At 72.0% G+C, this 112058-nt stretch carries 114 protein-coding genes (2 of these 114 running past the window's edge); 51 read left to right on the top strand and 63 right to left on the bottom strand.

The features are described 5' to 3' along the window. The 6 genes from pdxT to pgsA all read right to left on the bottom strand — a co-directional run. Positions 1-521 carry the 5' portion of a pyridoxal 5'-phosphate synthase glutaminase subunit PdxT gene (pdxT, locus tag AB0C19_RS19630; protein ID WP_357187195.1) on the bottom strand. Its footprint begins 85 nt before the window's first position, so only the first 521 of its 606 coding nucleotides appear in the window; its start codon is at positions 519-521; the stop codon falls past the left edge of the window. Positions 522-624: 103 nt separating this feature from the next. Further along, positions 625-1542 (bottom strand): pyridoxal 5'-phosphate synthase lyase subunit PdxS, encoded by a 918-nt coding sequence (gene pdxS, locus AB0C19_RS19635; protein ID WP_266303041.1) that lies wholly within the window; start codon positions 1540-1542, stop codon positions 625-627. 147 nt (positions 1543-1689) lie between these two features. Beyond that, the gene (locus tag AB0C19_RS19640) at positions 1690-2193 is read right to left on the bottom strand and encodes a hypothetical protein (RefSeq protein ID WP_238682962.1); all 504 of its coding nucleotides are present in this window, start codon (positions 2191-2193) and stop codon (positions 1690-1692) included. An 81-nt stretch (positions 2194-2274) separates the two neighbouring features. Then, positions 2275-3435, bottom strand: coding sequence for a glycosyltransferase family 4 protein (locus AB0C19_RS19645; protein WP_357187200.1), 1161 nt, complete (start codon positions 3433-3435; stop codon positions 2275-2277). A gap of 16 nt (positions 3436-3451) precedes the next feature. Further along, entirely contained in the window at positions 3452-4384 is a 933-nt protein-coding gene (locus AB0C19_RS19650; RefSeq protein ID WP_357187203.1) for a phosphatidylinositol mannoside acyltransferase, read from the bottom strand. Between the two features lie 46 nt (positions 4385-4430). Next, positions 4431-5060, bottom strand: a complete 630-nt coding sequence (pgsA, locus tag AB0C19_RS19655) for a phosphatidylinositol phosphate synthase (RefSeq protein ID WP_330440843.1) — start codon at positions 5058-5060, stop codon at positions 4431-4433. Between the two features lie 249 nt (positions 5061-5309). Between pgsA and AB0C19_RS19660 the strand changes: the two genes are divergently transcribed. Then, on the top strand, positions 5310-7466 hold the full coding sequence (locus AB0C19_RS19660; protein WP_357187207.1) for an elongation factor G-like protein EF-G2: 2157 nt from the start codon (positions 5310-5312) through the stop codon (positions 7464-7466). Between the two features lie 308 nt (positions 7467-7774). Here the strand turns inward: AB0C19_RS19660 and AB0C19_RS19665 are convergent, their stop codons facing one another. Further along, positions 7775-8833: an aldo/keto reductase gene (locus AB0C19_RS19665; protein WP_357187210.1), complete on the bottom strand. Its 1059-nt coding sequence runs from the start codon at positions 8831-8833 to the stop codon at positions 7775-7777. 86 nt (positions 8834-8919) lie between these two features. Here AB0C19_RS19665 and AB0C19_RS19670 point away from each other — a divergent pair, with 86 nt between their 5' ends. Further along, positions 8920-9414, top strand: a complete 495-nt coding sequence (locus AB0C19_RS19670) for a hypothetical protein (RefSeq protein ID WP_357187213.1) — start codon at positions 8920-8922, stop codon at positions 9412-9414. A gap of 49 nt (positions 9415-9463) precedes the next feature. On the opposite strand, the gene AB0C19_RS19675 is transcribed toward AB0C19_RS19670, so the two are convergent. Then, the gene (locus tag AB0C19_RS19675; protein WP_196930193.1) at positions 9464-9976 is read right to left on the bottom strand and encodes an HIT domain-containing protein; all 513 of its coding nucleotides are present in this window, start codon (positions 9974-9976) and stop codon (positions 9464-9466) included. Positions 9977-10152: 176 nt separating this feature from the next. On the opposite strand from AB0C19_RS19675, the gene AB0C19_RS19680 reads away from it, so the two are divergent. After that, complete coding sequence (locus AB0C19_RS19680) at positions 10153-10881, top strand: D-Ala-D-Ala carboxypeptidase family metallohydrolase (protein WP_238682954.1); 729 nt, start codon at positions 10153-10155, stop codon at positions 10879-10881. A gap of 141 nt (positions 10882-11022) precedes the next feature. Here the strand turns inward: AB0C19_RS19680 and thrS are convergent, their stop codons facing one another. Continuing rightward, positions 11023-13035 carry a threonine--tRNA ligase gene (gene thrS / locus AB0C19_RS19685; RefSeq protein ID WP_357187218.1) on the bottom strand — a complete coding sequence of 671 codons (2013 nt, stop codon included), beginning with the start codon at positions 13033-13035 and terminating at the stop codon, positions 11023-11025. A gap of 188 nt (positions 13036-13223) precedes the next feature. On the opposite strand from thrS, the gene AB0C19_RS19690 reads away from it, so the two are divergent. After that, positions 13224-14138 (top strand): DUF1775 domain-containing protein, encoded by a 915-nt coding sequence (locus AB0C19_RS19690; protein ID WP_357187221.1) that lies wholly within the window; start codon positions 13224-13226, stop codon positions 14136-14138. A 91-nt stretch (positions 14139-14229) separates the two neighbouring features. On the opposite strand, the gene AB0C19_RS19695 is transcribed toward AB0C19_RS19690, so the two are convergent. Then, positions 14230-15150, bottom strand: coding sequence for an ADP-ribosylglycohydrolase family protein (locus AB0C19_RS19695; RefSeq protein WP_357187224.1), 921 nt, complete (start codon positions 15148-15150; stop codon positions 14230-14232). A 73-nt stretch (positions 15151-15223) separates the two neighbouring features. Between AB0C19_RS19695 and AB0C19_RS19700 the strand changes: the two genes are divergently transcribed. Both AB0C19_RS19700 and AB0C19_RS19705 read left to right on the top strand, forming a co-directional pair. Continuing rightward, positions 15224-15913 (top strand): response regulator transcription factor, encoded by a 690-nt coding sequence (locus AB0C19_RS19700; protein ID WP_091401712.1) that lies wholly within the window; start codon positions 15224-15226, stop codon positions 15911-15913. Positions 15914-15942: 29 nt separating this feature from the next. After that, positions 15943-17346: a HAMP domain-containing sensor histidine kinase gene (locus AB0C19_RS19705; protein ID WP_357187228.1), complete on the top strand. Its 1404-nt coding sequence runs from the start codon at positions 15943-15945 to the stop codon at positions 17344-17346. 279 nt (positions 17347-17625) lie between these two features. Here AB0C19_RS19705 and AB0C19_RS19710 read toward each other — a convergent pair whose 3' ends face one another. Beyond that, the gene (locus tag AB0C19_RS19710; protein ID WP_357187231.1) at positions 17626-18648 is read right to left on the bottom strand and encodes an adenosine deaminase; all 1023 of its coding nucleotides are present in this window, start codon (positions 18646-18648) and stop codon (positions 17626-17628) included. Next, the gene (locus tag AB0C19_RS19715; RefSeq protein ID WP_357187234.1) at positions 18645-19439 is read right to left on the bottom strand and encodes a trans-aconitate 2-methyltransferase; all 795 of its coding nucleotides are present in this window, start codon (positions 19437-19439) and stop codon (positions 18645-18647) included. Before AB0C19_RS19715 ends, AB0C19_RS19710 begins: the two co-directional genes overlap by 4 nt. 83 nt (positions 19440-19522) lie before the next feature. On the opposite strand from AB0C19_RS19715, the gene AB0C19_RS19720 reads away from it, so the two are divergent. Both AB0C19_RS19720 and AB0C19_RS19725 read left to right on the top strand, forming a co-directional pair. Next, positions 19523-20506, top strand: a complete 984-nt coding sequence (locus tag AB0C19_RS19720) for an aldo/keto reductase (RefSeq protein WP_357187237.1) — start codon at positions 19523-19525, stop codon at positions 20504-20506. An 88-nt stretch (positions 20507-20594) separates the two neighbouring features. After that, positions 20595-20786 carry a hypothetical protein gene (locus tag AB0C19_RS19725; protein WP_357187240.1) on the top strand — a complete coding sequence of 64 codons (192 nt, stop codon included), beginning with the start codon at positions 20595-20597 and terminating at the stop codon, positions 20784-20786. A gap of 152 nt (positions 20787-20938) precedes the next feature. Here the strand turns inward: AB0C19_RS19725 and AB0C19_RS19730 are convergent, their stop codons facing one another. The 7 genes from AB0C19_RS19730 to AB0C19_RS19760 form a co-directional block, all read right to left on the bottom strand. Further along, positions 20939-21142 carry a cold-shock protein gene (locus AB0C19_RS19730; protein WP_030338233.1) on the bottom strand — a complete coding sequence of 68 codons (204 nt, stop codon included), beginning with the start codon at positions 21140-21142 and terminating at the stop codon, positions 20939-20941. A gap of 287 nt (positions 21143-21429) precedes the next feature. Then, positions 21430-21702: a DUF4235 domain-containing protein gene (locus AB0C19_RS19735; protein ID WP_130400249.1), complete on the bottom strand. Its 273-nt coding sequence runs from the start codon at positions 21700-21702 to the stop codon at positions 21430-21432. Continuing rightward, positions 21699-22073: a DUF3618 domain-containing protein gene (locus AB0C19_RS19740; protein WP_196927356.1), complete on the bottom strand. Its 375-nt coding sequence runs from the start codon at positions 22071-22073 to the stop codon at positions 21699-21701. The genes AB0C19_RS19735 and AB0C19_RS19740 overlap by 4 nt, the downstream gene beginning before the upstream one ends. Continuing rightward, on the bottom strand, positions 22070-22504 hold the full coding sequence (locus AB0C19_RS19745; protein WP_030338239.1) for a phage holin family protein: 435 nt from the start codon (positions 22502-22504) through the stop codon (positions 22070-22072). The genes AB0C19_RS19740 and AB0C19_RS19745 overlap by 4 nt, the downstream gene beginning before the upstream one ends. A gap of 297 nt (positions 22505-22801) precedes the next feature. After that, on the bottom strand, positions 22802-23989 hold the full coding sequence (locus AB0C19_RS19750) for a mechanosensitive ion channel domain-containing protein (RefSeq protein ID WP_357187245.1): 1188 nt from the start codon (positions 23987-23989) through the stop codon (positions 22802-22804). 83 nt (positions 23990-24072) lie between these two features. Next, positions 24073-24894: a DUF1206 domain-containing protein gene (locus tag AB0C19_RS19755; RefSeq protein WP_357187248.1), complete on the bottom strand. Its 822-nt coding sequence runs from the start codon at positions 24892-24894 to the stop codon at positions 24073-24075. 59 nt (positions 24895-24953) lie between these two features. Next, the gene (locus tag AB0C19_RS19760; protein ID WP_357187251.1) at positions 24954-25319 is read right to left on the bottom strand and encodes a hypothetical protein; all 366 of its coding nucleotides are present in this window, start codon (positions 25317-25319) and stop codon (positions 24954-24956) included. Positions 25320-25415: 96 nt separating this feature from the next. Between AB0C19_RS19760 and AB0C19_RS19765 the strand changes: the two genes are divergently transcribed. Together AB0C19_RS19765 and AB0C19_RS19770 are read left to right on the top strand one after the other, a co-directional pair. Further along, positions 25416-26642 carry a cysteine desulfurase-like protein gene (locus tag AB0C19_RS19765; RefSeq protein WP_357187254.1) on the top strand — a complete coding sequence of 409 codons (1227 nt, stop codon included), beginning with the start codon at positions 25416-25418 and terminating at the stop codon, positions 26640-26642. Next, on the top strand, positions 26639-26926 hold the full coding sequence (locus AB0C19_RS19770; RefSeq protein WP_196922212.1) for a GNAT family N-acetyltransferase: 288 nt from the start codon (positions 26639-26641) through the stop codon (positions 26924-26926). Before AB0C19_RS19765 ends, AB0C19_RS19770 begins: the two co-directional genes overlap by 4 nt. 9 nt (positions 26927-26935) lie before the next feature. On the opposite strand, the gene AB0C19_RS19775 is transcribed toward AB0C19_RS19770, so the two are convergent. Beyond that, positions 26936-28426 carry a glycoside hydrolase family 3 N-terminal domain-containing protein gene (locus tag AB0C19_RS19775; RefSeq protein ID WP_357187259.1) on the bottom strand — a complete coding sequence of 497 codons (1491 nt, stop codon included), beginning with the start codon at positions 28424-28426 and terminating at the stop codon, positions 26936-26938. 217 nt (positions 28427-28643) lie between these two features. Here AB0C19_RS19775 and AB0C19_RS19780 point away from each other — a divergent pair, with 217 nt between their 5' ends. The 4 genes from AB0C19_RS19780 (at position 28644) to AB0C19_RS19795 (ending at position 32105) form a co-directional block, all read left to right on the top strand. Continuing rightward, positions 28644-28769, top strand: a complete 126-nt coding sequence (locus tag AB0C19_RS19780) for a hypothetical protein (RefSeq protein ID WP_255750123.1) — start codon at positions 28644-28646, stop codon at positions 28767-28769. A gap of 88 nt (positions 28770-28857) precedes the next feature. Then, positions 28858-29808 (top strand): TIGR03557 family F420-dependent LLM class oxidoreductase, encoded by a 951-nt coding sequence (locus AB0C19_RS19785; RefSeq protein ID WP_357187263.1) that lies wholly within the window; start codon positions 28858-28860, stop codon positions 29806-29808. A gap of 73 nt (positions 29809-29881) precedes the next feature. Beyond that, a complete protein-coding gene (locus AB0C19_RS19790) occupies positions 29882-31513 on the top strand; it encodes a RecQ family ATP-dependent DNA helicase (protein WP_357187266.1) in 1632 nt (543 codons plus the stop codon). Between the two features lie 88 nt (positions 31514-31601). Beyond that, entirely contained in the window at positions 31602-32105 is a 504-nt protein-coding gene (locus AB0C19_RS19795) for a hypothetical protein (protein ID WP_238677252.1), read from the top strand. On the opposite strand, the gene AB0C19_RS19800 is transcribed toward AB0C19_RS19795, so the two are convergent. Then, entirely contained in the window at positions 32095-33684 is a 1590-nt protein-coding gene (locus tag AB0C19_RS19800; protein WP_357187477.1) for an MFS transporter, read from the bottom strand. The genes AB0C19_RS19795 and AB0C19_RS19800 overlap by 11 nt on opposite strands. 82 nt (positions 33685-33766) lie before the next feature. Here AB0C19_RS19800 and AB0C19_RS19805 point away from each other — a divergent pair, with 82 nt between their 5' ends. Together AB0C19_RS19805 and AB0C19_RS19810 are read left to right on the top strand one after the other, a co-directional pair. Beyond that, positions 33767-34528 (top strand): TetR/AcrR family transcriptional regulator, encoded by a 762-nt coding sequence (locus tag AB0C19_RS19805; RefSeq protein WP_357187270.1) that lies wholly within the window; start codon positions 33767-33769, stop codon positions 34526-34528. A gap of 9 nt (positions 34529-34537) precedes the next feature. Next, positions 34538-35572 (top strand): helix-turn-helix domain-containing protein, encoded by a 1035-nt coding sequence (locus AB0C19_RS19810; RefSeq protein ID WP_357187273.1) that lies wholly within the window; start codon positions 34538-34540, stop codon positions 35570-35572. A 157-nt stretch (positions 35573-35729) separates the two neighbouring features. Here AB0C19_RS19810 and AB0C19_RS19815 read toward each other — a convergent pair whose 3' ends face one another. From AB0C19_RS19815 to AB0C19_RS19850, 8 genes are read right to left on the bottom strand one after another with little or no spacing between them, the layout of a single operon-like run. Next, positions 35730-36713, bottom strand: a complete 984-nt coding sequence (locus AB0C19_RS19815) for a DNA topoisomerase IB (RefSeq protein WP_357187276.1) — start codon at positions 36711-36713, stop codon at positions 35730-35732. Continuing rightward, positions 36697-37650, bottom strand: coding sequence for a glycosyltransferase family 9 protein (locus AB0C19_RS19820; protein ID WP_357187279.1), 954 nt, complete (start codon positions 37648-37650; stop codon positions 36697-36699). The genes AB0C19_RS19815 and AB0C19_RS19820 overlap by 17 nt, the downstream gene beginning before the upstream one ends. Beyond that, positions 37647-38348 carry an SDR family oxidoreductase gene (locus AB0C19_RS19825; RefSeq protein ID WP_357187282.1) on the bottom strand — a complete coding sequence of 234 codons (702 nt, stop codon included), beginning with the start codon at positions 38346-38348 and terminating at the stop codon, positions 37647-37649. Before AB0C19_RS19825 ends, AB0C19_RS19820 begins: the two co-directional genes overlap by 4 nt. Further along, positions 38345-39805 carry a PfkB family carbohydrate kinase gene (locus AB0C19_RS19830; RefSeq protein WP_357187285.1) on the bottom strand — a complete coding sequence of 487 codons (1461 nt, stop codon included), beginning with the start codon at positions 39803-39805 and terminating at the stop codon, positions 38345-38347. The genes AB0C19_RS19825 and AB0C19_RS19830 overlap by 4 nt, the downstream gene beginning before the upstream one ends. A 40-nt stretch (positions 39806-39845) precedes the next feature. Beyond that, positions 39846-40562 carry an SIS domain-containing protein gene (locus tag AB0C19_RS19835; protein WP_357187480.1) on the bottom strand — a complete coding sequence of 239 codons (717 nt, stop codon included), beginning with the start codon at positions 40560-40562 and terminating at the stop codon, positions 39846-39848. Then, positions 40559-41776, bottom strand: coding sequence for a glycosyltransferase (locus AB0C19_RS19840; RefSeq protein ID WP_357187288.1), 1218 nt, complete (start codon positions 41774-41776; stop codon positions 40559-40561). The genes AB0C19_RS19835 and AB0C19_RS19840 overlap by 4 nt, the downstream gene beginning before the upstream one ends. Then, complete coding sequence (locus tag AB0C19_RS19845) at positions 41761-42735, bottom strand: glycosyltransferase (RefSeq protein WP_357187291.1); 975 nt, start codon at positions 42733-42735, stop codon at positions 41761-41763. The genes AB0C19_RS19840 and AB0C19_RS19845 overlap by 16 nt, the downstream gene beginning before the upstream one ends. Then, complete coding sequence (locus AB0C19_RS19850; RefSeq protein WP_357187294.1) at positions 42732-44408, bottom strand: HAD-IIIA family hydrolase; 1677 nt, start codon at positions 44406-44408, stop codon at positions 42732-42734. The genes AB0C19_RS19845 and AB0C19_RS19850 overlap by 4 nt, the downstream gene beginning before the upstream one ends. A gap of 156 nt (positions 44409-44564) precedes the next feature. Between AB0C19_RS19850 and AB0C19_RS19855 the strand changes: the two genes are divergently transcribed. The 3 genes from AB0C19_RS19855 to AB0C19_RS19865 all read left to right on the top strand — a co-directional run bounded on the left by AB0C19_RS19855 (position 44565) and on the right by AB0C19_RS19865 (position 46926). Beyond that, complete coding sequence (locus tag AB0C19_RS19855) at positions 44565-45011, top strand: SRPBCC family protein (protein ID WP_357187297.1); 447 nt, start codon at positions 44565-44567, stop codon at positions 45009-45011. Continuing rightward, complete coding sequence (locus AB0C19_RS19860; RefSeq protein ID WP_357187300.1) at positions 45008-46009, top strand: SDR family oxidoreductase; 1002 nt, start codon at positions 45008-45010, stop codon at positions 46007-46009. Before AB0C19_RS19855 ends, AB0C19_RS19860 begins: the two co-directional genes overlap by 4 nt. A 149-nt stretch (positions 46010-46158) precedes the next feature. After that, complete coding sequence (locus tag AB0C19_RS19865; RefSeq protein ID WP_238682929.1) at positions 46159-46926, top strand: polyprenol monophosphomannose synthase; 768 nt, start codon at positions 46159-46161, stop codon at positions 46924-46926. A 106-nt stretch (positions 46927-47032) separates the two neighbouring features. Here the strand turns inward: AB0C19_RS19865 and AB0C19_RS19870 are convergent, their stop codons facing one another. Then, positions 47033-48655, bottom strand: coding sequence for an NAD(P)/FAD-dependent oxidoreductase (locus AB0C19_RS19870; RefSeq protein WP_357187304.1), 1623 nt, complete (start codon positions 48653-48655; stop codon positions 47033-47035). A gap of 72 nt (positions 48656-48727) precedes the next feature. Between AB0C19_RS19870 and AB0C19_RS19875 the strand changes: the two genes are divergently transcribed. Further along, positions 48728-50161 carry an aldehyde dehydrogenase family protein gene (locus AB0C19_RS19875; RefSeq protein WP_357187307.1) on the top strand — a complete coding sequence of 478 codons (1434 nt, stop codon included), beginning with the start codon at positions 48728-48730 and terminating at the stop codon, positions 50159-50161. Between the two features lie 70 nt (positions 50162-50231). On the opposite strand, the gene AB0C19_RS19880 is transcribed toward AB0C19_RS19875, so the two are convergent. After that, on the bottom strand, positions 50232-50633 hold the full coding sequence (locus AB0C19_RS19880; protein WP_238669926.1) for a ChaB family protein: 402 nt from the start codon (positions 50631-50633) through the stop codon (positions 50232-50234). A 176-nt stretch (positions 50634-50809) separates the two neighbouring features. On the opposite strand from AB0C19_RS19880, the gene AB0C19_RS19885 reads away from it, so the two are divergent. From AB0C19_RS19885 to AB0C19_RS19900, 4 genes are all read left to right on the top strand, one after another. Next, entirely contained in the window at positions 50810-51796 is a 987-nt protein-coding gene (locus AB0C19_RS19885; RefSeq protein ID WP_357187311.1) for a YihY/virulence factor BrkB family protein, read from the top strand. Between the two features lie 100 nt (positions 51797-51896). After that, a complete protein-coding gene (locus tag AB0C19_RS19890; RefSeq protein WP_088947320.1) occupies positions 51897-52313 on the top strand; it encodes a DUF2795 domain-containing protein in 417 nt (138 codons plus the stop codon). A 52-nt stretch (positions 52314-52365) separates the two neighbouring features. Beyond that, entirely contained in the window at positions 52366-52827 is a 462-nt protein-coding gene (locus AB0C19_RS19895) for an SRPBCC family protein (protein WP_238682924.1), read from the top strand. A 110-nt stretch (positions 52828-52937) separates the two neighbouring features. After that, the gene (locus AB0C19_RS19900) at positions 52938-53198 is read left to right on the top strand and encodes a hypothetical protein (RefSeq protein ID WP_357187316.1); all 261 of its coding nucleotides are present in this window, start codon (positions 52938-52940) and stop codon (positions 53196-53198) included. Here AB0C19_RS19900 and AB0C19_RS19905 read toward each other — a convergent pair. Further along, a complete protein-coding gene (locus AB0C19_RS19905) occupies positions 53156-54451 on the bottom strand; it encodes an MFS transporter (RefSeq protein WP_357187319.1) in 1296 nt (431 codons plus the stop codon). The two genes, AB0C19_RS19900 and AB0C19_RS19905, sit on opposite strands and share 43 nt — an antisense overlap. Positions 54452-54609: 158 nt before the next feature. Here AB0C19_RS19905 and AB0C19_RS19910 point away from each other — a divergent pair, with 158 nt between their 5' ends. Continuing rightward, positions 54610-54819: a hypothetical protein gene (locus tag AB0C19_RS19910; protein WP_210787345.1), complete on the top strand. Its 210-nt coding sequence runs from the start codon at positions 54610-54612 to the stop codon at positions 54817-54819. On the opposite strand, the gene AB0C19_RS19915 is transcribed toward AB0C19_RS19910, so the two are convergent. After that, a complete protein-coding gene (locus tag AB0C19_RS19915; RefSeq protein ID WP_357187322.1) occupies positions 54816-55265 on the bottom strand; it encodes a hypothetical protein in 450 nt (149 codons plus the stop codon). The two genes, AB0C19_RS19910 and AB0C19_RS19915, sit on opposite strands and share 4 nt — an antisense overlap. Before the next feature lie 162 nt (positions 55266-55427). Here AB0C19_RS19915 and AB0C19_RS19920 point away from each other — a divergent pair, with 162 nt between their 5' ends. Next, on the top strand, positions 55428-55781 hold the full coding sequence (locus AB0C19_RS19920) for a DUF6401 family natural product biosynthesis protein (RefSeq protein WP_357187325.1): 354 nt from the start codon (positions 55428-55430) through the stop codon (positions 55779-55781). 67 nt (positions 55782-55848) lie between these two features. Here AB0C19_RS19920 and AB0C19_RS19925 read toward each other — a convergent pair whose 3' ends face one another. Continuing rightward, positions 55849-56658, bottom strand: a complete 810-nt coding sequence (locus AB0C19_RS19925; protein WP_238682919.1) for a hypothetical protein — start codon at positions 56656-56658, stop codon at positions 55849-55851. Positions 56659-56856: 198 nt separating this feature from the next. On the opposite strand from AB0C19_RS19925, the gene AB0C19_RS19930 reads away from it, so the two are divergent. The 3 genes from AB0C19_RS19930 (at position 56857) to AB0C19_RS19940 (ending at position 61101) form a co-directional block, all read left to right on the top strand. Continuing rightward, the gene (locus AB0C19_RS19930) at positions 56857-58995 is read left to right on the top strand and encodes a SpoIIE family protein phosphatase (protein ID WP_357187329.1); all 2139 of its coding nucleotides are present in this window, start codon (positions 56857-56859) and stop codon (positions 58993-58995) included. A 25-nt stretch (positions 58996-59020) separates the two neighbouring features. Further along, positions 59021-59698, top strand: coding sequence for an HAD family hydrolase (locus AB0C19_RS19935; RefSeq protein WP_357187332.1), 678 nt, complete (start codon positions 59021-59023; stop codon positions 59696-59698). A gap of 107 nt (positions 59699-59805) precedes the next feature. Next, complete coding sequence (locus AB0C19_RS19940) at positions 59806-61101, top strand: cation:proton antiporter (RefSeq protein ID WP_357187335.1); 1296 nt, start codon at positions 59806-59808, stop codon at positions 61099-61101. Positions 61102-61169: 68 nt separating this feature from the next. Here the strand turns inward: AB0C19_RS19940 and AB0C19_RS19945 are convergent, their stop codons facing one another. After that, positions 61170-62108, bottom strand: a complete 939-nt coding sequence (locus AB0C19_RS19945; RefSeq protein WP_357187483.1) for an FAD-dependent oxidoreductase — start codon at positions 62106-62108, stop codon at positions 61170-61172. Positions 62109-62212: 104 nt separating this feature from the next. Between AB0C19_RS19945 and AB0C19_RS19950 the strand changes: the two genes are divergently transcribed. Continuing rightward, entirely contained in the window at positions 62213-62431 is a 219-nt protein-coding gene (locus tag AB0C19_RS19950) for a DUF3072 domain-containing protein (RefSeq protein WP_357187486.1), read from the top strand. A 109-nt stretch (positions 62432-62540) separates the two neighbouring features. On the opposite strand, the gene AB0C19_RS19955 is transcribed toward AB0C19_RS19950, so the two are convergent. From AB0C19_RS19955 to AB0C19_RS19965, 3 genes are all read right to left on the bottom strand, one after another. After that, positions 62541-63041 carry a YfcE family phosphodiesterase gene (locus AB0C19_RS19955; RefSeq protein WP_357187338.1) on the bottom strand — a complete coding sequence of 167 codons (501 nt, stop codon included), beginning with the start codon at positions 63039-63041 and terminating at the stop codon, positions 62541-62543. A gap of 130 nt (positions 63042-63171) precedes the next feature. Next, on the bottom strand, positions 63172-66048 hold the full coding sequence (locus tag AB0C19_RS19960) for a ricin-type beta-trefoil lectin domain protein (protein WP_357187341.1): 2877 nt from the start codon (positions 66046-66048) through the stop codon (positions 63172-63174). A gap of 152 nt (positions 66049-66200) precedes the next feature. After that, positions 66201-68030, bottom strand: coding sequence for a glycoside hydrolase family 15 protein (locus tag AB0C19_RS19965; protein WP_357187344.1), 1830 nt, complete (start codon positions 68028-68030; stop codon positions 66201-66203). Positions 68031-68141: 111 nt separating this feature from the next. Here AB0C19_RS19965 and AB0C19_RS19970 point away from each other — a divergent pair, with 111 nt between their 5' ends. Beyond that, positions 68142-68729, top strand: a complete 588-nt coding sequence (locus AB0C19_RS19970; protein ID WP_357187347.1) for a general stress protein — start codon at positions 68142-68144, stop codon at positions 68727-68729. A 53-nt stretch (positions 68730-68782) separates the two neighbouring features. Here AB0C19_RS19970 and AB0C19_RS19975 read toward each other — a convergent pair whose 3' ends face one another. The 3 genes from AB0C19_RS19975 to AB0C19_RS19985 form a co-directional block, all read right to left on the bottom strand. Further along, positions 68783-69100 carry a DUF6506 family protein gene (locus AB0C19_RS19975; RefSeq protein WP_357187350.1) on the bottom strand — a complete coding sequence of 106 codons (318 nt, stop codon included), beginning with the start codon at positions 69098-69100 and terminating at the stop codon, positions 68783-68785. A gap of 93 nt (positions 69101-69193) precedes the next feature. Further along, positions 69194-69784 (bottom strand): DUF1684 domain-containing protein, encoded by a 591-nt coding sequence (locus AB0C19_RS19980; protein WP_357187352.1) that lies wholly within the window; start codon positions 69782-69784, stop codon positions 69194-69196. Positions 69785-69817: 33 nt separating this feature from the next. After that, positions 69818-70387: a WHG domain-containing protein gene (locus tag AB0C19_RS19985; RefSeq protein WP_357187354.1), complete on the bottom strand. Its 570-nt coding sequence runs from the start codon at positions 70385-70387 to the stop codon at positions 69818-69820. Positions 70388-70447: 60 nt separating this feature from the next. On the opposite strand from AB0C19_RS19985, the gene AB0C19_RS19990 reads away from it, so the two are divergent. Then, positions 70448-70936: an FBP domain-containing protein gene (locus AB0C19_RS19990; RefSeq protein ID WP_357187357.1), complete on the top strand. Its 489-nt coding sequence runs from the start codon at positions 70448-70450 to the stop codon at positions 70934-70936. A gap of 61 nt (positions 70937-70997) precedes the next feature. Here the strand turns inward: AB0C19_RS19990 and AB0C19_RS19995 are convergent, their stop codons facing one another. Next, on the bottom strand, positions 70998-71531 hold the full coding sequence (locus tag AB0C19_RS19995; protein WP_357187360.1) for a GNAT family protein: 534 nt from the start codon (positions 71529-71531) through the stop codon (positions 70998-71000). 156 nt (positions 71532-71687) lie between these two features. Between AB0C19_RS19995 and AB0C19_RS20000 the strand changes: the two genes are divergently transcribed. Together AB0C19_RS20000 and AB0C19_RS20005 are read left to right on the top strand one after the other, a co-directional pair. Continuing rightward, positions 71688-72170, top strand: a complete 483-nt coding sequence (locus tag AB0C19_RS20000; RefSeq protein ID WP_357187363.1) for a MarR family transcriptional regulator — start codon at positions 71688-71690, stop codon at positions 72168-72170. A 10-nt stretch (positions 72171-72180) separates the two neighbouring features. After that, the gene (locus tag AB0C19_RS20005) at positions 72181-73167 is read left to right on the top strand and encodes a pirin family protein (RefSeq protein ID WP_357187366.1); all 987 of its coding nucleotides are present in this window, start codon (positions 72181-72183) and stop codon (positions 73165-73167) included. A gap of 64 nt (positions 73168-73231) precedes the next feature. Here AB0C19_RS20005 and AB0C19_RS20010 read toward each other — a convergent pair whose 3' ends face one another. Then, entirely contained in the window at positions 73232-73360 is a 129-nt protein-coding gene (locus AB0C19_RS20010; protein WP_256441970.1) for a hypothetical protein, read from the bottom strand. A 134-nt stretch (positions 73361-73494) separates the two neighbouring features. Between AB0C19_RS20010 and AB0C19_RS20015 the strand changes: the two genes are divergently transcribed. Then, positions 73495-75084, top strand: coding sequence for a phospholipase D-like domain-containing protein (locus AB0C19_RS20015; RefSeq protein WP_357187369.1), 1590 nt, complete (start codon positions 73495-73497; stop codon positions 75082-75084). On the opposite strand, the gene AB0C19_RS20020 is transcribed toward AB0C19_RS20015, so the two are convergent. Beyond that, entirely contained in the window at positions 75033-75782 is a 750-nt protein-coding gene (locus AB0C19_RS20020) for a hypothetical protein (protein WP_357187372.1), read from the bottom strand. The genes AB0C19_RS20015 and AB0C19_RS20020 overlap by 52 nt on opposite strands. Positions 75783-76168: 386 nt before the next feature. Here AB0C19_RS20020 and AB0C19_RS20025 point away from each other — a divergent pair, with 386 nt between their 5' ends. Further along, on the top strand, positions 76169-76993 hold the full coding sequence (locus tag AB0C19_RS20025) for a SigB/SigF/SigG family RNA polymerase sigma factor (protein ID WP_091401616.1): 825 nt from the start codon (positions 76169-76171) through the stop codon (positions 76991-76993). Positions 76994-77118: 125 nt separating this feature from the next. Here the strand turns inward: AB0C19_RS20025 and AB0C19_RS20030 are convergent, their stop codons facing one another. From AB0C19_RS20030 to AB0C19_RS20040, 3 genes are read right to left on the bottom strand one after another with little or no spacing between them, the layout of a single operon-like run. Continuing rightward, the gene (locus AB0C19_RS20030; protein WP_357187376.1) at positions 77119-77709 is read right to left on the bottom strand and encodes a GNAT family N-acetyltransferase; all 591 of its coding nucleotides are present in this window, start codon (positions 77707-77709) and stop codon (positions 77119-77121) included. After that, entirely contained in the window at positions 77706-79217 is a 1512-nt protein-coding gene (locus tag AB0C19_RS20035; RefSeq protein ID WP_238682901.1) for an APC family permease, read from the bottom strand. Before AB0C19_RS20035 ends, AB0C19_RS20030 begins: the two co-directional genes overlap by 4 nt. Before the next feature lie 48 nt (positions 79218-79265). Next, positions 79266-79892, bottom strand: coding sequence for a GPP34 family phosphoprotein (locus tag AB0C19_RS20040; RefSeq protein WP_357187380.1), 627 nt, complete (start codon positions 79890-79892; stop codon positions 79266-79268). 183 nt (positions 79893-80075) lie between these two features. On the opposite strand from AB0C19_RS20040, the gene AB0C19_RS20045 reads away from it, so the two are divergent. From AB0C19_RS20045 to hrpB, 3 genes are read left to right on the top strand one after another with little or no spacing between them, the layout of a single operon-like run. Further along, entirely contained in the window at positions 80076-80900 is an 825-nt protein-coding gene (locus tag AB0C19_RS20045; protein ID WP_357187489.1) for a helix-turn-helix transcriptional regulator, read from the top strand. A gap of 41 nt (positions 80901-80941) precedes the next feature. Beyond that, positions 80942-81142, top strand: a complete 201-nt coding sequence (locus AB0C19_RS20050; RefSeq protein WP_355423608.1) for a DUF397 domain-containing protein — start codon at positions 80942-80944, stop codon at positions 81140-81142. Between the two features lie 28 nt (positions 81143-81170). Beyond that, positions 81171-83711 (top strand): ATP-dependent helicase HrpB, encoded by a 2541-nt coding sequence (gene hrpB / locus AB0C19_RS20055; protein ID WP_357187384.1) that lies wholly within the window; start codon positions 81171-81173, stop codon positions 83709-83711. 8 nt (positions 83712-83719) lie between these two features. Here hrpB and AB0C19_RS20060 read toward each other — a convergent pair whose 3' ends face one another. Beyond that, positions 83720-84445, bottom strand: a complete 726-nt coding sequence (locus AB0C19_RS20060; protein WP_355007193.1) for a protein phosphatase 2C domain-containing protein — start codon at positions 84443-84445, stop codon at positions 83720-83722. 273 nt (positions 84446-84718) lie between these two features. On the opposite strand from AB0C19_RS20060, the gene AB0C19_RS20065 reads away from it, so the two are divergent. Next, a complete protein-coding gene (locus AB0C19_RS20065) occupies positions 84719-87328 on the top strand; it encodes a glycoside hydrolase family 9 protein (protein ID WP_357187387.1) in 2610 nt (869 codons plus the stop codon). A 65-nt stretch (positions 87329-87393) separates the two neighbouring features. On the opposite strand, the gene AB0C19_RS20070 is transcribed toward AB0C19_RS20065, so the two are convergent. Beyond that, on the bottom strand, positions 87394-88050 hold the full coding sequence (locus tag AB0C19_RS20070; protein WP_357187390.1) for an HAD family hydrolase: 657 nt from the start codon (positions 88048-88050) through the stop codon (positions 87394-87396). A 134-nt stretch (positions 88051-88184) separates the two neighbouring features. Here AB0C19_RS20070 and AB0C19_RS20075 point away from each other — a divergent pair, with 134 nt between their 5' ends. After that, positions 88185-89114 carry a hypothetical protein gene (locus tag AB0C19_RS20075; protein WP_357187393.1) on the top strand — a complete coding sequence of 310 codons (930 nt, stop codon included), beginning with the start codon at positions 88185-88187 and terminating at the stop codon, positions 89112-89114. A 111-nt stretch (positions 89115-89225) separates the two neighbouring features. Beyond that, positions 89226-90476, top strand: coding sequence for a DUF222 domain-containing protein (locus AB0C19_RS20080; protein ID WP_357187396.1), 1251 nt, complete (start codon positions 89226-89228; stop codon positions 90474-90476). Between the two features lie 4 nt (positions 90477-90480). Here the strand turns inward: AB0C19_RS20080 and AB0C19_RS20085 are convergent, their stop codons facing one another. The 6 genes from AB0C19_RS20085 to AB0C19_RS20110 are packed head-to-tail and all read right to left on the bottom strand — an operon-like array spanning position 90481 to position 95925. After that, positions 90481-90738 carry a UBP-type zinc finger domain-containing protein gene (locus AB0C19_RS20085; RefSeq protein WP_238682894.1) on the bottom strand — a complete coding sequence of 86 codons (258 nt, stop codon included), beginning with the start codon at positions 90736-90738 and terminating at the stop codon, positions 90481-90483. Next, positions 90735-92306, bottom strand: a complete 1572-nt coding sequence (locus AB0C19_RS20090; protein WP_357187399.1) for a Na+/H+ antiporter — start codon at positions 92304-92306, stop codon at positions 90735-90737. Before AB0C19_RS20090 ends, AB0C19_RS20085 begins: the two co-directional genes overlap by 4 nt. A gap of 38 nt (positions 92307-92344) precedes the next feature. Beyond that, complete coding sequence (locus AB0C19_RS20095; RefSeq protein ID WP_357187402.1) at positions 92345-93310, bottom strand: TIGR03885 family FMN-dependent LLM class oxidoreductase; 966 nt, start codon at positions 93308-93310, stop codon at positions 92345-92347. Positions 93311-93362: 52 nt separating this feature from the next. Next, positions 93363-94778, bottom strand: coding sequence for an NADP-dependent succinic semialdehyde dehydrogenase (locus AB0C19_RS20100; protein ID WP_357187405.1), 1416 nt, complete (start codon positions 94776-94778; stop codon positions 93363-93365). 12 nt (positions 94779-94790) lie between these two features. Continuing rightward, on the bottom strand, positions 94791-95054 hold the full coding sequence (locus AB0C19_RS20105; protein ID WP_091401582.1) for a DUF6343 family protein: 264 nt from the start codon (positions 95052-95054) through the stop codon (positions 94791-94793). Positions 95055-95106: 52 nt separating this feature from the next. Beyond that, on the bottom strand, positions 95107-95925 hold the full coding sequence (locus tag AB0C19_RS20110) for an NmrA family NAD(P)-binding protein (protein ID WP_357187409.1): 819 nt from the start codon (positions 95923-95925) through the stop codon (positions 95107-95109). Between the two features lie 131 nt (positions 95926-96056). Here AB0C19_RS20110 and AB0C19_RS20115 point away from each other — a divergent pair, with 131 nt between their 5' ends. Next, entirely contained in the window at positions 96057-96650 is a 594-nt protein-coding gene (locus AB0C19_RS20115) for an antibiotic biosynthesis monooxygenase (RefSeq protein WP_112584652.1), read from the top strand. A gap of 120 nt (positions 96651-96770) precedes the next feature. After that, entirely contained in the window at positions 96771-97622 is an 852-nt protein-coding gene (locus tag AB0C19_RS20120; RefSeq protein WP_357187412.1) for a GDSL-type esterase/lipase family protein, read from the top strand. 17 nt (positions 97623-97639) lie between these two features. Here AB0C19_RS20120 and AB0C19_RS20125 read toward each other — a convergent pair whose 3' ends face one another. The 3 genes from AB0C19_RS20125 to AB0C19_RS20135 all read right to left on the bottom strand — a co-directional run bounded on the left by AB0C19_RS20125 (position 97640) and on the right by AB0C19_RS20135 (position 99561). Further along, positions 97640-98395: an EcsC family protein gene (locus AB0C19_RS20125; RefSeq protein WP_357187415.1), complete on the bottom strand. Its 756-nt coding sequence runs from the start codon at positions 98393-98395 to the stop codon at positions 97640-97642. Positions 98396-98444: 49 nt separating this feature from the next. Then, a complete protein-coding gene (locus AB0C19_RS20130; RefSeq protein ID WP_357187418.1) occupies positions 98445-98591 on the bottom strand; it encodes a hypothetical protein in 147 nt (48 codons plus the stop codon). Positions 98592-98697: 106 nt separating this feature from the next. After that, positions 98698-99561, bottom strand: a complete 864-nt coding sequence (locus AB0C19_RS20135) for a peptidase M23 (protein ID WP_357187421.1) — start codon at positions 99559-99561, stop codon at positions 98698-98700. A 420-nt stretch (positions 99562-99981) separates the two neighbouring features. On the opposite strand from AB0C19_RS20135, the gene AB0C19_RS20140 reads away from it, so the two are divergent. From AB0C19_RS20140 to AB0C19_RS20150, 3 genes are all read left to right on the top strand, one after another. Next, on the top strand, positions 99982-100902 hold the full coding sequence (locus AB0C19_RS20140; protein WP_357187424.1) for a PAC2 family protein: 921 nt from the start codon (positions 99982-99984) through the stop codon (positions 100900-100902). Positions 100903-100939: 37 nt separating this feature from the next. Next, entirely contained in the window at positions 100940-101737 is a 798-nt protein-coding gene (locus AB0C19_RS20145) for an exodeoxyribonuclease III (protein WP_357187426.1), read from the top strand. An 80-nt stretch (positions 101738-101817) separates the two neighbouring features. After that, positions 101818-102135, top strand: coding sequence for an antibiotic biosynthesis monooxygenase (locus AB0C19_RS20150; RefSeq protein WP_210781367.1), 318 nt, complete (start codon positions 101818-101820; stop codon positions 102133-102135). Positions 102136-102556: 421 nt separating this feature from the next. On the opposite strand, the gene AB0C19_RS20155 is transcribed toward AB0C19_RS20150, so the two are convergent. Both AB0C19_RS20155 and AB0C19_RS20160 read right to left on the bottom strand, forming a co-directional pair. After that, entirely contained in the window at positions 102557-103222 is a 666-nt protein-coding gene (locus AB0C19_RS20155; protein ID WP_238682885.1) for a class F sortase, read from the bottom strand. Positions 103223-103457: 235 nt separating this feature from the next. After that, on the bottom strand, positions 103458-104045 hold the full coding sequence (locus tag AB0C19_RS20160) for a hypothetical protein (protein WP_357187492.1): 588 nt from the start codon (positions 104043-104045) through the stop codon (positions 103458-103460). 208 nt (positions 104046-104253) lie between these two features. On the opposite strand from AB0C19_RS20160, the gene trmB reads away from it, so the two are divergent. Together trmB and AB0C19_RS20170 are read left to right on the top strand one after the other, a co-directional pair. After that, entirely contained in the window at positions 104254-104883 is a 630-nt protein-coding gene (trmB, locus tag AB0C19_RS20165; RefSeq protein ID WP_357187495.1) for a tRNA (guanosine(46)-N7)-methyltransferase TrmB, read from the top strand. A gap of 112 nt (positions 104884-104995) precedes the next feature. Then, the gene (locus tag AB0C19_RS20170) at positions 104996-107509 is read left to right on the top strand and encodes a DUF3516 domain-containing protein (RefSeq protein ID WP_357187431.1); all 2514 of its coding nucleotides are present in this window, start codon (positions 104996-104998) and stop codon (positions 107507-107509) included. On the opposite strand, the gene AB0C19_RS20175 is transcribed toward AB0C19_RS20170, so the two are convergent. Then, positions 107487-108575 (bottom strand): acyltransferase, encoded by a 1089-nt coding sequence (locus AB0C19_RS20175; protein ID WP_357187433.1) that lies wholly within the window; start codon positions 108573-108575, stop codon positions 107487-107489. The two genes, AB0C19_RS20170 and AB0C19_RS20175, sit on opposite strands and share 23 nt — an antisense overlap. A 358-nt stretch (positions 108576-108933) precedes the next feature. On the opposite strand from AB0C19_RS20175, the gene AB0C19_RS20180 reads away from it, so the two are divergent. Together AB0C19_RS20180 and AB0C19_RS20185 are read left to right on the top strand one after the other, a co-directional pair. After that, positions 108934-109578 (top strand): hypothetical protein, encoded by a 645-nt coding sequence (locus AB0C19_RS20180; RefSeq protein ID WP_357187435.1) that lies wholly within the window; start codon positions 108934-108936, stop codon positions 109576-109578. Between the two features lie 279 nt (positions 109579-109857). After that, the gene (locus tag AB0C19_RS20185) at positions 109858-110673 is read left to right on the top strand and encodes a hypothetical protein (RefSeq protein ID WP_357187438.1); all 816 of its coding nucleotides are present in this window, start codon (positions 109858-109860) and stop codon (positions 110671-110673) included. Positions 110674-110822: 149 nt separating this feature from the next. Here the strand turns inward: AB0C19_RS20185 and AB0C19_RS20190 are convergent, their stop codons facing one another. Both AB0C19_RS20190 and AB0C19_RS20195 read right to left on the bottom strand, forming a co-directional pair. Then, positions 110823-111770 carry an iron-siderophore ABC transporter substrate-binding protein gene (locus AB0C19_RS20190; protein ID WP_357187441.1) on the bottom strand — a complete coding sequence of 316 codons (948 nt, stop codon included), beginning with the start codon at positions 111768-111770 and terminating at the stop codon, positions 110823-110825. After that, positions 111770-112058, bottom strand: the 3' portion of a protein-coding gene (locus AB0C19_RS20195) for an ABC transporter ATP-binding protein (protein ID WP_357187444.1). 689 nt of this gene lie beyond the right edge of the window; 289 of the gene's 978 nt are visible here — the last part of the coding sequence; its start codon lies beyond the right edge, outside the window — the gene reads right to left on this strand; it ends in the stop codon at positions 111770-111772. Before AB0C19_RS20195 ends, AB0C19_RS20190 begins: the two co-directional genes overlap by 1 nt.

Raw genomic sequence — 112058 nt, forward strand, 5'->3', positions numbered from 1 at the left:
AGGTGGCCCTGTCGCACCGCAACGATCCGGTCGGCGGCCGGGCCGCCGGACACCACCCCGATGACCTCGACGCCGGCACCGACCCGCTCCACCCACGGCGCGCGGATGAACACCGCGTGGAACGGCTCGCCCGGCACCCCGACGACGGTCACCGGCGCCTCGAACGAGTCGACCTGCCGGCCGAACGCGTTGCGCCGGACCGTCATGTCGATGCCGGCGAAACCCCGCTGATCGGCTCGGCCGTCGAGCACCTCGGTCGCCAACATGATCATGCCGGCACAGGAGCCGTAGACCGGCATGCCGTCGGCGATCCGCTTGTCGATCGGCTCGCGCATCTCGAAGATGTCCGCCAGCTTGCTCATGGTGGTGGACTCCCCGCCGGGAATGACCAGGCCGTCGACCGCGTCCAGCTCCGCCGGACGGCGGACCGGGCGAGCGTCAGCGCCCGCCGCGGCCAGCGCCGCCACGTGCTCGCGGACGTCGCCCTGAAGCGCGAGCACACCGATCACGGGTGCCGTCATGGCCGCACCGTTCCTCTCCGCGTCCGTCGCCCGGAAAGAGCGCTCACCAACCAGTAACTCCCTCGCGACTGCGGGGCTCGCAAGAGCGGCTCACTCCTCGCGCTCACCAACCGCGCTCGGCCAGGCGGTGCGGCTGCGGGATCTCGTCGACGTTGATGCCGACCATCGCCTCGCCGAGGCCCCGGGAGACCTTGGCCAGCACGTCCGGGTCGTCGTGGAAGGTCGTCGCCTTGACGATCGCGGCGGCCCGCTGAGCCGGGTTGCCCGCCTTGAAGATGCCGGAACCGACGAAGACACCCTCGGCGCCGAGCTGCATCATCATCGCCGCGTCGGCCGGCGTGGCGATCCCGCCCGCGGTGAACAGCACCACCGGCAGCTTGCCGCTCTCGGCGACCTCCTTGACCAGCTCGTACGGGGCCTGCAACTCCTTGGCCGCGACGTACAGCTCGTCGGCCGGCAGCGAGGACAGCCGGGCGATCTCCTGGCGGATCTTCCGCATGTGGGTGGTGGCGTTGGAGACGTCACCGGTGCCCGCCTCGCCCTTGGAGCGGATCATCGCCGCGCCCTCGGTGATCCGGCGCAGCGCCTCGCCCAGGTTGGTAGCGCCACAGACGAAGGGCACCGTGAACGCCCACTTGTCGATGTGGTTCGCGTAGTCGGCCGGGGTCAGCACCTCGGACTCGTCGACGTAGTCCACGCCGAGCGACTGGAGGATCCGCGCCTCCACGAAGTGGCCGATGCGGGCCTTGGCCATCACCGGGATGGAGACCGCCTCGATGATCCCGTCGATCATGTCGGGGTCGCTCATCCGGGACACCCCACCCTGCGCGCGGATGTCGGCGGGCACCCGCTCCAGGGCCATCACCGCGACGGCGCCGGCGTCCTCAGCGATCTTGGCCTGCTCGGCGTTGACGACGTCCATGATCACGCCGCCCTTGAGCATCTCGGCCATGCCACGCTTCACGCGGGCGGTGCCGACGACAGGGGCCGTACCGGTGTTCGAGGCGGTGTTTTCGGGCACGGGTCATCGCTCCTTGGACATGCTCTGGGGGTGGCAGCGAAAATGCTACGCGCGGTTCAACGCCGCACCGACAGCCAATCAGACCCCCGGTGGCCTGCACTGTGGCAGTGGTCACCGGCTTGCCCACGCCCAATCGGGAGCAGGAGGTCAGGCGGCGGGAACGTCCGCCGGCACGACGAGGGTCGGGTCGTCGATGTCGAAGTAGCGCGGCCAATCCCGGCCCCGTCCCATCCGCAACAGCCGCACCAGCGGCCGGCTGCGCGCCGAGCGGGCGTCCCGGACCAGGTCGGTGTGCACCTGCCGGGACAACGCGAGCCGACGACTCGCGGCGATGACCGCCACGCAGTCCGGGTCGCCCGGGTCCAACTGGACACCGCGCAACTGGCGGGTGAGGTCGTTCTCGGCCGCCTCCCGCTCGTCCGGACTGGCGTCCAGGGCGATCCGGGCAGCCGCGTACAGCTCGACGCCGAAACGCCGCTCAGCCAGGACCGCGGCTGCCGCCGCGCGGCGCAGCAGGTGGGCGTCGAGAGCCCGCGCCGCCAGCTCCGCGCGAGCCTGTAGTCGCTCCACCCGGCCGGCGGTCCAGATGAGGTACGCCGCGACCAGCCCCACGACCACGCTCGCGGCCACCACCCACCACATGTGCGGCATCGTAGTGCTGCTCCGTTTCGTCCGATTGGGCGCGGCCGGACCGGTCCCACCGGTCACCCCCGCACCATCCGTCACACCGGCTCAGCTCAGCCCCACCCATTCCTGGTCGATGACCCGCCCGTCGGTTGCCTCGATCGCCGCTGCGTATACCTCCAGAACGCGGCGAGCAACCACCGGCCAGTCGAAATTCGCGACCACCTGATCGCCGCAGGCACTCAGCGCGGCCCGCGCGGCCGGGTCGTCCAGCAGCTCGGCCAGCACGTCACGCAGCCCCACCGGGTCGCCGGTGGGGAAGAGCCGACCGGCCCGCCCACCGTCGAGCACCCGCCGGAAGGCGTCCAGATCACTGGCGATGACAGTCGTACCCGCGGCGAGGGCCTCGGTGAGGATCATGCCGAACGACTCGCCGCCGGTGTTCGGCGCGACGTAGAGGTGCACACTGCGCAGCATGCGCGCCTTGTCCGCTTCGCTGACCAGGCCGAGGAACGTGATCTGCTCGTGCAGTTCGGCGGGGAACTGGTCGTACAGGTCGTCGGGGTCACCCGGGCCGGCGACGAGCAACCGCAGACCGGGCCGGGTGGCGGCCAGCGCCACGAACGCGTCGCGCAGGACCGGGAAGCCCTTGCGTGCCTCGGTGAACCGGCCCAAGAAGCCGAGCGTGCCGCCGGTGCCAACTGCGCACTCCCCCGGCCAGCCCGGCAGCGGCTCGGCGTCGGCGAACTTGGCCACCGCCACCCCGTTGGGGATCTCCACCGCACCGCCGTCCATGTGCTCGACCTGCACCTTGCGGGCCAGCGCGCTCACCGCGATCCGGGCCGTGATCCGCTCCAACACGATCTGAAGCACACCCTGCGCGGCGGCGAGGACCCGCGAACGGGTCATCGCGGTGTGGAACGTGGCCACCACCGGGCCGCGGGCGGAGAGCACGGCCAACAGCGACAGGCTCAGCGTGAGCGGCTCGTGCACGTGCAGCACGTCGAAGTCACCGTTGGTGATCCATCGCCGGACCCGGGCGGTCGACACCGGGCCGAACGCGATCCGGGCAACCGACCCGTTGTACGGCAGCGGGACGGCCCGGCCGGCGGACACCACGTACTCCGGCAGCGGCGAATCCTCGTCGGCCGGCGCGAGCACGCTGACCTCGTGGCCCAGCGTGATCAGCGCCTCGGCGAGGTCCATGACGTGGTTCTGCACCCCACCGGGCACGTCGAAGGAGTACGGGCACACGATGCCGATCCGCATCCGTCAGCCCACCTCCTCAGGCCTGGCCGGAGGCCGACGAGGGCAGCGCCGCGCCCTCCCCCGACCTCGCCTGGTCCAGCCACATCCGCTGCAACATGTGCCAGTCTTCCGGATGGCGGGCGATACCCGCCGCCAGACCGTCGGCGATCAGCTGGGTCAGCGACCGGACCCGCTGGTCCAGCGGCCCCACCTCGGGGCCCGGCACCGGCAACGGACCAGCCAGCGACGCGCGGGCGGCATCCGGTTCGAACCACAGCGAGGCCACGTAGAGCGGCGCGCCGGTGTGCAGCGCGAGCAACGCCGGCCCGGCGGGCATCCGGGTCTTCCCGCCGAAGAAGTCCACCTCCACCCCTCGGGCGGAGAGGTCCCGGTCGGCCAGCAACGGCACCACAGCACCGGCCCGCACCCGGTCCAGCAGCACGTCGAACGCCGGACGCGGCCCCCCGTGGGTCGGCAGGATCTCCATCCCCAGACTCGCCCGGAAGGCCAGGAAGCGCTTGTAGACGCCCTCCGGCTTGAGCCGCTCCATGACTGTGGTGATCGGCCAACCGGTGGCCGCCACCCAGGCGCCCGCGGCATCCCAGTTACCGGCGTGCGGCAGGGCCACTACCGCGCCCCGTCCGGCGGCCACGTCGGCGGCGAGCAGCTCGGCGCCGTCGAGCCGGAAACCGGACAGGATCTGCGACCGGCTCAGGGCGGGCAGCCGGAACGCCTCCATCCAGTACCTGGCGTACGAGCGCAACCCGCGCTTGACGAGATCGTCCAACTCGGCGTCGGGCAACTCCGGGCCGACCACCCGGCGCAGGTTCGCGCGCAGTCGGGACGTACCCCCGCCGCCGGCGCGGTGGGCGCGGTCCGCGCCCGCCTGGAACGCCGCCGCCACCAACGGCCGGGGTAGCGCACGGACCACCCGCCACCCGGCGATGTAGCCCAGCTCGGTGAGGTTCACGCGACTCTGCCGCCGGTCGTTCGACGCCGGGTCGCCGGCACGCCGCTCATGCCTGGCCGTCCGGCTGGAGCTGCTGGGCCTGGCGGTAGACGTGCGTCATCCGCTGCCCCACCGTGAAGATCGACACGGCGGCGAGCAGCCAGAGCGCGATCTCCAGGGCCGGATCGACACCGACGCCGGTGAGGATTCCGCCGACCCCGACGATCAGCAGTCGCTCGGTGCGTTCGGCGATGCCCACGTTGCAGGTCATGCCGAGCCCTTCGGCGCGGGCCTTGACGTAGGACACCAGGCTGCCGGCAGCCAGGCACACCAACGCGGCGGCCACGCCGGAGTAGTTGCCCTGCGTGGCCAGCCAGTACGCGACGGCGCCGAAGACGGCGCTGTCGGCGACCCGGTCCATGCTTGAGTCGAGGAACGCGCCGAACTTGGTGGAGCCGCCGCTCATCCGGGCCATCGTCCCGTCGAGCAGGTCGGTGAGCGCGAACAGGGTGACGATCAACGCGCCCGCGACCAGGTGGCCGCGGGCACCGAAGCCGAGCGCGCCGACGAGCACACCAACGGTGCCCGCGACGGTGACGGCATTGGGGGTGACGCCCGCGCGCAGCAGGGCGCGGGCAATCGGCTCGACGACGCGGGTCATCCCCGCGCGGGCCGACACTTGGAAGATCTTCGCCATGGCGGTCCCCACGATAACGGTCCGCCCAGCTCCGGCGATACGGACGGTACCGCCGACCCGCCCGGGGGAGGCTTGTGCCTACCCGGCAACGGGTGTGAGATCGAGCCGGGAGGTGAGCCAGCTCACCCGTCCGCCCGTCCCGTTCCCGCTGTGCAGCAGACCACCGGAGGATATCGCCGCGCACTCGCCCCGGGCCGCTACCCGTCGCGCGGCGGTCGCCACCACCACCGGCTGAGGGAGGTGCGCCCCATGGCGCAGAAGAGTCACGAGAAGGGTTCCACCGGCGGCACGCCGGTGGTCACCGAGCCCGAGCGGGTTCGCAACGTGGTGCTCGTCGGGCACTCCGGGGCGGGCAAGACCACACTGGTCGAGGCCCTGCTCGCGGCGACCGGCACGATCGGCCGCGCCGGCACCGTTGTCGACGGCACCACTGTCGGCGACCACGACCCCGCGGCCGTACGCCAGCAGCGCTCGGTCAGCCTGTCCTGCGCACCGCTGCTGCACAACGGCATCAAGGTCAACCTGCTGGACACCCCCGGGTACGCCGACTTCGTCGGCGAGCTGCGCGCCGGGCTGCGGGCCGCCGACGCCGCGCTCTTCGTGGTCTCCGCCGCGGGCGGCATGGACGCGGCCACCGTCGCGCTCTGGGAGGAGTGCGCAGCCGTCGACATGCCCCGCGCGGTCGCGGTGGCTCGACTGGACCAACCCCGCGCCGACGTCGACGAGACGGTGGCGCTCTGCCAGCGCCTCTTCGGTGACAACGTGATGCCCCTCTACCTGCCGATGCTCGGCGACGACGGGGTGTCCACCGAAGGTCTGCTCGGCCTTATCACCCGTCGGGTCTTCGACTACAGCGCCGGGCTGCCCGCCGACGTCCGCGACCCGGACCCGGAGCACCAACGGGCCATCGACGAGTCCCGCGACGAGCTGATCGAGGGAATCATCGCCGAGAGCGAGGACGAGACCCTCATGGACCGCTACCTCGACGGCGAGGAGATCGGCGACGAGGTGCTCATCGACGACCTGGAGAAGGCGGTCGCCCGGGGCCACTTCTACCCGGTGGTGCCGGTCTGCGCCCAGACCGGTGTCGGGCTGGACGTGCTGCTGGAGGTGCTGACCGCCGCGTTCCCGTCGCCGCTGGAGCACGAACTGCCGGCGGTGGCCGGCGTGGACGGCTCACCGCGTCCGCCGCTGAGCTGCGACCCGGCCGGGCCGCTGGTCGCCGAGGTCGTCAAGACCACCATCGACCGCCACGTCGGTCGCGTCTCGCTGGTCCGGGTCTTCTCCGGCACGCTGCGCCCCGACCAGACCGTGCACGTCTCCGGGCACGGCATGGCCGAACGCGGGCACCCCGACCACGACGCCGACGAGCGGGTCGGGCACATCTACACCCCGCTGGGCGCCACACTGCGGGAGGTGTCGCTCTGCGTGGCCGGTGACATCTGCGCGATCACCAAGTCGGGCAGCGCCGAGACCGGCGACACCGTCTCGACCATTGACGACCCGCTGCTGATCGCCCCCTGGGAGATGCCGGAGCCGCTGCTGCCGGTGGCGATCGCCGCCCGTAGCCGCGCCGACGAGGACGCCCTGGCCCGCAACCTCGCCCGCCTCGTCGCCGGCGACCCCACGCTGCGGCTGGAGCGCAACCCGGAGACCCACCAACTGGTGCTCTGGTGCATGGGCGAGGCACACGCGGACGTGGTGCTCGACCGGCTGCGCGCCGGCGGTGTCGAGCTGGACACCGAGCCGGTCAAGGTGTCGCTGCGCGAGACGCTGACAGCGCCCGCGAAGGGGCACGGCCGCCACGTCAAGCAGTCCGGCGGCCACGGCCAGTACGCGGTCTGCGACATCGAGGTCGAGCCGCTACCCCGCGGCAGTGGCTTCGAGTTCGTCGACCGGGTGGTCGGCGGCGCGGTGCCGCACAACTACATCCCATCGGTGGAGAAGGGCGTCCGCGCCCAACTGGAGCGCGGGCTGGTCGCCGGGCACCCCGTGGTGGACCTGCGGGTGACACTGGTCGACGGCAAGTCGCACAGCGTCGACTCCTCCGACGCGGCCTTCCAGACCGCCGGCGCGCTGGCGCTGCGCGACGCCGCCGAGCGCGGCCAGCCGGCCCTGCTGGAGCCGATCGACGAGGTCACCATCCGGGTTCCGGACGGCTCGGTGGGCACGGTGATGGGCGACCTGTCCGGCCGACGCGGCCGGGTGCTCGGCACCGAACCGGACCCGGACACCGAGGGCCGCACCCTCGTCCGCGCCGAGGTGCCGGCCACGGAACTGCTTCGGTACGCCGTCGAGCTGCGCTCCATGACGGCCGGCACCGGTACCTTCCGCCGCCACTTCGTCCGCCACGACCCCATGCCCGCCCACCTGGCCGACCAGACCCGCAAGGAACAACTCCCCTAACCCCAGCCCAGCCCCGCCCCGCCCCGCCCCGCCCCGCCCCGCCGATCTTGCATTTTCTGTCACCCTTATGTCGCTGTCGCGGGCATAAGTCCCCTCGGAAAGTGCAAGATCGGCGAGGGCTGGGGTGGCTCGCGGGTCGATCATGGAGTTGTGGTGGGCAGAAGGCGGATCTATGCCCGATTCGCGAGGCACCACAACTCCATGATCGACACGGGCGGGCGGGCGGGGGCGGGCCCGGCGGGCCCGGCGGTCACGGGGCACGCGGGCGGGGCGGGGGCGTGGGCGAGGGGTGGGGTTTGTGGACTTGTTTACGGGTGGACTGTGGGGTGGGTGGGGCGGGGCCAGTGGGGGCGGTCGGCGTCGCGGAGGGCCGCGGTGCGGACGGCGGCAAGTTGACGCTCCACCTCGACGAACTGGTCCGCCGGCAGCGGGCCCCGGTGCAGCGCGGCGGCGTTCTCCTCGACCTGGGCGACAGTACGGCAGCCCGGGATCGGAATGGTGCGGCCGCTGCGCGCCCAGATCCAGCCCAACGCGCCCTGGGCGAGGGTGCGCCCGTCGGCGGTGAGCGCGGCACGGACCGCGCCGACCCGGCGCAGCCACTCCGGTGCCGGCCGACCACCCCGGAACCACTCCAACCAGCCCGGGGTCAGCCCGCGTACGTCGTCGCGGGGCAACGTCGACGCGGCCGTGTACTTGCCGGTGAGCAGCCCCATCCCGAGTGGGCCCCGGTTGATGCTGGCCAGGTCGTACTTGTCGCAGACGGCGAGCAGCTCGGGAGCGTCGCGCAGCACCGACAGGGCGTGTTGCACGGCGGTGGCACCGGCGGCGGCGTGCCCGAACGCGGCGGCCCGGTCGGTGCGGTCGGTGCTCCACCCGTACGCGCGGATGAGGCCCTCGGCCACCAGGTCCTCGCAGGTCCCGATCAGCGCCTGCGCCCTCGGCACCGACAGGTCGGCCAGGTGCAGCTGATAGAGGTCGATCCGGTCGGTGCCCAGCCGGCGCAGTGAGGCGGCCACGGCACCGCGCAGGTACGCGGGCGACGCGTCCTCACCGGTGGCCTGCCGGCCGGCCTCGTCGAAGGTGTAACCCCACTTGGTGGCGATCACGGCGTCGTCACGGCGACCGGCGAGCGCGCGTCCGAGCACCCGCTCACCGTGCCCGGCCCCGTACGTGTCGGCGGTGTCGAAGAGGGTGATGCCCAGATCAAGTGCCCGGCGTACCGCCCGCACCGACTCGTCGTCGTCGACAGCGCCCCAGCCCAGTGGCTGGGTACCCTCCGCCCAGGGCCCGCCGATCGCCCAGCACCCCATGCCGAGGGCGCTGACCTCGATGCCGCTGCGCCCCAACACCCGTGTCGTGACTGCCATCGGCCGATCGTGCCACCTTCGGCAGGCCGGGGCGTAGCAGATCCGCGGGCGGACACGCGGGTGCACGGAGACGGTCACGGTGCGGCATGATCAACGCCATGCGGCGGCTCGGGGTGGACATCGGCGGAGTGATCATCGAGCCGGCCGATGGCGACGCGGACACGTCGTTCTTCGGCGCGCACTACCTGCGCACCCCGGCCGTCGTCGGGGCGTTCGACGCGCTCGCGGCGCTCGGCCCGGCGTTCGACGAGGTGCACCTGGTGTCCAAGTGCGGGGAGGCCACCGAGCGGCGTACCCGGGAGTGGCTGGCCCACCATGACTTTCCGGCCCGCACCGGCATCCCGGTCGAGCGGGTGCACTTCTGCCGCACGCGACCGGACAAGGCACCGATCGCCGGACGCCTCGGCCTCACCCACTTCGTGGACGACAAGCTGGAGGTGCTCGGCTATCTCGACTCGGTGCCGCACCGCTTCCTGTTCCGGCCCCGAAGGGCCGAGGTCGCCGCACACGCCGCGATGCTGCCCCGCGTACGCCGGGTGGAGAGCTGGTCGGAGCTGACCCCGCTGCTGCGCGCCGACTAGCCGGACCGGTGCGGAGGCCGCGCGACCGGCGCGGCGCGGCCGGCGGGCGTCAGGACGGCCAGGCGCGGGCGAGCAGGTCGCGGGTGTCGCCGAGCAGCTGCGGCAACACCTTGGTGCGGCCGATCACCGGCATGAAGTTCGCGTCGCCGCCCCAGCGCGGCACCACGTGCTGGTGCAGGTGCGCGGCGATGCCGGCGCCGGCCACCCCGCCCTGGTTCATGCCCAGGTTGAAGCCGTGGGCGTTGCTGACCTTGCGGATCACCCGCATGGCGGTCTGGGTGTACGACGCCAGCTCGGTGGTCTCCGGCACGTCCAGGTCGGTGTAGTCGGCGACGTGCCGGTAGGGGCACACCAGCAGGTGCCCCGGGTTGTACGGGTAGAGGTTGAGCACCACGAAGACGTGCTCGCCCCGGGCCACCACCAGGCTTTCCTCGGGCGGCAGCTTCGGCCCCCGGCAGAAGGGGCAGCCGGTCGGCTTCTCGTAGCCCTCGGCCGGGCGGTCCTCGCCGGAGATGTAGGTCATCCGGTGTGGCGTCCAGAGCCGCTCCAGGCCGTCCGCCATGCCGTCACTGTCCGTGTGCCGTTCCACCCCTGTCACGAGCCGATCCTACGGAGCCCCGCGGGCACGCCGCGACACCCGCCTTGGGGAAACCCGGGACTGCAAGTTCTTGACGGATCAAAGCCGAAGTATGAAACTTCCATGCATCCACGTACTTCCATGCATTGATGGAGGGCTACATGTTCCGACGGCTCGGCAGGTTCCTCGCGGCACTGGCGTTGACCGCCGCCACCACAGTGGCCGGCGTCACCCTCACTGCCGGCGCGGCCCAGGCGGACGGCTGCTACACCTGGGGACGCACCCTGTCCCAGGGGGCGTCCGGCGAGGATGTCCGACAACTCCAGATCCGGGTCGCCGGCTACCCCGGCTACGGCGCGGTGCTCACCCTCGACGGCGCGTACGGCCCGGCCACCCGATCGGCGGTGATCCGCTTCCAGCAGGCGTACGGGCTGCCCGCCGACGGCATCGCCGGCCCACAGACGTTCAACAGGCTCTACGCCCTCCAGGACGACGACTGCACCCCGGCCAACTTCAGCTACCCCGAGCTGAACAAGTGCAACAGCGACTGGTCCGGCGGCGCCGTCTCGGCGAGCACCGCCCGGTTCAACGCGCTCGTCTCGATGTGGAAGCTCCAGGCCATGCGGCACGCCCTCGGCGACGTGTCCATCGCGATCAGCAGCAGCTTCCGCAGCTACGCCTGCAACAGCGCCGTCGGCGGCGCGTCGAACAGCAGACACCTCTACGGCGACGGGGTGGACCTGGTCGGCTCCCCGTCGTTCTGCCGGCTGGCGCAGCAGGCCCGCAACCACGGCTTCGGGCAGATCCTCGGCCCCGGCTACCCCGACCACAACGACCACACCCACGTGGCAGCGGTCGGAGGCTGGTCAGCGCCGAACTGCGGCATCTGACCCCGTAGGCCGCCGCCCGCGCCGGCGCGTCCGGGCGAAGATTGATCACGCTCGAACATGGAAGTAGTGGCCTCCCCCACCGGGGAGGCCACTACTTCCTGGATCGAGCACGATCATGCGGCAAGCGCGCCGCCCGCCCGGCTACTCCGCGGCGGCGGCGGAGGGGCCGATGTTGGTCCGTGAGCTGACCACGTCCAGCACGTGGGTCACCGCCTCGGCGACCGGCACCCCGTTGCGCTGGGAGCCGTCGCGGTAGCGGAAGGAGACCGTGCCGGCGGCCACGTCGTCGTCTCCGGCGATCACCATGAACGGGATCTTCTGCTGCTGCGCCGTCCGGATCTTCTTCTGCATCCGGTCGTCACCCGCGTCCACCTGGGCCCGGATGCCCTCGGCGCGCAGCGCCGCGACGAAGCCGTGCAGGTAGTCGGTGTGGTCCTCGCGGATCGGGATGCCCACCACCTGCACCGGCGCCAGCCAGGCCGGGAACGCGCCCGCGTAGTGCTCGGTGAGCACCCCGAAGAACCGCTCGATCGACCCGAACAGCGCACGGTGGATCATCACGGGCCGCTGCCGGCTGCCGTCGGCGGCCTGGTACTCCAACCCGAACCGCTCCGGCTGGTTGAAGTCGACCTGGATGGTGGACATCTGCCAGGTCCGGCCGATCGCGTCGCGGGCCTGCACGGAGATCTTCGGCCCGTAGAACGCCGCGCCGCCCGGGTCGGGCACCAGGTCCAGGCCGGAGGTCGCGGCGGCGGTCCGCAGCGCCTCGGTGGCCTCGGCCCAGTCCTCTTCGGCCCCGATGAACTTGGGCGAGTCGTCCCGGGTCGACAGCTCCAGGTAGAAGTCGTCCAGGCCGTAGTCACGCAGCAGGTCGAGCACGAAGCTGAGCAGCGTGGACAGCTCGCCGGCCATCTGCTCACGGGTGCAGTAGATGTGCGAGTCGTCCTGGGTCAGGCCACGGACCCGGGTGAGGCCGTGCACGACGCCGGACTTCTCGTACCGGTAGACAGTGCCGAACTCGAACATCCGCAGCGGCAACTCCCGGTACGACCGCCCGCGCGACCTGAAGATCAGGTTGTGCATCGGGCAGTTCATCGCCTTGAGGTAGTAGTCCGCGCCCTCCAATTGCATGGGCGGGAACATGGTGTCCGCGTAGTACGGCAGGTGACCGGAGGTCTGGAACAGCTGCGCCTTGGTGATGTGCGGGGTGTTGACGAACTCGTACCCCGCCGCCTCGTGCCGCTGGCGCGAGTAGTGCTCCATCTCGCGGCGGATGATGCCGCCCTTGGGGTGGAAGACCGCCAGGCCGGAGCCGATCTCGTCGGGGAAGCTGAACAAATCGAGGTCCGCGCCGAGCTTGCGGTGGTCGCGCCGGGCGGCCTCCTCCAACAGCTTCAGGTACGCCTTGAGCTCGTCGCGGGTCGGCCACGCGGTGCCGTACACCCGCTGTAGTTGGGGGTTCTTCTCCGACCCCCGCCAGTAGGCGGCGGCGGAACGCATCAGCTTGAACGCGCCGATCAGTCGGGTGGTCGGCAGGTGCGGACCCCGGCACAGGTCCGACCAGCAGACCTTGTCCTCCTTGGCGTCGAGGTTGTCGTAGATGGTCAGCTCGCCGCCGCCCACCTCCATCACCTCGTCGGTGTCCAGGCCCTCGCCCTTGACCTCGATCAACTCCAGCTTGAACGGCTCGTCGGCCAGCTCGGAGCGCGCCTCGTCCAGGCTGCCGAAGCGGCGGCGACGGAACCGCTGCCCGGACTTGATGATCTCCTGCATGCGCTTCTCGAGCTTGCTGAGGTCATCGGGCTGGAACGGCTTGTCGACGTCGAAGTCGTAGTAGAAGCCGTTCTCGATGGGCGGGCCGATGCCCAGCTTGGCCTCGGGGAAGATGTCCTGCACGGCCTGGGCGAGGACGTGCGCGGTGGAGTGGCGCAGCACGTTGAGCCCGTCGGGCGAATCCAGGCTGACCGGCTCGACGACGGTCTCCTCGGCCGGCGACCAGTCCAGGTCGCGCAGCTGGCCCTCGGGGTCGCGGACCACGACGATCGCCTTCGGGCCGTTCGCGGGCAGTCCGGCCGCGGCCACCGCGTCGGCCGCCGTGGTCCCGGCGGCGACGACGACGGGGTCGGCCACGGCGGGGGTACGGGGTGCTGACACGGTGACTCCTCCAAGTGGTACGAAACGGTGCCGATCCTCGGCTCCTGCCGATGCTATCGGTCGCCCCGCCCCCGGCCGGGAACGGCACCTCCTTACCGCCGACGTTGAACCTTTCGCGCCTCGCAGCCGAACTAGAAGGTGTGGCCGGAAACCGGTGCCGGCCGCGTCGACACGGATGGGGGCACGAGATGGCGAGCACGTACGGCGGTGGCCGTCGACGGCGGATCGTGGCGGCGACCGCGGTGACCGCCGCTGGGCTGCTGCTCTGGCCTGGCACGGCGTACGCCGCGGACGTGACGACCACCCCGACCGAGGCCCGGCAGGGCGAGGCGGTACGGCTGGAGTTCAGCGTCCCGGAGGAACGGGCCGGCACGAAGACCAACCAGATCGAGGTCCGGCTGCCGGCCGACGCGCCGATCGCCGAGGTCTACCCCATGTCGGTGAACGGCTGGGCACCCCGAATCAGCTCCCGCACCCTGGACAAGCCGGTGGCCGGTATCCACTCCTCCGGGGTGAACACTGTGACGACAGCGGTGACCTGGGTCCGGGTCGGTGCGAGTGACCCCGGGCCGGCTCGGCTGGCGCTCTCCATGGGGCCGATGCCGCAGGCCGAGCGACTCACCTTCGAGGTCGTCCAGACGTACGCCGATGGCACCGTGGTCCGGTGGGCGGACGCCACCGGCCCGCACCGGGCCCCGGCGCTCACCCTGCTGCCGGCGGCGCCCGGCGCGGCGGGTCCTGCCGCACACGGCGGACACGCCGGTCCGGCGGCCGGTGCACCGGTCGCAGCGGACAACGGTGTGGACGCCGCACCGCCGGCCCGATCGGGCGGTGCCGACGAGGGCAGCGCCGACGGGATGCTGGCCGCCGGCCTGCTGGCCGGGCTGGGCGGCGGCGCGGCGATCGGCTGGCTGGTCAGCCGGTGGCGTCGACGCGACCCGGGCGAGGCCACCGCGCTCGCCGAGGTGACCGGCGGCCCGGACGAGGCCGCGACGCTGGCCGAGATAACCGGCCGCGGGAACGACACCGCAACGCCAGACCCGACGCCCGCCGACCCGCAGCCCACCGACGCGCAGCAGGCTGTTCCCGCAGCATCGCGGTGATCCACTCGGGTTCCCGGAAGCCGCGGCATCCCCGCCCCGCCCGGACAGCCCGATTTGCAGGAAGCCGAGTTGATCGTGGTCAGCCCGGGGGTCAGGGGAGCCAGGGAGGTAGCGGCTCGCGGGCGGCCAGCCACTCTTCGGGTACCCCGCCCGGGGTGCCGACACCGGTGTGCGCCGCCACCACCGCTCCGGCGATGGCGGCGGTGGTGTCCACGTCCCCGCCGGCCCGTACGCACGTCTCGATGGCCGCCGGATAGTCGTCGAGGTGGGTGGCGGCCACCCAGAGGGTGAACCCGACGGTGTCCTGGGCGGTCACCCGGGAGCCGTTGCCGAGCGCCTCCACCACCCGGGGCAACGGCCGGCCGAGCAGCCCGGCAGCCCGGTGTACGCCCCGGTGCACCTCGGTGCCCGGGTCGAGCGCGGCGGCGATCCCGGCGAGCAGCCGCTCCGGGGCCGGCCGGTGCCCGTCGAGACGGGCTCGGGCGGCCAGCGCGGCGGCGACGGCGACGGCGACCGCGCCGACGATCCCCTCCGGGTGCGCGTGCGTCACCTCGGCGGACGCGCGGGCCTGTGCCGCGGCGCGCGCCGTCGAGTCGGCGAAGTACGCGCCCAGCGGGCCGACCCGCATCGCCGCGCCGTTGCCGCAGGAGCCCTGCCCGTCGAAGGCGGAGGCGGCGGCCAGCGGCCACGGGGTGCCGGTGCGGATCAGCTCCAGGATCAGCATCGCGCCCGCGCCGTAGCCTCGGCGCTCGGTGCATCGCTCGGCGAAGGAGAGGGCCAGCCGGTCCCGGTCGATGCCACCGGAGTCGGCCAACTGGGCGAGGACCGAACAGGCCATCTCGGTGTCGTCTGTCCATTCCCAGGGCGCTGGCGGCAGCGCGTCGACGGCGAGACCCACGGGCGCCGACCCCGGCAGGAAGTACTGCGCGCCGAGCGCGTCGCCGGTGGAGAGACCGGCGAGGCTGTCCCGGGCGAGCGCCAGGCGGGCATCGGCGAACAGGGTGAACGACATCGTCGTACCAGCTTGCCCGGTCGCCAGGCACGCCGCAACGCGATCAACTTGCCAGGCCAAGTACGGTCTTGTCGTGGCCTCCGTGCTCCTGGTCGAAGACGATCACGTCGTACGCGGCGCGATGCTGCGGTCCCTCACCGACCGGGGGCATGCCGTGCACGCCGTGGGTACGGCGTTGGACGCCCTGCGTCGGGTCGCCGCGGAGACACCCGACCTGGTGGTGCTCGACCTCGGCCTACCCGATCTGGACGGCTCGGACGCGCTGCGGATGCTGCGCGGCATCACCGACGTTCCGATCATCATCGCCACCGCCCGCGACGACGAGCAGTCGGTGGTCAAGCTGCTGCGCGCCGGCGCCGACGACTACATGGTCAAGCCGTTCACCGGGGCACACCTGGACGCCCGGATCACCACAGTGCTGCGCCGGGCCGGCCGGGCCAGTCGGTCCGTGCAGCCCGCTGTGCACAGCGTCGGCGGGCTGCGGGTGGACGTGGGCGAGCGCAGCGCCCAGCTCGACGGGGAGCCGCTGGCGCTGACCCGCAAGGAATTCGACCTGTTGGCGTATCTCGCCGCACGACCTGGGCGGGTAGTGTCCCGCCGGGAACTCTTGGAGGAGGTATGGCGGCAGCCATCGGTCGGCGAGGATCAGACCATCGACGTTCACCTGTACTGGCTCCGCAGAAAGATGGGCGAGTCCGCGGCGAAGCCGCGCTACCTGCGCACCGTGCGGGGGGTCGGATTCCGGCTGGTGGCACCGGACTGAGGACGGCGCTGGCCCTGCTCACGGCCGGCATGTGCAGTCTCGTGGCGCTCGCGTTCCTGATCCCGCTAGGGCTCAGTCTGCGCGAGCAGAGCCGGGACGAGGCGATCGCCGACGCGGCCCGGCGCAGCGCGCTGGTGACCGGCGCGCTGGCAGTCAGCACCGACCCTGCGGTCGTCGAGCGTGCCGTGGTGGCCAGCGCCGATGGCGCACCCACCCGGCCCGTGGTGCACGGGTTGGGATTGGACGAGTCCGCCGGTCGGGCCAGCGGCAGCGACCTGGACCGGGCCCGCACCGAGCGCCAGTCGGTGGTCGTCGACGTCGACGGGGGTGTGGCCCGACTCGACCCGGTCGTCCTCGGTGACCGGACGGCAGTGGTCGAGGTGTTCCTTCCGGAGTCGACGCTGGGCGAGGGCGCCGGCGGCACCTGGTTGCTGCTGTTCGCTGTCGGCGCGGCGATGGCCGGCGCGGCGGTGCTGGTGGTCGACAGGGTCGCTGCCCGCGCGGTGGACTCCACCCGCGGTCTGGTCAAGGCCGCGCTCTCCATCGGCGACGGCGACCTCGGCGTACGCGTCGAGCCGACCGGTCCGCGCGAGCTGGCCGAGGCCGGGTACGCCTTCAACCGGATGGCGGACCGGCTGGACGCCGCCCGCACCGACGAGCGGGAGCTCGTCGCCGACCTGTCGCATCGTCTGCGTACCCCGTTGACTGTGCTGCGGTTGGACGCGGAGGCGTTGGAGTCCGACGACACCAGCGTGGGTTCGTTCAGCCCGGCGGAGTTGGACCGGCTGCGCGGGATCCGGCGGATCCGGCAGGCGATCGTCACCCTGGAGGGTGAGATCGACGTGCTGATCAAGACCACCCGTAAGACGGTGGCGCTCGAGGCCGGGCCGGCGATGTGCGACGTCAGCGAAGTGGTCCGGGACCGGATGGTGTTCTGGGCGGCGTTGGCCGGCGACCAGAACCGGCCGCACCGGGTGAACGGCGCCCAGCTACGCATCCCGGCGCCGGTGCCGCGGGCCGAACTGGCCGCCGCGCTCGACGCGGTGATCGGCAACGTCTTCCGCTACACCCCGCAGGGCACGGCGTTCGAGGTGGCGGTGTCCCGGCGCGACGGTTACGTGGCGATCCGGATCGACGACGCCGGCCCCGGCATCGCCAACCCGGACCGGGCGCTGCGCCGGGGCGCCAGTGACCAGGGCTCGACCGGGCTCGGGCTGGACATCGCCAAGCGGGTCGCGTTGCAGGCCAACGGCTCGGTGAGCATCGACCGCGCCCGGCTGGGCGGGGCCAGCGTGGTGATGCTGCTCGCCGACCCGGAGGCGACGCCCCGGCAGGTCAGCCGCTTCGGTCTGGTCGGTCGGATGGCCCGCGACGCCCGGGACACGAAGGCCACCGGTCGTCGCTGGCCCCGCCAGCGCCCCACCGACGACTGACCCGGCCGAACCCGGGGCTGTGCGCCGGCGCAAGTCTTCCTTAGATCGCGGTTAACGACCGCGTTGGATCGGCTGCTGGCTGACAGGATCACAGCACGAACCCACCAGTTCCACCGGCCGAGCGCACCACGCACCCACGGCCGGTGGAGCCGCGCGCGCGGCGGGAGTCACAGGTCCCCCCACACCCACACTCCCGCCGCGCGCCCTGCTCAACCAACCGGCCCAGCCGAGCGACCAGCCGGCACCCGAGCGGCCGACCAGCCCCGCCTGCCGATCAGCTCAGCCGGCGGAGGCGAGGTACGCGTCGATCTCGGCGAGGATCCGCTGCTGGCCGGCGGCGTCCAGGAAGGACGCGGTCACCGCGTTGCGGGCCAGCCCGGCCAGGCCCTCGGCACCGACGCCGAGCAGGCGGGCGGCCACCGCGTACTCGTCGTTGAGGGTGGTGCCGAACATCGGCGGGTCGTCGGAGTTGATGGTGACCAGCAGCCCGGCCTCGACCAGCCGGGGCAGCGGGTGCTCGTCGAGGGTGGCCACCGCCCGGGTACGGACGTTGGACGTCGGGCAGATCTCCATCCCGATCTGCCGCTCGGCCAGGTACGCGAGCAACTGCGGGTCCTGCGCGGCGGAGATGCCGTGCCCGATCCGCTCGGCGCCCAGCTCGTTCAGCGCGTCCCAGACGGTCTGCGGCCCGGTGGTCTCCCCGGCGTGCGGCACCGAGCGCAGCCCGGCGGCGCGGGCCTGGTCGAAGTAATGCCGGAACTGCGGTCGGGGTACGCCGATCTCCGGGCCGCCCAGACCGAAACTGACCAGCCCGTCAGGGCGCTCGTCCAGCGCGACGCGCAGCGTCTCCTCGGCCGCCGGCAGGCCGGCCTCGCCGGGGATGTCGAAGCACCAGCGCAGCTCGATGCCGAAGTCGGCCAGGGCACGCTTGCGGGCGTCCTCGATGGCCTCGCAGAACGCCGGCGCGGGAATGCCCCGTCGGACGTGCGAGTACGGGGTGATGGTCAGCTCCGCGTACCGGACCTGTTGGCGGGCCAGCTCGCGGGCCACCTCGTGGGTGAGGATCCAGACGTCCTCCGGGTCGCGGATGAGATCCACGACGCTCAGGTAGACCTCGATGAAGTGCGCGAAGTCGCGGAACTCGAAGTAGCTGGCGAGCGCATCCGGGTCGGCCGGCACGGGGGTGCGCCCCTCGTGGCGGGCCGCCAACTCGGCGACGATCCGGGGCAGGGCGGAGCCGACGTGGTGCACGTGCAGCTCCACCTTGGGCAGGCCGGCGATGAAGGTGGACAGGTCGGTCACTGGTTCTCCTGGGCATGGTCGCCGGTGTGGGCAACGACGAAGACGCGGCGGAACGGGAAGTACACCTGACCCTGCCGCACCGGGTACGCCGCGGTGAGTAGTACTCCCAGCTCGGCCCGGAAGGCGGACCAGCCGGCGGCGTCCAGTGCGGCCCGGACCGGGCGCAGCGCGGTGCCCTCCATCCAGGCCAGCACCGGGTGCTCGGCGGCGGGTCGAGCCGGCAGCAGGTGCACGTAGGTAGTCTCCCAGGCGTCCACCGCGCAGCCGGCGGCGGTCAGCAGCTCCGCGTAGTCGGCCGGGTCGTCGACTGGGTCCGCGCGCAGCAGCGGGGCGACCTCGGCACGCCAGGTCGGCCGGTTGGCGACCTCCCGAAGGGCGCGGTGCGAGTCGGCGGCGAAGTTGCCGGGGACCTGCATGGCGAGCCAGGCGCCGGCGGGCAGATCGGCGGCCCAGCGGCGCAGCAGCTCCTGGTGGCCGGGGACCCACTGCAGGGCCGCGTTGCTGACCACCACGTCCTCGTCGCCGGCCGGGCGCCAGTCGCGCAGGTCGGCGACCGCGAAGTCGACCGGCGCGCCGAGGGCCTCAGCCCGCTCGATCATCTCGGGCGAGGAGTCGAGACCGCGCACCCGGCTGGTCGGCCAGCGTTCGGCGAGGACGGCGGTGAGCTGGCCGGGGCCGCAGCCGAGGTCGACCACCGCTCGGGGTCGCTCGGCCGGGATCCGGGCGAGGAGGTCGTGAAACGGCCGGGATCGCTCGTCGCCGAAGCGCAGGTAGGTCGTCGGGTCCCACATGGTCGCCTCCCAAACCGTACGTCCGTACTGCTAACCGTACGGCTCGCGTGGCAGGGTGGCAACCCGATCACTAGGCTCGGGGCATGGAACAGCGCAGCTTCAACCGGCTCGGCCGGACCGTTGGCGCGGTCGGCCTGGGCGCGTGGCAACTCGGCGCCGACTGGGGCACCGTCAGCGAGGACGACGCGATGGCGGTGCTCGCCGCCGCCGTGGACGCCGGGGTCACCTTCCTCGACACCGCCGACGTGTACGGCGACGGCCGCAGCGAGCAGCTGATCGGCCGCTTCCTGCGCAGCCGACCCGACGCCGGGCTGACCGTCGCCACCAAGATGGGCCGCCGCGTCGAGCAGCGGCCGGAGGCGTACACCCTGGCCAACTTCCGGCAGTGGACCGACCGCTCCCGGGCCAACCTGGGCATGGACACCCTGGACCTGGTCCAGTTGCACTGCCCGCCCACCGAGGTCTTCTCCTCCGACGAGGTCTTCGACGGCCTGGACACCCTCGTCGCCGAGAAGGCCATCGCCGGGTACGGGGTCAGCGTCGAGACCTGCGACCAGGCCCTCACCGCGATCGCCCGACCGGGGGTGGCGAGCGTCCAGATCATCCTCAACGCGGTCCGCCACAAGCCACTGGAGCGGGTGCTCCCGGCCGCGGCCGCGGCCGGTGTCGGCATCATCGCCCGCGTGCCGCTCGCCAGTGGCCTGCTCTCCGGCCGCTACGACGAGCACACCGAGTTCCCCGCCGACGACCACCGCAACTACAACCGGCACGGTGCGGCCTTCGACGTCGGCGAGACGTTCTCCGGAGTCGACTTCGACCGAGGTCTGGCCGCCGTACGCCGGCTGGCCCCGCTCGTCGACGCGGACCGCACGATGGCGCAGTTCGCCCTGCGCTGGGTGCTGGACCAGGCCGGCGTCACAGTGGTCATCCCCGGTGCCCGCGACGCCGACCAGGCCCGACGCAACGCCGCCGCGGCGGCCCTGTCCCCGCTCACCGACGAGCAGTTGACAGCCGTCCGCGACACCTACGACGAGTTGATCCGCCCGCAGGTGCACGACCGGTGGTGACCCGCGCGCCCGGGGTGCTCGCATCACGCCATCCGGCCGGCGATGCTGGACGGCGGCGCGCCGCCCCGGGCGGCGGAGAGGGGACGCGATGAGGGGTTGGCTTACGCTCACCCTCGGCCTACTGGCCGTGGTGATCGGTGCGGTGTGGACGGTCCAGGGTCTCGGCTACGTCAGCGGCAGCGTGATGACCGACGAGAAGATCTGGGCGGTGATCGGCCCGCTCGTGACGGTGGCCGGGCTGGTGGTGCTCTGGTTCGGCCTGCGCTCGCGTCGACGCTGACCGCTCGCTGCACCGGCGAGCCTGAGGCTGACCGCCCGCTGCACCGGCGAACCCGAGCAGGCGAAAGCCCCGCATCCCAACCGGGATGCGGGGCTTTCCCGTGACCCTTGAGCCGGATCGTCCCACTGGCCGGCGGGGGCCGGCCGTCCTACTCAGATGGGGCGGACCTGCTCAGCCTGCGGGCCCTTCTGACCCTGAGCGATCTCGAACTCCACCCGCTGGTTCTCCTCCAGCGAGCGGTAGCCGCTGGTCTGGATGGCCGAGAAGTGGACGAACACGTCAGCACCCCCACCATCGACGGTGATGAAGCCGAAGCCCTTGTCAGCGTTGAACCACTTCACGGTTCCCTGAGCCATGTGTTTCTCCCTCTAAAAACTGGCGGCCGTGCACGCCGTCCGGCCGATTGGCCGTTTTTGAGCAGCGGCGCCTGAGGCGGCCCCACAAAGGAGACTTCTCTCAACCCACGCCATCTCGCAACAGCGGGGACCAGCAAATCACGGAGGTAAAAAGTCTGTCACGACCTCTCCGACGAATTTCTCCGACATGTGACCTGACGGATGCCTCAGGTGCGCTGGGCGGCGTGCGATGCCATGCGAAAGCCCCCTTCCCATCGATGCGGGAAGGGGGCTGAAGTCGCTGCTGGTCAGTCCGGCCAGCTGCCGGTCATCCGGCGTACGCCGACCGCGCCGCCCCGGTCCACGGCGGCCCGGACGACCGCGAAGATGGCGCCCTGCAACGCCGCGGCGGCCAGGATCTCGCCCCAGCCGCGATCCTCGTCGGTAGCGTTGGGCGCCTCACCGTCGCCGGCGGTCACCTTCCAGACCTGCCGGAAGATCGCCCCGGCCACAGTGCCCGCGGCGATACCCAACAACACCCCGACCGGCCGGTACGCGACCCTGCCGATGCTCTTACTCACCTACGCCTCCCCCGCACGATCATCAGCACCACCACGGTGGCCACCGCGCCGGCCGCGATGGCCGCCCACGGCACCGGGTTGCGGCGCACCAACTCGCCCTTGTCGTACGCCTGTGCGCGTACCAACTCACCCTTTTCGTACGCCTGCGCCCGCGCCATCCCGGCGCCACGCGCGGCCTGCCCGCGGACCCGGGCGACGGTCTGCGCCGCCTGCTCCCGCATCCGCTCCTTGGCCTGCTCGGCAGACTCCTTCAGACGCGCCTTGACGTCGGCCTTGGCGGCCAGCGCCTCCATCGTCTCGCCCAACTCGACCCGGGTGCGACGGATCTCCTCGCGGAGGGCCTCCGTGTCGCCGGTCCCGTTACCGGTCATTGCCGCCCCCTGTCCTTCACTGCGGCGGTGACGGTGTCCATGTCTGCCCGCAGGCTACGGACCGTGGCCGCCGGCACCGGCGGGACGGCACGGCTGACCTGCTTCTTGCCCACCAGGGCGAGGATGCCGGCCACCAGGAAACAGGCCACCGCCACGATCAGCGCCGCGGCCCAGGCGGGCAACACCAGGTCGAGCAGCAGGATCGCCGTGGCGACCAGCGCACCCAGACCGAAGAACGCGAGCGCGCCACCGCCGCCGAACAGGCCGATCCCGATGCCCGCGTGCTTACCCTTCTGGGTCAACTCCGCTCGGGCCAGCGTCAGTTCGTCCCGTACGAGGCGGGAGATCTGCTCAGTGGCCCGCTGCACCAACTCGGCGGTGGAGGGCTCGCTCCCGTTCTGGGATGTGCGGGCTTTCGCCACGTCAGCCATGCTGTCCTCCTTTCCTCATCACCGCGCTGTATGCCCGAAGTCGCCGCTCGTCAATCCTAAAGCGCGCCAAGCAGCTCACCGTCCCCGTTGTCCGGACGCCGCGCCGCCAATACGCAGCCAGCCGCCGCGATCACGCCAGAGACGTCCGGCAGCACATCCCCCACCCAAGCCCGACCAAACCTCGCGCAACCAACCCCTCCACCCCCATTGCGGTGATCATGAAGTTATTGCCGAGACACGCCGAGGCGGGAGGCGATAACTTCATGATCAACAGGTGTGGAGACGCAGACGGGGGCGTTAGGGGCGGGTTTCTTCGGGGCCTACGAAGGCTTCGCTGCGGGCGTCGCCGTCGTCGCTGCCGCCGAAGACACGGGCGTCGTCGGGCGCCTCGGTGTCGGACAGGCGGCGGGCCGGCCGCCTCGGCTGCACCCACTGCCAGGACAGGTTGCTGTTGGAGTCGCCCAGCTCGGTGCGCAGCCGGGGCATCGCGGTCGGGCGGTTGTCCCGGATCCAGGCGACCAGGTGCTCCCGGACGAGGCAGCGCAGGTCCCACAGGCTGCCCGCGTCGGCGGCGCTGACCAGCGCGCGCAACCGGACCGTCCCGCCGGTGGCGTCGGTGACCTGGAGGACGCAGACCCGCCCGTCCCACAACTCGGTGCCCTCGACGAGGCGGCGCAGTTCCTCGCGCATGGTCTGCACGGGCACCGCCCAGTCGACGTCGAATTCGGCGGTGCCGAGCACCGCCGCCTCCGTCCGGGTCCAGTTCTGGAACGGCTTGCTGGTGAAGTACGAGGTGGGCAGGATCAACCGGCGGTCGTCCCAGATCTGCACGACGACGTAGCTGAGGGTCAGCTCCTCGATGCGACCCCACTCCCCCTCGACGACGACGACGTCGTCGAGCCGGACGGCGTCGCTGAAGGCGAGCTGGAGGCCGGCGAAGACGTTGCCGAGCAGGCTCTGCGCGGCGAGCGCGGCCACCACACCGACCAGACCGGCCGAGGTCAGCACACCGGCGCCGATGCCCCGGACGCTGGGGAACGTCATCAGCATCACGCCGACGGCCAGGATGACGACCACCGCGATGGTCAGTCGGCGCAGCATCACCACCTGGGTTCGGACCCGCCGGGCGTGCCGGTTGTCGGGAACGTCGACCCGGAACCGTGCCAGCGCGGTGTCCTCCACGACGACCAGCAGACCGGCGACCAGCCAGGCCATGGTGGCGATGACGCCGAGGATGAGCAGGTGCAGCAACAGCCGACGCCAGCTCTCGCCGACCGCGTACCCGGTGGTGAAGCGGACGGCGAACTGCACGGCCAGGACCGTTGCGGCGACCTGGAACGGGCGGTGCGCGTGGTCGGTCAACTCGGTCAACAGCAGTGATCGGCGGCCGAACCGCCGGGTCAACCGGTGGACGACCTCGACCAGGAACAGGGCGACCGCCGCCGCGACGAGCGCGGCGACGGCCGTTTCGAGATAGTTCTGCACGGCTTCGGTGCTCCCCTTCGACCAGGCGTCGGGCACTTCGGGCAAAAGCCCAAGAGTGCCCGACATCCGTGGTATCGACCAGCTCAGACCTTGCGGTACCGGGACTGGAGGAAGCAGTAGACGCCGAAGGCGGCGATGCCGAGGGCGACGAGGGTCAGCAGGAACATGCCGTACGACTGCTCACGCAGGGCGTGCAGCGCGGCGTCCAGACCACGGGCCTTCTCCGGGTCGTAGTTCACCGCGGCCACGATGACCAGCAGACCGGCGATGCCGTAGGCGACGCCCTTGGCGATGTATCCGGCCATGCCCAGCCGGCGGGCGAGCTGGCGGGTCTTCGGGCTCATCTCGCCGGTCTTGAGGTGCTTCTCGAACTTCTTGCGGGCGCCGTAGATCACCAGGCCGATGCCGATCGCGGCGACGACCAGGCCGGCCAGGCCGACCAGCCAGCGACCACCGCTGGAGGTCATCAGCTTGCCGGTCAACGCCTCCTGCTGGTCGGCGCTGTTCGATCCGGCGTCCTTGAACACCTTGAATGCGGTCCAGGCGAAGTAGAGATAGACGATGGTCCGGCCGGTCGAGGCGAGCCGTTCCATGACCCGCTCCTTGCCGCGCTCGGCGCGGTGCCCGACCGCCGCCTCCAGCGCCTGCCAGATCGCCATCGCGAGCAGGCCGACAGCGACGGCGATGACCAGGAACTTGCCGAGGGGCTGTGCGGAGAGGGTACGCAGCGCGCCGGACTGGTCGCCGTCGTCGGACGACGTGCCGAACGCGATCTGCAACGCCAACCAGGCGAAGAGGAGGTGGACGATGCCGTAGCCGATGAAGCCGGCCCGGGCGAGGAGTTCCAGCCACCGGCTGTCCGCCGTTCGGGAGGCGGTGGCTTCGGCGCTACGGGTGAGTGACATGGCGTCACAATCTCCGATTCTGAAGATTCCCAAACGTCGGCCACCGCCGCCCGCCCGGATCAGCTGCCCGGGTTGCGCGCTACGCGGATCTTGACCTGCTGGTCGGTCACGCTGTCCAGGGTGACAGCGAAGCCCCCGGCCTCGGCGGCCTGCTGGCCGGTGGTGAGGGTGAGCTGCTCACCGGCGACCTCGACGGTCACCTGGTCACCCTCGGCGCCGACCAACTTGGCCTCGACGCCCAGGATGGTGGTCCTCGCGTCGACACCCCGCTCGAAGGTGACGGTGCAGGCGTCCACCGAACAGTCGGTGGAGGCGCCCTGGGAGCTGCACCCGGCGAGCACGGCGAGGCCGAGCGCCAGACCGGCGAAGAGACCGGCGGCGCGGCGGACGGAGGGAATGGGCATGGTGGCGGGTCGGTTCGTCACCTCGCCAAGAGTACGAGACATCCGCGAGGACACCGCCCAACGGTGATCACCTGGCGGCCGACCAGCGTACGAGGCGCACCGGCTAGGGTCCGGGACATGCCGTTCGACATCGCCCGCACCCGGGCCGCGTACCCCGCCCTGACCGAGGGCTTCGTCCACTTCGACGGTGCCGGCGGCACCCAGACCGCAGCCGGTGTGATCGACGCGGTCACCGACGCCATGCGGTCGGCGGTCGGCAACCGCAGCGCCGCCTTCCTCCCGGGCCGCCGGTCGTTGGAGCTGGTGGCCGAAGCACGCTCGGCGGTGGCCGACCTGCTCGGCGCCGACCCGGCCGGGGTGGTGCTCGGCCCGAGCGCCACCGCGCTGACGTACACCCTGGCGCGCACGCTCGGCGCGGCCTGGCGCCCCGGTGACGAGGTGGTGGTCTCCCGGCTCGACCACGACGCGAACGTGCGGCCGTGGGTGCAGGCCGCCGAGGCGGCCGGCGCGACGGTGCGCTGGGCCGAGGTCGACCGGCACACCGGTGAGCTGCCCGCGGCCCAGTACGCGGACCTGGTGGGTGAGCGGACGCGGTTGGTGGCGGTGACCGCGGGTAGCAACGCCATCGGCACCATGCCGGACGTGCCGGCGATCGCCAAGATCGCGCACGCGGTCGGCGCGTTGGTCTACGTCGACGCGGTGCACTCGGTTCCGCACGGACCGACCGACCTGGCCTCGCTCGGCGCCGACGTGCTGGTCACCAGCGCGTACAAGTGGTCCGGCCCGCACCTGGCGGCGATGGTGGCGGACCCGGCCCGGTGGGCGGCGTTGCGCCCGGCGAAGCTGGTGCCGTCCTCCGACGCGGTGCCGGACCGGTTCGAGTACGGCACGCCGAGCTTCCCGCTGCTGGCCGGCGTGGCCGCGGCGGTGGATCACCTGGCGGGGCTGGACCCGGACGCGGTCGGGGACCGGCGGGCCCGGCTGCGGGCCGGGCTGGCCGCCGCCCAGGCGCACGAGGAGGCACTGCTGGAACGGCTGCTCGCCGGGCTGGCGCAGCGGCCGGCGATCACCGTCTACGGCTCGCCGGCGCGGCGCTGCCCGACCGTTTCGTTCCGGGTCGCCGGGATGTCCCCGGCGGCCACGCAGGAGGCGTTGGGCGCCGCCGGGTTCTGCCTCTCCGTCGGCGACTACTACGCCTACGAGTACTTCCAGCTGATGGGTCTGCGCGACAGCGGCGGCGCGGTGCGGGCCAGCATCTACCACTACAACACGGCCGACGAGGTGGACCGGTTGCTCGGCGAACTCGACGCGCTGGCCGAGCGGGCGGGGAGAATGGCCGGATGAGCACCCTGGTCGAGGACAACCCGGCGAAGCACCGCTTCGAGATCCTTGTCGACGACGCGCTGGCCGGCTTCACCGCGTACCTGCCGCGCGGGGAGGTCCTGGTCTTCACCCACACCGAGGTGGACCGGGGTTTTCAGGGCAAGGGGGTGGGCGGCACGCTGATCCGCGGCACCCTGGACCAGCTCCGGGCACGCGGCACGAAGCTGGTGCCGCAGTGCCCCTTCATGGCCGCGTTCATCGACAAGCACCCCGAGTACGCCGACCTGGTCGCCGACCTTCCCTAGCGCGGGCCGTCAGCGGGCGCCGGTGAGCACCTCGGCGGCGGCCTGCCCGCTGGCCCGGGTGGCGCCGTGGGTGGCCAGGTGCACAGCCCCGGTGACCAGCTCGGGCACACCCAACTCGACCACGACCGCGTCCGGCCGGGCGGCCAACGCGCGGTGCACGGCGTCGCGCATCCAGTCGTGCCGGTGCTGGTCGCGGACGACCAGGACCAGGGGGCGGCTGCCCGCCCCGGCGCCCGGGTCCGCCGGCACGTCGGGTTCGGCGTAGCGGACCGTGCTGGTGCCGGGCAGCAGCTCGGTCAGCGGGCCGCCGATGCCCCACGGGGTCTCGGCGCCGATGGCGATGTTGCGCAGCGGCTCGAACTCGACGACGTGTGCCGCGCGGGTCAGGGGCAGCGCGACAGTTGTGCCCGGGGCGGCGGTGACCCGGACGGCCCGGCGGGCCGCGACCAGGCCGACGTCGGCGGCGGCGCGCGCTCCGGCCGAGCCGGCGCTGCGGGCGGCCACCGTCCAGGCGGCGAGTTGACCGACGCGCTTGGCGGCCTCGGCGAGACGTTCCTCGGGCAGCTCGCCGGAGATGACGGCGGCGACGATGGCGTCGCGCAGCTCGCGGGCGGCCTGCTCGTCGGCCCGTTCGCCACCGATGCAGATGGCGTCGGCCCCGGCGGCGAGGGCGCGGACCGTCGCCCCGGCGAAGCCGTACCGGTCGGCGACCGCGCGCATCTCCACCGCGTCGGTGACCACCACGCCGGAGAAGCCCATCTCGTCGCGGAGCAACCCGCCCAGGATGCGCTGACTCAGCGTCGCCGGCAGGTGCGGGTCGAGCGCGGGCACCAGCAGGTGACCGGTCATCACCGCCTGCACCCCGGCGGCCACGGCGGCGCGGAACGGGGCCAGTTCGCAGGCGTCCAGCCGGTCCCGGTCGGCGGTGATCCGGGGCAGGTCGTGGTGTGAGTCGACCCGGGTGTCGCCGTGCCCGGGGAAGTGTTTGGCGCAGGCCGCGACGCCGCCGGCCTGGAGCCCGCGGACCCAGGCGGCGGTGTGCCGCGCCACCAGCGCCGGGTCGGCGCCGAAGGAGCGGACGCCGATCACCGGGTTCGCCGGATTGGAGTTGACGTCGGCGTCCGGGGCGTAGTTGAGGGTGACCCCCGCCCTGGCCAGCTCGGCGCCGAGGTCGCGAGCGACGGCCTCGGTCAGCTCCGGGTCGTCGACAGCGCCGAGGGCGAAGTTGCCGGGCCGGGAACTGCCGTGCACCGACTCCAGCCGGGTGACGTCGCCGGCCTCCTCGTCGATCGCCACCATGACGTCCGGCCGTTCGGCGCGCAGCGTCGCGGTGAGGGCGGCCACCTGCTCGGTGTCGACGACGTTGCGGGCGAAGAGCACCACCGAGCCGAGACCCTCGCCGAGCCAGCGGCAGACCCATGGTGGTGGGGTGGTGCCGACGAAGCCGGGTTGCAGGACGGCGGCGGCGAGCGCCGGGAGGTGCCCGTTGGTGGTTGTCACGCCGCCCCCTCGCAGTGATCGATGTCGATCACCGGCGACGGTGCGCCCCCGTCGATCCGCTGGTTGCGCTCGCTCATGCGGCCCCCGTACCCCATCTCTCGCGCGCCCTCGGCGCACCGCCACCGGCAGGCGGTCCTGCCATGGTCACACTGAGCGATTCAATAGTCAATAAACCTTACAGTTGCCTGGCGGCCCGCTCCCCGGGGAGAGTGCGGGGATGGATCCCGTCCTGCTGGCCGACGCGACGAGCCCGGCCGACATCCCCGGCGTACGCCTGCTCGGCCTGGTGGTCGGCGCCCTGCTGCTCCTCGCCGCGATCCGGGCGATGTTCGGCCGACGCTGACCCGCCCCGCGTCGCGGACCGGTGTGACCGCGCTCCGCCGGGGTACGGCTCTCCCCATCAGCAGGTCCGCGTGCCGAAGGGGTAAGCCATGAAGATCGGATATTTTCTGTCCAGTGAGGAGTTCACTCCAGCCGAGTTGCTGGAGCAGGCGCGCGGTGCCGAACGGGCCGGCTTCGAGGCGCTGTGGATCTCCGACCACTACCACCCCTGGGTGGACGCACAGGGCCAGAGCCCGTTCGTCTGGTCGATGATCGGCGCGCTCAGCCAGGTCTGTTCGCTGCCGGTGACCACGGCGGTGACCTGCCCGACAGTGCGGATCCACCCGGCCGTGATCGCGCAGGCGGCGGCGACCAGCGCGGTGCTGCACGGTGGGCGCTTCGTGCTCGGCGTCGGCACCGGTGAGGCGCTCAACGAGCACATCTTCGGCGACGCCTGGCCGCAGGCCGACGTCCGGCTGGAGATGCTGGAGGAGGCCGTCGAGGTGCTGCGCGCCCTGTGGGACGGCGGCTTCGTCAGCCACCACGGCAAGCACTACACAGTGGAGAACGCGCGGATCTACACGCTGCCCGACACCCCACCGTCGATCTACGTCTCCGGCTTCGGCCCGAAGGCCATCGACCTGGCCGCGCGCATCGGTGACGGCTACGTGAGCACGATGCCCGACGGCGAGATGGTCCGGCGCTTCCGCGAGAACGGCGGCGGCGACAAGCCGTGCCAGGCCGGCTTCAAGGCGGCGTACGCGGACAGCGAGGAGGAGGGGTTGCGCATCGCGTACGAGCGCTGGCCCAACGCGGGGGTGCCGGGTGAGCTGTCCCAGGTGCTGCCCTCGCCGCGGCACTTCGAGCAGGCCGCCGAGTTGGTCAGGCCGGAGATGCTGAAGGAGGCGTTCGTCTGCGGCAACAGCGTCGACGCGCACCTGGAGATGATCGACCAGTACGCCAAGGCCGGCTTCGACGAGGTGTACGTGGCCAACACCGGCCCGCACTACCAGGGTCTGTTCGACCTCTACCAGCGCGAGGTCCTGCCCCGCCTGCGTTGAGCCGACGATCAACGGGCCCATGATCGTCCGAATGCGTTTCGGCGGTCATGGGCTCGGGTACCTCCGGCCCTCGATGAAACTGTCCACGCACTCGATGACGTTGCGCCGCGCGGCCCGCAGCCTTTTCGGCTGGAAGGCGCTACGGCCCAACCAACTGGCCGCCATGCGCGCCGTGATGAAGCGACGCGACGCCCTGGTGGTGTTGCCCACCGGCGCCGGCAAGTCGGCGATCTACCAGATCCCGGCGAGCCTGATCCCCGGCCCCACAGTGGTGATCTCCCCGCTGCTGGCCCTCCAGCAGGACCAGATCGCCTCCCTCAACGAGCGGCAACGCCCGGAGCTGCGGGCGGTGCGGATCAGCTCGAACGAGTCGCCCACCCAGCAGGCGGAGGCGATCACCGAGATCCGCGAGGGGCGGGCGGAGTTCCTCTTCATCACCCCGGAACAGCTCAGCAACCCGGACCGGATGGCCGAGGTCGCCGCGCTGAAGCCGGCCCTGGTGGCGATCGACGAGGCGCACTGCATCTCCGCGTGGGGGCACGACTTCCGCCCCGACTACCTGGCCCTCGGGCACCTCATCGACGGCATCGGCCGACCGCCGGTGGTCGCGCTGACCGCCACCGCCTCCCCTCCGGTACGCGACGACATCGTCGCCCGGCTGCGGCTGCGCGACCCGGAGGTGGTGGTCTCCGGGCTGGACCGGCCGAACCTGTTCGTCGAGGTCGCGCACTGCCCCACCGAGGACTACCGGTGGCGGCGACTGATCGCGCTGCTGAGCGACGACGAACGGCCCGGGATCATCTACGTGCCGACCCGGCGCGCCGCCGAGGAGTTGGCCACCCGGTTGACCGACGCCGGCTACCCGACGCAGTTCTACCACGGTGGGATGGCGGCCGGCGCACGCCACGAACTGCACGAGGCGTTCCTCGCCGACCAGGTCCCCATCATGGTGGCGACCTCGGCGTTCGGCATGGGCATCGACAAGCCGAACATCGCCTGGGTGGTGCACATGGCGCTGCCCGACTCACCCGACAGCTACTTCCAGGAGATCGGCCGGGCCGGCCGCGACGGGCAACCAGCCCGGGTGCTGCTGCTCTGGCAGGCCGAGGACGTGGGCCTGCAACGGTTCTTCAGCGGCGGCCTGCCCGACGTCGACGAGCTGCGCGACCTCGCCGCGCTGCTGCGCCGCAAGCCGGCCACCAAGACCGAACTGCGCGAGACCACCGGCCTCGGGCCACGCAAGCTGGGCCAGTACCTCTCCCTGTTGGAGCAGGTCGGGGCGGCCGAACCGCGCGCACGACAGCGCATCGGCGCGCCCCGTTACTCCCCCACCCCGACCGACGCCGCCGCGGCGGCGCTGGCCGAGGCGGAGCGCCAGCAGACGGTGACCCGGTCGCGCACCGACATGATGCGGGCCTTCGCCGAGACCCGGGCCTGCCGGGGGCAGACCCTGCTGGCCTACTTCGGCGAGCAGATGACGCAGGTCTGCGGCCACTGCGACAACTGCCACAACGGCACCAGCGTGGCCGACCAGGGCGCTGTGGGTCCGTTCCCGGTGCACAGCCAGGTGCGGCACCCGGAGTGGGGGTCCGGCATGGTGCTCTCCTACGAGGAGGACAAGATGACGGTCCTCTTCGAGGAGGTCGGGTACAAGACGTTGTCGGTGCGCGTGGTGTCCGAACAGGGCCTGCTGACCCTGGACTAGCCTGACCCGGGCGCCGGTTTCGGGCCCGGTGGATCGACCAACCAGAGCATCGATTGACCAAGCAGAGCAGGGCGGAAGGGGCGTTGTCGTGATCGAGCAGCCGGCGTACACCGGGTTCGGTTTCTCCGACGAGGAGTGGGGGTTGCTGGTCGGCCTGCCGCAGTCGGTGCTGACCGCGGCGAGCGCCGCCGAGTCCGACGGCACCCGCCGGACCATGGCGGAGAACGCGGCCGGGCTGGAGACCATCGCCGCCGGCCGGGAGTCGGCCAGCCCGCTGGTCGCCGCCGTGGCCGGCGAGATCGTCACCCGTGTCGGTGACCCGGACACCGGCGAGGAGTTGCCGGCCATTGCGCCCGCCGACCCCGGGGCGTACATCGACGACGTGCTGCTGCGGGCCGGCGAGGCCGGCGCGTTGCTGGCCGCGCGGGTCGACGAGGGCGAGGCCGGCGCGTACAAGCACTGGCTCGTGAAGATCGCCGAGCAGGTGGTGGGCGCCGCGTCCAGCGGGGGGTTGCTGGGCATCGGCGGCGAGTCGGTCAGCGACTCCGAGCGGCGTTTCCGCGACCGGCTCGCGCACGTGCTCATCGACTGACCGACGACAACGACGTGTCGGCCGGACCGGTCGGCTCGACGGCCAGCGCCGTGGAGTCGGCCGGCCGGATGCCGCGCAGCGCGACCAGCGCGGTGACCGCGCCCAGCAGCATCACCGCCATGGCGGCGTACGCGGCCAGGTGCAGCCCGTCGGTGAACGCGACAGCGGCGGCGTGCCGCACCGCGTCGGCCAGATCCGCCGGCAGCCCCTGGGCGACCGCGAGCGCACCGCCCAGGGTCTCCTGGGCCGCGGCTTCGGCGTCGGCGGGCAGGCCGGCCGGCAGGCCGTCGACAATCTCGCTGCGGTAGACCGCCGCGCCCACGCTGCCCAGGATCGCCATTCCCAACGCACCGCCCAGCTCGCTGCTGGACTCGGTCAGCGCCGACGCGACACCGGCCTGCTCCGGCGGCGCCGCGCCGAGGACCAGCTCGGTGACGAGGGACATCACCATCACCAGGCCGCCCGCGTAGACACTGGCGCCGACGAGCAGCAGCCACAGCGGCGTCTCCGGCGTGACCCGGGTCAGGACCACGAAGCCGACCACCGCGATCCCGAACCCCGCACCGATCAGGTACGCCCGTTCGACGCGCTGGGCCAGGGCGGCGGCGGCTGGCGCGATTCCACCCACGGCAAGGGACGGCACGAGGCTCCACAGCGCCGCCCGCAGCGGGCTCAGGCCGAGCACCAGTTGGAGGTGCTGGGTGGTGAAGATGGCGAAGCCGACGATGGCGAACATCGCCAACAGGTTCACAGCGAGCGACCCGGCGAAGCCGCGACGGCGGAACAGCGCGAGGTCGACCATCGGGTACGCCCGGGTCCGCTGCCGGTGCAGGAACAGCGCCCCCACCAGCAGACCGCCGACGATGGCGAGCACCCGCACCGGGCTGAGGCCGTCGCGGGCCATCTCCTTGATGCCGTAGATCACCGGCAGCAGGGCGCCGAGCGACAGTGCGGCGCTGACCAGGTCGAACCGCCCGGTCGCCGGGTTGCGGAACTCGGGCACCAGGAGCGGGGCGAGCAGGAGCAGCATCAGCATCGCCGGGATGTTGATGAGGAAGATCGAGCCCCACCAGAAGTGCTCCAGCAGGATGCCGCTGAGCACCGGACCGATCGCGATGCCGCCGGTGAGGGTGGCGGTCCAGATGGCGATGGCGGTGCCGCGCTGCTTGGCGTCGTGGAACATGTTGCGCACCAGGGCGAGCGTCGAGGGCATCAGGGTGGCCCCACCGACGCCGAGCACGGCACGCGCGGCGATCAGCGTCGCGGTGCTGTCGGCGTACGCGGCCAGCAGCGACGCCGCCCCGAACGCGATGGCGCCGATCAGCAGGAGCCGGCGTCGGCCGATCCGGTCACCCAGGGCACCCATGGTGATGAGCAGCCCGGCCAGCACGAAGCCGTAGATGTCGAAGATCCACAGTTGCTCGGTGGCGGTGGGGCGCAACTCCGCGCTGATGAACGGGACGGCGAAGTAGAGCACCGACACGTCCATCGAGACCAGGAGCAGCGGCAGCATCAGCACCGTGAGCCCGATCCACTCCCGCCGGCCCGCTCGCGGTGCCGGTGTGGTGGTGATCATCATGGTCACTTCCCCTTCTGCGTATGTCGTACGCTGTTATGCGTAGACCATACGCAGAACTAGGATGGCGGGGCAAGGAGGACATGTGGCGGCGAAGACAGACGACAGCGGGCCCGTGCTCCCGGCGTCCATCGAGAGCGCGTGGGGGCTACGGGAGCGACCACCCAAGGGCCCCCGGCCGGGAATGAGCGTGCCCGCCATCGTGGACGCCGCCGTACGCGTGGCCGACGCCGACGGCTTGGCGGCCGTCTCGATGAGCCGCGTGGCCAAGGAGTTGGGCGCCGCGACCATGGCCCTCTACCGGTACGTCGGCTCGAAGGACGAGCTGCTCATGCTCATGGTGGACACCGGGTACGGCCCACCCCCCGGACCGCCCGCGCCGGAGGACGACTGGCGCGCCGCCCTCACCCGGTGGGCCTGGGCCGAGCACGAGGCACTGCGGCAACGGTCCTGGCTGCTGCACGTGCCGATCAGCGGCCCACCGATCACCCCGCAGCAGCTCGGCTGGATGGAGGACGGGCTGCGCTGCCTCGACGGCACCGCGCTCGGCGAGGGCGAGAAGATGTCGGTGCTCCTGCTGATCACCGGGTACGTCCGCAACGAGGCCACCCTCACCTCGCAGGTCGCCGAGGGCGGCCGGGCGGCCGGCGTCGAGCCCAGCGAGATGATGCCGGCGTACGGCCGGCTGGTGGCCCGACTCATCGACCCGGCCCGCTTCCCCGCGCTACACCGGGTGCTGAGCGCCGGCGTGCTCGCCCAGGACGACGACCCCGACGACGAGTTCACCTTCGGCCTGGACCGGATCCTCGACGGCGTCGAGGCGCTGATCCGCCGCCGAACGGGCTGAGGGAGTTCCATGCTGCCGAGAGACACCATCGACACCCGGGTCCTGCCACCGGGCGAACGGTTCGGCATGTGGCTGGACCTGGTGGCGCGCACCTCGGTGCCGCTGCGCATGCAGTCCGCGCACACCGACGACTTCGCCGCCCGCGCCGACTTCATAGCGCTCGGCCCGATCCAGTTGGTGCAGTACGAATACCCGTCCCTGGATGCCACCCGGACCCCGAAGCTGGTCCGTCAGGCCGACCCGGAGCTTTACATCCTCGCCCTCACCACCGGCGGCATCGGCACGTCCAGCCAGGGCGGCCGCCGCAGCGAGATTCTGGCCGGCAACTTCACCTTCTACGACGCGTCCCGGCCGCACGACGTCTGTCACCACGCCACCGAGCCCAACCGGGACCAGGCCAGCTCGATCGTCACGATGATCCCGCACTCCGCCCTGCCACTGCCACCACAGCGGATGGCCGCGCTCTACGGGGGCCAGATGTCCGGCAGCGAGGGGATCGGGGCGCTGCTGGCGCAGTTCCTGCTCCAGGTGACAGGGCACCCCGAGCAGTACCATGCCGCCGACGCCAGCCGGCTCGGCGCGGTGGGGCTCGACCTGGCCACCACAATGCTCGGCCGGCACCTCGTCGCCGAGGACGCCGTACCCACCGAGGTCCGCCGCCGCGCGCTGCTCACCCAGGTGCAGTCGTACATCCACCGCCACCTCGGCGACGCGACGCTCGGCCCGCAGGTCGTCGCCGACGCCCACCACATCTCGGTGCGGTCCCTGCACCGGTTGTTCGAGGCCGAGGACGCCACTGTGGCGTCGTACATCCGGGATCTGCGGCTCGCCCGGTGCCGGCGGGACCTGACCGACCCGGCGCTGCGCAATCAGCCCGTGCAGACCGTCGCGGCGCGGTGGGGGTTCCCCGACAAGGCCCACTTCAGCCGGGCATTCCGGGCCGCGTACGGCACCACCCCGCAGGAACACCGCGACGGTGGCTCGGATTTGGCGCGGATCGTCAACCGCCAGGCGTCTACTGTCAACTCGCTGCCGGCAGACTGACACCAACGCGGCCGGCCATCACCTGGTGGGCCGCCAACGGGGGCCGTGGCGAGGCGCCCGCCGCCCTCGCGCGGCGGGCGGCCGCCCGGTGGTACCCCGCTGACGCCCGAGGCTCCGGTCCCGTCGCGCTTCCCCCCAGAATCGCCGACGGGGCCGGTCAGGACTTCTCCAGCAGCTCCAGGACGACCCGCTCCGCCTCCTCGCGAGGCGCCCGCGGATCCAGCGACGCCACCACCCCGTCGTGATAGAGGTCGACCACCCTCGGGTCCACGTAGGACGCCCGAGCCACCGTCGGCGTGTTGCCCAGCAGCTCCGCCACCGCACGCATCACGGCGACCACCGCCTTGCGTCGGGCGGTCACGGAGCGGGCCGGACCGGCGGTGGCCAATTCGGTGGCCGCGAGCACTGTCGCGTGCCAGGTGCGGAAGTCCTTCGCGGTCATCTCCCCACCGCTGGCATCGCGGAGGTAGCCGTTGACCTCGTCGCTGCGCACGTCGCGCCACTCCCGGCCGTCCCAGTAGCCGAACAGCCGCTCCGCCCGTCGCCGACGACGGCGCAGATTGGCCAGCACCTGGCACAGCTCCGGGTCCTCGATCCGGCGTACCTGCTCGATGCCCCCCTTCGCGGGAAACACGAGCACCACGCAGCCGCCTCGGGACCGGGCATGCTCGGGGCGCAGGGTGGCGACCCCGTACGTCGGGTCGTCGCCGGCCGCGTACTGGTCGCTGCCGACCCGGAACATCCCCATGTCCAGCAGTCGGGCCACAGTGGCCAGCACCCGGTCCCGGCCCAGTCCACGCCCGTCCAGGTCGCGGCCCACGCGCTCACGCAGCGCCGGCAGCCGCCGGGCCACCTCCAACACGCGGTCGAACTTCGCCTCGTCCTGCTTCTCCCGCCACCGCTGGTGGTAGACGTACTGCTTGCGTCCGGCCGCGTCGATTCCGATCGCCTGGATGTGCCCGTTCGGGTGCGGCGCGATCCACACGTCCTGCCAGGCCGGCGGGATGACCAACTCCCGCAGCCGGGCCAGGACATCCGGATCCCGCACCGGAGCCCCGGAAGGGTCGACGAAGAGCCAACCCCGTCCGCGCCGACGCCGTCCGTACCCCGGTCGACCCGGGTCGCTACGCCGCAACCGCACCGGAGACCCGCACCACCCTCTCCACCTCGGCCACGGCGGCCAGCACCTCGTCGAGGCGTAGAGCCGCCATCGTCGGGTGGCTTCCTACCCCGTCCCACCTGGGCCAATCCACCTCGCCGGCCCAGAGCACCCGGTGCCGTGGCCGGTCCGGTGGAGGCCCCCAGTGCGCTGGTGGCACCGGCCCGAAGAGGACTACCGACGGGGTGCCGTACCCGGTGGCCAGGTGAGCGACGCCGGTGTCCCCGCTGACCACCAGCCGGGCGTCGGCCACCAGCGCGGCGAGCGCGCCCAGGTCGGTCCGGCCGGCCAGCACCGCGTCCGCGCTCAGGCCCGCCGCCTCGGCCACCCGGGCCGCCAACGCCCGTTCGTCGGCCGAGCCGGTGAGCAGCACCCGGTGCCCCTGGTCGGTCAGTGCCCGGGCCAGCGCGGCGAACCGCTCGGCGGGCCACCGCTTGGCCGGGATCTTGCTGCCCGGGTGCAGCAGTGTGACACCGCTGGGCAGCCCCGCCGAAGCGGGCCGACGCAGGCTGAGGTCGCCGCGGTCGGCCGGGATGTCGTACCAGGACAGCAGCCGGCACCACCGGTCCACCTCGTGCTCGTCGACTGCCCAGCGCGGGCCGTCGGCGCAGCCGGCGTCCGGGCTGGCGAAGGCGAGCAGCCGACCGGGCCCCGTGGCCGCGAGCAGCCGGTGCGACTGCGGGCCGCGTCCGTGCAGGTTGACAGCGATCCACGGGGCCGACCCCACCCGGAGAGGGCGATCCAGCCCTGCGGTGTCCACCAGCCGGTCGACGCCACCGACCAGGTCGACCAGCGGTGCCAGCCAGCCGGGCGCGGCGAGCGCCAGCTCCCGCGACGGGTACGCGGCCCGCAGCGCCCGCAGCGCGGGCACCGCGGTCACCAGATCGCCGACGCCGAGGGCGCGCAGCACGAGGATCACGGGTACGAGGTTTCCTGCTCGGCGCAGACCACCATCTCGCGCACCGCGCAACCGGGCGGCTGGTTGAGCGCGAACATGATCGCGGCGGCGGTGTCGGCAGGCTCGTTGAGGTTCGCGTCCGGCCCCGGCTTGTACTGCGGGTCACGTTCGTCGAAGAACGCGGTGCGCATTCCACCCGGGATGAGCAGGGTGACGCCGACCTGACCGGCCAGCTCGGCGGCGAGGGCTCGAGTGAACCCCACCACGCCGAACTTCGCGGCGCAGTACGCGGTGGCGTCGCTGACCGCCTTGACGCCCAGGGTGGAGGCGACGGTGACGATGCGGCCTCGGGAGGTCAGCAGGAACGGCAGCGCGGCCCGGATCACCGCCGCGGTGGCCAGCAGGTCGACGGCGACGATCCGGTCCCAGGTCTCCCCGGGCAGATCGGCGAGTCGGCCCGGCACGTCGGTGCCGGCGGCGGTCACCACGGCGTCCAGGCCACCGGCCTGCTCGGCGAGGTGCTGGGTGGCCACCTCGGCGGCTCGCGTGTCGGCCAGGTCGCACTCGGTCCAGGACACCCCGTCGACCGGCGGCTGGCGGTCCAGCACGAGCGGTCGGCCACCGGAGGCGGCCACAGCGGCGACCACAGCGGCACCGAGGCCGCTGGCGCCGCCGGTGACCAGGACCGTGGGCCCGGCGCCGGGCCGCGTGGCGGTCATCGGGTCCGCTCCGCAAGCGTGCGGACGATCAGGTCGGTGGTGGAACGACCGTCCAGATAGGGCACCACCACTGTGTTCCCACCCCAGCGGCGCAGGACCTCCGCCTCCGGCAGTGTGGCGCTCGCGTCCCCACCGCCGGTGGCGTAGTCACCGCCCTTGACCCACACGTCGGGGCGCACCCAGGACAGCGCCGTCTCCGGGGTCGGCTCGTCGAAGATGAGGACCGCGTCGACGCAGCTCAGGGCGGCCAGCAGTCGGGCGCGGTCAGCCTCGGACTGCACCGGCCGATCCGGTCCCTTCAACCCGGCCACGCTGGCGTCGGAGTTCAAACAGACGATCAGGCAGTCGCCGAGCTGCCGGGCCGCCTCCAGGGTGGCCACGTGCCCGGCGTGCAGCAGGTCGAAGCAACCGCCGGTCGCCACGACGGTGCCACCCGCGGCGCGTACCTCCCCCAGGAGCGTGGCCACGGCGGCTACTCCCACCCGGTCGGCCACCGCAGCACCTCGTGGTACCGGCCTGAGGGTTCGCGGCCCCGGCGCACTCCTGGCCCGCACCGCAGGCGCCGACGGAGGCAGGGCGGTGGCCACTCCCCCACCGGCCACGAACGCGGACGCCTCGGCGACCGCCACCTGCACCGCCTCGGAGACCAGCGCGCCATGGGCCAGTGCGAGGCTGGCCGCCGCAGCGAACCGGTCGCCGGCACCGCAGGTGTCCCCCTCTGCGCTACCCGGCGTCGGCACCACCAGCGGCGTCGACCCGGCGTGGCAGAGCAGCGCGCCGTCGCCGCCCAGCGTCACGGCGACCGCGCCAGCCCGCCAGCGCCGCCGCAGCCCCTGGGCGCCCCGGGACGCGGTGGCCAGTCGGGAGGCGCCGGGCAACGCGGGGACCAGCTCGCGCACCTCGGACTCGTTCGGGGTGGCCAGGTGTACGCCGGGCACGGCCGCCGGGCCGCGCGGATGCGGGTCCCACACCACCGGCGCGCGGGTGGCGGCCAACGCGTCGCGCAGCGCGGGCTGCCGGGCCACCCCCCGGCCGTAGTCGCTGACCAGCACCGCCGACGCCGCGGCGATCACCCGGAGCACCTCGTCGGAGGGCTGACCCGGCTCCCCGGACGTGCCGCCCCGGTCGTGGCGCAGGAGCACCCGCCCCCGGGCCCGCAGCCGGATCTTCTCCGGCGTCGCGCCGGAGAGGGCCAGTGGGTACACCTGCACGCCGGCAGCCGCGAGCAGAGCGCTCAGCCGGGCCCCGCCGGCGTCGTCGGCGAGCGCTGTCACCAGCACCACCTCGGCGCCCTGCGCGGCGGCGAACACCGCCGCCAGCCCGGCTCCCCCCGGCCGGTCGGTGGCCACGGTCTCGTCGAGCACCGGGACCGGGGAATCCGGGCAGAGCCGGTTCACCACACCTTCCACATCCCGGTCGAGCAGGGTGTCCCCGAGCACCACCACCGGTCCCCTCACGCTTGCCTCCTCATCCTCACGCGTCGACCCGCTGTCCGGCTCACGCGTCGATCTGCTGTCCGGGCCCGCCGTCGAGCACCACCTCGACCCCGCTGCGTACCGGCGCGGCAGGCAGCCGACCGGCCGGTGCGGGCTCGCCGGGCGCGGGGGGGACGACCGCCGGATCGGCGGCCGCCGCCAGCGCGGCGGGCAACTCCTGTTCGAGGTACTCGCAGAGCAGATGACTGGTCACCAGGTGCAGCTCCTGGACGACCTGGGTGTCCGGGGACGCGACGGCCAGCACGTCGTCGCAGGCGTCGGCGAGCGGATTGGGAGCGGCGCCGGTGAGCGCCCAGGTGGTCACCCCGACGTCGCGGGCCGCCTGCGCGGCGGCGACCAGGTTGGGGCTGGTTCCGCTGGTGCTCAGCAACAGCAGGATGTCGCCCGGGCGGCCGTGGGCGCGCACCTGGCGGGCGTACACGTCGGTGTATCCGTAGTCGTTGGCGATGGCGGTGAGCGCGCTCGTCTCGGCGTGCAGCGCGATCGCGGAGAGCGGCTGACGGTCGTCGTGCAGCTTGCCGACCAGCTCGGCGGTGAGGTGCTGGGCCTCGGCTGCGCTACCGCCGTTGCCGGCCACCAGCAGGCGAGCACCGGCCGCCAGCCGGTGGGCCAGGTCCGCGCCCCAGCGCGCCAACTGTCGCTCACACAGTCGGTACGGCACCAACGCCGCCGCGAGATTCGTCAGGTGGGTGTCGAGCAGGCTGCCCGCCGGCATCAGGCCACCACCCGGGTCGGCCGGCGCACGGCGGCCACCTCGCTGTAGACCTCGACCAGCCGCTCTGCGGTCGCCGCCCACGAGTACCTCTCCCGGGCCCGCTCACGCGCCGCCGTCGCGTACGCGAACCGCCTGATCCGGTCGTCGAGCAACCCCTGGATCGCGGCGGCCAGCGCGCGTGGGTCCCGGGCCGGCACGAGGTCACCTGTCGTCCCGTCGACAACTGTGTCCCGGATGCCGCCCACGGCAGTGCCGACGACCGGCACCCCACAGGCCATCGCCTCCAGCGGGGTCAACCCGAACGGCTCGTACCAGGGCGCCGCGACCAGCAGGTCCGCCGAGCGGTACCAGCGGCCCATCTCCTCCCGGGGCACCGCGCCGACCAGGTGCACCCGGTCGGCCACCCCGCACGACTCCGCGAGGGCCCGCAGCCGGCGGGCGTACGGGTCGGTCTCCAACAGCCCCTCGGGTGGGCCGCCGACGACCACGCACTCGGCGTCCGGGACCAGCGCCATCGCGCGGATCACGGTCTGGAAGCCCTTGCGCTCGACAAGCCGACCCACTGTGAGGATCCGGGCTCGTCCCGGTTCCCGGTCGGCGGCCGGCCCGAGCGGGGCGAAGGTGGCGAGGTTGACCCCGGAGGGCACCACTGTCATCCGGGACCGGGGCACACCCATCCGGACCAGCTCGCCCACCTCGTCGCGGCACTGCGCGACGATCCGGTCCACCGAGCGGCCCAGCTCCCGCTCGTAGGAGACCCGTCGGGCCGGGCTGGTGTCCTGCACACCCTGGTAGCGACGCTTCACAGTGCCCAGCGCGTGGTACGTCTGCACCACCGGCACCCCGGTCTGCCGCCCGGCGGTCAGCCCGGCCAGGCCGCTCATCCAGAAGTGCGCGTGGATCACCTCGGGCACCCAGTCGCCGCCGCGCCAGCGCTCGATCAGCCAGTTGCTGAACTCCCGCATGTGCGGCAGCAGCGCGTCCTTGGCGACCGGCTCGGCCGGGCCGGCCGGCACGTGCACCACGTCGTACCCGTCCGGGCTGCGGACGGTCACCGGCAGGTCGGGCGCGTCGCGGCGGGTGTAGACCCGCACCTCGTGCCCGGCGGCGGCGAGCGCGGCGGACAGCTCCGCGACGTGCGTGTTCTGGCCGCCGGCGTCCTCCCCTCCGAGGACGGCGAGCGGGCTGGCGTGCTCCGAGATCATCGCGATCCGCATACTTCCTCCTCCAGCAGCCGGTCCCAGTCAGCGAGGAAACGGTCGAGGCCGTACCTGTCGCGAGCGGCGGTTCGCGCCGCCGCTCCGGCCTGCCGCGCGGTAGCCGGTTCGGCGATGAACCGGCGGGCGGCGTCGAGCAGGGTGTCGGTCCGGGTGGCGAGCGCCCCCGCCTCCGGGGGCACCGCCATCACCGCCTCGGTGGTGGCGAGCGCGACGACCGGCATGCCGATCGACATCGCCTCGATGAGGCTCAGCCCGAGGGAGGTCCACCGGCACAGGTGCAGGTACGCCCTTCGCCGGGCCAGTTCGGTGTGCATCCGCTCCTGGGGCACGTCGTCGTGGCTGGTCAGCCGGTCGGCAGGCAGCCCGAGGTGGTCGGCCAGGCCGGCGACGCCCATGCCGAAGACGTCCAGCGGCGCGATCTCGGCGAACTGGGGCAGCAGGTCGGTGCCGGTGACCCGACCTCGCCGTACCGGCTCGTTGATCACCACGGCGAGCCGGTCCAGTTCGCCGGTGTAGGACGCGGAGGGGGCGACGATGCCGTGGTCGACCACTGTGGTGCGGGTGGCGCCGGTGTCCCAGAAGATCTGGTTGAACCCGGTGACGTGGGCGATGAGCAGGTCGTCGCGGTCGGCCATCGGGTGGCGGGTGTTCGGCACGTCGCCCTTGGGGGTGTTGTGCTCGACGTAGATCGCGGGAAGGTCGCGCCCAGGGCGGCGACGAAGCCACTGCTCGGCCCGGTCGATCTCCTCGGGGCGTTGCAGGATGACCATGTCGACGTCAGCGCTCGGCAGCTCCTCCGGGCTGACCTCGACAGCGCTGTCCGGCCACGGGTAGGTGCGGGCCCGGCCGAGGCCGTACGGGCCGCGGTCGGGTGTGGTGGGAATCAGGTAGCGATGGCTGCCGTGCACGAACGACGTGGTCCAGGAGCCGTGCACGTGCCAGAGCAGGATGTTCATCGGCCGCCACCACCGCTGACGGCGAGGGTCCGGAGCGCGTCGACCACGTCGCCCGGGTCGACGCCACTGAGGCAGGGGTGCCCGGGGACCGGGCAACTGGCCGCCCGGGTGTCCCGGCAGGGAGCGGCGGCGTCGCCGAGCCGGACGGTGGGCACCCGGTAGGGCCCCCACTGGCCGAACGGGACGGTCGGCGCGAAGAGACTCACCACCGGCACACCGGCGGCGGCCGCCAGGTGCGCGGGCCCGGTGTTGCCGACCACCACCGCGCTGGCGTCCGCGACGATAGCGGCCAGGCCGGCCAGGTCGGTGCGGCCACCCAGGTCGGTGCCGCCGGCCGCGGCGACCCGGGCGGTGACCGCGCGCTCGTCCGGGCCGCCGGTGACCAGCACCCGGTGCCCGGCGTCGGCCAGCGCCCCGACGATCCGGGTGGCCACCTCGGGCGGGCAGGCCCGGCTCGACGCGGCCGACCCGGGGTGCAGCACCACGTAACCTGGATCGCCGAGGTCGGCCGGGCGCGGCGGCACGGCGTCCCGGCGGAGCCGCAGGACCGGTTCGTCGCCGTCGGGCAGACGGTGGCCCGCGGCGGCGGCAAGGGAGAGGGCACGTTCGGGTTCGGGCACGCCCACCGGAACCCGGTGCCTGATGTCCAGCAGCGAGCCCGGATAGTCGTCGCTGATCGCCGCGATCCGGTCGATCGCCGCCATCCGCAACAGCAGCGCCAGCGGCAGGGCGGACTGGTGGAACGAGGTGAACACCACCGCCTGGTCCGCGCCGACAGCGCCCAGCCGCGCGGACAGGCTCCGCATGGCCTCCGGATCGACCGGCCCAGGGTTGGGGTCGATCCACGGCAGCGGATGCTCAATGATCTCGTCGACGCCGGGCAACAGGTTGGCGGCGGCCCTGCCGCGCGGCCCGCACAGCAGCACCACCCGCTCCGCTCCGGCCGCGACGGCACGGATCGCCGGGCCGGTGACCAGCACGTCACCGGCCGAGTCCGAGCGGACCACGAGCGCCGTCCGTACCGGTTCGGTGGGCGGGGTCGAGGGCTGCACGGCCTGTTGGCGACGCAGGATCTCCGCCACCGCCGCCGGCAGATCGGTGGCCACCCACCCGGCGGCGGCGACCTCCTCCGGCCGGGTCACCGGGGTGGGCACCAGCACCGCCGCGGCCCCGGCGGCCATGGCGGCGCCGACGTCCCGGCCGATGTCGCCCACGAGTACGCAGCGGGACGGCGTCGTGCCCAGCTCGCGGGCAGCGGCGTACACCAGGCCCGGCGCCGGTTTGCGGCAGTCACAGCCGTCGGCGTCGTCGTGCGGGCAGACCAGCCACGCGTCGAACCGGCCCAGCAGCTCCTCGACGCGGGCGTGCACCGCCCGCATCTGCTCACCGGTGAAGTAACCCCGGGCCAGGCCCGACTGGTTCGTGACGACCGCCAGCCGCAGACCGGCCGAGCGCAGCCGGTCCAACGCCGCCCGCGCGCCCGGCACCGGCCGCACCTTCTCCGGGTCGCCGTTGTACGGCACGTCCTCGATCAGGGTGCCGTCGCGGTCCAGCAGCACCGCGTCGTAGAGCACCGCTCGGGGGCTTGCGACAAACCTGGAACCGGCGCGGTCAGCAGCGGCGTACACCTGGGCTGACCTGCGCTGATACGGATCCTCCTGGTCCTGTCGCACAGCCGGCGGGTTCCCTGCGCCCCGAGGAGTAAACGTCGTCGTCAAGGGGGTGGGCCAGCGCCGCCAGCGATGCCCCGGGTCGGCCTTACCCGCCGTCCGAGAGAAGCTAACCCGGTCAGTTGTTAGCCCGTGCCGCGCCCCGGGTATGGGATCCCGGTGGCGATTGTGGAGAAAGTGATCGACGCCTCCCCGCAGCAGGTGTTCGACGTGCTCGCGGACGGGTGGACGTACAGCGACTGGGTGGTCGGCACGGCGCACATGCGGGACGTGGACGACGCCTGGCCCCGGGTGGGCAGCCAACTGCACCACCGTGCCGGGCCGTGGCCGCTCTCCTTGCAGGACGCCTCGACGGTGCTGGTCTGCGAGCCGCCGCACCGGCTCGTGCTCAAGGCCGGGCTCTGGCCGGCGGGCGAGGCGATAGTGGCCTTCACCCTGGAGCCGGTCGGCGACGACGCCACCCGGGTACGCCTCGGGGAGGACTTCGCGGCTGGCCCACTGCGGTGGGTCCACAACAAGATCAACGATCTGGTGCTGCACCTGCGCAACCGGGAGACGCTGGACCGGCTCGCCGACATCGCCACCCGACAGAAGGGGGCCTCGTGACCCGGACCGTTGTGGTGACCGGCGCGAGCGCCGGCGTGGGCCGGGCCGTCGCCCACGCGTACGCGGCCCGCGGCGCTCGGTTGGCGCTGCTGGCTCGGGGCGAGGCGGGTCTGGCCGCCGCCGAGCGGGAGTGCCGGCTGCGCGGCGCGACCGACGTGCGGGTGTACCAGGTCGACGTGGCCGACGCGGGCGCGGTGCAGCAGGCCGCCGACGACGTGGTGCACCGCTGGGGCGGCATCGACGTGTGGATCAACAATGCGATGGCGTCGGTGTTCGCGCCGGCCTGGGAGATTCCGGCGCGTGAGTTCCGTCGGGTCACCGAGGTCACCTACCTGGGCACTGTGCACGGCACCCTCGCCGCGCTGCGGCACATGCGGGCGCACGGGCGGGGCACGATCGTGCAGGTGGGCTCGGCGTTGGCCTACCGGGGGATCCCGCTCCAGTCGGCGTACTGCGCCAGCAAGCACGCCGTCCAGGGGTTCAACGACTCGCTGCGCGCCGAACTGCTGCACGACTGCCCGGCTGTGAAGTTGTCAATGGTGCAGCTTCCCGCTGTCAACACGCCGCAGTTCTCCTGGGTCCGCACCCGGCTCCCCCGGCATCCGCAGCCGGTGCCCCCGATCTTCACTCCGGAACTGGCCGCCCGGGCCATCGTCTGGGCCGCCGACCGCGGCACCAGGGAGCTGAACGTGGGTGGCCCGACCTGGCAGGCGCGGGTGGGCGACGCCCTGTTCCCCGGCCTGCTGGACCGGAAGCTGGCCCGCGACGGCTACGACAGCCAGCAGACCGGTGAGAAGATCGATCCGGCGACCTGGCGGGACAATCTGGATCACCCCGGCGATGCCGACACGGACCGGGGCACGGCGGGTGTTTTCCGCGAACAGGCGCGTAACCGTTCCGCGGCGCTCTGGGTCGGTACGCACAAACCGGCGCTCTCCGGTGTCGCGCTCGCCGTCGCGGCACTCGCCCTCAGCGCTGTCGCTCGCCGTCGACGCTGACCACCACAAGCCTCTGACCAGGGCCTAGACGCCCGCTCCCGGTAGGCGGCGAGGGTCCGCAACGCCCGGAAGGGGTGCCTCCCTCGGACCGAATCCGGGAACTAGATACCCTTTCCATGACCCTTGTCCGCAAACCGAGGATGACCGACATGATCAAGCCGGTGCAGTTGCCGTCGCCGTGGCGGGACGCACGCCTGACCGTCGTCGTGCCCACGTACAACGAGGCGGGCAACCTCCCGACGCTGGTCGAGCGACTGCTCGCGCTGCCGCTGCCGGGGCTGCGCATCCTCGTCGCCGACGACAACTCCCCCGACGGCACCGGGGAGGTGGCCGACAAGCTGGCCATCGAGCACCCCGACCGGATCGAGGTCGTGCACCGCGCCGGCAAGGAAGGCCTCGGCCGGGCGTACGTGGACGGGATGACCCGGGCGATCGAGGGCGGCGCCGAGTACGTGGCGCAGATGGACGCCGACCTCTCGCACCCGCCCGAGGCGCTGCCGGGGATGCTCGGCGCGCTGCTCTCCACCCAGGCCAGCGTGGTGATCGGTTCCCGGTACGTGCCCGGTGGCGAACTGGACGAGAACTGGCCGCTCTACCGCCGGGCGCTCAGTGGCTGGGCCAACCTTTACGTCCACACCCTGCTGCGGGTACGCATCCGGGACCTCACCGCCGGCTTCAAGATCTGGCAGGCCGAAGCCCTGCGCGACATCGACCTGGAGCGGGTGCAGTCCAACGGCTACAGCTTCCAGGTGGAGATGCACTACCTCGCCACCAAGCTGGGGCACACCATCCTGGAGGTGCCGATCCGCTTCGAGGAGCGGCGCGACGGCGTCTCCAAGATGACCACCGCGACAAAGGTGGAGAGCGCGCTCATGCCCTTCCGCCTCCGCAGCAAACACCGCAACATCACCCGCTGACCCACCCACCCCGCCTCACCCCCACCCCACCCCAGCCGGGGTGATCAAGAGGTTTGCGTCGCCAGTGCCGGAAAATCTGACGCAAAGCTCTTGATCACCAGGGCTCTCAGGGGGTTGGGGGTTGGGCCGGGTAGATGGCGCGGTGGGCGGTGGAGATGGCTGCGGCGTAGGCGCGGCCGGTGAGGGCGCGGTCGCGGGCCAGCGCGGCACGGGCCGCGTTCGCGCCCGGAGCGCCGTGCACACCGCCGCCGGGGTGCGCCGACGCGCTGGCCAGGAAGAGCCGGTCCACCGGGGTGTCCGCCCGGCCCAGGCCAGGGATCGGGCGCAGGAAGAGCTGCTGGTACGCGGCGGCGGTCCCGCCGCCGAGCGCGCCACCGACCAGGCTCGGGTTGCCCTTCTCCAGGTCGGCCGGTCCGGCCACGTGTCGGCCCACGATCAGGCTTCGGAAACCCGGGGCCGCCGCCTCCAGCGCGTCCTCCATCCGCTGTACGTGCCCGGCGACCTCCTCGGCCCGCCAGTTCCGCCGGAACGGCAGATGGGTGTACGACCAGAGCGACTCGGTGCCCGGCGGGGAGTGGCTCGGGTCCGCCACCGACATCTGCCCGACCAGCAGGAACGGGTCGCGGGGCAGTTCGCCACGGGCCAACTCGCTGGCGTAGTGGGTGAGCCCGTTCAGGTCCGCGCCGAGGTGCACCGTGCCGGCGCCGGCCAACTGCCGGTTCGCCCAGGGCACCGGCGCGGAGAGCGCCCAGTCCACCTTCAGCGTGGAGCCGTCCCACCTGAAGTGCGCCAGGTCCTCCACCAGCCGGGACGGCAGCGCCGCCGCGCCCACCAGGTCGAGGTAGAGCGCAGGCGCCGGCACGTCGGCGAGCACGGCCCGCCGGGCCCGCCACAGCGCGCCGCCGACGGTCCGGACCCCCATCGCCCGGCCCCGGGCGGTGAGCACCCGGTCGGCACGGGCACCGTAGATGATCGTCCCGCCGCGCGCCTGTAGCCGATCCACCAGCGCGTTGGTGATCTGCTGCGCGCCGCCGTTCGGCACCGGCCAGCCGACCTGCTGGCCGAGCATCGCCAGCAGCCAGCCGTACACCCCGGAGCCGGCCTCCTCCGGGGAGAGATCGGTGTGCAGGGCGCAGCCGGCCAGCAGGGCCGGCCCGCCGGGACCGTCGAAGAGTTCGTCGCCAAGCTTGCGGACCGGTACGACCAGGCGCCGCGCGAGTCGCAGCGCGCCGGCGACGCGCAACCGACGCAGCAGGCCCAGCCCCCCGCGTACCGGCGGGAACGGCGAGGTGATCGCCTCCAGCATCGGCTCGGCCACGTCGAGCCAGTCGGTGTACGCGTTGAGCCAGCGCTTTCCGTCCCCGGGTGCGAACTGCTCCAGCGACGCGGCTGTGACGTCCGGATCCCGGTTGATCACCGCTGCTCGACCGTCCGGCAGCAGGTGCGCCAGCACGTCCGGCGAGTGCCGCCAGGACAGCCCGTGTCGGCCCAGGTCCAGGCCGCCCAGCACCGGCGAGGCGTACCCGAGGGGGTAGAACGAGCTGTAGAGGTCGCTCAGGTAGCCGGGGGCGGTGACCTCGGCGGAGCGGACAGCGCCGCCGGGCACCGCTGTCGCCTCCAGCACCACCACGTCCCAGCCGGCGTCGGCCAGCAGGTTGGCCGCCACCAGGCCGTTGTGCCCGGCGCCGACGACGACGGCGTCCGCGCTCTGCGCGGTGGTGGTTGTCATCGGATCCGCCTACCCGGCGCGCAACCGGGCGAAACGCGTTTGCCTCGTCGAGGCCGGGGCATCCAGCGCCGCATGTACACGGTTGCGCAGCTGGTGGGCGGGGTGTGGGGTGCGGGCGGCGACGGCGGCGAACTGGTGGTGCGTGATCCGGCGGACGACGCGCCGGTGAGCACGGTGCCGGTGGCCACTGCCGACGAGGTGGGCAAGGCGACCCAGGCGGCCCGCAACGCGGCGGCCCAGTGGGCGGCGACCGCCCCGGCGGAACGGGCGGCGGCGCTGCACCGGGCAGCGGACGCGGTGGAGGCGGTCATCGAGGAGATGGCGGCGGCGGTCACCGCGGAAATGGGCAAGCCGTTGGCGGACGCCCGCGGCGGCGTCGAGGCGGGGATCGGCACCCTGCGACAGTATGCGGAACTGGCACCGCTGCGCGGTGGGCGCACGCTGAACGGCGAAACCGACGCGCTGGACTTCCTGACCCCCCAGCCACGCGGGGTGGTCGCGGCGATCACCCCGTGGAACGACCCGGTGGCGGTCTCCTGTGGGCTGCTCGGCGCGGCCCTGGTGACCGGGAACGTGGTGCTCTACAAGCCGAGCGAACGGACACCGGCGACGGGTTGGCTGCTGGCCCGGGCACTGGACCAGGCACTGCCGGCCGGGGTGTTGTCACTGCTCACCGGTGGCCCGGAGGTGGGCGCGGCGCTGGCGGCGCAGGACGTCGACGTGGTGGCCCACGTGGGTTCCACAGCGACCGGACGGGCGATCGCCGCCGCGGCGGCCCGTACCGGCGCGAAGGTGCTCCTGGAGAACGGCGGCAGTGACCCGTTGATAGTGGACGCGGGCGTCGACCCGGAGTGGGCGGCGGAGCAGGCCGCGCTCGGCGCGTTCGCCAACGCCGGGCAGATCTGCGTGGCGGTGGAGCGGCTCTACGTGCACCGGGAGGTGGCCGACGACTTCGTGGCCGCGCTGGTACGACACGCCGGAGCGCTGCGGGTCGGGCCGGGCCGGGACCCGGGCACCGAGCTGGGTCCGCTGGTCGACCGGCGGCACCGGGACCACGTGCACGGGCAGGTGGCGGCCGCGCTGGCGGACGGCGCTCGGGTGCGGGTGGGCGGCGAGGTGCCGGACGGGCCGGGGGCGTTCTACCCGGCCACCGTCGTCACCGACTGCCGCCACGACATGCCGCTGGTCCGGGAGGAGACCTTCGGGCCGGTCGCCCCGGTGGTGGTCGTCGACTCGTTCGACGAGGCGCTGCGCTGCGCTGCGGACTCTCCGTACGGGCTGGCCGCCACTGTGTTGACCCCGTCGATGAGTCACGCGCAGCGGGCCTGGCGCGAGCTGCCGGTGGGCACGGTCAAGGTCAACGCGGTGTTCGGGGGCGCGCCGGGGGGTGCCGCGCATCCACGCCGGGCCAGCGGGCAGGGCTTCGGGTACGGCCCGGAGCTGCTGGACGAGTTCACTGCCACGAAGGCGGTGCACATCGAGGCGCCGGGAGGCGGGCACTGGTGAACGGTGCGGGCGGACGCAGGGGTGGCGCGTCCGCCCGCACCGCGTCGGTAGTGCTCCGGCGCGGCGGAGATCAGTCGCCGCGGGCCTTGCGGGTGGCGCGGTCGTTGGCCTTCTCGATGGCCGTGACCAGCTCCGGTTTGGTCATGCTGGACCGCCCGGGCACGTCGAGTTTGCGGGCCACCGACATCAGGTGGTCCTTTGTGGCGTTGGCGTCCACGCCGCCCGCGGTGGGGGCGCGTCGTTCCGGCCCGCCACCGGCGGCCTGCTGGTCGCTGGGGCCCTTGCGGCCCTTCGGCTCCCAGTGGTCGCCAACCTTCTCGAACTGATGCTTCACGGCGGCGAAGGCGGTGCGGTGCGACCGCTCCCCCTCGCCGTAGGTCTCGACCGCCGAGTCGTGCGTCTTCTCCCAGGTGCGCTGCGCCTTCTCCGGGGAGCGTCGCAGCGTGCTGGGCAGATCTTCGCGCCTGGGCATCTCGTCCTCCTCCGTGTCGACACTGTCGCTGTGACCGTTCCCCGGTGACCGGGCGGCAAACCATAGCGGCGGCGGCCGGGCACCGGGTGGGTTTGTCGATTTCACCATCCGGGTACCGCCGGGCCAGGCCAGACCGGACGACCGGTCATCCGGCGGCCGGGGCGCAGGGAGCGGGCATGACGACCACGGAGCCCGGTACGACGCTCGACGGCACACCGGACACCCGGGTGCCCCGACGGATGCGGCAGCTGAGCTGGCGGACCTGGCGCGGGGTGCTGGTCCGCAGCGTGCAGAACTTCGTCAACGACAACTGCTCCGACTGGGCCGCCGCGCTGACCTACTACGGGGTGCTGGCGCTCTTTCCGTCGGCCATCGTGGTGGTGGCGCTGGTCGGTCTGGTCTCCGACGGGGAGCGGACCCTGGACACCGTGCTCGACCTCGCCAACCAGGTGGGCGCCGGTTCGGTGCTGACCAACGACGAGGGCGGCGTGGTAGGGGTGATCCGCACCGTGGTGCTCGACCAGAGCAACCCCAAGCTGCTGCTGAGCTTCGGCCTGCTCGGCGCGCTCTGGTCCGCGTCGGGCTTCATCGGCGCGTTCACCCGCGCCTCCAACGCCGTCTACGGGGTGACCGAGGGCCGCCCGGTCTGGAAGCTTCGGCCGCTTCAGATCGGCTTGGCGGCGATCACGCTGGTGCTGCTCGCTGTCGTCGCCCTCGGCCTGATCGTCAGTGGGCCGGTCACCGATGCGGTCGGCGACCTGGTCAACGCCGGCGGCCTGGCCCGCACGACGTGGAGCGTGGCGAAGTGGCCGGTCCTCGCCATGATCATGATGGTGCTGCTGTCCCTGCTGTTCTGGATCGCGCCGAACGTGCGCCAGCCCCGGTTCCGCTGGCTAACCCCGGGCGGCGCGGTCGCCCTGATCTCCTGGGCGGCGGCCTCCTTCGGCTTCGGCCTCTACGTGGCCAACTTCGGCTCGTACAACACCACCTACGGCAGCCTCGGGGCGGCCATCGCGTTCCTGGTCTGGCTCTACCTGTCCAACTCGGCGCTGATGCTGGGCGTGCAGATCAACGCCGAGGTGCAGCGCGGGCGGCAGTTGCAGGCCGGCGACCCGGACCCGGACGAGCCGGTGCTGCCGCCCCGCAAGCCCGCCGACGAGTGAGCCCCCGTTCGGCGGCGGTGTCCGGTTCGCCGCCGGGCCGAGGGCCGGTTCGTGGCCCGGTGCCGGTTTATCGGGTGAGGTGCCGGGTAGCGCAGAAGGCATGGAGCGTGGCAACAGCAAGCACGGACCGAGGATCGACGAACAGATGAGTCAGGAGGTCAGCGGTCTCGTACAGGGGCCGGGGACCGGTGGCTCTCGGGTCGACGAGTCGCGGGTGCCGGAACCGGCTGGCGAGGACCAGCCGGAGACGACCACCGCCCCGGCCGGCGACCTGCGCACCGGCACCCCGCAGGGCATGAGCTCTACGGACGTCGAGCAGCGCAGCCGGCTCGGCCGGTTCATCTCGATGAGCGCGCTGCCGGGCGACCGTCTGGTGCTCATTGCCAGCGCCCGTGAGAACGAGGCGCCGGACGACATCGTGGCGGCGCTGGAACGGCTGCCCGAGGGCACCGTCTACCAGACGGTCTCCGAGGTGTGGGCCGCGCTGGGCAACAAGAACGAGACAACCCGCTGGTGACCAGGATCGCCCCCGATCCGGCAGGCCACCGGCACCCGAAGGAGGTTCCCCGATGAGTGGCGTTACCGAACATGTGGACGTGTCCGTACCCGTACGCACCGCGTACGACCAGTGGACGCAGTTCGAGCAGTTCCCCGAGTTCATGGAGGGTGTGCAGGAGGTCCGGCAGCTCTCCGACACGATGACCCACTGGACGGTGGACATCGCCGGGGTGAAGCGCGAGTTCGACGCGGAGATCACCGAACAACTTCCCGACGAGCGGGTCGCCTGGCGCTCGACCGACGGCACCCAGCAGGCCGGCGTGGTGACCTTCCACCGACTGGACCAGGACAAGACCCGGGTCACCCTGCAGCTCGAGTTCGAGCCGCACGGCGTGGTCGAGCAGGCCGGCGACAAGCTCGGCATCGTCGACCGACGGGCCAAGGGCGACCTGGAACGGTTCAAGACCTACATCGAGCGGCGTGGTCAAGAGACCGGCGCCTGGCGCGGACAGGTGGACCGTCCGCAGCCGTGACAGTGAGCAGTGACCTGAGATGGCCGCCGGGATCCCGGCGGCCATCGCCGTATCCGAGGCCGCTCGCCGGGCACCGTTTGCGGTCATCGTGCCCGGGTACGGCTGAAGGTATGACCGACGACAACATCAGGGTGTGGCGGGACGAGGAGCGGCTTCCGTTGGAGGAGTTGGAGCGCGCGATGTCGGGCTCCAGCCTCGACGGGCAGGCCGACGACGTGACGGGTAACGACGCCGGCGAGGAGTCCGCGTTCGGGCACGGACCGGCCGCGTCGGACCGAGACGGTGCGGTCCGGGGCAACAGCCGAGAGGACACCGACCCGCAGCGCGCCTACCGCCCGTCCACCACCGGCCGTACCGGGCCGGACGTCTGAGGATCGCTTCCGGGCTGGGCGGGCACCGCCGGCGCGGGAGGTCTGGCAGCCGGCCGGCGCGCGCCCCACTCGTAGAGCGCGATCAGCGCCAGCGCGAGCACCAGCAGGGCCGAGCCCAGCACCTGCACCGACGTGTTGCCGATCAGCACGCCCAGCCCGGCCGGGACGAGCGCCGCGCCGACGCCCGAGGCGCCGATCTGCATCCCGATGGCCCGGTCCGCGTGCGCCGCGCCGACCCGTTCGGCGGTGGTGAGGGTGAGCAGCGGAAACACCGGCGCGGCGGCGAAACCGACGACGACAAGGCCGAGCACCGCCAGGACGGCCGGGCCGGGAACGGCGATCAGCGCCGCGCCGACGGCCATTCCGGCCAGGCTGGCCCGCAACACCAACCCCGCCCCCAGGCGCTCGGCCACCAGGCCCTGCACGACCCGGCCGACGAAGAGACTGCCCCAGTACGCGGAGACGCAGCCGCCGGCCAACGCCGCACTGAGCCCGCGCCCCTCGGTCAGCAGTAGGAACGCCCACAGCCCGGCGGACACCTCGATGGCCACGTACAGCGCGAAGGCGAGCAACCCCGACCAGACCGCAGGCAACCGCAGCGTGTCCCGAACCGGGACCTGGACGGTCGACGCCGGCCCGGAACCACTGGCGGCGGGCACGCCCTGGACAGCCGCGCCGGCCGGGGCGTCACGGCGCCAGGCCCGCACCGTGAGTGCGAACGCGGCGGCGAGGACGAGTTGGGCGGCGGCCACGATGCCGTACCCCCAGCGCCAGGCGAGCCCGGCGCTCAGCACCGCGGTCATGATCAGTGGACCGATTGCCACGCCGAGGCCGAAGAAGGCGTGCAACCAGTTCATGTGGCGGGCCCCGAAGGCACCTGCGGCGTACGCGTTGAGCCCGGAGTCGACAGCTCCGGAGCCGAGCCCGAGCAGCAGCGCACAGCCCACCAGCACCGCCAGCACGGGGCTCACCGAGTAGCCGGTCAGCGCCAGGCTGGCCAGCAGGGTGCTGCCGGCGAGCAGGGCGCCCACGCCGACCCGGGCCAGCGTGAAACCGGCCAGCACGCTGGAGGTGAGATAGCCGACGGTGCCGGCGGTGAGCACCCACCCGACCGCCTCGGTCGGTACGCCGAAGTCGCCTCGGATCGAGGGCCAGCTGACGCCGAGCAGGCCGTCGGGCAGGCCGAGACTGACGAACGCGAGGTAGGACAGCAGGAGCAGTGCGGCGCGGGGACGCGCGGGCGCGGTGGACACGAGAGACCATCCTGCCGCAGGGGCACCCTAGCGCCGTCGGCACCCGATCGCTCGCCACGCAAAGAAGTCGTGTCCGTACGGCCGAGAAAACGGACAGCTCATCCAGAATCGGCCGATCGGAGGACGGCAAGCCGGCCGGTTCGCGTAAGAATTTCGGGATGCATCAAGGCTCCGGAATCCTCTCCACGCGTCAGCGCAAACTCGCCTGGCTCGGCTTCCTGCTCGCCGCGCTCCAGGCACCCGTGTCCGCCTGGCTCGTCGCCGACGAGTCGTGGCTGTTCAGCCTCTGCGTCGCGCTGATGGTGGCCACCGTGATCATCGCTGACGACGCGGCACGGCGTCGCCCGGCCGACGCGACAAGCGACTAGCCTCCGCCGCCCGGCCGGGCCTCGTGGCCCGGCCGGCCCCGGCTCCGGCGGCGTTCCTTCATCTCCGCCTCGTAGAGGTGCCGCCGCCCACCCACCAACTCGTCGCGGGCCTGCTGGTCCAACTCCCGGAACAGCTTGTGGTAGCCGTCGTCGAAGTCCTCGACGATCTGAAACGTCCACCGTCCGGCGATGACGTTGCGGCCGCGCAGCTCCGTGGCGATCCGGTCGGCGAGGCGCGGATGCCCGGCGGCGTGAAACTGCTCCACCGCGTCGTCGAGCATCAGGTCGGCATGGCCGATCAACTGGTGCATCGAGTAGAGGTGCCCCCGGGCCCGCTCCACACACTCCAGCGCCTCGCTGAGCTTGCCGAGCGCGGCAACCGTGGCGTCGCTGACGCCGTCCGGCCGCCGGTGCCGCTCGTCGGGTCCGTCCTCCTGCTGTCCCATCCGTGCCTCCGTGCCGGGTGCCGTCATTCCTGGGTGTTCTCCTGCTGCCCCGTCTGTGCCGGATCAATCCCCCAGGTCAGCGGCGACCGCCCCAGTGGCGCAGCCGACATCCGCCGAGCGGACGAGGTCGACACGGTCACTGGTCGGTTAGCCTCGGTCACCATGCGTGTGCCGTTCAACCGGGTCGCCTCCCGTACCGCCGTCGACTCGGCGCGTTCCTCACTGGCCGCCCTCACCGTCTCCGTGGGCACTGTCGGGCTCGCCGCCGCCTCCGCGCGCCCGGGGCTGCTGGCCCTCGTCGACCAGCACGCGGCGGCCGTCCGGGACAGCCTCGACGGCGACAACACGCCGCTGACCTCAGCGGCGCTCGCCGGCTACGCCGAGGGGGTCCGCGCCGCCGCGCTGGAGCACGGGTGGACGCCGCCCAGCGGGCCGGTGGACTGGAGCCAGCCGGAGTGGCTGCTCACCCGGCTGGTCGCGGTCTGTGCGCTGGCTCGCGCACTCGACCGGCACTGACGCGCGAGGGGAGGGCGCCCCGCGTCGTACGCGGAACACCCTCCCACCCGTCGTGCCGTTTCGCCCGCTACGAGCGGTACTGCTGGGCTTCGTCCACCCGAGGCATGGCCTGGGTGCGGTCACCCCCGCGGTCGGCCATCTGCCGCTCCACGTCGCTACGCCCGGCCGACGCGGCCTGACGTTGCTGCTGCACCGCCCGAGCCTCCTGGGCCGCCCGCTGCAACCAGCCGTCCCAGCGGTTCTGCATCGGCTTCACGAGACCACCGCCGACGCCGACGATCAGGATGCCGGCCACCGTGGCGAGCACCGCGATCAGCACTGGAGTGGTCACCGTGGTGGCGATACCCACCTGGTTCAGGGCGGCGATCACACCGAGCGCGATGATGAAGATCGCCGTCAGGTCGGCCAGGACCTTGCCGTACGAGAGCCCTCCCAGCGCCCCGGTGACCAGATCCCGGACAGCGTTGGCGATCGCGGCCGCCACCACCACGATGACGATCGCGATGAACGCGCGCGGCAGCCAGGCCACCACGCCGCTGATCAGGTCACTGATCGCGTTGGGTCCCCAGACTCCGAAGGCGAACTGCAGCGTGAACAGCAGTACGGCGTAGTACGCCAGTCTGGCCAGAATGTCGCTGGCGTCGTACTTCGTTCTCTCCAGGGCCCGTTTGATGCCACCGCGTTCGACCGCCTGGTCGAAGCGCACCCTTTCCAGCACCGTATCCACGATCTTGAGGACGGCTCTGGCGATGAGCCAGCCGACCACGAGGATGACGATGAAGGCCACTGCCTTCGGGATGAAGAGCAGCACCGACCTCCAGGTGTCGGCGATGGCATCGCCGATGTCGGCCTGCCGGACCGCGAGGGTTTTCAGCATGATGTCCCTCCTGTCGCATGGACTGCGCCGGGCGCATACCCGGCAACCGGTCCGGCACTCCGCGCAGCGCGCGGCGTTTTTCCCGACAGACCTCCGGACAGGGGCCCTGAACTGCCCGAATGGCCACCGCTTCGGACTCGGCGGCGGCCCGCCGCCATGGTCGGATGCCTTTTCCGGTCGGCCGACTAGGCTGCGAACATGCCAGGAACGGTCGGGCGGGTCCCCACGCCAGCAACTCCGGGCCCGGGCGCACCCACCGGGTCCGGCCCGGCCGTCGGCGTGCTCGCCCACGACTGGGCCAACACCCCGCTGGGCCCGACCGACGACTGGGACGTCGCCCTCCAGGCCGTGGTGGAGCTGGTCCTCGCCTCGCCGATGCCGATGGCCCTGGCGTACGGCGACGACCTCGTCCTGCTCTACAACGCCGGCTACGCCGAGCTGCTGGGCACCAAGCACCCGAGCGCCCTCGGTCGTCCGGCCGCCGAGGTGTTCGCGGAGATCTGGGCGCTGCCCGGCGTCGGTGCGGTGATCGAGCGCTGCTACCGGCAGGGCGAGCCCTTCCTGGAGAAGGAGTCCACCCTGCCGCTGGTTCGTGGGCACTCCGCGACGGTGGAGCAGGCGGTCTTCACCCGGGGGTACTCACCGGTGCGCGACAGCGCCGGGCAGATCGTCGGCGTGTTGACGGTCGCGGCCGAGACCACCCACGTCACCGAGCAGTTGCAGAGCCTCAGCGAGGTGGCCGCGGCGCTCGCCGGCACCCTCACCCTCGACGACGTGGCCCGGGTGGCGCTGCGGTACGCGATCACCACGTTCGACCCCGACCAGGCCTCGTTCGCTGTCGACGAGGGCGGCGGCGGCTGGCGCATGGTGCGTCGGGTCCGTGGCGAGTTGTTGGACGAGGCCGACGAGCGGCTTCCCCCGCTCTGGCGGCGCGCACCTGCGGACTGGTCGGCCCCGGTGGTGCAGGCGGCCCACTCGGGCGCCCCGTCGTTCACCCGCGACGGGCAGCCGCTGCGGGAGACCGCCGTGGACCGCCACGACCAGAAGGTCCGCGCGATGGCGGCACTGCCGCTGGGCACCTCGGTGGTCCGCGGCGGGCTGGCGGTCGGCTACCAGGTTCCGCACAGCTGGTCCCCCGCCGAGCGGGCGCTGCTGGCCGCCTCGGCCGAGCTGATCGGCCAGGCCGCAGAGCGGGCCCGCCGGTTCGAGACGCAGCACGGCACCGCCCAACTGTTGCAGCGCAGCATGTTGCCGGAGCACCTGCCGGATCTGCCCCGGCTGCGGATCGCGGCCCGCTACGACCCGGGCGTGGACGGCAACGCGGCCGGCGGTGACTTCTACGACGCGTTCCTGCTGCCCAACGGTTCACTCGGCGTGGTGCTGGGCGACGTCGCCGGGCACGACGTGCAGGCCGCCGCGCGGATGGGGCAGGTCCGGGCCGCGTTGCGCGCTCTGGCCCTCGCCGACCCGACGCCCGACGCGGTCCTGGCCGGCCTGGACCGGCTGGTGACCAGCCTCGGCGCGGAGGCCGGCACCCACGAGCTGTTCGTCACTGTGGCGTTCGGGGTGATCGACGCGGAGCGGCGGGAGCTGATCCTGTCCAGCGCCGGTCACCCCGCGCCGTTGATTCGCCGCGGTGACCCGGATGGTCGGTTTCACGCCGAGTACGTCGACGTCCCGGCCGGGCCGCCGCTGGGGTTGGGCGGCCGGCCGGGCACCACTACTGTCGCGTTCCGCCCCGGCGACACCCTGCTGCTGTTCAGTGACGGGGTGGTGGAGCGTCGCCGGCAGAGCCTGAGCGCCGGGCTGGCCACCCTGAGCGACGCCATCGCCAAGGCCGGCAGCGGTGACCCCCGCGCGCTCTGTGCGGTGGCCACCGCGGCGGTCCCGGGCGGCACCGAGGACGACGTGGCAGTGCTGGCGGTCGAGCACGCGCTCAAACCGAGTCGTTCGGCGAGTATGGAGGTGCCCGCCGAGCCGACAGCGCCCAGCCGGGTCCGGCACTGGCTGACCGGCCAGCTCACCGAGTGGCAGGTGCCCGAGTCGGTGATCGGGGCGGCGGTGCTCTGCACCAGCGAGCTGACCACCAACGCGTTGCTGCACGCCGGCACGGCCGCCCGGGTGGAGATCGACCTCAGCGCCGAGCGCCTGCTCGTCTCGGTAGCGGATTCCGGCACCCGAGGCACCGTGACCCGGGCCCGTACCGACACGTTGAGCAGTCGCGGGCGCGGCCTCGGCCTGATCGAGGAGCTCAGCGACGCCTGGGGCACCGACCCGTCGGTCCGGGGCTCCACGGTCTGGTTCGAGATCCTCACGCCGCCGGCCGCGCATCCCTGAACCGCCCGAGGGTAGGAGGACGCCAATGGCCACCGACCGGCCCGCCGGGGTCCTCTTCGATGTGGACGGCACCCTGGTGGACACCACCTACCTGCACACGGTGAGCTGGTGGGAGGCGTTACGCCAGACCGATCAGCCGGTGCCGATGGCAGTGGTGCACCGTTCGATCGGGATGGGTTCGGACAAGCTCCTGGATCAACTCCTCGGCCCGGAGCGGGACCGCGACGCCGACTCGAAGCTGCGCGACGCGCACGACACCCTCTACGCCGAGTACTGGGAACGGCTCACGCCGCTACCCCGGGCGGCTGACCTGTTGCGGGCCTGCGCCGAGCGGGGGTTGCGGGTCGTGCTGGCCACCTCCGCCTCGGAACCCGAGGTGGGCGCGCTTCGTCGGGCGCTGGCCGCCGACGACGTGATCGACACTGTCACCTCCTCGGCGGACGCCCAGCAGAGCAAGCCGGCCCCGGACATCCTCATCGCCGCGTTGGAGCAGTCCGGGTTGGTCGCCGAGCGGGTGGTCTTCGTCGGTGACTCGGTGTGGGACGTCGCCGCGGCCGGGAAGCTGAACATCCCGTGTGTGGGCCTGACCTGCGGTGGCACCAGCCGCGGCGAGCTCGCCGGCGCGGGTGCCGTGGCGGTGTACGACGACCCGGCCGCGCTGTTGCACGAGTTGGCGGACTCGCCGCTCGCCCGGCCCCGGTGAGGATCACTCGGGTCCACCGGCACTGACGCGCATAGCCGGAGCCCTTGCGGGGCAAGGACTGTCACCACCTGCCCGCACCTCGCGGGTGCGGGCGGAAAGGTGGTGCCGTGGAGCCGGTAGATGTGGCGTTCGCGCTGGTGGGCCTGGGCGCTCTGCTCGCGGGCATCCTGCCGCGGGTGCTGGAGCAGCGCCCGCTGTCCATGCCGATCGCCTTTCTCGCCCTCGGCATGCTGGTGTTCCTGCTGCCGGTCGGACTGCCGTCACCGGACCCCCTGGCCCACCCGGAGCTGACCACCCACCTCACCGAGATCGGGGTGATCGTCGCGCTGATGGGCGCCGGGCTGAAGATCGACCGACCGTTGAGTTGGCGGCGGTGGTCGTCCACCTGGCGGCTGCTGGCGATCGCGATGCCCCTGTGCATCGCGGCGGTGGCGCTGCTCGGCTGGTGGTGGGCGGGGCTGGTGCCGGCCGCCGCGCTGCTGCTGGGCGCCGCGCTGGCACCCACCGACCCGGTGCTCGCCGCCGACGTGCAGGTCGGCGAGCCCACCGACGTGGAGGATTCCGAGGACGAGGTCCGCTTCGCGTTGACCTCCGAGGCCGGCCTCAACGACGGGCTGGCGTTTCCGTTCGTCTACGCGGCCATCGCCATCGCCTCGACCAGCCTCGCCCCGGGCGACTGGTTGGCCGAGTGGTTCACGGTGGACGTGCTCTGGAAGATCAGCATCGGCGTCGGCGGTGGCCTGCTCATCGGCTGGCTGCTCGGCAAGCTGTTCTTCCGCGCGCCCAGCGAGCTGCGGCTGGCCCGGCACGCCGAGGGCTTCCTGGCGCTGGCCGCGACGTTCCTGGCGTACGGGCTGGTGGAGGTGGTTGGCGGGTACGGCTTCCTGGCGGTGTTCGTGGCCGCCCGGGCCATTCGGGCCGCCGAGCGGACCCACGAGTTCCACTCGGTGTTGCACGACTTCGCCGAGCAGGTCGAACGGCTGCTCACCCTGGTGCTGTTGCTGCTGCTCGGCGGCGCGATAGTGGGTGGTCTGCTGGGCCCGCTGACCTGGCCGGCGGCCGCCGTCGGGCTGGCGCTGGTGTTCCTGGTGCGGCCGCTGATCGGCTGGTTGTCGTTGCGCGGCGCTCCCGGGCGCCCGGCCGAGCACTGGGTCATCTCGCTGTTCGGCATCCGCGGCGTCGGTTCGTTCTACTACCTCGCGTACGCCACCACCAAGGCCGACTTCCCACAGGCCGAGCTGCTCTGGGCGACCGTCGGGCTGGTGGTGCTCGTCTCCGTCGTGGTGCACGGCATCACGGCGACCCCGGTCATGCAACTGCTGGACCGGGAGGGAGAGCGGACCTCCGACCCGGCCGAGCGGGACGCCGACGCTCGCCCCGTAGCGGCAGCCGGGCACGCCTGAGCGAGTGGCCCGGGCCGGGCGGGCCCAAGCGGTGGCTCAGCCCAGCCGGGCACGCCTGGGCGGGTGACTCAGGCCAGGCGGGCGGCCAACGCACGGCCCAGATCCCGGCCGGAGCGCCAGGCGCTCTGCACCCGGGGCTTGCCGAACGCGTCGCCGGCCAGGCCGATCCCGTCGGCGTCGAGGTGGTGGGTGGCGCCGCCGGCGTCGGTGGTCGGCTTCGCGTACGTCCAGCGGTGCACGTGCACGTCGACGGCCTGCTCGGGCAGCCCGAGCAGGTCCCGGACGGCCTGCTCGATCGCGAGGCCGGCCCCGGTGGGTTGGGCCAGGTGCCCGGCCGCGAACTCCGGCACGGTGTGCGCTACCAGCACCGGCGCGCCGTCACCGCGCCGGTCGCCGTCGTCGCAGACGAGGTTGAGGATCGGGTGCTCGTTGACGAACGCGCCGCGGAAGTCCGGCCAGCGCCGGGTCGGGAAGCGCAGCACCGCGGCCAGCGACGGCGACCAGCGTTGCTCCTGCACGACCCGGGTGGCGTCGGTCAGGGCCGGATCGAGCAGCAGGGCGGCTTGCGGACCCGGCATGGCCAGGGCGACCGCCGCAAACGACTGCCCGTCGACGACCGGGCCGGGTTCCACAGTGAGCACCAGCCGGTCGACGGTCACCGGTACCGTGCCGGTCAGGTGCTCGACCAACGAGCGCAGCCCACGGGGGGCGGCGAAGCGCATCGGCCCGGGCACCTCGTGGGTGCCACTCCTGTCGTACGACTGGAAGGTGTCGGTCCATTCGCGGACCAGTCCGGCGGCGCGCCACTGCTCGACCAGTGCGGCAAAGTCGGGGTCGGTGGCGGTGAAGTAGGCGGCGCCGATGTCCGCGGGCCGGCCCTGGAAGCGTTTGCTGGCCATCCGGCCACCGCAGACGTGCCCCCGCTCCCGAACCTGCACCGGCACCCCGGCCCGGGTCAACTCGACCGCACAGGCCATTCCGGCGATACCCGCCCCGACCACCACCACGCTCGACTGGTCCTCCGTCATCAGATGATCGTAGGTGGCGGCGTGCGGGCATGAACCACCGACGATCGGGGTACTGGCACACCTGTTCGAAAGAAAGGGTGATGATGATGACGGACCGCCGCACCGAGCAGGCTGACGAGAACACAGCGATCAAGGACCCGGACGAGTGGGTCACCGGGGACGAGCCGCCGACCGCCGCCCAGGAGTCCTACCTGAGCACACTGGCCCGGGAGGCCCATGCCGACCTCCCGGACGACCTGACCAAGGCCGAGGCGTCCAAGCGCATCGACGAACTCCAGGCCAAAACGGGCCGAGGCCAGTAGAACCCGACCCCTTCGCCCGCGATCTTGCACTTTCTGTTGCGACAAACGGAACCACAAGGCGCAAATCACCGACAGTACGTGCAAGATCGCGGGCTGGGGGCGAGCGGGATTAGGTGCGGGGTAGGTGGTGCAGGTGGACCTTGGTGAGGGTGGCGGCGTGCACCTGGGCGGTGAGGTAGGTGGCGTGGGGTTGGGAGCGGCGGTCGGTGGGTGAGCCGGGGTTGAGCAGGCGCAGCCCACCGGGCGCCTCGGTGTCCCAGGGGATGTGCGAATGCCCGAACACCAGCAGGTCGGCGTCTGGAAAGCGGGCCGCGCACCGCTTCTCCCGGCCGGTCCGTTGACCGGTCTCGTGCACCACCGCCATCCGCAGGCCGTCGAGCTCGACCCGGGCCACCTCCGGCAGCCGGGAGCGCAGCGCCGGGCCGTCGTTGTTGCCGTACACCCCGATCAGCCGGCGTGAACGCGCGGTCATGGCGTCGAGCAGGGCCTCGTCCACCCAGTCGCCGGCGTGCACCACCACGTCGGCCGCCTCGATGGCAGCCCAGAGGGGCCCGGGTAGGTCCCGGGCCCGCTTCGGTACGTGTGTGTCCGCCGTGAGCACCAGCCGCATACCGGCATTGTGCCCCGAGTCCCGGCCGCCCACCCGGGGGACGTGGGTGGACGGCCGGGCTCCGCCTCCGCCGCCCGGCCCCGTGCGTCACCGACGCTCGGGTACGGGTGCCGAGCCGGTCAGGGGGCGGTCACGGCAGGGTCCAGCGTTGCGCCCCGGTGCCGTTGCAGGTCCAGATCCGCAGTTGCCGACCGTCGGTGAGGTCCGAGTTGGGGATGTCCAGGCAGCGCCCGGACTGGGGGTTGCGCAGGCTGCCGTCCGACTGGGCGGCCCACTGCTGGGCCCCACTGCCGTTGCAGTCGTAGAGCTGCACGAGGGTGCCGTCGGTGAGGCCGCTCGCCTTCACGTCCAGGCACTTGGCGAGCCCCCGCACCGTACCGTCGCCGGGCAGGGTCCAACGCTGGGCGGCGGTGCCGTTGCAGGTCCAGGTCTGCACCTTGGTGCCGTTCGCGGTCTGGCTGGAGGCGATGTCCGCGCACTTGCCGAGGGCCTTGACCTCACCGGTGCGCGCCCCGCCGGTGCCGACGCCCGGGCCGGTGAAGGTGTAGCTGTCCACGTCCAGCAACGCCCCGCTGCCGCCGGTGACGACCAGGTACAGGTCATGGGTGCCGTCGTCGGGCTTGGTCACCGTGGCGCTCAGCTCGGTGTAGTTGTCCCAGCCGCCGGTGTTCGGCACCGCGATCCGGGCGACCTCGGTGCCGGTCGGTGAGTCGTACCGGAAGGAGAGGGTGCCGCCGGGGCCACCGGAGGAGACCCGGGCCCGGACGCCGGTGATCCCCTTGAGGCTCACCGCGTGGTGCCGGACGCTCTCGCCGTTCTGGACGTCACCAAGCCGCTTGCCGCCCTCGGCCGCCGCCTGGTCGATCACCTTGGGGCCGTTGAGCTGGACGAAGTGCTCGGCCTGCCACTGTTTCGGGTAGAGAAGGATCTCCTGCTCACCGGTGAGCGCGGCCGAGCCGGTCGCGCCGCGATCGGTGTAGCTGCCCCGCAGGACGAAGAACAGCACCGAGTCGGGGCCGGCGTGCACCGGGCCGGTGTTGAAGGTCGCGCCGCAGCCGGTCCCCTCCCCCTCCTCGTGGGCATGCTCCTGGTGGCCCAGCGCGGCCCGGACGACGACCGCCGAGCAGGCCGGCGTGCCGTCCTGCGGGTCACTGGCCGTGGCGCCCACCGCCAGGTCCTGCCCCCAGTCGAAGAGCCCGCCGGCGGGCAGGCCGGTCAACGTGACGGTCGGCCGGTTGTTGCCGACCACCACCGACACCACTGTGGTGGCGCTGCGGCCGGTGCCGTCGTTGACTGTGAGCCGGGCGCTGTAGCTGCCGTTGGCGGAGTACGTGAAGGTCGGGTTCGCGGCGGTCGAGTCGGTGCTGCCGTTGTTTGTGAAGTCCCACGCGTACGTCAGCGGGTCGCCGTCCGGGTCCGAGCTGCCGGCGCTGGAGAAGGTGACCGAGAGGGGGGCCAGGCCGTTGTCCCGGTTGACTGTGGCCTTGGCCTCCGGCGACCGACCACCCTGGACATAGTTGATTTTGTAGAGACCGGCGTCGACAGCGCCGGAGAAGTAGCCGCTGCCGTACTCCAGCAGGTAGAGCGAGCCGTCCGGGCCGAACTGCCAGTCGATGGGGTGGACGAGTTTCATGCCGGCGAGCACCGGCTCGATGACTGTCGGCGCCCCGGTGGACGGGTTGCCGTTGTCGAACTGGACCTCCTTGATCCAGTTGCGGCAGTACTCGGAGATCAGCCACTTGTTGTCGTAGTAGGCCGGCCACTTCACGTCCGAGACGAGGTTCGGGTCGTAGTGGTAGACCTCGACGTGGTTGGGCGACCCGCACCCACCCGGGTTGTCCAGCGCCGGCCAGTCCTCACTGCCGCCGTGCTGCTCCCAGACCAGTGCCGGTTTCGTCGGCGGAAGCTGCTGGACGCCGGTGTTGCGGGGTGAGTTGTTGACCGGGCCGGTCGAGCCGCCGCAGGGGAACCAGCCACGCGGGGTGGCGGTGGCGAAGTCCCAGTCGTTGTAGGCGACGTTGGGGCCGCCACAGTACGGCCAGCCGTAGTTGCCGGGCCCGTTGGCCCTGTTGAACTCGTCGTAGGCCGCCGGGCCACGGTTGGCGAGGTCGGTGCCGGCATCCGGGCCGACCTCACCCCAGTAGAGGGTGTTGTTGGCCTTGCGGTCCACCCAGATCCGGTACGGGTTGCGCACGCCCATCACGTAGATCTCCGGGCGTGTTCGCGCCGTGCCGGCGGCGAAGAGGTTGCCGGCGGGGACGGTGTAGCTGCCGTCGTTCTCCGGGTGGATCCGGTTGATCTTGCCGCGCAGGTCGTTGGTGTTGCCGGATGTGCGCTGGGCGTCGTACTGCGCGTTGCGGCTCGTCCGCTCGTCGATCGGGGCCATCCCGGCGGAGTCACCGCCGGAGTTGGTGTTGTCGCCGACGGCGAAGTACAGGTTGCCGGCGGTGTCCCAGCTCATCGAGCCGGCCGAGTGGCAGCAGAGATCGCGTTCGGTGGGCCACTCGATCAGCACGTCCTCGCTGCCCGCGTCGAGCAGCAACGTGGACGGGTTGAAGGTGAACCGACTGATCCGGTTGACCAGTGGGGTGACCTTCGGCGAGTAGAAGAGGTAGACCCAGCGGTTACTCGCGAAGCTCGGGTGCAGCGTGATGCCGATCAGGCCGTCCTCGAAGCGGGCGTCCAGCGGCAGGGTCAGGGCCACGGTGGTGGAGCTGGTCGCCGGGTTGTAGAGGCGGACCTGGCCACCGGCGGCACTGGTGCCCCGGTTGATGTAGAAGACCTTGCCGTCGGGTGCGACGGCCAGTTCGATCGGTTCGCCCATGGAGAGGCCGCCGTCGAGGGCGACCTTCTCGAAACCGATGGTGGCGGGCGGCGCGAGGGCGGCGGCCTGGACCGGGGACGCGGCGGCCGGTGGAACGCTCGCCTGCGGAACGAGGCAAAGGGTGACCAGGACGGTGAGCACTGTGGTGGCGCTGACGAGACGTCGGCGCGGTGTGCGGGACACGAGACCTCCAGCTGTCCGGGGGATCTCGGTGCCGCTCCCGCCGACTGGAGGAGCACCGCAGGGTGTCCCGGACATTAACGCCTTTCACTGGAAAGCGATAGAACTTCGCGTCACCAGATAGAAAGTTGTCACGATCTCCGCGAAAGTCCGGCTCACTGGCGCACCGGAGACAGGTACGCCGGCGGCATTCCAGACTGCCGCAGCGTCGGGTCCCGCTCGACGTCGGTCAGCACACCGGCGGCGTTGATCAGGCCGATGTGGGAGAACGCCTGGGGGAAGTTGCCCAGCTGCTCCCCGGTCAGCGGGTCGATCTGCTCGGCGAACAGGCCGAGGTCGTTGACCCGCTCCGCCAGCCCCCGGAACAACTCGTGCGCCCGGTCCCGCTCACCGGCCAGCGCCAGGCAACACACCAACCAGAACGAGCAGATGAGAAACCCCGCTGGGTCGCCGTCCCAGCGCCGCAGCAGGCCGTCGTGGGAGAGCCGCTGCTCCACCGCGCGGATCGTCGCGCGCATCCGCGGATCGTCGGCCCGCAGGAAGCCGACCAGCGGCATCACCAACACCGAGGCGTCCAGATCGTCGGACTCGAAACTCCCGGTGTACGACTGGAGCCGCTCATTCCAGCCCCGCTCGAGCACCTCCGCGCGCACCGCGTCGCGGGCGGCCGCCCAGCGGGCCACGTCCTGCGGCTCGCCGAGCTTGTCACCGAAGCGGACCGCCCGATCGAGGGCGACCCAGCACTGCACCTTCGAGGACACGTGGTGGTGCTGGGCGCCGCGCTCCTCCCACATGCCCGCGTCGGGCAACGGCCAGTCCCGCTCGGCCTGGTCGGCGAGCACCCGGAGCACGTGCTGCACCTCCGGGCCCAGCGGCTCCAGCTTGTCGCGCATCAACCAGGCGGCATCCATCGCCTCGCCGAAGATGTCGGTCTGCCGCTGCTGCCACGCGTCGTTGCCGATCACCACGGGTGGGCTGTCGCGGTAGCCGCCGAGCTGTTCCAGGCGGTGCTCGGTGAGGTCCCGCTCCCCCAGCACCCCGTACATGATGGGCACCGGCTTGTCGTCGATGCGGCCCATCGCCCGACCCAACCAGGCGAACTGCCGCTGCACCTCGTCCAGGCACGCCGTCCGCCAGAGCGCCCGCAGGGTCAGGCTGAAGTCGCGCACCCAGACATAGCGGTAGTCGTAGTTGCGGTCCCCGCCGAGTTTCTCCGGCAGCGAGGTGGTCACCGAGGCCACCACCGCTCCACTGGGCCGGTACGTCATGCCCTGCACCACCAGCCGGCTGCGCCGCACCTGCTCGGGGTAGAGCCCGTCGTAGGGGTGATCGGCCGACCAGGAGCGCCAGCCGGCGACGGTGTCGGCGATGGTCTGGTCGGCGTCCGGCACCTCGGGCAGCGGGGCGTCGTAGGTCGGGGCGTACCCGAGTGTGAAGTTGTGGTTCGTGCCGGCGCGGGCGGTGAACGTCCCGGTGGCCTCGCCGTCCCCGGCGATCAACCGCTCGCTGCAGCGCAGGGTGAGTCGGGCTGCCCCGGCGATGGCCTCCAGCATGTCCTCCCGCTCGATCAGGTACGCGATGGTCCGGCCGTACTCGAAACGCGGCCGGTAGTGCACCCGCATCGGCACCGAACCGGACAACCCCTCCACCGAACGGACCAGCACCTGCGGCGAGTGCAGGCCGATGTCGTGACTGCGTGAGCCGGGCTCGAAGGCGAGCGCGTCGGTCAGCGCGACCTCTCCCCGCGCGGTGCGGAAGACCGTCCGCAGCACCAGCGTGTCCTCGAGGTAGGAGCGTTCGACCTGGTAGTCGCCCTCGGGCTGGATCGACCAGTGCCCGGCGTTGTCGTCGAGCAGCCGCCCGAACACCGACGGGGCGTCGTACCGGCCAGGGCACCACCAGTTCACCGAGCCCGAGGCGTCCACCAGCGCCGCGCTGCGGCCGTCGGCGAGGAAACCGTAGTCGCTGATCTGTCCGCTCTCCACCTGACTGCCTACCCGGGCAGTCCGTGCCCATTCCCCTCCTGCCCGATGGTGGAGACCGCGTTACCGGTCGGCCTGGACGGGAACCCGGCGAGCTGACGAGGGAGGATGCTCATGACGTCAGCTTCGGGGCCGACCGCCGCCTGGCGGTCCGGCACACAGGGTGGCGACCTGCTTCCATCCGGGCCGGCCGGCCGCCTGTCGACACCGGCCGGGGACGGCCACGGGCCGGAGGCCGGCCCGCCGACCGTGACGATCGGCTCGTACCCGGACTATCCGACCGCGCAGCGGGTCGTCGACTACCTGGCCGACAACCGCTTTCCGGTGGAGCACAGCGCCATCGTCGGCACCAACCTCACGTTGGTGGAGACGGTGCTGGGGCGAATGACCACCGGCCGAGCCGGTCTGCTCGGCGCCGGCACCGGGGCCTGGTTCGGCCTCTTCATCGGCCTGTTGTTCGGCATCTTCACCGTCGGCAACTGGCTGGCGGTGATCCTGGTCGGGCTGGTCATCGGTGCGATCTGGGGTGCCGTGTTCGGCGCTGTCGCGCACGCCATGACGGGCGGCCAGCGCGACTTCACCTCGGCCAGCTCACTGCGCGCCGGGCAGTACGCGGTGACTGTCGACGCGCAGCTCGCCGACCAGGCGCGACAGCTACTCGGTCGGATGCAGATGTCCAGCTCGGCGGCGAACGCCCGCTGAGCGACGATCGACCGGCCGTCCCGGCTGCACGCCGGGGCGGCCGATTCGTTCGTTCAGTCGGGCTGAGCCTCGAACAGTTCGCCGTACCGCGTGGCGCCGCGCACCGAGTCCACGGCGAATGTGACGTGCCCGACCGGCACACGCCCGCCGACGGCCTCGGCCACCCGTGCCGCCGCCGCCAGCGCGAAACCGCCGCACAGCTCGATCAGCGCGACCCCCTCGGCCAGCAGGTCCACGGCCACGGCGGGGGCCAGCACCGGGTCCGGCACGGGCACGAGGTAGGTGCGTTGGCCGTCGCGGTCCAGCACGACCCGGTCGGCAACGGGGTCGCTGCCCGGGTGCTCATAGATGTACGCCCAGCTGACCGTCATCAGACCACTCCCCCGCACGGATCGATGACGTCGACAGTAGGCGTTGAACGCGACTTGAGGTCAACCCGCGCGACGCCACGGGGATCGAGCCGATCAGTAGGTCGGGTACGTCAGCTCGCCGGCGCGGATGTCGACCTCGACCCGGTTTTCCGGTGGTGCCAGCGGGCAGGCCCAGCGGTCGTCGTACGCGCAGCTCGGGTTGTAGAGGTAGTTGGCGTCCAGCCGGACCCGGTCGCCGGGCAGTAGCTCGACGCCCCGGCCGAAGGTGCCCTTCACCGTGTCGGTGAGGTACCGGCCTCCGCCGTAGCTCTCCCGCCCGCAGGTGCCGTCGCGCAGCGGAACGAACAGCCCACCCCCGTACGCCTCGATCCACCACATGGTCAGCGGCCCCCACTGCGTCTCGGCAACCGCCACCCGCCGGTACGCGATCACCCCGTCCGGGCCGCCGGTGTCGATGCGCAGCTCGCCGCTGGCCGGTCGCAGGGACGCCTCGACCACGGCCTCGGGATTGGGCGGGAAGTAGCGCACCCCGGTGAAGTCCTGTCGCTCCGCCACGGGGATCGGGCTCTGCGGGTGGGTGGCGAAGAGTTCGTCGCGGCCGGCGCGGAAGCCTTCCAGGTCGACGTCGGACAGGTACAGCCGGGCCACGCGCTCCCGCCAGTCGGCCAACTCCAGATCATCCACGCCACCGAGCCTATGCCTCGGCTCTGCGGTGGCTCAGCGCGACGGCCAGTTGGTGAGGACGGCGTCGAGGGCGTCCAGGGTGCGCGACCAGGAGTCGTCGGTGGGGCGCGGGGTGTGCCGGAAGCTGCCGGTCTTCTCCAGGCTCACGAACCCGTGGAACGTGCTGTGCATCATCCGCACCGCGTCGGTCTGGTCGGGTTCGGAGAGCCGATAGCCGCGCAGGATCGCCCGGGTCATCTCGGCGTGCCGGACGCCCGCGCTCGCGGCGGCGGTCTCCGGGTCCAGGTCGATCTGCATTGCCGCGTAGCGACCCGGGTGCTCTTGCGCGTAGTCGCGGTACGCGTTGGCGAACGCCACCAGCGCATCCTTGCCGGCCCGGCCGGCGAGCGCGGCGGCGACCCTGTCGGCCAGCTCCGCCAGTGCCAGCAGGGCGATCCTGACCCGCAGTTCCTGCGCGTTCTTGAGGTGGAAGTACAGGCTGGCGTCCTTGACCCCGAACTGGCGTGCGAGCGCGGCGACAGTGACGTTCTCCACGCCCACCTCGTCGGCCAGCTCGGCCGCCGCCAGTGTCAGGCGCTCGACTGTCACCCCGGCACGTGCCATGCAGCACACTCCAAACCTAGCCGTAATAATCGCTTGCCTAGGAGGGCTAGGCTACTACCTATGTTGGCCCTTACCGAATCCGTCATCCGCGCGTCCTTCGTCAATTGCAGCAAGGGCGAGGCGAAGCGGCTGGCCGTACCGAACGATCTTGAAATGCGTCAGTGGGACGACCTCGACTTCCTCGGCTGGCGGGATCCCTCCGCGCCGCAGCGGGCCTACCTGGTCGCCGAGACCGACGGCAAGCTGGCCGGGGTGGTGCTGCGGGCCGCGACGCACCAGATGGGGCGCGTGCGACACAGCATGTGCTCGTTCTGCCTGACCACCCACCTCGGCGGTGGCGTCTCGTTGATGACCGCCCCCAAGGCCGGTCCGAGCGGACGGCAGGGCGACTCCGTGGGGACGTACCTGTGCTCCGACCTGGCCTGCTCGCTGTATCTGCGGGGAAAGAAGCACGCCGGGCCCCCCGCGCCCGAGCCGCTGCCCCTGCCGGAGCGGATCGACCGCGTCAGGACCGCCCTGGCGACCTTCCTCCACAAGGTCACCGAGTGACGGTTCGACACGACCTGCGCGGCCGGAGTCGAAGCGGGTTCTGGCCCCGGTCCGCCTCCGGCTAGCGGTCGGTGGCCAGGCGGGCGTGCAGGTGCTCGTCGTAGCGGCGGCCGTCGCCGTACCGGTACGACTCGCGCAGGGTCCCCTCGGCCGGGTAGCCGGCGCGGTCGGCGACCCGGCAGGACGCCGGGTTGGCCACCGCGTGACACAGCTCCACCCGGTGCAGCCCGAGATCCGCGAAAGCCCAGTCGGTGAGCCGGACGACGGCACGCACCGCCACCTGACGCCCCCGCGCGGCGGGCACCGTCCAATAGCCGATGGACGCGTCGCCGTCGTGGATGCGGTGCAGCGACACCGAGCCGAGCAGTTTGCCGTCGGCCGCCGCGGTGACCGCCATCGAGGCGTGGCCACCGGTGGACCAGTCGGCCCGGCGACGTACCCAGAGCAGCGCGACATCGTCGTCGATCGGGTCGCCACCCTGCGGGTTCCACTGGGCGATCGCCGGGTCCCGGAGGGCGTCGCGCACCGCCGGGGCGTCCTCGTCCCGCCAGGGGCGCAGCAACAGGTCGGCGGCGGAGAGTTCCACGTGTTCCACGAGGCCGGAGTCTGGCACAACCCAAGACCTGCGCGCCGCCGGATTAACGCAGGTTTCCTTCAAAGCTGCACGATCCGCCGCTCGGACGCCAGGAAGTGACGCAGACGACCTTCAACGTCGGTACTTAAATTTTGAAAGAGTGCTATCGTCGTGGGCATGACCGAGAGCCTGGACAGCACCCGAGAGGCCGCCTGGCGCGCCTACATCGAGGCCAGCCAGCGTCTCTACACCCAGTTGGAAGAGGATCTGCGGGTCGACAGCGACCTCAGCTTCCCCGACTACCACGTGCTGGTCCTGCTCTCCGAGGCACCCGGGCAGCGGCTCCGGATGGGCGAGCTGGCCAGCCGGTTGATCTTCTCGCCCAGTCGCCTCACCTACCAGGTCTCCTCCATGCAGCGTCGTGGCATGGTCAGCAAGGAGCCCTGCCCGGACGACCGGCGCGGCAGCGAGGCGGTGCTCACCGCCGCCGGGCTGCTCGCCCTGCGGGAAGCCGCACCCCACCATCTGGCGTCGGTGCGTACCCATCTCATGGACGACCTCGACGACGCCGAGGTCGCCTGCCTCACCCGGGTCTTCGACCGGCTCGGCGAGCGCCTGCGGGCATCGCGGGTCAGCTCGACCACCCCCGCTTCACGCTAGGAGCCTCGACATGCCCGCGATCACCGTCGACAACGTCCTCGTCCTGCCCCGCCTGCCCCGGCTCGACGAGGCCACCACGATCCGTCCGGTCCGCACCGTGACCACGGCGCCCAGCGGCTTCGAGGGCGAGGGCTTCCCGGTCCGTCGCGCCTTCGCCGGGGTGGCGACCACCGACCTGGACCCGTTCATCCACCTCGACCAGATGGGCGAGGTCGACTACGCGCCGGGCGAGCCCAAGGGCACCCCGTGGCACCCGCACCGCGGCTTCGAAACCGTCACGTACATCATCGACGGCGTCTTCGACCACCAGGACTCCAACGGCGGTGGCGGCACCATCACCGACGGCGACACCCAGTGGATGACGGCGGGCAGCGGCCTGCTGCACATCGAGGCGCCGCCGGAGCACCTGGTGATGAGCGGCGGGCTCTTCCACGGCACCCAACTGTGGGTCAACCTGCCCCGCTCGGCCAAGATGAACCCGCCCCGCTACCAGGACATCCGAGGTCGGGAGTCGGCGCTGCTCACCACGCCCGACGGCGGCGCGCTGATCCGGGTCATCGCCGGCGAGGTCGCCGGGCACCGCGGCCCGGGTTCGACCTTCACCCCGATCACCATCACGCATGTCACGGTGCAGCCGGGCGCGCAGGTCGACCTTCCCTGGCGGCCCGACTTCAACGCCCTGGTGTACGTGCTGGGCGGTCGCGGCACTGTCGGCACCGACCGGCGGCCGGTGCGTACCGGCCAGCTCGCCGTGCACGGCCCCGGTGACGCGCTGCGGTTCAGCGCCGACACCGCGCAGGACAGCAACACCCCGGCACTGGACCTCTACATCATGGGTGGTCAGCCGATCCGGGAGCCGGTGGCACAGTACGGCCCGTTCGTGATGAACACCCGGGACGAACTGCTCAAGGCGTTCGAGGACTTCCAGGCCGGCCGCCTCGGCGTGATCCCCACCGAGCGGCTCCCGCACACCGGCGGCCAGGGCACCAGGCCCTGACCACCGCCGACCGCTGAGTTCGGCGCCGACGCCTCCGGTTCAGCCCGGGGGCGTCGGCGCCACCTCAGGAGACCGCAAAAATCCCGGCAACACCCAGAATTACCATCACCAACACCGCTACCAGCGCACCCCGTTCGCTCTCCACCGCCGGCTCGCGGTTCTCGGTCACGGGATTCGTCGTGTCGCGGGGCATGGTGTGGCCTCCTCGGCTGTTGTCGCGTCGCTTCCGATGGCGTTGGCCAGGTCACCGGTCTGGGGGCCTGGCGTGCGGACCCGCGTCGGGGGTCCTACCGTGAGGACGTTGCCGACCTCCAGGGGGGCTGGACGGTGCTCTTGCAGGACTGGTTCCTCACCGCTGAGGAACGCGCCAACCCGGTCTCTGGCATACCCGTGTGGACCACGGGAAACCTCGCCGAGCCGTTGATTCACGGTGCGGCGTACTTCGACCGACTGGTCGACGAGGTCGAGGCCCTGGGGCCCGGCGACCACCTGTTCTTCACCGACTGGCGTGGTGACCCGGACCAGCGACTGCGCCCGGACGGGCCGACGGTGGCCCAACTCTTCGCGCAGGCCGCGCAGCGTGGTGTGGTGGTCAAGGGGTTGATCTGGCGCTCGCACCTCGACGTCCTGGCCTACAGCGAGGCCGAGAACCGCGACCTCAGCGAAACGATCTCGGCAGCCGGTGGCGAGGTGCTGCTGGACCAACGGGTCCGGCGCGGCGGCTCGCACCATCAGAAGCTCGTGGTGCTGCGGCACCAGGGCGCGCCGGAGCGGGACGTCGCCTTCGCCGGCGGGATCGACCTGTGCCACAGCCGCCGCGACGACGCCGCGCACCACGGCGACCCGCAACCGGTGCAGATGTCCCCCCGGTACGGACCCAATCCGCCCTGGCACGACGTGCAGCTCGCGGTGCGCGGTCCGGTGGTCGGCGCGTTGGACACCCTGTTCCGGGAACGCTGGACCGACCCGATGCCGCTGGACTCGGAGAACCCGATGGCCTACCTGCGAGACCGGCTGCGCGGCTCGGACCTGCGCCCCGACCCGCTGCCCGAACAGCCGGCCGATCCGCCGCCCTGCGGTCCGCACCAGATCCAGGTGCTGCGCACCTACCCCGCCGTCCGCCCGCGTTACTCGTTCGCACCCGACGGGGAGCGGACCGTGGCCCGGGGTTACACCAAGGCGGTACGCCGGGCCCGCCGGCTCATCTACCTGGAGGACCAGTACCTCTGGTCCGCCGAGGTCGCGGACCTCTTCGCGCATGCTCTGCGGGACAATCCGGACCTGCACCTGATCGCCGTCGTCCCCCGCCACCCGGACGTGGACGGCAAGCTGGCGTTGCCGCCGAACATGGTCGGGCGCGAGCAGGCGCTGTCGCTGTGCGAGCGGGCCGCACCGGACCGGGTGCACGTGTTCGACGTGGAGAACCACGCCGGCGACCCGGTCTACGTGCACGCGAAGGTCTGCGTGGTCGACGACGTGTGGGCCAGCGTGGGCAGCGACAACTTCAACCGGCGGTCCTGGACGCACGACAGCGAGTTGTCCTGCGCCGTGCTCGACGACACCCCGGACCAGCGGGAGCCCACCGACCCCGCCGGGCGGGGCGACGGCGCGCGGAGCTTCGCCCGGGACCTGCGACTGCGGCTGTGGCGCGAGCACCTGGACCGCGACCCGGACGGCGCGGACGACACCGACCTACTGGACCCGGCCGACGCCGTCGCGGCCGTCACGGCCGCCGCCGACGCGCTGCAGCAGTGGTACGACGACGGCCAGGTGGGAGAACGGCCGCCCGGGCGGTTGCGCCCGCACCGCCCCGAGCGGCTGCCGTGGTACACCAGGGCCTGGGCGCTGCCGGTGTACCGGCTGGTCTACGACCCGGACGGCAGGCCGCTGCGGGCGAGACTGGCCGGCACCTGGTGATGCGGTCGGGCCGGCTCCGGCGCGGCGACCCCGTGCACGCTCAGGCCGCCGGGGTAGGCGAACGACGAGCGCGGTGAGTAGTAGCCGAAGCCGATGGTCAGCGGGTTGGCCGGGCGCAGCGCGTACATCGGGTGGCCGGGCTGGAGGAACTCCACCGACTCGATCTCGAACGGGGCGACCGGCTCGGCGACGAACGGGTAGGCCGAGCTGATCAGCTGGCCGTCGCGCCGGGTGAAGTAGCGGTGGTGCCCACTGCTGATCACGTGACCGGTCTCCCCCACCCGACATCGGGCCCGGATCAGCGGCGTGCCGTCGATCTCCGTCTCGGAGACCAGGTCCTCGCCGTTCACGTCGATCCGGGTGCGCCCGGCGATCACCGGGGCGCCGCGAGCGACGGCGTACTCACGGACCCGCCGACTGGAGGCCACGTAGTGGGTCCACCAGCCACCGGCGTTGAGGCCGCCGGGCGCGTCGACGCCCAGCAGTGAGACTCCGAGGTAGGTCAGCGAGTACGCGCCGAAGCCGGAGGTCTGCGTCTCGTCGTCGACGATGTACTGGTTCAGGAAGACCTGCCGGTCGGGACGGGGACAGAGCCCCGGCGGGACCAGCGCGGCGACCGCGTCGGGATCGGCCGGCAGCCAGCTGAAGTAGAGGGTGCGACTGTTCACGACAAGCTGGGGAGCGGCTGGATCGAGCACGGTGCCTCCGAACCGGGTGTGTACACGCGACGCTACGGCCGGTCCCACCAGCGGGACAAGGACGGATAGTCGACACTCCTGGCGACTTGTCGGATTTCATGTTGACCAGTCGACGCGCCCGTGGGCCGATCGGCCGGACCGGCCGGCCGACCGGGCAGCGGACCGCAGCGGACGGTAGCGGGAACAACGGGTAAGGATCCTCACAACGCACCTGGATTCCGCGCCATTTGCCCGTTTTATGGTTCAACACACCTTAAGTACATCAACCTTTCGGCTAGATTTCTGGGAGACGATCAGGTTAAGGTGACTCCCGAACGGCCTATTGAAAGCTAAACCAAAGCGTCACGTCTTTTTTGTCAGCGGACGAGGTGCAGGGAGGACCACCCATGACCGCGCCAACGATCACCGAGCAGCCGAGCGCAGCCGTCAAGGCCACCACCAAGCTCGACCCGCGCGCTCTCACCGACAGCGCCGCCGACCTGCTCAACGCGATGGCGGCGCTGCCCGCCAACCACCCGTCACGCGCCGCGCTGCGGGACCGGGCGATCGAGGCCTGGCTGCCGCTCGCCAACCACCTGGCCCACCGCTACAGCGGGCGCGGCGAGCCGAACGACGACCTGGCGCAGACCGCCGCTATCGGCCTGATCAAGGCCATCGACAAGTTCGACCCCGAGCGCGGTGTCGACTTCGCCGGTTACGCGATCCCCACCATCATCGGCGAGCTCAAGCGGCACTTCCGGGACCGCACCTGGGACATCCGGGTGCCCCGCCGGCTCCAGGAGCTGCGGCTGGCCATCTCCGACGCCAACAGCTCGCTCCTGCAGACCCTCGGCCGCTCGCCGACGGTCGCCGACATCGCCGCGCACCTCAAGCTCACCGAGGAAGAGGTGCTGGAGGGCCTGGAAGGCGCCCGCGCGTACAACGCGGTGTCGCTGTCCACCCCGACCGGCGACGGCGAGCGCGCCACCGAGCTGGGCGACATGCTCGGCGGCGAGGACAGCGAGTTCGAGCTGGCTGAGCTGCGGGTCGCCCTCGGCCCGGCGCTGGCCACCCTCGACGAGCGCGAGCAGAAGATCCTCACGCTGCGCTTCTACGGCAACCTGACCCAGTCGCAGATCGCCGACCAGATCGGTGTCTCGCAGATGCACGTCTCGCGGCTGCTGACCCGGGCGCTGACCAAGCTGCGCGGCCAGCTCGACGGCACGTACTGATCAGTTGACGAGCGGAGGGCCGGGTCCATTGGACCCGGCCCTCCGCTCTTGTCAGTGTTGTCAGTGCTGTCACGTGAGCGTGACAGTGCGACCACAGGACGTGCTGGTCGCGTCGACCGACCGGCTCAGCGCCCGGCCGGCTCCCGCCACATCGGCCAGAACGGCGTCCCGTCGGGCACCCGGAACGGCTCGCCGGCCAGGTAGCCGTGCTTCGCGTACAGGTCCCGGCTGCGCGGGCTGCTCGCTTCCAGGTACGCCGGCATCCCGTTGGCGTCCAGCCAGGCGTGGTGGTGGCGCATCAGCGCGCTCCCCAAGCCCTGCCCCTGCCGGTCGGGCCGGGTCGCCAGGAACGCGAGGTGGTGGTGATCCGGATGCGGGTGGTTCGCCGCGAACAGCTCGTCCAGGTGCTGGAACCGGTCGGTCCACTCGCCGCAGGCGGCGGCCAGTCGGGCGTCGTAGTCCGCCGGGGGCGGCGCCGGCTCACCGACCGACGGAAACCAGACCGCGACCGAGGCCCGGTCCGCTGTGGCGTGGACGATGCCGTGCCGCATCGCGTGTCCGACCAGGATCTCGAAGTCGCCGGCCAGTACCGCCTCCCGCTTACTCGGATCGGGGACCAGCCAGTACGTCACCTCCAGGACGGTGAACGCCTCGGCGATCCGACCCGCCACGAGAGTGGTCTCCTCCGGCCCGAGTTGCTCGATGACCACGCTCATCGGGTCACCTCCACGGCGGCCGGCGCCTCCGGCTTGACGGCGGCCGCGGCGCTCGCCGCCCCCAGGCCGATCCGGGCGTACGTGTCCGGGCGGTTGCTGCGCAGCAGAAGAGCCCAGCCGATGCCCAGCAGGGCGGCCACCGGGTACGCGGCGGGCAGCGCCCAGCGCAGCGTCGAGTCCGGCGCGACGCCGAGCAGGTTGGCGAAGTTCGACACGGCCAACCAGATGATCACGAAGAGCGCGATGGTGGCCAGGCCGGGCGCGATGGCCCGTCGCCAGAGGTTCTCGCCCCCGGCGGAGCGGGCGAAGTAGGCGATCACCGCCACCGAGGTGGTGGCGATCAGCAGCAGGACACCGAAGCCGCCGGTGGTGCCGACCCAGAAGAAGAGCTGGACCACCGGATCCCAGCCGTTGATGGCGTACAGCAGGATGACCAGGAGTCCGAGGACGCTCTGCGCCACCGAGGCGGCCCGCGGCGCCCCGGTACGGGCCGAGGTCTGCCCGAAGACCGCCGGCAGCACCCGCTCCCGACCGAGCGCGAAGGTGTAGCGAGCAGTGGTGTTGTGGAACGAGATCATCGCGGCGAGCACCGAGGTCAGGAAGAGCACCTGCCCGATGGTGACCGCGGTGTCGCCGAGGTGCGCGGCGGCCAGGTTGAAGATGAGCCCGACGCTCTGCTCGCCGGCCTCGGCGACGATCTGGTCCTGCCCGACAGCGACGGTCATGGTCCAGGACGACAGCGCGTACAGCCCGGCGATGATCGCCACCGAGAGGTAGGTGGCCAACGGCACCGTCCGCTTCGGGTCCTTGCTCTCCTCGCTGAAGACCACCGCCGACTCGAAGCCGACGAAGCCGAGTACGGCGAGCACCAGCACCGCGCCGACACCCGGCACGAAGAGGTTGTCCGGTGAGAACGGGGCGAAGCTGACCCCACCGTCGGCCGGGTTGCCGAGCTGTCCCAGGTCGAAGACGAGAACCACCACGATCTCGGCGACCAGCAGCGCGGCCAGGACCATGCCGTTGAGGTCGACCCGGAGCAGGCCGAGCAGGCCGACCAGCGCCCACGCCACCAGGGCCACGACGGCCCAGTGCGGGTGCCCACCGAAGAGCCGGTCGAGCACCGGCTCGGCCGCCACGCCGATGGTGCCGTACAGCCCGACCTGCAACGCGTTGTACGCGATCAGCGCGACCCAGGCGGCGCCCACGCCGGCCGGTCGGCCGAGGCCACGGGAGATGTAGGCGTAGAAGGCGCCGGCGTTCTCCACCCGGCGGGACATCGCCACGTAGCCCACCGAGAAGAGCGCGAGCACCGCGGCGATCAGCAGGAAGGCCAGCGGGATGCCGGTCACCCCGATGACGCCGTAGCCGGTGGTGACGACGCCGGCCACCACTGTCAATGGCGCGGCGGCGGAGAGGACGAAGAAGATCACCGAGGGGATGCCGAGGCGGCCTCGGGCCAGGGCTTCGGAGACGTTGCTGGGTCGGTCGACTGTCGATGTCGGGGGCATACGACTACTCCGATTGACGAGGGGAGGGTTGGGGGTTACCGGAGGGGATCAGGGGATGCCGCGCAGCACGGCGGCGCCGACGGCTGCCTCGGTGTGCCCGACGAGTTCCTTGAGTGGCGCCGGCAGCGCGGGGATGAGGACGTTCAACCTGTGGTGCGCGCGGGGGCCGGCGCTCCACAGCACCTCGCGGGTCAGCCCCGCGGCCACGACCAGGCCGAGCAGCAGGGCGTCCGGCACGCCCGGCGGGTCCGGCCGGTCCAGCAGGGCCCGCAGCCGGGTGGCCGGCCAGGCCACCGCGTTGAGGTCGATCGGCAGGTAGCTGACCGAGGTACGCAGCAGCCGGCGACTCTCCTGGCGGCGCAGCACCCCGGCGCGGGCCAACCGCTCCCCCACCGAGGTCGTGGCGCTCTGCGCCAGGAAACTCAGCCAGGTACGCAGCTCCCGGTGCTGGGACTCCCCGACCAACTGGTCCAGCACGGTGTGCGCCAGGGCATCGGCTGGCGGGCGCCGGTCGATGACGGTGATCTGCCCGGCCGTGACCGTGATGTGTCCATAAAGGATCAGCTCGCCGAGGAGCCCGCCGGCCAGCCCCAACCCGGTCGCCGCCGGGTGCAGCTTGGCCTTGCCGCGACTGTCGTTGTGTGCGATCAGGAAGAACTCGTCGGCGATGAGCAACGGTCCTCCCGCACAGGTATGTCCACAGTGATCGCGACCGGGAAAGGATGCACCGACAGCTACTGCAACGCAACTCCCAGATTCGAAAGTTGCACTCCGTGCATATGCGACCTGCGGATCTTGTCGTGGCAGACTCGGACGGTGACCGCCACCCCCGCCATCCGACCCGCCGCCAGCCCGACCGTGCGGCGACGCCGCATCGCCCGGGAACTCCGCCAACTTCGGGAACGCGCGGGCATGACCCTCGATGTGGCAGCCCGTCAGCTCGACATGTCGAAGAGCAACCTCTCCCGGATCGAGACCGCGCAGATCGGCATCAAACCGCGTGATGTCCGGGCCGCCCTCGCGCTGTACCAGGTGACCGGTTCGGATGCCGAGGCGCTGATCGAGATCGCCCGCGGGGCACAGCAGCGCGGCTGGTGGCAGAACTACAGCGACGTGCTCCCCGAGTGGTTCGAGTTCTACGTTGGGCTGGAGGCCGAGGCGGCGACGCTGCGCACGTACGAGGCCGAGTCGGTGCCCGGGCTTCTGCAGACCGAGGCGTACGCCCGGGAGATCTTCCGGCGCACCGCCGGTGAGGACGGTCTGGAGCGCAAGATCGCCGCCCGACTGCGCCGACAGGAGGTGCTGCGCCGCGAGGAGCCGGTCGATCTGTCGGTGATCCTCAACGAGGCGGTGCTCCTGCGCCCGGTCGGCGGCGCCGCGGTGATGGCCGAACAACTGGTCCACATGAGCCGGATCGCACAACTACCCAACGTGACAATCCAGGTACTTCCCTTCACCGCTGGAGGGCATCCCGCGATGAGCACCCCGTACGTGATCCTCAACTTCGCCGATGCCGCCGACGCGTCAGTGGTTTACCTGGATAACCTCACGATGGGGCTGGCTCTGGAGGAAGCCGATCATGTGCTCGGGTATAGCCTTCTGCACGAGGAGCTGTGCCGGATGGCGCTCGATCCGACGGCGTCGTTGACCCGTCTTGAGCATGCTTCTCGTAACTTTGCGTGACCGCTTCTGCGGCACGCCGACGCAGACGAGAGGTACCGCGGATGACGGCGTACGACCTGACCCGAGCGGACTGGCGCACCAGCACGCGCAGCAGCGGCAACGGCAACTGCGTGGAGGTCGCGACAGTCGATGGTCAGGTCGCCGTCCGGGACAGCAAGGACCGCTCCGGTCCGGTGCTCGCCTTCGGTGCGGCAGCCTGGCGGGCCTTCGTGCTCGGCGTCGGCGAGGTCCGTCGCTCCTGACGCACCCGCCCCGGTGCGAGACTGGGCCGTGCTCTCCGACGTAACAGTTGACCTGCCGGTCCGTCCGGTGCTGCCGGCGCTTGTCGCGGCACTCGACGCGGCCGGCGCCGGTGTGCTGGTGGCCCCGCCGGGCACCGGCAAGACCACCCTCGCGCCGCTGGCCGTGGCCGACCGGGTGACCGGTCGGGTGGTGATCGCCCAACCCCGCCGGGTGGCGGCCCGTGCCGCCGCCCGGCGCATGGCCGAGCTTCTCGGCGAGCGGGTCGGTGAGCGGGTCGGCTACGCGGTACGCGGCGAGCGCCGGGTCGGCCCGGCCACCCGGATCGAGGTGGTCACCACCGGCCTGCTGGTCCGCCGGCTGCACCACGACCCGGAGCTCCCCGGCACGGGTGCCGTGCTGCTCGACGAGTGCCACGAACGCCAACTCGACGCCGACCTCGCGCTGGCCTTCACAGTGGAGGCGCGTGCCACCCTCCGGCCGGATCTCTGGCTGCTGGCGATGTCGGCGACCCCGGACACCGGCCGGTTCGCCGCGCTGCTGGGCGGGCCCACCCCGGCACCTGTCGTACGGGCCGACTCGGCGTTGCACCCGGTGGAGCGGATCTGGGTGCCCCCGGCGCGCCCGATCGCCCCGCCCGGGGCCGGGCCGGTGGACCGGGCCCTGCTCGACCACGTGGCCGCCACCGTCCGGCGGGCGCTGCGCGAGCACGACGGCGACGTGCTCGTCTTCCTGCCCGGGGCCGGCGAGATCGCGGCGGTCACCGGCCGGCTCGCCGACCTGCGGGACGCTGTCGCGCTGCTGCCGCTGCACGGCCGTCAACGCGGCGCCGAGCAGGACGCCGCGCTGCGTCGCGCGGACCGACGGCGGGTGGTGCTGGCCACCGCGCTGGCCGAGACCAGTCTGACGGTGCCGGGTGTGCGGATCGTTGTGGACGCCGGGCTGTCCCGGGTGCCCCGGATCGACCTGGCCCGCGGGCTGGGCGCGCTGGTCACAGTGCCGGTCTCCCGCGCCGCCGCCACCCAGCGGGCCGGCCGGGCCGGCCGGGAAGCCCCCGGGTACGTCTACCGCTGCTGGTCGGCGGCGACCCACGAGCGGCTGCCCGCCCGTGCCGAGCCGGAGATCGCCACCGCCGACCTGACCGGCTTCGCGTTGGAGCTGGCCGCCTGGGGCCGACCGGACGGCGTCGGGCTCGCGCTGCCCGACGCGCCGCCGGCCGCCGCGATGACAGTGGCCCGGGAAACCCTGGAGACCCTGGGCGCTGTCGACGCCGACGGTCGGATCACGGCGCGGGGGCGGTCGATCGCCGCGGCCGGGGCGCACCCACGGCTGGCCCGGGCCCTGCTCGACGGCGCCGGCCGGGTCGGCGCCGACCGAGCCGCCGAGGTGGTCGCCCTACTCGCCGAGGAGAGCGCTGCCGGCCCCGGCGACGATCTGGTCGCCGGTTGGCGTCGGCTGCGCGCCGGCGTGGACGCGGGCGCGACAGCCCGTTGGCGCACCGAGGTACGCCGGCTGCGGGCCGCGCTACCTGCCGACGCCCCGCCGAAGAGCCGCGCCCACGCCACCGGCCGCACCGGCTCGGGTGGACTGAGCGACGATCTCGCCGCCGGGCTGCTCGTCGGTCTGGCGTACCCGGAACGGTTGGCCCGGGTGCGGCGGCCGGGCGGTTCCGCGTACCTGATGACCGGCGGGACCGCCGCGGAGCTGGCGGCCGGCTCGGGGCTGACCGGGTCCGACTGGCTGGCGGTGGCGGTCGCGGACCGCACCCCCGGCGCGCCGTCGGCCCGCATCCGCCGGGCCTCCCCGGTGGACGAGGCAACGGCCCGGGAGGCGGCCGGTCCGTTGCTACGCACCGGCCGCGAGGTCGGCTGGTCGGACGGGGACGTGGTGGCCCGGGAGGTGACCCGGCTGGGCGCCATCGAGCTGGTCCAGCGGCGGTTGGACCGGCCGGACCGGGCGGAGGTGGCCGCCGCGCTGCTGACCGGCCTACGCCAGGACGGGCTGAGCCTGTTGCAGTGGACGCCGGCGGCTCGGGCGCTGCGCGAGCGGCTCGCGTTCCTCCGGCACCAGCTGGGCGAGCCGTGGCCGGAGGTCGGCGACGACTCGTTGCTCGACGCCGCGCCGACGTGGCTGGGCCCGGAGCTGGCCGCCGCGCGACGCCGGGCCGACCTGGCGCGAGTGGACGTGTCGTCGGCGCTGCGTCGGCTGCTGCCCTGGGCGCAGGCCGCCCGCCTCGACGAGCTGGCCCCGGAGCGGATCGAGGTGCCCAGTGGTTCTCGGATCCGACTGGACTACGGCGACCCGGCCGCGCCGGTGCTCGCCGTGAAGCTCCAGGAGACGTTCGGCTGGCCGGCAGCGCCTCGCATCGCCGACGGTCGGGTGCCGGTGCTGCTGCACCTGCTCTCCCCCGCCGGCCGGCCGGTGGCGGTCACCGCCGACCTGGCGTCGTTCTGGCGTACCGGCTATCCGCAGGTCCGCTCGGAGCTGCGCGGGCGCTATCCCCGGCACCCGTGGCCGGAGGATCCGGGAACGGCGACACCCACCCGGCACGCCACGCCACGTCGGCGCTGAGCGCCGGTCTACTCCTCGACGACGTCGGCCACCACGACTGTGACGTTGTCCGGCGCGCCGGCGTGCAGGGCCAGGTCGATCAGCTTGGCGGCGCAGGCGTCCCGGTCCGGATAGCCGCTGAGCACCTCGGTGAGGGTGTCCGGGCGAACCACGTTGGAGAGGCCGTCGCTGCACAGCAGCCACCGGTCGCCGGCCCGGGGCACCATCGTCGCGTACGACGGGGAGACCTCTTCGCCCTGCAACGCCTGGGTGACCACGGCCCGACGCGGGTGGCTGCTGGCCTGGTCGGCGGTGATCACGCCCTGATCGACCAGCATCTGCACGAACGTATCGTCCCTGGTGACCTGCTTGAGCACGCCCTCGCGGAACAGGTAGGCCCGGGAGTCGCCGACGTGCGCGAGCGCCAGGCAGCTGCCGGTACGGGCGAAGAGCAGGGCGGTCAGCGTGGTGCCCATGCCCTGGCGCTCGGGATCCTCGGCGACCGCCTGTCGGATCCGGGAGGTGGCCAGGGCGATGCCACCTTCGAGCGCGGCCACCAGGGCGTCCTCGGGTGTCTCCAGGTCGAGCGGGGCGACCGCGTCGATGGTGAGGGCGCTGGCCAGGTCGCCGGCGGCCATCCCGCCCATGCCGTCGGCGACGGCGACGAGCCAGGTGCCGGCGTGCAGGGCGTCCTGGTTTCCGCTGCGGATCAGCCCACGGTCGCTCGTTCCCACGGAACGCAGCTTCAGGGTCATGGGAGGCAGCCTGCCAGGCGAAGGGCGCAGTTGTCTCTAGGAGATCAGGACGACGGCGCGTGGCGCGGCCAATCTCACGTCCGGGTGGCGGCGCGTCGGCGCGCGCGCTCGAGCTGACCGCCCTCGTCGGACGCGGAAACCCATCCAACCAGATCAATTGACATGACGTACCGGCACTGGAAACATCGAGCCGATACCTGGGAGCGCTCCCAGCTCCCGTCGCATCATCGTGCCACCGCCACCGTCCCACTTTCCGTCCCGGAAGGACTCCCCGTGACGCCATCCCGACGCCGCCTCCTGTTGGCTGCGGCGACCACTCTGGCCCTCACCGGCGCGGGCGCCGGCGCGGCCCACGCCGACCCACCACCGGACGCCCCCGAGCAGATCGACAACGGCGACTTCAGCGCCGGGGTGAGCCCCTGGTTCTCCTTCGGCACCGGCGCGCTGGCGGTCACCGACGGCCAGCTCTGCACCACAGTCGCGGGCGGGCTGGCCAACCCGTGGGACGCCGGCATCGGCCAGGACGGTGTGCCGCTGATCGCCGGCGCCGAGTACACCCTCGGCTTCGCGGTCTCCGCCACCCCCGGCGCCGCGGTCAAGGCCGTGTTGCAGCTTGGCAGCGCCCCGTACACCACGTACGCGGCAGTGGACGCCACAGCGACCGGCACCCTCCAGCGGGTCGAGCAGACCTTCACCGTCCCGGACGACAACCCCAGCGCCCAACTGATCTTCCAGGTCGGCGGTTCCGCCCAGGCGCAGACCATCTGCCTGGACGACGTCTCGCTGCGCGGCGGCGAGCCGCCCGAGCCGTACGAGCCGGACACCGGGCCACGGGTGCGCGTCAACCAGGTCGGCTACCTTCCCGGCGGCCCGAAGAACGCCACTGTCGTCACCGAGGCCACCGCAGCGCTGCCCTGGCAGCTACGCAGCGCCGCCGGTGCCGTCGTGGCCAGTGGCACCACCACCGCCCGCGGTGTGGACGCCGCCTCCGGGCAGAACGTGCAGACTGTCGACTTCTCCAGCTACCGCACTCCAGGCACCGGGCTCACGCTCACAGTGGACGGCGAGACCAGCCACCCGTTCGACATCTCCGGCGCCCTCTACGACCAGCTGCGCTCCGACTCGTTGCAGTTCTTCTACGCCCAGCGCAGCGGCATCGCCATCGACGGTGACCTGATCGGCGACGAGTACGCCCGACCCGCCGGCCACCTCGGCGTCGCCCCCAACCAGGGCGACACCAACGTGCCCTGCCAGCCAGGTGTCTGCGACTACTCCCTGGACGTGCGCGGCGGTTGGTACGACGCCGGCGACCACGGCAAGTACGTGGTCAACGGCGGCATCGCCACCTACCAATTGCTGAACACCTTCGAGCGGACCAGGACGGCGGCCACCGCCAACGGCGGCGCGGAACTCGCCGACGGCACGCTGCGGGTGCCCGAGCGAGACAACGGGGTGCCGGACATCCTCGACGAGGCCCGCTGGGAGCTGGAGTTCCTGCTGCGCATGCAGGTGCCCGCCGGCAAGCCGCTCGCCGGCATGGTCCACCACAAGATCCACGATCAGAACTGGACCGGGCTGCCCCTCTCGCCGCAGGACGATCCGCAGCCGCGCGAGCTGCACCCGCCGTCGACAGCTGCCACCCTCAACCTGGCCGCCACCGCAGCCCAGTGCGCCCGGCTCTTCGCCCCCTACGACGCGGCGTTCGCGACCCGCTGCGGCACTGCCGCGAAGACCGCCTACGCCGCGGCCAAGGCCCACCCGGCGGTGTACGCCAGCCCGACCGACGGCACCGGCGGCGGCGCGTACGACGACAGCAACGTCACCGACGAGTTCTACTGGGCGGCGGCCGAGCTGTACCTGACCACCGGGGCGCAGAACTACCTGGCCGACCTGACCGCCTCGCCGCACCACACCGGAAACGTGTTCGACGCACGGGGCTTCGGCTGGCAGAGCGTGGCCGCGTTGGGCCGCCTCGACCTTGCCACAGTGCCGAACGGGCTACCCGCCGTCGACCTGGCCCGGGTTCGCGCCTCGGTCACCGCCGCCGCCGACACGTACCTCGCCGAGCTGCGCCGGCAGGCGTACGGGCTGCCGATGCCCGGTGACGCCAACAGCTACTTCTGGGGCGGCAACAGCAACGTCATCAACAACGCCGTGGTGCTGGCCACCGCGTTCGACCTGACCCGCAACCCCGTCTACCGCGACGGCGCCGTACAGGCCATGGACTACATCCTTGGTCGCAACGCCCTGAACATCTCCTACGTCACCGGGTGGGGAGAGCACGCCGCGCAGAACCAGCACAGCCGGATCTTCGGCCACCAGCTCGACCCGAACCTGCCCCGACCGCCCGCCGGCTCCCTCGCCGGTGGCCCGAACGCGGCCCTCCAGGACCCGTTCGTGGCACAACTGCTGGCCGGTTGCGAGCCGATGTTCTGCTACGTCGACGACATCAACTCGTACTCGACAAACGAGGTGGCGATCAACTGGAACTCGGCGCTGACCTGGATCTCCTCGTTCCTGGCCGACCAGGGTGACGCCGGCGCGGTGCCGGCCACCACCTGCACGGCGCGCTACACCAACTACGGCGCCTGGCAGGGCGGCACCGGGTTCACCGGGCAGCTGACCATCCAGAACACGGGCACCGCGGCCATCAACGGCTGGAGCGTGCGCTTCGCGTTCACCGGTGACCAGCGGGTACGCGAGGCGTGGCTGGCGAAGGTCGCCCAGTCCGGCGCGACGGTGACCGCGCGCAACGAGTCGTACAACGCCAAGATCGCACCCGGCGGCACTGTGACGTTCGGTTTCAACGCGACGACGGGCGGCGGCGCCAACCCGGGCCCCGGCCTGGTCACTGTCAACGGGGCGGCCTGCTCGCTGACCTGACCGACGCCCTGGTGCCCGCCCGGGGAGGGGCGGGCACCAAGACCGCACGACGCGCGGCCGGCGGGTCAACCGCCGGCCGCGTTGTGCTTCGCCACCAGGCTCGGGAGTTCGTCCAGTGAGTCGATCCGGAACAGGCACCGCTCGGCCACCGTGGAGGGGTCGAGGATGTGTCCCCACGGACCGCGTCGGATCAGGCACGTCTTCATGCCCGCCTCCAGGGCCGGGCGCACGTCGTTGTCGGGCCGGTCGCCGACGTACAGGATCGACGACGCGACACCGCCGCCCGCGGCGACGACCCGCTCGAAGAACGCCGGTGACGGCTTCGCCACACCCCACCCGTGCGATGTGCCGATCACGTCCACCGCAAGGTGGAGATCGCGCAGGGTCGCCTCTGCATGAGCTGGCTGGTTTCCGGCCAGGCCCACGAACAGGCCCTGGTCCTTCAAGGACTCCAGGCACCCCCGCGCGTCCGGGTAGAGATCCTCCTCGGCGAACGACTCCGGCTGGCCGGCAGCCTCGCGACGCTGTAGCTCGATGGTGAGATCGAAGTCGGGCCGAAAGACCCGGAACGTTTCCTGATAGTCGAGACCCCGGGCGATCACCGCGCCGAAGACCGCCGAGAAGGTGTGCCGGGGCACCCCGAGCCAATCGGCCCAGGCAGCGAACTCGCGGGACTCGTCGAGAATGGTCCCGCCAACATCGAAGATGACAGTGTCAATCATGTCCGTCCCCCGTTGACGCTCGCACCGTCGGTGAAGCATAGACGGGGGTACGCACGACCAGCGGGCTTCGACGATCAAGCCGGACGCGCAGCAAACCGGTGGATCAGACGCGCCGAGTGAGCCATGGTGACGCGATGGATGACGGTGATCTGGCTCATGGTGATCCAACTGGCGCGGAGCGTCGGGTGTGGGCGGCGATGCCGGCGGGGTCCCGCAGCGCACTGTCCGGGATGTCCGGCGCGGACCTGCGCAGTCTGCTGTTGAGCGTGGCCCGCGACCGGGTGGCGACCACGCGACCGTCCGAGGTGGTACGACGGTGGCGCGAGGACCGCTTCGTCCGCCCGGCCCGTGCCGACCCGCGCGTGCTCGCGCGGGTGGAGGCCCGGATGTGGCAACTGCTGCCCGCCGACGTCGCCGGGGTGGAGCTGTCGCCGGTCGTACCGGTCGGCACCTGCTCGGCTGTCGCACCGATCAGCCAGAACAGGATCGTCACCACGATGCGCGCCAGCGAGGTGCTGAGCGATCCCACAAACGCCCTCGCCATCGAGGCGGCCGTACGTCGCCGCCGAGAGAGCGAGGTGCACCTGGCCGCTGCCCATCGGGTGCTGCGGGCGCAGGACTTCGGCGGCGACGCGTCGGCGCACTTCCGGCTCTTCGCCCTGGTGTCCAGCGCCCGGGACACTGGCTCGGGCGACACGCAGGCCCGGTTGCTGGTCCGGCATCTCACCTACTGGCGGACCGTCCTCGCCGAGCTGGCACCGACCGCCGCGCCTCGGCTGCACGTCACCACCTTCGACGATGAGGTCGTCCGGGAGCGGCTGGCCGACACCGTCCGACCGGCACTCGACGCAGGTGTGGTGCCGCTCGTGGACGAACCGGAGCGGTCTCGCGGTCGCGGCTACTACACGGGCTGCGCCCTGCGGATCACCCTCCTGGACGGCAGCCTCGAGATCGGCGACGGAGGCCTCACCGACTGGACCGCCCGGCTGAGCGGTGACGCGAAGGAGCGCTGCCTTGTCTCCTGCCTCGCCACCGAACGTCTCGTCGACGGCATCAGCCGCTGAGCCCGGCCTCGGCGAAGGCCACAGTGGGCGCCCCTTTGCCGCTGCCGGATGCCGGTGAGCTTAACCTGCGACCGAGCCAGAACTGTCGTACACCTGTTCTATTGTCGGTCCATGTTGGAGGAGTTGGCGCAGGCGGAGGCGGCGGTCGCCGACTGCCTCGACGCGCCGGCGTGGGCTCTTCCGGCGCACGACCTCGTCGCGGCAATCGACGCCACGCACCGACTCGAGCAACGCCTGGCCGCGGTCAAGCTGGCCCTCGTGCGGGAGCTGGACGGTCGAGGCATCGCGACCGCGCAGGGCGCGTCGTCGACAGCCGTGTGGCTGCGGGACCGGTTGCGCCTCAGGGTCGGTGCTGCCCGGCGGCTGGTCGAGTTGGCTGCGACGCTCGTCGCCGCCCCAGCCGCCGTGCGGGACGCGTTGGCCAACGGGGAGGTCGACGTCGAGCAGGCGCGGGTCATCGCCGGCACTGTCGAAACCGTCCACACCGCCGCCGGGGCAGAGGCCGCCGACAGGGCGGTCGGCGTCCTCGTCGGCTGGGCGGCGCAGTTCGACGCCACCCTGCTGCGCAGGCTCGGCACCCGCATCCTCGATCACGTCGCCCCAGAGGTCGCCGACGCGGCCGCCGAAGCGGCGCTGCGGGCCGACGAGTCGCGCGCCGCCCGCGACCGACACGTCACGATCAGCGAACAGACCGACGGCCGGCTACGCCTCACCGGCATCCTCGATCCAGAGGCTGCCGCGCTGCTCCGCACCGCCATCGGCCCTCTCAGCGCACCCACCGGGCCGGACGAAACACGCACCGCCGGGCAACGCCGCCACGATGCCCTCGCTGATGTCTGCCGACTCGCCCTGCGCGGTGGCGAACTCCCCGACCATGGCGGCGACCCCACCCAACTCGTCGTCACCACCAGCTACGACGGGTTGGCGCGGCAGCTGGGCACCGGCGCTCTCGACACCGGCCCGCATCTCACTCCCGCGGCTGTGCGCCGGCTTGCGTGCGACGCCGCCGTCCTACCCGCTGTCCTCGGCGGCGCCGGCCAACCACTCGACGTCGGGCGACAACGCCGGCTCATCACCGGCCCGCTACGCCGCGCCCTGGTGCTACGTGATCGAGGCTGTGCCTTCCCCGGCTGCGACCGCCCACCGCGCTGGTGCGACGCCCACCACATCCGACACTGGGCCGACGGCGGCGACACCAGCCTGGCCAACGCCGTCCTGCTCTGCGGCCACCACCACCGGCACCTTCACCGTGGTGAGTGGGCCGTCCGGCTCGGCGGCGACGGTCGCCCCGAGTTCGTTCCGCCGGCATGGCTGGACCCCGAACAGCTCCCCCGCCGCAACCAGTACCACCTACGGACGTGACCTCTCAGCCGATCTCCTCGTCGACGAAGCACCAGCGCCAGGCCTCTCCCGGCTGCGCCGAGCGGATCACCGGGTGGCCGGTGGACGCGAAGTGCTTGCTCGCGTGCTGGTTCGGCGACGAGTCACAGCAGCCGACCTGCCCACAGCTCAGGCAGGTGCGCAGGTGCACCCAGTAGGTGTCGCCGGTGGCGACGCAGTCCGCGCACTCGTCAGGGGTACGCGGCTCGGCGGCACCGGCCTCGGTCAGGTGCTGACAGCTCACTTCTCAACCTCTCGCAGCAACGACTCTTCAAGGTCCAGGTCACGGTAGGCCTGCACCAGCACTTCCTCAGGGATCCGACCGGAGTCCCGGGCCGCCCGGAACACGTCCCGCTCGGCGTCGATCATCTCCTGCCGCAGCCGACCGTACGCCTGCGACGGGGTCTCCCGCTCGTCGCCGCCGAGTCGTTCCCACGCCATGTTGGTGCGGTCCTCCACCGCTCGGCGCAGCCGGTCCACCACCGCATCGGGTGCGCTGTCGGCCAACTCGTCGAGGCGGTCCTGCGCGGCCTTGCTGGCCTGCTGCTGCACGGCGGCCGCGGAGAGCGCGTCCTGCACCGGGTCGTCCTGCGGCAGCTTCAACCGGCGGGCGACCAGCGGCAGGGTGGCGCCCTGGCCGACCAGGGTGAAAACGATCACGGCGAAGGCCAGCCAGATCAACAACGCCCTGGGGTACGGCTCGTCGCCGGCCAGGGTCAGCGGCAGAGCCAGCGCGGCGGCCAGGGTCACCACGCCCCGCATACCGGCCCAGCCGATGATGATCGGGAACTTCGGCGACGGCCGGGCGTCACGGCGGCGGACCCGGGGGACCAACCGGGCCAGGTAGGTGGCCGGAAAGAGCCAGACGAAGCGGGTCAGGAAGACGGTGGCGAGCACCGCGAAGGTGATCAGGACGAGCGAGCCGATTGGCTCGTCGAGGTCGCGCAGCACCTCCCGCAGTTGCAGCCCGACCAGCAGGAAGACCAGGCCCTCCAGCAGGAAACGGACCAGCCGCCAGAACGCGCCGATCTGCAACCGGGACGCCGCCGACAGCAACTGGGGCAGCTTGTGCCCGAGCACCAGACCGGTGACGACCACAGCGACCACACCGGAGGCGTGCAGGTGTTCGGCGGTGAACACCACAGCGAACGGGATGATCAGCGACAGCGCGTTGTCCAGCAACGGGTCGGTGATCCGCCGATGCAGAAAGCCGAACACCAGCGCCCCGAGCGCCCCGATCAGGATGCCGCCCCCGGTGGATCGCAGCACCTCGATGGCGATCTTGTCGGCGCCGACGGTCGAGCCGACGGTGGCCATCGTCGCGACCCGCAGCAGGACGAGCGCGGTAGCGTCGTTGACCAGGCTCTCGCCCTCCAGGATGGTGACGACCCGGCGGGGCAGCCCGACCCGACGGGCGACGGCCGTGGCGGCCACGGCATCCGGCGGGGCGACCACCGCGCCGAGGGCGAGGCAGATCGCGAACGGCAGCTGCGGCAACAGCAGGTGCAGCACCAACCCGACCACGAACGCCGTGAACAACACCAGGCCGACCGCGAGCAGCAGGATCGGCCGGATGTTGTTCTTGAACGCCGGCACCGAGGTCTCCAGCGCGGCCACGTAGAGCAGCGGCGGCAGGATGCCGACAAGCACCAACTCGGGGTCGAGTTCGATCTGCGGGAAGCCTGGCACGAACGAGAGGGCCAGACCGAGGACGACCAGCACGATCGGCGCGAGCAGACCGAGCCGGCGGGCCAACGCGGCGCCCAGGGTGGCGATCGCCAGGAAGACGACGACCGGAAACAGGCTTTCCATGGGGTACGAGCCTAGGGGAACGCCTGTTCGGGCCTCGATCAGCCGCCCGGGCGCAGCTTCGGCAGCACCTCCGCGCCGAACGCGTCGATGAAGCCGCGCTGCTCCTGCCCGACGTGGTGCAGTGCGATCTGGTCGAAGCCGAGCTGCGCGTACTCCTCCAGCCAGCCGACGTGGCGGCCCAGGTCCGCCGACACGTTCACCACCTCGGCGACCCGCCGCGCCGGCACGTCGGCGGAGACCACGTCGAAGTGTTCGACGGTCTCCAGGTCCCAGCAGACCGGCGGGGCGAAGACGTTGCTGCGCCACTGGTCGTACGCGAGAGCCTCGGCCTCGGCCTGCTCCCTCGCCCAGGAGACGTGCACCTGGAGGTGCAGCGGCCCGCGTCCGCCAGCGTCCCGGTACGCGTCGATCATTTCGCGCAGGTGCTCCACCGGGGCGTTGACGGTGATCAGCCCGTCCGCCCATTCGGCGCACCAGCGGGCGGTGGCCACGCTGACGGCGGCGCCGACAAGCGCGGGCGGCTGCTCGGGACGGGTCCACAGCCGGGCCCGATCCACCCGGACCAGGCCGTCATGGCTGACCTCCTCGCCGGCCAACAGGGCCCGGATCACGTCCACGCACTCGCGCAGCCGGGCACTGCGCACGTCCTTGCGGGGCCACGGGTCGCCGGTGATGTGCTCGTTGCTGGCCTCGCCGGTGCCCAGAGCCGCCCAGAACCGGCCCGGGTACATCGCGCCGAGGGTGCCGATCGCCTGCGCGATGATCGCCGGGTGGTACCGCTGACCGGGCGCGTTGACAACGCCGAACGGCATGCCGGTGGCCTGCAACGCCGAGCCCAGCCAGGACCAGGCGAAGCCGGACTCGCCCTGCCGGGCGCTCCACGGGGAGAAGTGGTCGGAGCACATGGCGGCGTCGAAGCCGGCCCGCTCGGCGTGGATCACCGCCTCCAACAGGGCGCGTGGACCGATCTGCTCATGCGAGGCGTGAAAACCGAACGACGTCATGGGCACACTTCCTACCCACGACGGCACCGGCTGACGCGTGCCGCGCCCCGAACTACTCGGCGTGCGCGCCAGCGCCGGCCGAGGCGGCGCCCTCGCCTACCCAGACCGTCTTGGTGTTGCAGAACTCCCGCATGCCCAGCGCCGACAACTCCCGCCCGTACCCGGAGTTCTTCACACCGCCGAACGGCAACTCGGGGTACGAGGTGGTCATCCCGTTGATGAAGACGTTGCCGGCGTCCAGGTCGGTGGCGAAGCGCTCCTGCTCGGCCGGGTCCCGGGTCCAGGCGTTCGAACCGAGGCCGAAGCTGGTGCCGTTGGCGACCTCGATCGCCTCCTCGTACGACGAGACCCGGAACAGGCCGGCGACCGGGCCGAAGACCTCCTCGGACCACATCCGCATCTGCGGGGTGAGGTCGGTGACCACTGTCGGCGGGTAGAACCAGCCGTCGCCGCTCGGCGGCTCGCCACCGCAGAGCACCGTCGCGCCGTTGTCGGCAGCGTCGCTGACCTGGGCGTGCACCTCGTCGCGGCCACGCTCGCTGGCCAGCGGCCCGACGTCGGTGTTCGGGTCCATCGGGTCGCCGACGCGCAGCGCGGCCATGTTGGCGGCGAACTTCTCGGCGAAGGCGTCGAACACGTCGGTGTGCACGATGAACCGCTTCGCGGCGATGCAGGACTGGCCGTTGTTCTGGCAGCGGGCGGTGGTGGCCACCTCGGCGGCCCGGTCCACGTCCGCCGAGGGCATCACCACGAAGGGGTCGCTGCCGCCGAGTTCGAGGACGGTCTTCTTGAGCTCCCGCCCGGCGATCTGCGCGATGGACCGGCCGGCGGGTTCGCTGCCGGTCAGCGTCGCGGCTCGTACCCGGGGGTCGCTGAGGATGTGGTCGACGGCCTCCGAGTCGACCAGCACCGTGGTGAAGGCCCCCTCGGGGAAGCCTGCTCGTCGGAACACGTCCTCCAGCAGCAGCGCGGTCTGCGGCACGTTCGAGGCGTGCTTGAGCAGGCCGGTGTTGCCGGCCATCAGCGCCGGGGCGGCGAAGCGCATCACCTGCCAGAGCGGGAAGTTCCACGGCATGACCGCGAGCACCACGCCGATCGGCTGGTAGCGGATGAACGCCCGGATGGCCTTCACGGCGTCGGCGTCGGCGGGCTCGTCGGCGAGGAACGCGGGGGCCTTGTCGGCGTAGAAGCGGGCGGCGGTGGCGCACTTGGTCACCTCGGCCTGCGCCGCGACGTACGTCTTGCCCATCTCCGTGGTCATGATCCGGGCGATCTCGTCGCGCTCGGCGTCCAGCAGGTCGGCCGCGGCGTTCATCCACTGGGCGCGCTGGTCGACGGTCGTCGCCCGCAGCTGGTGGAACGCGAGGTCGGTGCGCTCGATGGCGTCGTCGAGTTGCTCGGTGGACATCGCCTCATAGGTCTTGAGCACCTGTCCGGTGGCGGGGTTGGTGGTGGCGATGTGGGGCATTGCGTCCTCCTGTCACTCGAACAACGAGTGTCGTACGCCCGGCTCCTCGCGGCGGCGGGCGGCGCGGCGGCGCTGGATCACGACCAGGTCGACCACGGCGACCACGGCGAAGATCGCGCAGAGTACGCCGAGCCAGGCGATGCCGGCCCAGAACGCCAGCACCGCGAAGAGCACCATGATCACCAGCCCGAAGCTGGCGAGGGTGAGCCGAAGGTTCAACGCGCTGTTCGCGTGGCCGACCGTGCCACGGGCGCGCCGGGGCTGCGATCTCGTCATGCCCAGGGACCTACCCCCGATCGCCAGCGTTAACCGGTCTCGGACACGTCGGTCAGTCGCGCCAGGCACCGCGCGACGCCGCCGCGGCGGCGTACGCCGAGAAGTCGCGCGGGTCGCGACCGGTCAGCCGGCGGACGGTGTCGGTGGGCTCCGCGTGGCCGAGGTCGCGCAGGGCCGCGAAGGCCGCGATCTGTTGCTCGATCTCCTCGGCGGGGACGCCCAGCGGACCCAGCGCGGCCCGGTAGTCGTCAGCCGTGCCGAGGTGGCGCACCGGTCGGCCCGCCGCTCGGCTGATGGTCTCGGCTGCCTCAGCGAAGGTGATCGCCCGGGGCCCGGTGACCTCGTGGACCTGGCCGGCGTGCCCGGGCTGGGTGAGGGCGGCCACCGCGACGGCGGCGATGTCGTCGGCATCGACGAACGCCTGGCGCGCCCCGCCGACCGGCACGGTGATCTCCCCGGCCAGCACCGCCTCCCGGAACACTCCCTCGTCGAAGTTCTGGTCGAACCAGTCCGCTCGCAGGATCGTCCAGTCGGCGCCGGCCTCGCGTACCGTCCGTTCCGCGGCCAGCAGGCGCTCGTCGCCCATCGTCTCGATCGCCCGGCTGGACAGCAGCACCACGTGCCGCACCCCCTGCTCGACTGCCAACCGGACGAGGGCCGGCTCGACAGGCTGGCCGTCCGGTGCCATCAGGTAGGCACCGGACGCGCCCGCCAGCGCGGGCGCCCACGTCGACTCGACCGACCAGTCGAAGCGCACCGGGCCGTTGCGGGAGGCTGCGCGGACCCGGACGCCCAGCGCCCGCAGTCGGTCGGCCACCCGTCGCCCGGTGGTGCCCGTCGCACCGAGCACGAGAATCGCTCTGTCGGCCATGCCCCGAGTAGAGCATCGACCCCCGACAGGTTCCGACCGATCGCCGGCGAGACCGGGCGGCACCGGGGTGCGCTGGTGTGCTCGATTACATCCGTTCGCGCCGCGGCCGTCGTCGACCGCAGGATGGGCGCATGTCAATGACCCTCGCCGTGCCGGTGACCGTCTCCATCGCCCGCCGCGTCGATCCCGGCCGGGCCAGCGAGATGGTGGCCTGGATGCGGGCCGGCACCGCGCTGGCCGAGGCGTTCCCCGGGTTTCTCGGCGCCGGCTGGGTGCAGAGCGGCCCCGGTTCGCCGGAGTGGCACATGCTCTACCGCTTCGCCGACGCCGAGACGCTGCGCCGGTGGGAGGAGTCGCCGCAGCGGCACTGGTGGCTCAGCTCGGCACAGGGCATCGTCGAGCACACCCGGGTCGAGCGGCGCACCGGGATCGAGGGCTGGTTCGACAGGCCGCTGGAGCACTCGGTGGACCCGGTGGAACCGGCCCCGCCCGCGTCGCCGCCCCGGTGGAAGCAGGCGGTGACCATCTGGCTTGCGTTCTTCCCGCTGAGCCTGACCGCCACCCTGCTGACGAGCCGCTTCCTCGACGCGGTGCCGCTGGCGGCCCGGGTGCTGCTGATGACGCTCTGCCTGACCCCGCTGATGACCTATCTGGTGCTGCCCCGGATCACCCGGGCGTTGCACTGGTGGCTGCACGGTCAGCGGGCACCGTGGCGGGACGCATAGCACCCCGACGGCTTCCGCCTGGGCACTCTGCCGCATACCCGACAGCAACTTCCCGGCCCACCACATCCTGCGCATAGAGTTACCGCGCTGTCGCTCTGTGCTGCGGGAACGGGAGACGTCATGCCTCGACGCTGGGTGGCCGCACTGGCCTGTCTCGCGGCGCTTGTCGCACTGGCCTGCGAGGGCGGCAACTCCGCGGAGCCCCGCCCCACCACGACCGCCAGGCCGACGACCGGGCCCGGCGGCATCGCCGCCCTCGGCGACTCGATCAGCACCGGCTTCGCCTCCTGCCTGGTGCTCACCTCCTGCGAGCGCAACTCCTGGTCGACCGGGGACGGGCTGCGGGTGCAGAGCCACTACCGGCGGCTGCTCGAACAGAACCCGGCGATCCGCGACCGGACGTACAACCATGCCCGTCCCGGCGCCCGCGCGGACGCCCTCGTCGGTCAGGCCGAGGCGGCGGTACGCGACCGCGCCGACTACGTGACAGTGCTGATCGGCGCCAACGACGTCTGTCGGGGCGGGGTGGACGCGATGACGCCGGTGGCGCAGTTCCGGGCCGACGTCGACCGGGGGCTGCGGGTCCTGCGGACCGGCAGGCCGAAGGCACGGGTGCTGGTGGTGAGCATCCCCGACCTGTACCGACTCTGGGAGGTCGGACACGACGACGCCCGGGCGACCCGCGCGTGGCGGCGGGGCATCTGCCCGGCCCTGCTGGCCGAGGCGACCTCGACCGCACCCGCCGACCGGGCGCGCCGGGCCGCCGTCCGGGAGCGGATCGACGCCTACAACGCCGAACTGAAGGCGGCCTGCCGGGCGTACGGATCACGGTGCCGGCACGACGGCGGCGCGTTGCACAAGGTCCGGTTCACCCTGGACCTGCTCAACCCGCTGGACTGGTTCCATCCCAACGCCACCGGCCAGGGCCGCATCGCCGAGGTGACCTGGCGCTCCTCCGGCCTGGCCAGCTGACGACCCCGATCGGCCCGTCAGGGTTGGCGCGGCTCCGGGACGGCGTTGCCGCGGGAGCCGTAGAGGGCCCGAGACCGCTGGGCGAGGTCCTTTGTGGCCGACGAGTTGGCCCAGGTGCCGAGCACGATGGCCGCACCGGGGACGATCTTGGCGACCATCCGCTTCGCGGCCCGGACGCCGGCCATCTGGGCCAGCCGAATGCCGAGTTGCAGCATGACCCGACCGAGCGGACGCTGCCCGCCCAGGCCGAAGAGCGCGTCGGCGCGTTCCCGGCCGGCGGCCACGCCGAGCGCCAGCCGGGCGCTCTCGGCGACCTTGTGCACCCGCTGGAGCACCAGCAGGTCGGTGGCCCGGTCGTTGTGCAGGGGGTCGACGTCGTACGCGGCGGCGATGTGCAACACCATCCGCGCCTGGGTCCAGGCCAGCACGCCCACGTCGATCACGGCGCCGGGCAGCCCGGCCACGCCGGAGACCGCGCCGGACAGTCGGGCGAGGTTGACGAACTTGCGGGCCGCCTGGTCGGCAAGGACGTCGGCGGAAACCCCGGGCTGCTCGGCCCGGGCACGGGCGGCCCACTGCACGGCTTCCGGCCCGAGGCGGCGCACCGCCTCCAGGGCAAGGTGCTCCGGCGCGTACTGCGGGTCGTCACGCATCCGGTCCCAGAGCCGGGCCGGCGGACCCTCGGGGGCGTCCACCGGCCCGGCCGGCAGGTCGACGGACGGCTGCGGAGTAGGGGCGGCGGGCTGACCGCCGACGTGCGGAGTGTCGGTCACCAGGTCTCCCCAGGGGTGGAAACGGTGGACAGGGCGGCCGATGGAGCGGTCAGCGGCGGCGGTTGGACAGCCGGGAAGCCAACCCCTTCAGCTTCTGCTGGTTGCCCGGCTTGGCCATCTCGCGCCGGCCCCGGTCGACCAACTGCTGCCCCTTCGGCGATTTCAGAAACGCGCTGATCCGCTGCATCAGTGACATAACGTCCTCCTGTCGATGGTCCCGTACTCATGTGTACCCCGAACCCGCAACACAAGTACCCGGGATGCGACAGCCTCAACCCTGACCGTCCATAGTGGGCGGAAGGTTACCGCCCCGCCGGCACGATCGCGTCAACGACCCGGGTGGCCCGCCACTCGTGCTGCTGGTAGTGCTCGGGGTACGCGGAGACCTGCACCGCCTGGGCGGCGTCGGTGAGCCGCATCCGCTGCCAGCCGGGCACCTGCTCCAGCGCGCTGAGGAACTGCCGGGTGGCGAACTCGGGGTCCATCAGCCGCCCCACCGGGCCCCAACCGCTGCTGGAACGCTGCTGGAACAACCCGACCGAGTCGTGGTCCCAGCCGACGCCCTGGTGCGGATAGTCCTGCGACTCGGGCAGCACGCCGCTGGCCACGTTGTAGAGGTTGCTCTCCTGCATGGCGGTGGCCACCGCGATCACCAGACCCCGGCGCGGCACCCCCATCTTGCGGCCGGCGCGGACGATCGCCTCGGCGTTCTCCATCTGGTCCTCGTCCAACCCGGCGACGGGCGCCGGGTCGCTCGGGCGAGCCGGGACGACCTTGCGGGTCGGCGCGCTGGTGTCCGGGTCGGCGGGGCTCGCCGCGGCGGACTGGGCGGCGGAGGCGGAGGTGCTCGGGGCAGCCGTGCGGTCGAGGGAACGTGAGGCGCGCTGCTGCTCGGCGCGCTGCGCCAGATCGGAGCTGGAGAGCGATCCACTCCGGGTCGCGGCGTCGGCGTCCTCGTTGCGAACCTGGACGACGGCGGTCAGACCGAGGCAGCACACCACACCGGTGGCCAGCGCCAGCTGTGCCCGGCGTCGACCGGTCAGGTCCCGGGCGTACGCCCGGAGCCGGCTCGCGGCGGTTGTCCGTTCGGTTGAGGTGCCATCCTCCGTATCGGCAGTGGGCCTGCTCGGGGCGTACGGGTCGTCGAGGGTGCCGTCGTCACGCATCAACCGAGGCTAGGCAGGTGGGAACCCCGATCACGCACGGTGATCACGTGGCGCTCGACACAGATCGGAGCCGCACTGGTGGACGACCTGGGCGGGGTGACCCGCCCGGGGAACGGACCTCGCGTACCGGATGAAGCTGGCGCCGCACGCGGACCGGCACGGTGCCGGACACTACCGAACATTCCACCTCCGAGCCTGACATGATCGACAAACTCGGCCTTTGGGCCGAACCGCCCCTCGGCCGATCGGCCATGAGGCTCGGCCTGGTGGCGTAAACAGCCGATTAGTCCGGTCACGCCCACCACCCGGCCAACGGATCGCCCGACGCAGGAATGCGCCAGGATGGCGGGTACGTTGCCCGAACGGGTGCCCTCCGTCGCGACGGCGCCCCGCAGGCACATTTCAGGGAGGTCCGCACCGGTGCTCGACCCACACGAGCTCTACCAGCTCACCGACGATCTGCCCGACCTCGGGCAGCCGGTCCTCATCCAGGCCCTCACCGGGTTCGTGGACGCCGGAAACGCCAGCCGACTGGCGCGTGAGCAGCTACTCACCTCGCTGGAGGGTCGGCCGATCGCCACGTTCGACGTCGACCAGCTCTTCGACTACCGATCGCGACGACCGGTGATGACATTCGTCGAGGACCACTGGGAGAGCGTCGACGCGCCCCAGCTGGAGCTGCACCTCCTGCAGGACGACGACGAGACCCCGTTCCTGCTGCTCACCGGCCCCGAACCGGACCTGCAGTGGGAGCGCTTCGTGGCCGCCGTGGCCGGGCTCGCCGCCCGGCTGGACGTCCGGCTCACAGTGGGGCTCAACTCGATCCCGATGGCGGTCCCGCACACCCGGCCGACCGGGGTGACAGCGCACGCCACCCGCCCCGAACTGATCGCCGGCTACGAGCCCTGGTTGCAACGCGTCCAGGTGCCCGGCAGCGTCGGTCACCTCCTGGAGTTCCGCCTCGGCGAGCAGGGCCGCGACGCGCTGGGCTTCGCCGCCCACGTGCCGCACTACGTGGCGCAGACCGAGTACCCGGCCGCCGCCGAGGTGCTGCTCACCTCGGTGTCGCGCAGCACCGGGCTGCTGCTGCCCGGCGACGGGTTGCGCTCGGCCGCCGAGGTGGTCCGGGTGGAGATCGACCGGCAGGTCGCGCAGACCGAGGACGCCGCAGCCCTGGTCCAGGCCCTGGAGGAGCAGTACGACGCGTTCGCCCGGGGTCGGGGCGAGAAGAGCCTGCTCGCCCCGGATGCCGGCCCGCTGCCCACTGCCGACGAACTCGGCGCCGAACTGGAACGGTTCCTGGCCGAACAGACCCGTCCCGGCGACACCCCGGGCAGCTGACCGGGCGTCGCGGCGTCGGATACGGCAGGCTGGGGGCATGCGCCTGGCGACCTGGAACGTCAACTCGGTGAAGGCCCGCCTACCCCGCCTGCTGGAGTGGCTGGCCGACACCGGGCCGGACGTCGTCTGCCTTCAGGAGACGAAATGTCCGGACGGTGCCTTCCCGGTGACCGAGGTCGGCGAGCTGGGCTACACAGTGGCCAGCCACAGCGACGGCCGGTGGAACGGGGTGGCCATCCTGTCCCGGGTCGGGCTGGGCGACGTCCGGGTCGGGTTCGCCGACGAGCCCGGCTTTCCCGAGCCCGAGGCCCGGGCCATCTCCGCCACCTGCGACGGGGTGCGGGTCTGGTCGGTGTACGTGCCCAACGGCCGGACGCCGGACGACCCGCACTACGCGTACAAGTTGGCCTGGTTCGCGGCGCTGCGCGACGCGCTGGACGCCGAGTTGGCCGGCGGGTTGCCGCTGGCGGTCTGCGGCGACTTCAACGTCGCCCCGACCGACGCCGACGTCTGGGACCCGGCGGTCTTCACCCACTCCACGCACGTCACCCCGGCCGAGCGGGCAGCCCTCGCGGCGCTGCGCGACCTGGGCCTCAGCGACGTCGTGCCGACCCCGATGAAGGGCCCACACCCCTTCACCTACTGGGACTACCGGGCCGGCATGTTCCACCAGAACAAGGGCATGAGAATCGACCTGGTGTACGCGTCCGCGCCGTTCGCCCGAGCGGTCCGCTCGGCGTACGTGGACCGCGAGGCCCGCAAGGGCAAGGGCCCCTCCGACCACGCGCCGATCGTGGTCGACGTGGACCTGGTCCCGGCGGTGGAGACGTTCTGAGCCCACCCGGTCGTTCCCACTGCCGGTCCGATGCCACGGGCGGCCGCCCCGGTGCCGCGTCCGCTGGCTAGGGTGGGCAGATGGCAGTCGTGAAGATCAACGCAATCGACGTCCCGCCCGGCGGCGGCGCGGAGTTGGAGAAGCGGTTCGCCGCCCGGGCCGGCACCGTGGAGAACTCCCCCGGCTTCCTCGGCTTCGAACTGCTCCGCCCGGTGGCCGGCGAGACCCGCTACTTCGTCTACACGAAGTGGGAGAGCGAAGAGGCGTTCCAGGCGTGGGCCGCCGGCCCGTCGCGCGCCGCCCACGCCGCCGCCCCCGGCGACAAACCCCGCCCTCCGGTCTCCACCGGCGCCAGCCTGCTGGAGTTCGAGGTGGCCCTGCACGTCCCCCAGCCCTAGCAGGCCTCGCGGCCGGCCTCTCAAAACCGGACGAATTTCCCCGCCTCGACACGTCGCCAGGCAGCAGTTTCCCCGGAAGTACGCGGATCTTGGCCATGCAACGACGGGTTCGGGGCGGTTCGGGCGCGTCGAAGCGGGTATCGAGCGGCACCCGGCGCCTTGATCGCGCTCGATCCTGGATCTAGTCCCCTCCTCTCCACCGCGAGGCCACTACATCCTTGTTCGAGCACGACCTTGACCGGACCCGGCGACGCAGTGGGGTGCCCGCCAGGGCGGGCCTGCCCTGGCGGCTTGACAGTCACCGCTTCTAAAAAATGACTGAGCCGATTTCCGCGGTCAGCTCGATAGCCCAGTCAAGCTGCGGACAGTCGTTGCGACCGCGGCACTCCAGGCACCCGCTGACGCCGAGACGGGGTCGATCTCAGGGCTTGCGGGAGGACTGGAGGGTGGCGAAGGCGATGACGTTGTCGGCGTAGCCGGTGCGGCCCCCGATGAACTGCCCACCGCAGGTGATCAACCGCAGCCCGGGTGGCCCGTCGTTGCCGTAGATCCGCTCGGCGGGCAACTGGTCCTTCGGGAAGTGCTCCACGGTGTCGACCCGGAACACCACCACCGACTCGTCCGCCCGCGCCACCTCGATCAGGTCGCCGGGGTGCAGCTTGCCCAGGTCGTAGAAGACCGACGGGCCGGTCTTCGTGTCCACGTGCCCGACGATCACCGCCGGGCCAGGCTCACCGGGGGTGGGCCCCCGGTCGTACCAGCCGGTCTCGTTGTGCCGTTCCAGCGGCGGTACGGCGATCGAGCCGTCGCGCGCCTGCCCGACGGGTGCCACCGGCGCGGTCACCTTGATCGCTGGCACGGAGAGGCGCACCGGGCGACTGGCCGACAACCCGACCGACTCACTGCGGGCCGGTCGGTCACCGCCGGTCGGGGCCAGGTCGAACGGGCCCACCGAACGGCCCAGCCCCGCCCCGGTGGCGAAGACCCCAGCCAACACCAACACCACTGCCAACGGTACGGACCAGGGGCTGCGGCCGGAGGGACGACTACGCCGGGGGGCGACGGCGGTCGCCGGACGCGCTGCCACCGAGGGGCGGTCGGGATCCGGCGGGCGCTGGGAACGCGACGAGCGTTCGGGACCTGACGGACGGTCGGAGTCCGGCCAACCGTCGTCCACCGGCAGCCGAACGTCATCGGGCGGCAAGGCGGGACGGCCGGCGAACGGCTGGCGGGCAGCGTCCGGCGGCGAGGCGGGACGACCGGGCGACGGCGGGCGTGAACCCGCTGGCGGCGGCGTGGGGCGGAAGATCGTCATGGCGGGCTCAGCGACGCGCGGCGGCTCGGGGGCGGCGCATCGCCATCACGGCGAGGATCAGCCCGCTGATGATCAGTGCCGCGCCGCCGGGCAGCAGCAGCTTGCCGGTGATCCCGCCGCTGCTCCCACCGAACCCGGTCGCCGGACCACGGCTGGGTTGGTTGGGGATCTTCTTGACCACCTGGAGCATCGTCGAGGCGGTCTCGCCGTCGCGGCACTCCAGCTTGACCCGGTAGTTGCCGGGGCGGGTGCGCTCGCGGACCATCGGCGCGGCGGTGAGCACCCCGCGCTGCGGCTGCACGCCGACCGCCCCGAAGGCGTCGGAGACCACCGTGGCGCCCACCGAGTTGTCCCGACAACTGGCCCGGATGCCGACCAGGTAGCCGGGCTGCACCGTGCTGGGGCTCACCTCGACGAAGATGTCCACCGCCGGCGTCGGTTGAGGCGCTCCGCCGGGCGGCCCTCCGGGCTGCGGTGCCGGCGCGACGGCGACAGCCCGCTCGGGCGCGGCGAGGGCGGGTGTGGTGGCCAGCAGGGGGCCGGCCAGCACGGTCACCAGCGACAGGGTCACGACGCCGCGGGTCACTGTCACGATGCCCCCTCTCGACGCCGTGCGGCCGGGTCGGGCGGTGGAGCACCCGACCTGCCGTACCAGTTGGATCCTCTCATTTCCGGTCGCACATCACATCCGATCCGCCGGCGGCGTCGCGTACGCTCGGGTCGCTGTGACCGCCACCGAACATGACCCCGCCGTCCCGCCCGCGAGCCGGACGATCCGCACGTTCCACCCCCGCCGGGGTCGGATGAGCGACCGGCAGACCGACGCGCTGAGCCGGCTCTGGCCCGCGTACGGCCTGGATGTGCCGGACGGACCTGTGCTGCCCGTCGACCTGGCCGACCTGTTCGGTCGCCGGGCGCCAGTGGTGCTGGAGATCGGCTCGGGCATGGGCGACACCACCGCTGCGATGGCTGCCGCCGACCCGGATCGAGATTATCTGGCGGTCGAGGTGCACACGCCGGGAATCGCCAACCTGCTCCACCTGGTGGAGCGCGGTGGCCTGCGCAACGTACGGGTGGCGGAGGGCGACGCGTTGTCACTGGTCAACGGCTTGCCTGAGGGCGTGTTGGACGCCGTGCACATCTTCTTCCCGGACCCGTGGCCGAAGTCCCGCCACCACAAGCGGCGGATCATCCAGCCGACGCACGTGGCGCTGCTGCGGTCCCGGCTGCGCCCCGGCGGCGTGCTGCACTGCGCTACCGACTGGGCCGAGTACGCCGAGGCGATGCGGGAGACGCTGGAGGCCGACCCGGAGCTGGTGGACACGTACGGCGGCTTCGCGCCGAGACCGGCGCACCGGCCGGTGACGAAGTTCGAGCGTCGGGCGATCACTGCCGGTCGGCCGGTCGCGGACCTGTTGTACCGCCGACGGTGACCGACGAAACGCCCGAACAGGAGCAAAGCGGAGCGTTCGGGACGCCCGGACGGGGATCCGGTGCGGGCCGGGTTGGCGTACCGGGGCATGATCCAGGCACCATGGACAGGCTATGACGCTCACCGCCGCGCTGCCGACAAGCGCCGACCCCGACACCCTCTTCGACGCGTTCGCCAGCTGGGCGAAGGAGCGCGGCCTCGACCTCTACCCCCATCAGGAAGAGGCGGTCATCGAGATCGTCTCCGGCGCCAACCTGATCATGAACACGCCCACCGGCTCGGGTAAGAGCCTGGTGGCGATCGCCGCGCACTTCGCAGCCCTCGCCGACAGCCGGACGACCTTCTACACCGCGCCGATCAAGGCGTTGGTGTCGGAGAAGTTCTTCGCGCTCTGCGAGGTCTTCGGGGCCGAGAACGTCGGCATGCTCACCGGCGACGCCAGCGTCAACGCCGACGCCCCGATCATCTGCTGCACCGCGGAGATCCTGGCGAACCTGGCGCTGCGCGAGGGCACGAAGGCCGACGTCGGCCAGGTGATCATGGACGAGTTCCACTTCTACGCCGAGCCCGACCGAGGCTGGGCGTGGCAGGTGCCGATCATCGAACTGCCGCAGGCCCAGTTCATCCTGATGTCCGCCACCCTGGGGGACACCACCCGCTTCGTCGACGACCTGACCCGGCGCACCGGGCGCCCGACCGCCGTCGTGCGCACTGCGGAGCGTCCGGTCCCGCTCATCTTCTCGTACGCGATGACGCCGCTGCACGAGACGCTTGAGGAACTGCTGGAGACCAAGCAGGCGCCGGTGTACGTCGTGCACTTCACCCAGGCCGCGGCGCTGGAACGTGCCCAGGCGCTGACCAGCGTCAACGTCTGCACCCGCGCCGAGAAGGACATGATCGCCGAGGCGATCGGTGGTTTCCGGTTCACCGCCGGCTTCGGCAAGACCCTGTCCCGGCTGGTCCGGCACGGCATCGGCGTGCACCACGCCGGCATGCTGCCCAAGTACCGCCGCCTGGTGGAGACCCTCGCCCAGGCCGGCCTGCTGAAGGTCATCTGCGGCACCGACACCCTCGGCGTCGGCATCAACGTGCCGATCCGCACCGTGCTGTTCACCGGCCTGTCCAAGTACGACGGGGTCCGCACCCGGCTGCTGAAGAACCGGGAGTTCCACCAGATCGCCGGGCGGGCCGGCCGGGCCGGCTACGACACCATCGGCCGGGTCGTCGTGCAGGCCCCCGAGCACGTCATCGACAACGAGAAGGCCCTCGCCAAGGCCGGCGACGACCCGAAGAAGCGGCGGAAGGTGGTCCGCAAGAAGCCGCCGGAGGGCTCGATCGGCTGGGGCCAGCCCACCTTCGACCGACTCGTCGACGCCGAGCCGGAACCACTGACCTCCAGCTTCCAGGTCAGCCACTCGATGCTGCTCAACGTCATCGGCCGGCCCGGGGACGCGTTCACAGCGATGCGGCACCTGCTCACCGACAACCACGAGGAGCCCGCCGCGCAGCGCCGGCACATTCGCCGCGCGATCGCCATCTATCGGGCGCTGCGCGCCGGCGGGGTCGTCGAGGAGCTACCCGAGCCGGACGAGACCGGCCGGCGGATCCGGCTCACCGTCGACCTCCAGCTCGACTTCGCCCTCAACCAGCCGCTCTCCCCCCTCGCGCTGGCCACCATCGAACTGCTCGACGCCGAGTCCCCGTCGTACGCGCTCGACGTGCTGAGCGTGATCGAGTCGATCCTCGACGACCCCCGGCAGATCCTCTCCGCGCAGCAGTTCAAGGCGCGCGGCGAGGCGGTCGCCGCCATGAAGGCCGAGGGCATCGAGTACGAGGCCCGCATCGAGCTGCTCGACGAGGTGACCCACCCGAAGCCCCTCGCCGAGCTGCTGGAGGCCGCGTACGAGATGTACCGGCAGGGGCACCCCTGGGTCGCCGACCACCAACTCTCCCCAAAGGCCGTCGTCCGCGACATGTACGAGCGGGCCATGACCTTCACCGAGTACGTGCAGTTCTACGGGCTGACCCGCTCGGAAGGTCTCGTCCTGCGCTACCTGGCCGACGCGTACAAGACGCTGCGTCAGACAGTGCCCGAGGACGCCAAGACCGAGGAGCTGATCGACCTCATCGAGTGGTTGGGCGAGCTGGTCCGCCAGGTCGACTCCAGCCTCATCGACGAGTGGGAACGACTGCGCAACCCGTCCGACGTGGCCGAGGTCGCCCAGGCGCACGCCGCACTGACCGACCGGCCACCGGCGGTGACCCGCAACGCGCGGGCGTTCCGGGTGTTGGTGCGCAACGCCCTGTTCCGACGCGTCGAGTTGGCAGCGCTTCGCCGCTGGGACCTGCTCGCCGAGTTGGACGCCGAGGACGGCTGGGACTACGACGCGTGGGCCGACGCCCTGGCGCCGTACTTCGAGGAGTACGACTCGATCGGCGTCGGGCCGGACGCCCGAGGGCCGGCGCTGCTCATGATCGAGCAGGGGCGGGAACGGTGGACCGTCCGCCAGAGCTTCGACGACCCCAACGGCGACCACGACTGGGGCATCAGCGCCGAGATCGACCTGGCGGCCTCGGACGAGGTCGGCGCGGCGGTCGTGCGGATCACCGACGTCGGCCAGCTCTGACCTGTCGATCGGCGCGGTGCCGACCGGCGGCGCCCGGCCGAGGAACCAACAGTGCCGGCGTACGCCGGGCGGCCACGTCCTCGATCCAGCCGAACAGCAGCACCGCCCCGGCGGTCAGTAGGCACACCCCGGTCAGTCGCAGCGCGATCGAGGCCACCGAGTTGTACGGGAGCATCGGCGCGAGCAGCAGGAACATCCCGAGGCTGGCCGGGATGTGCCAGAGGTAGATGGTGACCGCTCGAGCGTTGACCACCCGGAGCACGGCGCCCAGCGGCACCCGGCCGACGAGCCGGGGCTGCACCCTCAGTAGCACTGCGACGAGAGCCATCGACCACAGTGTGGTGCCGCCCGCGATGTGGTTGAGGTCGACGGCCCGGCCGGTCACCATGGCGGCCACCACCCAGGTGCCGCCCACCCCGGCGAGGCCGGCCACGAGGCACCCGTACCAACGCCACGGAACGCGGTGCAGCAGCCGATCATGGTGGGCGAAGCCCATCAGCCAGCAGGACAGGTAGGCGGCGACGAAGTAGCCGGCGTGCACTCCGGCGAGATGCATCCCGACCGGCAGCGCGGTCGCGACACCGATGCTGGGCCACGGCCAGCGGCGGAACAGCCACAACAGCACCGGCGAGAGCAGCACCAACCACAGATAGGTGACGACGTACCAGAGCCCGATGTGGAACACCCAGGCCCAGGACTGCCCGCCCACCGGCGGCACCCGCAGGGGTAGCACCCACCAGAGCAGTTCAGCCCATCCGGCCACGCCACTCGGCAGTGGACGCCAGCCGACGGAGAGCACCACCAGTGCGATCGCGCCGAACGCCCAGTACGGCAGCAGCAGCCGGCGCAGCCGCCGGAGCACGGCCGCCGGACCGCGCCGGTCGAGTGACGCCGCCATCAACGAACCGGCGACGCCGAACATCAGACCCATCGCCGGCACCAGCAGGCTCAGCCAGATCCAACCGGTGACGTGGAAGATCACGACGCGGGCCAGGGCGATCGTCCGCAGCAGGTCCAGGTAGCGGTCCCGGTCAGCTGCGGGGTCGGCGGACTGGACGGTCCGCACCGCCGTACCCCTGCCAGGGATGGTGACCCTGGACGCCTCATCGATGACCACAACGCACAATAACGCCACAAGTAGGACAAATTTTGTGGCATCGCGAACGCGAGCAAGACAGCGTTCCGCCCCCCGGGCGGCTATTCCTCTGATCAGCCAGCTTCCCCAGCCGGCAGGCCGACGGATGCCAGACGGTGAACCAGATCCGTCAGCGCCGACCGACCGGCGGCGCCCCACGACACTCGCCCGGCTGGGCGATTCGTCCGGTTGCCAGGAGGCGGCACACCCTCTCATCTTCGCTGGGCAATGTCAGACCCGTCGATTAGAATGTATGTACTAATAGAGATCCTGACCTGGGAGGACGCCCGTGACCGCGCCCGCCTCGACGCCCCTCACCCCCTACGCCACACTGCTCGGCTTCACCCGCTACGTCGACCGCACCGGCCCCACAAAGGCGACCTTCGTCGGCGGGCTGCGCAAGCAGCGCGCCAGCCGGTCCGGCTTCAACCCGCACGGCCAGTTCGTCAAGGCGCTCAAGGCCGACATCGCCTTCCACACCGGCGGCACCCACCTGGCCGGGGTGGCTGACATCGTCAAGCCTCGATGGCGCCCGCTCTACCAGACGCTCGTCCCCGGCGCCACTACCTGGCTGCACTCCCTCGGCGAGCCGGCCGCCCTCGATCTCGCCCAGACCCGCGACGCCCTGGCGATGCTGGGTGACCTGCCCGTCAAGATCAACCCCCACTTCGGGGTACGCCACGCCGACGGCCGCGCCGAAGCGGTCCGCCTGCACTTCGACGAGGCCCCACCGAGCGAGGAATCGGTGCTCGCCACCCTGCACCTGATGGCCCGACACATGGACGCGGTGCTCCCGCACGCCGAGCCGGTCCTGGTCGACGTCCGCCGCGGCCTGGCCCACCGCATGCCCACCGACGCCAAGCCCGACCAGATCGAACGATGGCTCTCCGGCGAAGCCGCCGCCTTCCGCGCCATCTGGTCCACCGCCGCCTAACCCACCCCCATTCCCACCCCCTCCACCTCACCCGCCCACCTCATCCGCCCAAGATCCGCGCAACTTCGGGGATGCTGCTGTCTCGCGTCGCGGCGAGGCAGCAAGAAGAGCGAAGTTGCGTGGATCTTGGCGGTCCGCCCTGGTTCAGGGGTTATCCACAGGGGCTGCGGGTGAATGCGAACGCCGGTCATGGTGTCTGTCATGCCTGTTCCCCCACGACGGCCGGCGAGCCTTCAGGGACGCGTCTTTCGCGGCTCCCGCGTCGTTGCCCAAGGCCTGTTGACCCGGACAGAGCTGCGCAGCAGGGCGTGGCGTCCGCTGTTCCGGGATGTCTACGCTGATGCTCGGCTGGCGGTCACCCACCGCACTCGTTGTGCCGCCGCGGCACTGTGGGTTCTGCCATCAGGCGCGGCGATCGCTGGTCGCAGTGCGGCGGCGCTGTACGGCGCGGCGCCGGTCGCCGACCACGAGCCCATCGACGTGCTCGTGCCCGCCGGCAAGCGGTTCGGTCCGGTCTCAGGGCTCGTCGTGCACACCGGCGCGATCACCACGACCGACGTCGCCGTACGTCAGGGCATCCCGCTGACCACGCCGACGCGCACCTGTTGGGACCTGGCCCAGTGGCTGCCAACGGAGGACGCCGTCGCCGTCGTAGATCGCCTTGCCAGACAACAGCTGGTGGCGCTCCCTCGACTGCGCGCGGACTCCCGAACACGGATCGGCAACCGGGGTTGGAAACGGATGGCGCGTGTGGCTGAGCTGGCCGACGCGGGCGCGGAGTCGATCCCAGAGTCCCGGCTCCGCGTGCGGATAGTGCTCGCCGGGGTGCCGACGCCCGTGACGCAATTCGTGGTCGAGCGCGATGGGAGGTTCGTGGCCCGTCTCGATCTGGCGTGGCCGCACCTCAAGGTCGCCGTTGAGTACGACGGGTTGTGGCATGACGATCCCGAGCAGTTCCATCGAGACCGACGCCGCCTCAACCGACTGCTCGGTGAGGACTGGATCGTCCTGCACGTCACGGCAAAGCGGTTTCGCGAGGACTTCGACGGCTTCCTCGCCGAACTCCGTCGAGCCATCCGGTCCCGCACCCGCTGACGCAGGCAAAGACCTCGGACGCTCCAAGATCCGCGCAACTTCGGGGATCCTGCTGCCTGAACAGCTCAGGAGTCAGCACTTTCACCGAACTTGCGCGGATCTTTAGAGGTCGGATGTGCACCACGCCGGCGGGCGGCGCTGGTGGGGTGTCAGGCGGCGGGGAGGTACTTGGTCAGGTCGTCGAGGATCTTGTTGGCGGCGCCGACGCCGATGCCGGTCATCCAGACCTCGTCGGAGACGGGGTACGCCTTGCCGGCCTTGACCGCGCCGAGGCCCTTCCACAGCGTCCCGCCGGCGACCTTGGTCTGCTCGGCGGCGGCCTTGTCGCCGTACGCGGTCACGAAGATGACATCACCGTCGACCTCGTTGACCCGCTCGGGGCTGACCAGGTCGAAGCGCTTGTCCTCCTTGTTGGCGAGCAGCTGCCGCTCGGGGCGGCCCAGGCCGGTGTCGCCGATGACGATGCCGGAGAACGAGTCCGGGCCGTACACCCGGATGTTGCCGGGCAGGAACCGCACGATGGAGACCTTGCGCGCGGCGGCGTCGCCGAGCGTCGCGCCGAAGTCCTTGGCCCGCTTCTCGTACGTGGCGAGCAGATCCTTGGCCTGCTGCTCACGGCCGAGCGCCTTGCCGTCGAGGAGGAGGTTGTCCTTCCAGGTGATGCCCACCTTGTCGGTGAACACGGTCGGCGCGATGGCTGCCAGCTCGTCGTAGAACTTTTCCTGGCGGAACTTGCTGCCGAGGATGAGGTCCGGCTTCAGCGCGTTGATCGCCTCCAGGTCGGGCTCGGTGAGCACCCCGACCTCCTTGATGCCGGCGAGCTTGTCCGCGCCGAAGTAGGTGGGCCAGCTCTTCGCCTCACCTGCGGTGGCCGCGCCGACGGGCGTGATGCCCAGCGACAGCGCCGTGTCGATCTTGTCGGTGTCGAGCACGACGACGCGCTTGGGCTCGGCCGGGACCTTGGTGGTGCCCATGGCGTGGGTGATCTCCCGGGTGTCCCCGGTGGTGGAGCCGGCGACCGGGTCGCTCTCACCGCAGGCGGTGAGGCCGGCGCCGAGGGCGACGGCCGCGGCGAGAGCTGCGACGAGACGACGCATCAGAGTCCTTTCGAGGGGTGCGAGCCGGCGAGCGGGTTGGCCGCGTCGCCGGTGGAGGGTCGGGCGTCCGGTACGGACGCCGTCGACGAATCGGGGTCTTCCGCGCCGGCGGGCGCAGCGGCCGGGTCACCAGCGCCACCCGGCGAGGCGACCGCGCCGCCCGACGCGGCAGCGGGAGCGGCAGCGGGAGACGGAGCGTTGCCGCCGGTGTAGGCGGGCACCACCAGCGGTGCGCCGGTCACCGGGCAGGGCACCACCACGCAGGCCAGCCCGAAGACGTCGCGGACC

The organism is Micromonospora sp. NPDC048842 (genome assembly GCF_040649935.1).
GTDB classification, from domain to species: Bacteria; Actinomycetota; Actinomycetes; order Mycobacteriales; family Micromonosporaceae; genus Micromonospora; species Micromonospora hortensis.

Excerpts from the sequence above, each read along its gene's own strand:
- AB0C19_RS20120 (WP_357187412.1), top strand. The coding sequence starts at position 96,771 with ATGCCTCGACGCTGGGTGGCCGCACTGGCCTGTCTCGCGGCGCTTGTC.
- AB0C19_RS20010 (WP_256441970.1), bottom strand. The coding sequence starts at position 73,360 with ATGCCCCGCGACACGACGAATCCCGTGACCGAGAACCGCGAGCCGGCG.
- AB0C19_RS19985 (WP_357187354.1), bottom strand. The coding sequence starts at position 70,387 with ATGGCACGTGCCGGGGTGACAGTCGAGCGCCTGACACTGGCGGCGGCC.
- AB0C19_RS19660 (WP_357187207.1), top strand. The coding sequence starts at position 5,310 with ATGGCGCAGAAGAGTCACGAGAAGGGTTCCACCGGCGGCACGCCGGTG.
- AB0C19_RS19930 (WP_357187329.1), top strand. The coding sequence starts at position 56,857 with ATGCCAGGAACGGTCGGGCGGGTCCCCACGCCAGCAACTCCGGGCCCG.
- AB0C19_RS20170 (WP_357187431.1), top strand. The coding sequence starts at position 104,996 with ATGACGCTCACCGCCGCGCTGCCGACAAGCGCCGACCCCGACACCCTC.
- AB0C19_RS19715 (WP_357187234.1), bottom strand. The coding sequence starts at position 19,439 with ATGTGGGACCCGACGACCTACCTGCGCTTCGGCGACGAGCGATCCCGG.
- AB0C19_RS19910 (WP_210787345.1), top strand. The coding sequence starts at position 54,610 with ATGCATCAAGGCTCCGGAATCCTCTCCACGCGTCAGCGCAAACTCGCC.
- AB0C19_RS19870 (WP_357187304.1), bottom strand. The coding sequence starts at position 48,655 with ATGACAACCACCACCGCGCAGAGCGCGGACGCCGTCGTCGTCGGCGCC.
- AB0C19_RS19670 (WP_357187213.1), top strand. The coding sequence starts at position 8,920 with ATGATCAACGCCATGCGGCGGCTCGGGGTGGACATCGGCGGAGTGATC.
- AB0C19_RS20005 (WP_357187366.1), top strand. The coding sequence starts at position 72,181 with ATGCCCGCGATCACCGTCGACAACGTCCTCGTCCTGCCCCGCCTGCCC.
- AB0C19_RS20070 (WP_357187390.1), bottom strand. The coding sequence starts at position 88,050 with ATGATTGACACTGTCATCTTCGATGTTGGCGGGACCATTCTCGACGAG.
- AB0C19_RS19935 (WP_357187332.1), top strand. The coding sequence starts at position 59,021 with ATGGCCACCGACCGGCCCGCCGGGGTCCTCTTCGATGTGGACGGCACC.
- AB0C19_RS20105 (WP_091401582.1), bottom strand. The coding sequence starts at position 95,054 with ATGACGAGATCGCAGCCCCGGCGCGCCCGTGGCACGGTCGGCCACGCG.
- AB0C19_RS19725 (WP_357187240.1), top strand. The coding sequence starts at position 20,595 with ATGAGGGGTTGGCTTACGCTCACCCTCGGCCTACTGGCCGTGGTGATC.
- AB0C19_RS19740 (WP_196927356.1), bottom strand. The coding sequence starts at position 22,073 with ATGACCGGTAACGGGACCGGCGACACGGAGGCCCTCCGCGAGGAGATC.
- AB0C19_RS20030 (WP_357187376.1), bottom strand. The coding sequence starts at position 77,709 with ATGAGCGTGGTCATCGAGCAACTCGGGCCGGAGGAGACCACTCTCGTG.
- AB0C19_RS19990 (WP_357187357.1), top strand. The coding sequence starts at position 70,448 with ATGTTGGCCCTTACCGAATCCGTCATCCGCGCGTCCTTCGTCAATTGC.
- AB0C19_RS20060 (WP_355007193.1), bottom strand. The coding sequence starts at position 84,445 with ATGACCCTGAAGCTGCGTTCCGTGGGAACGAGCGACCGTGGGCTGATC.
- AB0C19_RS19765 (WP_357187254.1), top strand. The coding sequence starts at position 25,416 with ATGCCGTTCGACATCGCCCGCACCCGGGCCGCGTACCCCGCCCTGACC.
- pgsA (WP_330440843.1), bottom strand. The coding sequence starts at position 5,060 with ATGGCGAAGATCTTCCAAGTGTCGGCCCGCGCGGGGATGACCCGCGTC.
- AB0C19_RS19845 (WP_357187291.1), bottom strand. The coding sequence starts at position 42,735 with ATGAACATCCTGCTCTGGCACGTGCACGGCTCCTGGACCACGTCGTTC.
- AB0C19_RS19915 (WP_357187322.1), bottom strand. The coding sequence starts at position 55,265 with ATGGGACAGCAGGAGGACGGACCCGACGAGCGGCACCGGCGGCCGGAC.
- AB0C19_RS19730 (WP_030338233.1), bottom strand. The coding sequence starts at position 21,142 with ATGGCTCAGGGAACCGTGAAGTGGTTCAACGCTGACAAGGGCTTCGGC.
- AB0C19_RS19975 (WP_357187350.1), bottom strand. The coding sequence starts at position 69,100 with ATGACGGTCAGCTGGGCGTACATCTATGAGCACCCGGGCAGCGACCCC.
- AB0C19_RS19890 (WP_088947320.1), top strand. The coding sequence starts at position 51,897 with ATGGAGCGTGGCAACAGCAAGCACGGACCGAGGATCGACGAACAGATG.
- AB0C19_RS20110 (WP_357187409.1), bottom strand. The coding sequence starts at position 95,925 with ATGGCCGACAGAGCGATTCTCGTGCTCGGTGCGACGGGCACCACCGGG.
- AB0C19_RS19640 (WP_238682962.1), bottom strand. The coding sequence starts at position 2,193 with ATGCCGCACATGTGGTGGGTGGTGGCCGCGAGCGTGGTCGTGGGGCTG.
- AB0C19_RS20025 (WP_091401616.1), top strand. The coding sequence starts at position 76,169 with ATGACCGCGCCAACGATCACCGAGCAGCCGAGCGCAGCCGTCAAGGCC.
- AB0C19_RS20145 (WP_357187426.1), top strand. The coding sequence starts at position 100,940 with ATGCGCCTGGCGACCTGGAACGTCAACTCGGTGAAGGCCCGCCTACCC.
- AB0C19_RS20000 (WP_357187363.1), top strand. The coding sequence starts at position 71,688 with ATGACCGAGAGCCTGGACAGCACCCGAGAGGCCGCCTGGCGCGCCTAC.
- AB0C19_RS20135 (WP_357187421.1), bottom strand. The coding sequence starts at position 99,561 with ATGCGTGACGACGGCACCCTCGACGACCCGTACGCCCCGAGCAGGCCC.
- AB0C19_RS20050 (WP_355423608.1), top strand. The coding sequence starts at position 80,942 with ATGACGGCGTACGACCTGACCCGAGCGGACTGGCGCACCAGCACGCGC.
- AB0C19_RS19880 (WP_238669926.1), bottom strand. The coding sequence starts at position 50,633 with ATGCCCAGGCGCGAAGATCTGCCCAGCACGCTGCGACGCTCCCCGGAG.
- AB0C19_RS19755 (WP_357187248.1), bottom strand. The coding sequence starts at position 24,894 with ATGTCACTCACCCGTAGCGCCGAAGCCACCGCCTCCCGAACGGCGGAC.
- AB0C19_RS19840 (WP_357187288.1), bottom strand. The coding sequence starts at position 41,776 with ATGCGGATCGCGATGATCTCGGAGCACGCCAGCCCGCTCGCCGTCCTC.
- AB0C19_RS20190 (WP_357187441.1), bottom strand. The coding sequence starts at position 111,770 with ATGCGTCGTCTCGTCGCAGCTCTCGCCGCGGCCGTCGCCCTCGGCGCC.
- AB0C19_RS19790 (WP_357187266.1), top strand. The coding sequence starts at position 29,882 with ATGAAACTGTCCACGCACTCGATGACGTTGCGCCGCGCGGCCCGCAGC.
- AB0C19_RS19920 (WP_357187325.1), top strand. The coding sequence starts at position 55,428 with ATGCGTGTGCCGTTCAACCGGGTCGCCTCCCGTACCGCCGTCGACTCG.
- AB0C19_RS19680 (WP_238682954.1), top strand. The coding sequence starts at position 10,153 with ATGTTCCGACGGCTCGGCAGGTTCCTCGCGGCACTGGCGTTGACCGCC.
- AB0C19_RS19720 (WP_357187237.1), top strand. The coding sequence starts at position 19,523 with ATGGAACAGCGCAGCTTCAACCGGCTCGGCCGGACCGTTGGCGCGGTC.
- AB0C19_RS20130 (WP_357187418.1), bottom strand. The coding sequence starts at position 98,591 with ATGTCACTGATGCAGCGGATCAGCGCGTTTCTGAAATCGCCGAAGGGG.
- AB0C19_RS19665 (WP_357187210.1), bottom strand. The coding sequence starts at position 8,833 with ATGGCAGTCACGACACGGGTGTTGGGGCGCAGCGGCATCGAGGTCAGC.
- AB0C19_RS19900 (WP_357187316.1), top strand. The coding sequence starts at position 52,938 with ATGACCGACGACAACATCAGGGTGTGGCGGGACGAGGAGCGGCTTCCG.
- AB0C19_RS19780 (WP_255750123.1), top strand. The coding sequence starts at position 28,644 with ATGGATCCCGTCCTGCTGGCCGACGCGACGAGCCCGGCCGACATCCCC.
- AB0C19_RS20095 (WP_357187402.1), bottom strand. The coding sequence starts at position 93,310 with ATGACGTCGTTCGGTTTTCACGCCTCGCATGAGCAGATCGGTCCACGC.
- AB0C19_RS19875 (WP_357187307.1), top strand. The coding sequence starts at position 48,728 with ATGTACACGGTTGCGCAGCTGGTGGGCGGGGTGTGGGGTGCGGGCGGC.
- AB0C19_RS20115 (WP_112584652.1), top strand. The coding sequence starts at position 96,057 with ATGTCAATGACCCTCGCCGTGCCGGTGACCGTCTCCATCGCCCGCCGC.
- AB0C19_RS19825 (WP_357187282.1), bottom strand. The coding sequence starts at position 38,348 with ATGACCGCCACGCGGCCCGGCGCCGGGCCCACGGTCCTGGTCACCGGC.
- AB0C19_RS19675 (WP_196930193.1), bottom strand. The coding sequence starts at position 9,976 with ATGGCGGACGGCCTGGAGCGGCTCTGGACGCCACACCGGATGACCTAC.
- AB0C19_RS19645 (WP_357187200.1), bottom strand. The coding sequence starts at position 3,435 with ATGCGGATCGGCATCGTGTGCCCGTACTCCTTCGACGTGCCCGGTGGG.
- AB0C19_RS19705 (WP_357187228.1), top strand. The coding sequence starts at position 15,943 with ATGTGCAGTCTCGTGGCGCTCGCGTTCCTGATCCCGCTAGGGCTCAGT.
- AB0C19_RS19865 (WP_238682929.1), top strand. The coding sequence starts at position 46,159 with ATGATCAAGCCGGTGCAGTTGCCGTCGCCGTGGCGGGACGCACGCCTG.
- AB0C19_RS19690 (WP_357187221.1), top strand. The coding sequence starts at position 13,224 with ATGGCGAGCACGTACGGCGGTGGCCGTCGACGGCGGATCGTGGCGGCG.
- AB0C19_RS19925 (WP_238682919.1), bottom strand. The coding sequence starts at position 56,658 with ATGCTGAAAACCCTCGCGGTCCGGCAGGCCGACATCGGCGATGCCATC.
- AB0C19_RS20150 (WP_210781367.1), top strand. The coding sequence starts at position 101,818 with ATGGCAGTCGTGAAGATCAACGCAATCGACGTCCCGCCCGGCGGCGGC.
- AB0C19_RS20100 (WP_357187405.1), bottom strand. The coding sequence starts at position 94,778 with ATGCCCCACATCGCCACCACCAACCCCGCCACCGGACAGGTGCTCAAG.
- trmB (WP_357187495.1), top strand. The coding sequence starts at position 104,254 with ATGAGCGACCGGCAGACCGACGCGCTGAGCCGGCTCTGGCCCGCGTAC.
- AB0C19_RS19810 (WP_357187273.1), top strand. The coding sequence starts at position 34,538 with ATGCTGCCGAGAGACACCATCGACACCCGGGTCCTGCCACCGGGCGAA.
- AB0C19_RS19885 (WP_357187311.1), top strand. The coding sequence starts at position 50,810 with ATGACGACCACGGAGCCCGGTACGACGCTCGACGGCACACCGGACACC.
- AB0C19_RS19745 (WP_030338239.1), bottom strand. The coding sequence starts at position 22,504 with ATGGCTGACGTGGCGAAAGCCCGCACATCCCAGAACGGGAGCGAGCCC.
- AB0C19_RS19955 (WP_357187338.1), bottom strand. The coding sequence starts at position 63,041 with ATGCGGCTGGTGCTCACGGCGGACACACACGTACCGAAGCGGGCCCGG.
- AB0C19_RS19695 (WP_357187224.1), bottom strand. The coding sequence starts at position 15,150 with ATGTCGTTCACCCTGTTCGCCGATGCCCGCCTGGCGCTCGCCCGGGAC.
- AB0C19_RS19950 (WP_357187486.1), top strand. The coding sequence starts at position 62,213 with ATGATGACGGACCGCCGCACCGAGCAGGCTGACGAGAACACAGCGATC.
- AB0C19_RS19770 (WP_196922212.1), top strand. The coding sequence starts at position 26,639 with ATGAGCACCCTGGTCGAGGACAACCCGGCGAAGCACCGCTTCGAGATC.
- AB0C19_RS20035 (WP_238682901.1), bottom strand. The coding sequence starts at position 79,217 with ATGCCCCCGACATCGACAGTCGACCGACCCAGCAACGTCTCCGAAGCC.
- AB0C19_RS19800 (WP_357187477.1), bottom strand. The coding sequence starts at position 33,684 with ATGATGATCACCACCACACCGGCACCGCGAGCGGGCCGGCGGGAGTGG.
- AB0C19_RS19785 (WP_357187263.1), top strand. The coding sequence starts at position 28,858 with ATGAAGATCGGATATTTTCTGTCCAGTGAGGAGTTCACTCCAGCCGAG.
- AB0C19_RS19970 (WP_357187347.1), top strand. The coding sequence starts at position 68,142 with ATGACGTCAGCTTCGGGGCCGACCGCCGCCTGGCGGTCCGGCACACAG.
- AB0C19_RS19895 (WP_238682924.1), top strand. The coding sequence starts at position 52,366 with ATGAGTGGCGTTACCGAACATGTGGACGTGTCCGTACCCGTACGCACC.
- AB0C19_RS20080 (WP_357187396.1), top strand. The coding sequence starts at position 89,226 with ATGTTGGAGGAGTTGGCGCAGGCGGAGGCGGCGGTCGCCGACTGCCTC.
- AB0C19_RS20090 (WP_357187399.1), bottom strand. The coding sequence starts at position 92,306 with ATGGAAAGCCTGTTTCCGGTCGTCGTCTTCCTGGCGATCGCCACCCTG.
- AB0C19_RS20075 (WP_357187393.1), top strand. The coding sequence starts at position 88,185 with ATGGATGACGGTGATCTGGCTCATGGTGATCCAACTGGCGCGGAGCGT.